The following is a 115343-nucleotide window of genomic DNA, read 5'->3' on the forward strand; positions in this document are numbered from 1 at the left end:
CCAGGATTATTTATTCCGAAAGATGTGAAAGTTCCTGATGTGGCTGGTATGAAATACACGACAGCTGTAAATACATTAGTAGAAAAGGGCTTTGAGGTGACGGAGCCTAATATTGTATATACAGATGATGTTGAAGTTGGGGATGTAATAAAAACGGACCCTGTAGCAGGAAGAGTCGTAAAAGAAAACGCTAAAATTACTATCTATCAATCAGGTGGAAAAAAGAAAAGTAAGATGGCAAATTTCACAGGTCAAAACTTTGAGAGTGTAAAAGCTGAGTTAGAAGAAAAATATAAACAAGTTACGGTAAATTATATTGAAAATGATAAGCCGAAAGGTGAAATTGTAGAACAAATTCCGACGCCTGATCAGATGGTTATAGAAGCGGAGCAAGAACTGAAAATCTGGGTAAGTAAAGGGCCTTATCAAATTAGACCAGGTGACTTTTCGGGGTGGACTGAAAATAGTGTAACTGGTTATTTGAATGAGAGAAAACTAACGTCAGATATAAAACGAGAGTATTCAGATACAGTCGAAAAAGGACTTGTAATTTCGCAATTTCCAAAACCAGGTACACCATTAAAAGAGGGAGATAAAGTAACTATTATTATCTCTGATGGTCAAAAGCCTAAAGTGACTAAAACGGTAAAAGTGGACAATATCTCTATCCCATATGAGCCTGCTGTAACAGGTGAAAAAAAGCCGCAAACAATAGAAATTTATAAAGAAGACATGCAGCAAAAAATGGATAGACCGGTTGAAACGAGAACAATTACTGAATCAGCGACTATTTCTTTAGAATTTGTAATTCAAGAAGGTTCAAAGGGACACTATAAAATTGTACGGGATGGAGTAACGATTATTGATAAAGAAGTACCATATCCAACTCAATAATAGTGAAAGTCTACTTATTATTATTGCCTGTTATGCTGTCTACAAAGTGGACGGTATAGCAGGCAAAAATATATGATTCAAAAAGCTAGTAAAGTGATGCAGCTGTAAATATTTTTTTGCATTTAATGGGAAATTCAATGTATATTAGCGAAAGTATATATGGTAGGTTTTGAAATCGTTATTTGGAAAATTTAAATCCATTCATTTTTAAATTCAGCATCACCTTATACAAAAAAAGGAGAATTCTATGCCAGAAGGAAAAATTATAAAAGCTTTAAGTGGGTTTTATTACGTGCAGCATGAAGAAGGGGTTACGCAATGTCGTGGGCGAGGTGTATTTAGAAAAAATAAAATTACACCACTTGTAGGAGACCAAGTTGTTTTTCAGGCAGATAATCCAACTGAAGGTTATGTGCTTGAAGTGTTTGATCGAAAAAATGAACTTGTTAGACCTCCTATTGCTAATGTCGATCAAGCGATCCTTGTGTTCTCTGCAGTAGAACCAGATTTTAATCCTGGACTGTTAGATCGATTTTTAGTGCTGATTGAATATCATAACATTAAGCCAATTATTTGTATTAGCAAGATGGATTTAGTAGATGAAAAGATGAAAGCAACTGTTGAAGCTTATGCGAATGATTATCGTGAGATGGGTTATGATGTTTTATTTACTTCTATTAATACTTCAGAAAGTATTGATATATTAAAACCATACTTAGAAAATTGTGTTTCTGTCGTTGCGGGCCAATCTGGTGTTGGGAAATCTTCAATGCTTAATGTGCTACGTCCAGAATTAGAGCTGAAAACAAATGATATTTCTTCCCATTTAGGACGCGGGAAGCATACGACAAGACACGTAGAATTAATTGCAATTGGGAGTGGACTAGTAGCAGATACACCGGGTTTTAGTTCACTAGATTTCATTGATATAGAAGTAGAAGATCTTACATATTGTTTTCCAGAGTTGAAAGAAGCGAGCCAATACTGTAAATTTAGAGGGTGTACACATCTTTCTGAACCGAAATGTGCGGTGAAAGCTGCGGTTGAAGAAGGGAAGATTACAGAATATCGCTATAAGAACTATAAACAATTCGTAGAAGAAATTAGAGAGAGAAAGCCGAGGTATTAGTTATGATTAAAATTGCACCATCGATTTTATCAGCAGATTTTTCAAAATTAGGGGAAGAGATTAAAGATGTAGAAAAGGGCGGAGCGGATTACATTCACGTTGACGTAATGGATGGACATTTCGTACCAAATATTACGATTGGACCGTTAATTGTAGAAGCAATCCGTCCGATTACATCATTACCATTAGATGTACATTTAATGATTGAAAATCCTGATAACTATATCCCGACTTTCGCACAAGCGGGAGCGGATATTATTACTGTTCACGTAGAGGCGTGTCCGCATCTACATCGTACAATTCAGTTAATTAAATCTCATGGTATTAAAGCGGGCGTTGTATTAAATCCACATACGCCAGTTTCAGTGATTGAGCATGTATTAGAAGATATAGATATGGTATTACTTATGACAGTAAACCCTGGATTTGGTGGACAGAAGTTTATCCATTCTGTATTACCGAAAATTAAACAAGTTGCAGACATGGTGAAAGAGCGCAATCTAGAAGTGGAAATTGAAGTTGATGGTGGTGTAAATGCTGAAACAGCAAGACTTTGTGTGGAAGCAGGAGCAAATGTACTTGTAGCTGGGTCAGCAGTATACAATCAAAAAGACCGCGGTGAAGCAATTCGCGTAATTCGTGGGTAGTGATGAACTTTTATCCTAGTAAGGCATTTATAGGATAGGATAAAAATATGTAAAAAGGCAATCTACCGAATGGCAGATTGCCTTTTTACAATGGAAGGAGAAGAAAAAATGATTATTCATATTTTGGCAGGAGGACCTTCGGAATATTGCGCAGATTTTGCTCGATACGAGAATGAGGAAGTAGTGTGGGCAGCGGTTGATAGGGGAGTATACCGTCTATTAAAGAAAGGGATTACCCCGGCTGTTGCGTTTGGAGATTACGATTCAGTTACTGAAGAAGAATTAGTATGGATGGGACAGCAAACGAACGAATTACATATTGTTCCGCGGGAAAAAGATCAAACGGATTTAGAAATTGCAATCAACTGGGCATTAGAACAGAAGCCGGCACTAATTCGTATTTTTGGTGCTACTGGTGGAAGGCTTGATCACGGTTTGGCAAATATACAGATGCTTTTAAAAGGGTTAGAAGTAGAGATAGAAATGTTTATTGTGGACAATAAAAATGAAATAACAGTTAAAAAAATGGGTACACATATAATTGAAGAAAATAAAAATTTTCCTTATGTATCTTTTGTACCAGTTACTGAAATAGTGGAAGGGATTACATTGTTTGGTTTTAAGTACCCTCTTACTAATAAAACAATAGAGTGGGGATCAACACTTTGTATTAGTAACGAACTCGTTGAGGAAAAAGGTACTTTTTCATTTACTTCTGGCATATTAATGTTGATAAGAAGCACTGATTGAAGAAACAATTTTGCTCCTTACATCATATAGTGACCAAGTGGAGTAATGGGGATTAGGAGGGAAACCATGAGATTTTATACAATTAAGTTACCTAAATTTCTTGGTGGAATAGTTCGTGCAATGTTAAATACCTTCAAAAAAGATTAAAAAAAGCACCTATCACCGGTGCTTTTTCCATTGTTATAGTAAAAAAAGAGCCTATCGGCTCTTTTTTTTATTATTAAACACGTTCGATTTTGCCAGATTTTAATGCTCTAGCAGAAACGTAAACACGTTGAACTTTTCCGTCGATGCGTACGCGAACTTTTTGAAGGTTAGCGCCCCATTTACGTTTTGTAGCGTTCATTGCGTGAGAACGAGAGTTACCAGAACGAGCTTTTCTTCCAGTAATAGCACAAACACGAGCCATTTATATTTCCCTCCCTTGATACCTTACCATACGTAATTTTTCAATGTTAGTCTTTTATGCGATGCTAAAAACACTACTATAATTTAACACAACTAAAAAGAGAATGCAACACCGTAGAAAAAAGAAATCAAGAAAATTTACTTGACACTATATGTTAATGAAGAAAAGTTGAAATCCATAAAAATTGCTTGACATATTATAGTGGTACATGTTGTATAATAACAATGGACTATTTTGCTCATCATAAAAAAGTGTAATTTAAAACATAAAATATGAGAGTGAAAAGAAAGAACGATGGAATTTTCTTTAAAAAGATTATATGATAGTAACTAAAGTAGTCTAGCTCACTTTCACCATTTATGAAGGGGGAAACGAGATGTCAATTGAAATTAAAACGAAGTACGGTCAAATTGATATTAGTACAGATGTAATTGCAACAATTGCTGGAGGTGCCGCGGTAGATTGCTACGGTATCGTAGGTATGGCATCAAAAAATCAGTTAAAAGATGGATTAACAGACATTTTACGAAAAGAAAACTTCACTAGAGGTGTTATTGTTCGTAAAGATGAAGATGAAGTACATATTGATATGTATATTATTGTGAGCTATGGTACGAAAATTTCAGAAGTGGCACATAATGTGCAGACGAAAGTGAAATATACATTAGATCAAACTGTAGGACTAGCAGTAGATTCTGTAAACATCTACGTACAAGGAGTTAAAGTAATAAACTTGTAATGTGCATTAAGGAGGAAAATCTGTGTCAATTCAAAAAATTGATGGAAAACGTTTATCACAAATGATCATGCAAGGAGCGAATAATTTAACAAACAATGTTCAGCTTGTTGATGCATTAAACGTATTTCCAGTTCCAGATGGCGATACCGGTACAAACATGAACTTATCTATGACTTCAGGTGCGCGTGAAGTGAAAGCAAACCCTTCACAGCATGCTGGTAAAGTCGGCGTAAGTTTAGCCAAAGGATTATTAATGGGAGCTCGTGGTAACTCTGGAGTTATTTTATCTCAGTTGTTCCGTGGTTTCTCTAAATCCATTGAACAAAAAGAAGAATTAACAACAGTTGATTTTGCTGCAGCACTAGAAGCTGGAGTAGAGGCGGCTTATAAAGCGGTTATGAAACCGATTGAAGGAACGATTTTAACGGTTGCAAGAGAAACGGGTAAATATGCAGTAACAGTTGCGAAAAAACAGCGCGACTTTGTTTTGTTTATGGAAGACGTTGTGAAAGAAGCAAACGCATCGTTAAATCGTACGCCAGATTTATTACCTGTATTAAAACAAGTTGGCGTTGTAGATAGCGGTGGTAAAGGTCTTGTAGTGGTATACGAAGGATTTTTAGCTGACTTAAAAGGAGAAACGATTTCTTCTGATGCACCGACGCAACCATCTATGAATGAAATGGTACGCGCAGAACATCACCGTAGTGTACAAAGCCAATTGAGTACAGAAGATATTAAGTATGGATATTGTACGGAATTCATGGTGAAATTAGAGGCTGAAAAGGTGAAAGAGCATAATTTCTCTGAACAAAAATTCCGTGAAGATATTAGTGTATATGGTGATTCTCTACTAGTTGTGTCTGATGATGAAATTGTAAAAGTTCATATCCATGCAGAACATCCTGGAGACGCTATGAACTACGGGCAAAAATACGGTAGTTTAATTAAGATTAAAGTAGAAAATATGCGTGAACAGCATACTGCTTTATTAGATGAACCTACTATGGTTCCTGAACAACCAGCTCAATCGAAAGAAAAACAACCATATGGTATCGTAACTGTAGCTATGGGGTCTGGTATTAAAACTTTATTTGAGAGCATCGGCGCAACGAAAGTTATCGAAGGTGGTCAAACGATGAATCCAAGTACGGAGGATATCGTGAAGGCAATTGAAGAAGCAAATGCTGAAAAAATCATTATTTTACCGAATAACGGAAATATTGTAATGGCAGCAGAACAAGCGGCATCAGTTGTAGATCAAGAAGTTATTGTTGTTCGTTCGAAAACAGTTCCTCAAGGTATGGCAGCAATGTTAGCATTTAACCCAGTTGGAACGTTAGAAGAGAATGAAGAAAACATGCAAGAAGCTTTATCTCATGTGAAAACAGGTCAAATTACGTATGCTGTACGTGATACGGAAATTGATGGTGTAGCAATTCAAAAAGATGATTTCATGTGTATTGCAGATGGGAAAATTGTATCTACAAATGCTGAAAAAGTAGGAGCTGCGAAGCAATTACTAGAAGCGCTTATTGATGAAGATTCTGAAATCGTAACGATTCTACAAGGTGAAGATGCAACTGACGAAGAAGTAGCGGAGTTAGTTGAATTTGTAGAAGAGAAATTTGAAGATGCAGAAGTAGAAGTGCATGCTGGAAACCAACCAGTGTATTCTTTCATCTTCTCTGTAGAATAAGATAAGATTCGTTTTGAAAATAAATGGATTACTTACTTGCTAATGGATAAGAAGTAGTAATATGAAGTTTATTACTAGTTTTTATTCAAAAGGCTAGCATATTGAAGAGAGAAAAGAGCCTTGCTGCTAATAGTGAGGCTCTTTTTTACTTGTTTTATATAAGGGATTTGAGTAGTTTCTCTTAGAATGCCTATGATAGAATATATAAGGTGAAAGAGAGCGATTACAGATGCTAATTGGTACTCAAATAAAATGCAATAAAGAAAATAATGTGACGGGGTGTGAGAATCTTGAATGATGTTGTACAAGTTCCTGTTACGGATGTAAAGGGGATCGGAGGAGAAACATCTGAGTTACTACATGAGATGGGTATTTATACAGTTTCTCATCTATTAGAACATTTTCCATACCGTTATGAAGATTATGCGATGAAAGATCTTGCTGAAGTAAAGCATGATGAACGTGTAACGGTTGAAGGGAAGATTCATAGTGCTCCTTTGCTGCAATATTATGGTAAGAAGAAATCGCGTTTAACAGTTCGTGTTCTCGTCGGTCGTTATTTAATTACGGCGGTATGTTTTAATAGGCCTTACTATAAGCAAAAATTAAAGTTAGATGAAACGGTAACGATTACTGGTAAATGGGATCAACATCGTCAAACAATTGCTGTATCAGAACTTCATTTTGGGCCGGTTGTACGTCAACAAGAAGTGGAACCTGTTTATTCAGTAAAGGGGAAACTTACAGTAAAACAGATGCGTCGTTTTATTGCTCAAGCGTTAAAGGAATATGGAGATTCTATAGTCGAAGTGTTACCGGATGGTTTGTTAGGGCGATATAAATTATTACCAAGATATGAAGCGCTTAGGGCATTGCATTTTCCGGTAGGACAGGAAGATTTGAAGCAAGCGCGTCGCCGTTTTGTATATGAAGAATTTTTCTTATTTCAGCTGAAAATGCAAACGCTCCGGAAAATGGAGAGGGAAAATTCAAAAGGGACGAAGAAAGAGATTCCGTCAGTAGAATTACAAGAATTTATCGATGCACTGCCGTTTCCATTAACGGGTGCGCAGCGCCGAGTTGTAGATGAAATTTTGAAAGATATGACATCTCCTTATCGGATGAACCGACTATTGCAAGGTGACGTTGGTTCTGGGAAAACAGTTGTTGCTGCGATTGGCCTTTATGCATCGAAATTAGCTCATTATCAAGGTGCTTTAATGGTTCCTACAGAAATTTTAGCTGAGCAACATTATCAGTCGCTTGCTGAAACGTTTTCGCATTTTGGTATGAAGGTGGAACTGTTAACAAGTTCTGTTAAAGGTGCGAGACGTCGAGAAATTTTAGCGAAGTTAGAACAAGGAGAAATAGATATTCTTGTTGGAACGCATGCCTTAATTCAAGATGAAGTTATATTTCATAGGTTGGGTCTCGTTATTACAGATGAACAGCATCGATTTGGTGTAGCGCAGCGCCGAGTTTTACGGGAGAAAGGTGAAAGTCCAGATGTATTATTTATGACAGCGACACCAATTCCGCGTACGCTTGCAATTACTGCATTTGGAGAGATGGATGTTTCGATAATCGATGAGATGCCAGCAGGTAGAAAGGTGATTGAAACATATTGGGCAAAACATGATATGTTAGATCGCGTTCTCGGTTTTGTTGAAAAGGAGATAAAAAAAGGAAGACAGGCATACGTTATTTGTCCTCTAATTGAAGAATCTGAGAAACTTGATGTGCAAAATGCTATCGACTTACATAGTATGCTGACGCATCATTACCAAGGGAAATGCCAAGTTGGATTGATGCATGGGAGATTATCGTCTCAGGAAAAAGAAGAGATAATGGGACAGTTTAGTGAAAATAAAGTGCAAATTCTTGTATCGACAACAGTTGTTGAAGTAGGTGTGAACGTACCGAATGCGACTGTAATGGTTATTTATGATGCAGAACGTTTCGGTTTATCGCAGCTTCATCAGCTTAGAGGGCGTGTCGGCCGTGGTAGTGAGCAATCATATTGTTTATTAATAGCAGACCCTAAATCAGAAACAGGGAAAGAAAGAATGCGCATAATGACTGAAACAAATGATGGATTTGTATTGTCAGAAAAAGATTTAGAATTACGAGGTCCTGGAGATTTCTTTGGGAGTAAGCAAAGTGGCTTACCAGAATTTAAGGTTGCTGACATGGTACATGATTATCGAGCGTTAGAAACAGCAAGGCAAGATGCGGCGATACTAGTAGATTCAGAAGCGTTTTGGCACAATGATCAGTACGCTGCCTTGCGTACGTATCTTGATGGGACAGGGGTGTTCCAAGGAGAGAAGCTCGATTAAAGGGAGTCAACAAAAGTTTTTGTTGCATTCTACTTTTAATGATTATATACTACTGTTAGTACCTAGTCATAAAAATGGATGGTGCGGTATGAAAAAAAGAAGAAGTAAAAAAGAAAGACAAGAGTTATTACAACAAACAATCGAATCAAATCCTTTTATTACGGATGAAGATTTAGCGGAAAAATTTCAAGTGAGTATACAAACAGTACGACTTGATCGTATGGAATTGTCTATTCCTGAATTAAGAGAGAGAATTAAACATGTAGCTACAAAGCAACATGAAGAAGATGTGAAATCTTTACCGTTAGAAGAGGTTGTTGGAGAAATTATTGATATTGAATTAGATAGACATGCAATCTCTATCTTTGAAGTAAAGGTAGAACATGTATTTAAAAGAAATCAAATTGCCCGTGGGCATCATCTGTTTGCGCAAGCAAACTCACTAGCTGTTGCAGTTATTGATGAAGAATTAGCTTTAACTGCAAAGTCTACCATTCGATACATTCGCCCTGTAAAATTAGGAGAGCGTGTTGTTGCAAAAGCGCGCGTTGAAGATGTAGAGAATGATAAGGGACGGACGGTTGTCAAAGTGCGTAGCTTCGTTGGAGAAGAACTTGTTTTTACAGGCACTTTTGAAATGTATCGATCTAGTAATTATAGTGAGGAAGGTAACAACTTATGAAAATCGCAATAGATGCAATGGGCGGAGATCACGCTCCAAAGGCTGTAGTATTAGGGGCAATGAAAGCTATTAAGGAATATTCTGATTTACATATTACGTTAGTAGGGAAAGAAGAGGAAATTCGTCAATACTTAACGAGTGATGAACGAATTACTATTCTTCATACAGACGAAAAAATAGAATCAACGGAGGAACCAGTAAGAGCGGTTCGTCGAAAAAAACAAGCTTCAATGGTGCTTGCGGCACAACAAGTAAAGGATGGAGAAGCAGACGCTTGTATATCCGCAGGTAGTACAGGAGCTTTAATGGCAGCTGGATTATTTGTTGTCGGTCGTATGGAAGGAATTGAGCGACCAGCTTTATCGCCTACAATGCCAACTGTAGATGGAAAAGGTTTTGTTATGTTAGATGTTGGAGCAAATGTTGATGCAAAACCAATTCATTTATATCAATATGCAGTAATGGGATCTGTTTATGCTGAGAAGGTAAGAGGAATTGAAAATCCTCGCGTTGGACTATTAAACGTTGGAACAGAGGATGGAAAAGGAAACGAGCTTTCAAAGCAAGTATTTGCAATGCTTAAAGATGCGCCAATTAATTTCGTTGGGAACATTGAATCAAGAGATTTATTGCAAGGTGTAGCAGATGTTGTTGTATGTGATGGTTTTACAGGGAATGTAGCGTTGAAATCATTAGAGGGAACAGCACTTGCGCTATTCTCTATGTTGAAAGAACAATTAATGAGTTCATTTACGAGTAAATTAGCAGCGGCGGTATTAAAGCCAAAACTTATGGTATTAAAAGATAAAATGGATTATTCGGAGTATGGAGGAGCTGCATTATTTGGATTGAAAGCACCTGTCATTAAGGCTCACGGTTCTTCTAATGACCAGTCGATATTTAGTGCGATTCGTCAAACGAGAGAAATGGTAGCGAAAGAAGTAATTCCTACGATTTCAAGCGTAATGGAGAAAGAGTCACTCCAATAAGAGGAGGATTTGAAATGGGAAAAATAGCATTTCTTTTTCCGGGCCAAGGTTCACAGGCAGTTGGAATGGGTAAACAATTAGCAGAGAATAATAAAGAGGTTGCAAAAGTGTTTGCAAAAGCAGATGAGGTGTTGCAAGATTCACTTTCAGAAGTGATTTTTGAAGGACCGCAGGAAAAGCTTACATTAACAACAAATGCGCAGCCTGCATTATTAACAACGAGTTTTGCTATTTTGACAGCTTTGAAAGAGTATGACATTACACCTGACTTTGTCGCTGGTCATAGTTTAGGTGAATATAGCGCTCTTGTAGCAGCTGGTGCATTAACTTTTGAAGATGCGGTATATGCTGTAAGGAAACGCGGGGAATATATGGAAGAAGCTGTTCCGGGCGGGGAAGGTGCAATGGCAGCTATATTAGGTGCTGACCCACATATGCTGAAACAAGTTACAGAAGAAGTAACAAGTGAAGGATATGCAGTGCAAATCGCTAATATGAATAGTACGAAGCAAATTGTAATTTCTGGAACGAAGCAAGGCGTAGAGGTTGCTTCTCAAAGAGCGAAAGAAAATGGTGCAAAGAGAGCAATTCCACTAAAAGTAAGTGGGCCATTCCATTCTTCACTTATGAAGCCGGCAGCTGAGAAGTTTCAAAGTGTTTTGAATGAAATTACAATTCATGATACGAACATTCCTGTTATTGCAAATGTTACGGCGGATGTTATTACACGTGGTGCCGACATTCAAGAAAAGTTAATCGAACAGCTTTATTCGCCTGTATTATGGTACCCGTCTATTGAATGTATGGTGAAGCAGGGAGTAGATACATTTATTGAAATTGGGCCTGGAAAAGTACTTGCTGGACTTATGAAGTCAATTGATTCATCAGTGAAAGCATATGCGATATATGATGAAGAGACATTAAAAGATACCATTTCAAATTTGAGAGGAGAAAACTGATGTTAAAAGGGAAGGTAGCATTAGTAACTGGCGCTTCACGTGGAATTGGTCGCGCGATTGCGATCGATTTAGCGAAACAAGGGGCAAATGTAGTAGTAAATTATGCAGGTAATGAACAAAAAGCAAATGAAGTAGTAGATGAAATTAAGAAATTAGGTTCTGATGCAATTGCGGTAAAAGCAGATGTTGCAAATGCTGATGATGTTACAAATATGGTGAAACAAACAGTAGATACATTTGGACAAGTTGATATTCTTGTAAATAATGCTGGTGTAACAAAAGATAATTTATTAATGCGTATGAAAGAAGAAGAATGGGATACAGTTATTAATACAAACTTAAAAGGTGTATTCTTATGTACAAAAGCAGTATCTCGTTATATGATGCGTCAACGTCACGGTAGAATTATAAATATCGCTTCTGTTGTGGGTGTTATAGGAAACCCAGGGCAAGCTAATTATGTTGCTGCTAAAGCGGGTGTTATTGGATTAACAAAAACATCTGCAAAAGAGTTAGCAAGTCGAAATATTACTGTGAATGCAATTGCGCCGGGCTTTATTGCGACTGATATGACGGATGTACTAGATGAGAATATTAAAGCTGAAATGTTAAAAGTTATTCCAGCTGCTCAATTTGGTGAAGCGAAAGATATCGCGAATGCTGTAACGTTTTTTGCTTCTGATCAAAGCAAATATGTTACAGGTCAAACGTTAAATGTTGATGGCGGTATGGTAATGTAATAAAAGAATCGATTTCACCTAGTTTTTTTGGTCAATATTTAATATAATATTTGAGGGGAGGTGAATGGAATGGCAGATGTTTTAGAGCGCGTAACAAAAATCATCGTTGATCGTTTAGGAGTAGAAGAGACTGAGGTAGTACCAGCTGCAAGCTTCAAGGAAGATTTAGGAGCAGACTCCCTAGATGTAGTAGAACTTGTAATGCAATTAGAAGATGAATTCGAAATGGAAATTTCTGATGAAGATGCTGAAAAGATTGCTACTGTTGGCGATGCTGTGACTTACATAGAGAGTCATCTATAATGCTTAAGTGAAGTCCCGTTTTTTAGCGGGGCTTTCTGGCTTATATCTGGAGGGACCTATGCCGTACCGAAAATATAGAGAAAAAAAATACGAAACAAAATATCGTGAAGCATTTAAAGTGTTTCAAGAAAAGATAGGTATTACGTTTACAGATGAAAAATTATTGATTCAAGCATTTACGCATTCATCGTATGTGAATGAGCATCGAAAAAAACCGCATGAAGATAATGAGCGTCTTGAATTTCTTGGAGATGCAGTATTGGAACTGACTGTATCACAGTATCTGTTTCAAAAATATCCGACAATGAGCGAAGGAGAGTTAACAAAACTACGTGCAGCTATTGTATGTGAGCCATCTCTTGTTCGTTTTGCGAACGAATTGTCATTTGGCAGCCTTGTTTTATTAGGAAAAGGTGAAGAAATGACAGGTGGACGTGAACGACCAGCTTTATTAGCGGATGTCTTTGAAGCGTTTATTGGTGCCCTTTATCTTGATCAAGGGCTAGAAACAGTTTGGGAATTCTTAAAAGAAATTGTATATCCGAAAATTAATGAGGGTGCTTTTTCTCATGTGATGGATTATAAGAGTCAGTTGCAAGAATTGATTCAGCGTGATGGCAGTGGCAATGTTGAGTATCAAATTTTGCAAGAAAAAGGACCAGCTCACAATCGAGAATTTGTGTCACGTGTTACGTTAAATAACGTAGCTTTAGGTCTTGGTAGTGGTAAGTCGAAAAAAGAAGCAGAGCAACAAGCTGCTGCAGAAGCATTGAAAAAATTAAAAGAACAACTATAAGGAATCCCCCTTTGAATGAGGGGGATTCCTTATGCATAGAATGAAACTTTCTTTTTGTTTATAAAGAAAAAGAAGGTAAATCCGTATAATACTTGTTTTTATATAGAGAACATTTATAACGACGGAGAATAGGAGGAAGGCCTTTCGTGTTTTTAAAAAGATTAGAAATAGCAGGGTTTAAGTCTTTTGCTGAGCGTGTATCTGTTGATTTTGTCCCAGGTGTAACTTCTGTAGTAGGACCTAATGGAAGCGGGAAAAGTAATATTACTGATGCAATTCGCTGGGTACTTGGTGAACAATCTGCAAAATCATTACGTGGTGCAAAGATGGAGGATATTATTTTTGCAGGCAGTGATACGAGGAGAGCGGTTAATGTTGCTGAAGTAACAATAACTTTAAATAATGAAGATCAACGTTTACCAATTGAATACAATGAGGTGTGTGTAACACGTCGTGTATCTCGTTCAGGTGATAGTGATTTTTATATTAATAAACAATCATGTAGATTGAAAGATATTATCGATTTATTTATGGACTCTGGTATGGGAAGAGAAGCTTTTTCAATTATTAGCCAGGGGAAAGTGGAAGAGATTTTAAGTAGTAAGTCAGAAGAGCGTCGAGGTGTATTTGAAGAAGCGGCAGGCGTACTAAAATACAAACTTCGCAAAAAGAAAGCTGAAGGGAAACTAGCAGAAACACAAGAAAACTTAAATCGTGTACAAGATATAATTCATGAATTAAGTAGTCAAGTAGAACCTTTAGAAAGACAAGCTTCTATTGCGAAAGATTATCTTGAGAATAAAGAAGAATTAGAGAAAGTAGAAGCTGCGCTTATTGTTCATGAAATTGAAGAATTGCATGAGAAATGGGAAGCGCTTCGAAATCAGTTTGGGCATAATAAAAACGAAGAAGCTAAAATGTCAACGAATTTACAAAAAAGTGAAGAAGAGCTTGAGGAATTACGAGGACAATTACAAGCGGTAGACGAGTCTGTAGACTCGTTGCAAGAAGTACTTCTTCTTTCTAGTAAAGAGCTAGAAAAACTAGAAGGGCAGCGTGAGTTGTTAAAAGAAAGAAAGCAAAATGCTACGACGCATTGTGCGCAACTTGAGCAGTTAATTGTTGAATTAACTGAGAAAGCTAAAAGTTACGATGGTGAGATTGAGTCAAGTACAGAATCTTTAATGCAATTTGTGAATGAAGTAAAAGAGTTGGAGCAAAAATTGCATGATAATGAGCAACTGCTTGCTACTTTTGCTGACAATTTAGAGGAACAGATTGAGAATTTAAAAGGTGACTATATTGAGCTTTTAAATCAACAAGCTAGTCATCGTAATGAATTATCTATGATTGAAGAACAATCGAAACAGCAAACGTCTAAAAACGAGCGTCTAGATGAAGAGAATGCGAAATATGTAGAAATGCGTATGGAAATTACAGCGAAAAAGACGAAACTTGTAGAAAGTTACGAACAAGCGAAAGAAAAAGTAGCTGGCATTCTCTCAAATATACAGAAGACAGAGGCGGCGCTTGGGAAATGTAAGACGCAGTATAGTGAAAATGAAACAAAACTGTATCAAGCATATCAATTTGTGCAACAGGCACGTTCTCGAAAAGAAATGCTTGAAGAGATGCAAGAAGATTATTCTGGATTCTATCAAGGTGTACGTGAAGTATTGAAAGCTAGAGAAAATAGGTTGCAAGGTATCGAGGGTGCTGTTGCGGAACTGTTAACGGTACCGAAAGAATACGAAGTTGCAATGGAAATCGCTCTAGGTGCAGCGATGCAGCATATTGTTGTACAAACAGAGGAACATGCTCGTAATGCGATTGCATTTCTAAAGCAAAATAAACATGGACGTGCAACGTTTTTACCGCAAGCTGTTATTAAAAGCAGATCGTTATCATTTGAGCAATTACGCATTGCAAATCAACACCCATCGTTTGTAGGTGTGGCGGCAGAACTTGTGCAGTACAACAATAAATATGAAAATGTAGTTTCAAATTTATTAGGTACTGTTATTGTTGCGAAAGATTTACGTGGAGCAAATGAGTTGGCGAAACAACTGCAATACCGTTATCGCATTGTAACAATCGAAGGTGACGTAGTGAATCCTGGCGGTTCTATGACTGGTGGGGCGGTAAAGCAAGCGAAATCTTCTTTATTAGGACGCCAACGTGAACTGGAAGAGTGGACTCGCAAGTTAACTGATATGGAAGAAAAAACAACGAAGTTAGAAAACTTTGTTAAAGCAGTAAAACAAGAGATTCAAGAAAAAGAAGTGAAAATACGCGAACTAAGGCAAACTGTAGAAGCAGATCGTGTAGATGAGCAGAAATTAAGAGAAGAGATTAATCGTTTAGAATTAGAAGAACATCGTATTAATGATCGGTTGTCTATTTATGATTTAGAGATTGAAGGGTTTTTACAAGATCGAGTAAAAATGCAAGGGCGTAAAGAGGAGTTAGAAGGGGTTTTAACGAATCTTCAAGCTGAAATCACTAAGTTAGATAGTAAAATTGTAGCTTTAACAAAACAAAAAAGTGAGCAACATTCTTCGAAAGAAAAAGTTCAAAAAGAAATGACTGAGTTAAAAGTGCTGGCAGCTGAAAAGCAACAACGCTTATCTAATCAAAAAGAAAAAGTTGAACGATTGACGAAGGAAAAAGAAGAAACGGATGCGACACTTGTAAAAACGAAAGAGGATTTAGCGTTCTTAAAACAAGAAATGACATCTAATTCAAGTGGTGAAGAGCAAATTACGAATATGATTGAGAAGAAAGCATATGATCGTAATCAAACTTCAGAATTAATTCGCTCTCGTCGTGAACAACGTGTATCGTTGCAAGAGAGAGTAGAACATTTAGAGCGCGATTTGAAAGAAACGACAGGTAAACATAAATATGTTCTTGAAATGTTGAAAGATCAAGAAGTGAGAATAAATCGACTGGATGTAGAGTTGGAAAATAGATTACAACATTTACGTGAAACATATACGATTTCATTTGAAGCGGCAAAACTAAAATATACAATGACAATGCCTGCAGAAGATGCGCGTAAGAAAGTAAAATTAATCAAATTATCCATAGAAGAGTTAGGTACAGTGAACCTAGGGGCAATTGATGAATATGAACGTGTAGCGGAGCGTCATACATTCTTACTAGAGCAGAGAGACGACTTAGAAGAAGCGAAAGCGACATTGCACCAGCTTATTACCGAAATGGATGAAGAAATGAAAAAACGCTTTTCTACTACGTTTGAAGGCATTAGAATGGAGTTTCAATCGGTATTCTCTGAATTATTTGGAGGCGGTAGAGCGGATTTAGTAATGACTAATCCAGAGGATTTACTAAATACGGGTATTGATATTGTAGCACAACCGCCAGGGAAGAAACTGCAGAACTTAGGTTTACTTTCAGGTGGAGAGCGTGCTTTAACAGCAATTGCGCTTTTATTTGGTATTTTAAAAGTACGCCCAGTACCGTTCTGTGTACTAGATGAGGTAGAGGCAGCCCTTGATGAGGCGAATGTAGCTCGTTTTGCACAGTATTTAAAGAAATTCAGTGATGAGACGCAGTTTATTGTAATTACACATAGAAAAGGTACAATGGAAGAGTCTGATGTGTTGTACGGTGTAACAATGCAAGAATCGGGGGTATCTAAACTTGTTTCGGTTCGTTTAGACGCCGGAGAAGAACTTATTGCAAGTGAATAGGAAGGATGGGAAAGTATGAGTTTTTTTAAAAAACTAAAAGAAAAAATTTCAAAACAAACGGATACAGTTACAGAGAAATTTAAACAAGGATTAGAAAAAACGAGAAATTCATTTGCGGATAAAGTGAATGATTTAGTGTATCGTTACCGTAAAGTGGACGAAGATTTCTTCGAAGAGTTAGAAGAAATTTTAATCGGTGCAGACGTTGGCGTTGCGACGGTAATGGAATTAATTGACCAATTGAAAGAAGAAGTACAACGTCGTAACATTCAAGATCCAAAAGAAGTACAAGCTGTTATTTCAGAAAAACTAGTAGGAATTTACAAAGGTGACAGCGATTTTAGTAACGAAATTAATATGCAAGAGGACCAATTAACGGTCGTTTTATTTGTTGGTGTTAATGGTGTAGGAAAAACGACGACAATTGGTAAACTGGCGCATAAGTTTAAATCAGAAGGTAAGTCAGTCCTATTGGCGGCAGGAGACACATTCCGTGCTGGAGCGATTGAACAATTAGAAGTATGGGGCGATCGCGTTGGTGTAGAAGTGATTAAACAAGGATCTGGATCTGATCCAGCGGCGGTTATGTATGACGCTGTACAAGCAGCGAAAGCACGTAAGGTAGATGTATTACTATGTGACACAGCAGGACGCTTGCAAAATAAAGTGAACTTAATGAAAGAGTTAGAGAAGGTGAAGCGTGTAATTGAGCGTGAAGTACCAGGTGCTCCTCATGAAGTATTGCTTGTTATTGATGCAACAACAGGACAAAACGGTTTAAGCCAAGCGAAAACATTCCGTGAAGCAACGAATGTAACTGGTATTGTTTTAACGAAGTTAGATGGAACTGCTAAAGGTGGTATTGTATTAGCGATTCGTAACGAAATGGATGTACCGGTGAAGTTTGTTGGATTAGGAGAGCAAATGGATGACTTGCAGCAGTTTGATCCAGAACAATATGTGTATGGTTTATTTGCGAACTTAGTAGAAACAGAAGAAGTATAAGCGAAAGAAGCGGTATTTCCGCTTCTTTTTCTATAAAAAATATATGATGTTAAGAAAAAAACTTGACACTCTTTTGGACTACATGTAAACTAATTCATGTAAAGGGAAATCACTTAACAAAGGATGATCCAACATGCTCGAAAAAACAACGAGAATGAACTATTTATTTGATTTTTATCAATCGTTGTTAACGCAAAAACAAAGAAGTTATATGTCGCTTTATTATCTAGATGATTTATCTCTTGGTGAAATTGCGGAAGAATTTGATGTAAGTCGCCAAGCCGTGTATGATAACATTAAACGGACTGAAGCGATGCTTGAAGAATATGAAGAAAAATTAGTATTACTTCAAAAGTTTCAAGAGCGACAGCGACTTGTTGCAAAGCTAAAACAGCTAATCAGCGAAGAAGAGCATGTGAATGAAGAAATGAAACAAGTTGTTGAAGCTATCGAAAAATTAGATTAGGAGGGCGGCAATATGGCATTTGAAGGATTAGCCGACCGACTTCAACAGACAATGCAAAAAATCCGCGGCAAAGGAAAAGTTTCTGAAGCCGATGTGAAAGAAATGATGAGAGAAGTTCGTCTAGCTCTTTTAGAAGCGGATGTTAACTTTAAAGTAGTAAAAGATTTTGTGAAGCGTGTGTCTGAACGTGCTGTCGGACAAGATGTAATGAAAAGTTTGACACCTGGACAACAAGTAATTAAAGTTGTACAGGAAGAACTTACAGAACTTATGGGCGGAGAGCAAAGCAAAATTGCTGTTGCTAATAAGCCACCGACTGTTATTATGATGGTTGGTCTGCAAGGTGCGGGTAAAACAACGACGACAGGTAAGCTTGCGAATTTGCTTCGTAAAAAGCATAATCGTAAACCGATGCTTGTTGCAGCGGATATTTACCGTCCAGCAGCGATTAAACAGCTTGAAACATTAGGGAAGCAATTGGACATGCCTGTATTTTCTTTAGGAGATCAAGTAAGTCCTGTTGAAATTGCGAAACAAGCGATTGCAAAAGCAAAAGAAGATCATCACGATTATGTTTTAATCGATACAGCGGGTCGCCTGCATATTGATGAAGAATTAATGGATGAATTAGCGAAAGTGAAAGAAGTTGCGAAACCGGATGAAATTTTCCTTGTTGTCGATGCGATGACGGGGCAAGACGCGGTAAATGTTGCACAAAGTTTCCATGAACAGTTAGGTTTAACAGGTGTTGTATTAACGAAATTAGATGGTGATACGCGCGGTGGTGCTGCATTATCTATTAAGGCTGTAACAAACACGCCGATTAAATTTGCTGGTATGGGTGAAAAACTAGATGCAATTGAAGCGTTCCATCCAGAGCGTATGGCATCCCGTATTTTAGGGATGGGCGATGTCTTAACGTTAATTGAAAAAGCGCAAGCTACAGTTGATGAAGAGAAAGCAAAAGAACTTGAGCAAAAAATGCGTACGCTTTCGTTTACGCTTGACGATTTCCTAGAACAACTTGGACAAGTGCGCCAACTTGGGCCGCTTGATGAATTGTTAGGAATGCTTCCTGGTGCAAATAAAATTAAAGGGCTGAAAAATGCGCAAGTTGATGAAAAACAAATTGGGCATATTGAGGCAATTATTCGTTCTATGACTAAATTAGAACGAGAACAACCGGAAATAATCAATGCTAGTCGCAAAAAGCGCATTGCCAAAGGTAGCGGTACAACTGTACAAGAAATCAATCGTCTAATTAAGCAATTCGATGACATGAAAAAAATGATGAAGACGATGACGGGAATGCAAAAAGGTAAGAAAAAAGGACTAGGTGGATTGAAGTTTCCATTCATGTAAGGAAAAAAAGATGGCTCTGTTAAGAAAAAATACTTTACAAAGCAATAGTCTTTTTGCTAATATAATTATCTGTGTGAAATAAATTCGGAGGTGCTTTATAAATGGCAGTTAAAATTCGTTTAAAACGTATGGGAGCTAAAAAAACTCCTTTCTATCGTGTAGTTGTTGCAGATTCTCGTTCTCCTCGTGACGGACGTTTCATTGAGGAAATCGGAACTTACAATCCAGTTGCTCAACCAGCTGAAGTTAAGATCAACGAAGAAGCAGCATTAAAATGGTTAGGAAATGGTGCTAAACCATCTGATACAGTTCGTAACTTATTCTCTAACCAAGGTATCATGGAGAAATTCCACTTATCTAAACAAGGTAAGTAATTGAGGCAATGACTATGAAGAAGTTAGTCGAGACGATTGTCAAGCCTCTTGTCGATTATCCTGAAGATGTAAAAGTTACACAGGAACTTTGCAACGGAGAGATAAAGTATCGATTAACTGTACATCCTGAGGATGTTGGAAAAGTCATTGGAAAGCAAGGGAGAGTTGCGAAAGCGATTCGAATGCTCTTGTATTCAGTGGGACATCATAATGATGAAAAAGTAACACTGGAAATTCAATAAACGTAAAAAGGGCGAGGAGTTATTCCTCTCCCTTTTTTAACATTTAAATAGAGATTGCATGTTCCATCTGCGAAATGGAGATGCTTAATTTATATAGAAACCAGGGGTGACATACTATTTATGACAAAATGGTTTAACGTAGGGAAAATTGTAAATACTCATGGCGTAAGAGGAGAAATCCGTGTTATTTCTCGTACTGATTTTCCAGAAGAGCGATATAAAGTAGGAAACACGCTATACATATCGAATGAGAAAGGCACAGACTATCTTCCGGTGAAGGTAACTTCTCATCGCCAACATAAGACATTCGATTTATTAACATTTGAAGGATATAACAATGTAGATGAAGTAGAGAAGTTTAAAGGTTCTTTAATAAAAGTACCAGAAGAGCAGTTAGGCGAACTTGCTGAAGGTGAATACTACTATCATGAAATTATTGGTTGCAGTGTTGTAACGGAAGAAGGAGAAGCGCTAGGGACAATCAAAGAGATTCTATCTCCTGGTGCAAATGATGTTTGGGTAATTAAACGCCCGAAGGGTCAAGATCTCTTAATTCCTTATATCGATGATGTTGTACTTCAAGTTAATATTGAAAATAAATTAGTAACCATTCATGTAATGGAAGGGCTGCTATAATGAAAATTGATATTTTAACGTTGTTCCCAGACATGTTTACCGGTGTATTTGGATCTTCTATATTAAAGAAGGCGCAAGAAAAAGAAGCGGTAAACCTTCGTGTTGTTAACTTTCGTGATTATACAACAAGTAAGCATAATAGCGTAGACGATTATCCTTACGGCGGAGGAGCTGGTATGGTGCTTACTCCTCAGCCTATTTTTGATGCTGTAGAGGATTTGACGAAAGAGACAGAGCGTAAGCCGAGAGTTGTCTTAATGTGTCCGCAGGGCGAAAGATTTACGCAGAAGAAAGCGGAAGAGCTTGCAGGGGAAGAACATTTAATCTTCGTATGTGGGCATTATGAAGGATATGACGAACGAATTCGTGAGCATCTCGTAACGGATGAGATTTCTATTGGTGACTATGTATTAACGGGTGGAGAATTAGCCTCTATGGTTATTACTGATAGTGTGGTACGTCTCTTGCCAGGTGTGCTAGGAAATCATGCTTCACAAGTAGAGGATTCGTTTAGTACAGGTTTATTAGAGCATCCTCATTATACACGTCCAGCTGATTTTCGTGGTATGAAGGTACCGGATGTATTAATGTCAGGGAATCATAAAAACATTGATGAATGGCGACATAAGGAATCTTTGCGCCGAACGTATACGCGTAGACCTGATTTATTAGATGAGAGAGAGCTATCTAAACAAGAGAAAAAATGGCTTGAGGAAATAAAGCGAGAGCAGTAATAACTTCATATATTTGCTATTGCAACAGGCCTAGTAATATGCTATTATAACATTTGTGCTACTGAAATCAGTAGCCGTATTAACGATGTTCCGCTGTAATTTATTAAGACTTTATAAGAGCATCTGTTTAAAGGAGAGAATTTAATATGCAACAATTAATCGCAGAAATTACAAAAGGCCAATTAAAAACTGACCTTCCTTCATTCCGTCCTGGTGACACTTTACGTGTACACGTAAAAGTTGTTGAGGGAACTCGTGAAAGAATTCAGCTTTTCGAAGGTGTTGTAATTAAACGTCGTGGTGGCGGAATCAGTGAAACATTCACAGTTCGTAAGATTTCTTACGGTGTAGGTGTTGAGCGTACATTCCCAGTTCACACGCCAAGAATCGCGAAAATCGAAGTACTTCGCCGTGGTAAAGTACGTCGTGCTAAGTTATACTACTTACGTAACCTTCGCGGTAAAAAAGCACGTATTAAAGAAATTCGATAAGACATGTATGGGAGCTTGTAAATGCACAAGCTCCCTTTTTCCAATCTATATGAAATTTTGGTATAATACGAGCAGTTTACATAACCGTGGAGGGGAAATGCATGAAAAAAGAGAAGAGTTCACTTTGGGAATGGATTAAAGCAATTTTGATTGCTGTTGTATTAGCTGGTGTTATTAGACAGTTTTTCTTTGCGCCAATTCTCGTAGACGGGGTATCGATGGCACCTACTTTACATGATCGTGATCGAATGATTGTGAATAAAATTGGTTATCACATTGGAGATCCAAAACGCTTTGATATTATCGTATTTCGAGCAACAGAAGATAAAGATTACATTAAGCGCATTATAGGCCTGCCAGGCGATGAAATAGAGTATCGTAATGATAAACTGTATATTAACGGAAAGGCTTATGAGGAGCCGTATTTAGACAAGCAGAAAAAGCAAATTGCTGACGGACCGCTTACATATGATTTTAATCTTGAAGAAATGACAGGCAAGAAAACCGTTCCAAAAGATCAATTATTTGTTTTAGGTGATAATCGTCGTTTTAGTAAAGATAGCCGTTCAATCGGTACGATTTCAATGGATCAAGTAATTGGTAAAGCTAATATGTTATATTGGCCGTTAGAAGACGCACGTATTGTGAAATAAATGAAAAAGAAGGTGGCAACATGGTAATTCAATGGTTTCCAGGGCATATGGCGAAGGCTAGACGCCAAGTAACGGAGAAATTAAAATTAATTGATGTTGTAATTGAACTTGTAGATGCTCGATTACCATTATCATCTCGAAACCCAATGATTGATGAAATCATTACACATAAGCCAAGGCTTGTTGTTTTAAATAAAGCGGATATGGCAGATGATCGTTTAACAAAACAATGGATCGCATATTTTAAAGAAAAAGGCCATATGGCAATTTCAATTAACGCGCAAGCTGGACAAGGTATGAAGGAAATTGCAGCAGCTTGTAAAGTGCTTGTTAAAGAAAAATTTGATAAAATGGTTGCAAAAGGTATTAGACCGAGAGCGATTCGTGCATTAATTGTAGGTATACCAAATGTTGGTAAATCTACATTGATTAATAAATTGGCAAAGAAAAATATTGCTAAAACAGGAGATCGTCCAGGTGTGACAACAGCTCAACAATGGATTAAAGTTGGGAAGGAAATGGAATTGTTAGATACACCAGGTATTCTGTGGCCTAAATTTGAAGATCAATTAGTGGGTCTTCGCTTAGCGACAACGGGTGCAATTAAAGATTCAATTTTAAATTTACAAGATGTAGCTGTTTACGCATTACGTTTTATGGAGAAACATTATCCAGAACGCTTGAAAGAACGCTATAATTTAAATGAGATTCCAGAAGATATTGTGGAATTATTCGATGCAATTGGAAAAAATAGAGGCTGCTTAATGGGCGGCGGAATGATTGATTATGATAAGACATCTGAGCTTGTGCTTCGTGAGCTTCGTGGTGGCAAACTTGGAAAAATGACGTTTGAAACACCGGAAGAGTTTGCAGAGCAAGTAGAAGATGTGGAAAAAATAGAAGAAGTATAAGACGTGCGTTTGTGCGTCTTTTCTTTTTGGATATGTTTAAAAAGGAGCTTGTATAAATGCAAACTATAACGATAAAAGAAGCAGAAAATGTATTGAAAGAAATTATGAATGAAGAAGATGATCGCTTTCAACTGTTAATGAAAGATGATCGAAAAGGTGTTCAAAAGCTCGTTTTGAAGTGGTATAAACAAAAAGAGTTAGAACAGAAAGAAAAAGAGAAGTTTTTTGAAATGTCCAAGTATGAAAATGCTTTGCGTGAAAAAGGGGTCACATATATCGCGGGTATTGATGAAGTAGGGCGCGGGCCATTGGCTGGGCCTGTTGTGACGGCAGCTGTCGTTCTTCCTGAGGATTTTTATATTCCAGGGTTAAATGATTCGAAAAAGTTGAGTGAAGCGAAACGTGAGCGTTTTTATGATGAAATAAAAGTACAAGCAATTGCAATTGGAGTAGGAATTGTATCGCCGCAAGTTATTGATGACATTAATATTTACCAAGCAACGAAACAAGCGATGTTAGATGCAGTTGCGAATTTATCTTGTACACCCCAACATTTATTAATTGATGCGATGAAACTTCCTACACCAATTCCGCAAACATCAATTATTAAAGGTGATGCGAAAAGTGTTTCGATTTCAGCCGCATCCATTATCGCAAAAGTAACGAGAGATCGTATGATGAAAGAACTGGGAGAGAAGTATCCTCAATATGGATTTGAGCAACATATGGGATATGGCACAAAGCAACATTTAGAGGCAATTCAAGTGCATGGAGTATTAGATGAACACCGAAAGTCATTCGCGCCAATTAAAGATATGATTCAAAAATAAGCTGTAAATATACAGCTTATTTTTTTATTTTGGCATATAAACATTACTATTTCCGAAAAAGAATAAAGCGATTTCAGTTTTCTGACACTTTATTGTAGACAGCGTGCCAATCATCTTATACAATGGCAATGTAATGTTTTTTAAACATTAAAAAACTTTTCGAGTAAAACAGGAAAACAGGGGAGGATGGGACCATGAATATCCATGAGTACCAAGGTAAGGCAGTCCTTAGAAGCTATGGGGTTAGCGTTCCGAACGGGAAGGTTGCATTTACAGTAGAAGAAGCTGTAGAAGCGGCGAAAGAATTAGGAACAGATGTATGTGTAGTGAAAGCACAAATTCACGCTGGTGGACGCGGCAAAGCTGGCGGAGTAAAAGTTGCAAAAAATTTAGAAGAAGTTCGTACATATGCAGAAAGCATTTTAGGAACTACACTTGTGACACATCAAACAGGTCCTGAAGGTAAGGAAGTAAAACGCTTACTTATCGAAGAAGGTTGCGATATTAAAAAAGAATATTATGTAGGTCTAGTTTTAGATCGTGCAACTTCTCAAGTTGTTTTAATGGCGTCTGAAGAAGGCGGAACAGAAATTGAAGAAGTAGCAGAAAAAACACCTGAAAAAATCTTTAAAGAATATATTGATCCAGCAGTAGGCTTACAAGGTTTCCAAGCGCGCCGAATCGCATTTAACATCAATATTCCAAAAGAGCTTGTAGGACAAGCTGTGAAGTTTATGATGGGCTTATACCGTGCGTTTATCGAAAAAGATTGCTCTATCGCTGAGATTAACCCACTTGTTACAACAGGTGAAGGTAAAGTTATGGCATTAGATGCAAAATTAAACTTTGATTCTAATGCATTATATCGCCATAAAGACATTTTAGAGCTTCGTGATCTTGATGAAGAGGATTCAAAAGAAATTGAAGCTTCAAAATACGACTTAAACTACATTCCTTTAGATGGAAATATCGGTTGTATGGTTAATGGTGCAGGTTTAGCGATGGCTACAATGGATATCATTAAACATTACCACGGTGACCCAGCTAACTTCTTAGATGTTGGTGGCGGTGCAACTGCAGAAAAAGTTACAGAAGCATTCAAAATTATCCTTTCTGACAAAAATGTAAAAGGTATCTTTGTTAACATTTTTGGTGGCATTATGAAGTGTGATGTTATTGCAGAAGGTGTTATTGAAGCAACGAAACAAGTAGGTCTTGAGTTACCTTTAGTTGTACGTCTTGAAGGTACAAACGTAGAACTAGGTAAGAAAATTTTAAATGAGTCTGGCTTAAATATTGTTGCAGCAGAATCTATGGCAGACGGTGCACAAAAAATTGTTTCACTAGTGGGCTAATAGAAAGCGGGGGAGAAAAATGAGCGTATTAGTTAATAAAGATACAAAAGTTATTGTTCAAGGTATTACAGGTTCTCAAGGTTTATTCCATACAAAACAAATGATTGAATACGGTACGAAAATTGTCGGTGGTGTAACACCAGGTAAGGGCGGCACTGATATTGAAGGTGTACCAGTATTTGATACAGTAGAAGATGCAGTGAAAGCAACAGGCGCAAACGCTTCAGTTGTATACGTTCCACCCGCTTTTGCGGCAGATGCAATTATGGAAGCTGTTGATGCAGAAATTGATTTAGTAGTATGTATTACTGAAGGGATTCCTGTATTAGATATGGTAAACGTAAAGAGATATATGGCGGGTAAACATACACGTTTACTTGGACCAAACTGCCCAGGTGTAATCACACCGGATGAATGTAAGATTGGTATTATGCCAGGATATATTCATAAAAAAGGTCATGTTGGTATCGTATCTCGCTCTGGTACATTAACGTATGAAGCTGTACATCAGTTAACACAAGAAGGTATTGGCCAATCTACTGCTGTAGGTATCGGCGGAGACCCTGTTAACGGTACAGACTTTATTGATGCTTTAAAAGCATTTAATGAAGATGAAGAAACACATGCTGTAATTATGATTGGTGAAATCGGCGGTACAGCAGAAGAAGAGGCAGCTGAATGGGTAAAAGCTAATATGACAAAACCTGTTGTAGGCTTCATTGGTGGTCAAACAGCGCCTGCTGGCAAACGTATGGGCCATGCTGGTGCAATCATTTCTGGCGGTAAAGGAACTGCTGCTGAAAAGATTAAAACAATGGAAGCTTGTGGCATTAAAGTAGCTGAAACTCCAGCAGTTATGGGAGAAACGCTAATCTCTGTTTTAAAAGAAAAAGGTTTATTTGAGACTTGTAAAAACTATTAATCTGTTGAAAGACACCTTCTTACTTGAGGGTGTCTTTTTAGACTTTTTCTGTTTACATAATAAAAATTATGGGTAAGGAGAATCGAGATGAAAAGAGAGAGATTATTACATCTTCATTACTTGCTAGCAGATTATTGGAAAGCGATGGAGAGGCTACTATATGTCGATCCAGAATTAGAGAACATATATAATTTTAACGAAAAACAAATGGAACACTACACTGGAATATCCTCGAAAAAATCTTCAGAACTAGTAAAATTTCTTCAAAGTTCAAATCTTCCGCAATATATATCTTATTTAGAGAAAAATCGTATTTTTTATATAACGATATGGGATGAAAATTATCCGCAATTATTACGTGAAATACAAGACCCTCCCTTCGTTTTATATGGAAAAGGAGAGAAAGATTTCCTGAATAAAGTAAATAAATTAGCAGTTGTTGGAACGAGAGAACCATCATTATATGGTCATGAGAGTTTGAAGTTTATTTTACACCCTTTATTAGAAAGAGAGTGGCTTATTGTCAGTGGGTTTGCAAAAGGGATAGATATAATGTCTCATGAGATTACAGTAAGGCATCATTGCCCGACTATTGCGATATTAGGGCATGGATTGTCTTTTATGTATCCGAAAGAAAATAGACCTTTATATGAAATGTGGAAGGAATATATATTGTTATTGACAGAGTATCCGCCGCACTATGCACCGAAAAAATGGTATTTTCCAAAAAGAAACCGGATTATTAGTGGTATAAGTAAAGGTGTTTTAGTTGTAGAAGCGAAATCGAGAAGTGGAACACTTATTACTGCGGACCTTGCGTTAGAGCAAAGTAGAGAGGTATTTGCGCTTCCTGGACCTATATTTATAGAGGGGGCATCGGGAACGAATCATCTTATTCAGCAAGGAGCAAAACTAGTAAGAAATGCAGAAGATATCTTGGAAGAGATTTTAAATTAACCTTATATTTTTATGTTTTTATTAAACAATTATTGACAAATGGTAGATTGGCACTGTATGGTATATTCATTCTTGATTGACAAAAACAAGAGAAATCAATAAGATTAATGAAGACTTGAATCCACCTCTTAAGGAGGCACTAGCATGTCAGATTACCTCGTAATCGTGGAGTCGCCTTCTAAGGCGAAGACCATTGAGAAATATTTAGGGAAAAAATACAAAGTTGTCGCGTCTATGGGACATGTTCGCGATTTGCCAAAAAGTCAAATGGGGATAGAAGTAAAGAACAACTTCACCCCGAAGTATATTACCATTCGTGGTAAAGGTCCCGTCTTAAAAGATTTAAAATCAGCGGCCAAAAAAGCAAAGAAAGTCTATCTCGCGGCCGATCCAGACCGTGAAGGGGAAGCGATTGCTTGGCATTTAGCGAATACGTTAAATGTGGACGTTGAATCAGATTGTCGGGTTGTGTTTAATGAGATTACGAAAGATGCGATCAAAGAATCATTTAAACATCCTCGTGCAATTAATATGGATTTAGTGGATGCACAACAAGCAAGACGTATACTTGATCGTCTTGTTGGTTACAATATTAGTCCTTTATTATGGAAGAAAGTAAAAAAAGGATTAAGTGCAGGACGTGTACAATCTGTAGCAGTTCGTTTAATCATCGAGCGTGAAAGGGAAATTCAAAACTTTGAACCTGAAGAATTCTGGACAATTAAAACAGAATTTGTAAAAGGAAAAGACACATTTGAAGCAAGCTTTTACGGTGTAGATGGTGAAAAAGTTCAATTAACAAATGAAACGCAAGTGAATGAAATAATTGAACAGATGAAAGACAATGCGTTTTCAGTTGAAAATGTAACGCGCAAAGAGCGAAAACGTAACCCTGCATTACCGTTTACAACATCTTCCTTGCAACAAGAAGCAGCCCGTAAGTTAAACATGCGAGCAAAGAAAACAATGATGCTTGCACAGCAATTGTATGAAGGGATAGATCTTGGAAAACAAGGAACTGTAGGTCTTATTACGTATATGAGAACTGATTCAACACGTATCTCAGAAACAGCTCAAACAGAGGCTCGTACTTACATCACTGAAGCGTATGGTACGGAATACATAGGAACAGAAAAGAAGAAAGAAACGAAAAAGTCAAATGCACAAGATGCGCATGAGGCAATTCGTCCTACTTCGGTAATGAGAAAGCCAGAGGAACTAAAAAGTTTCTTAGGTCGTGATCAACTTCGATTATATAAATTGATTTGGGAGCGATTTGTTGCAAGTCAAATGGCGTCTGCTATAATGGATACTGTGACAGCGAGACTCATTAATAACAATGTTCAGTTCCGTGCAAGTGGATCGGTTGTAAAGTTCCCGGGATTTATGAAAGTGTATGTAGAGTCAAAAGATGATGGTGCTGAAGAAAAGGATAAGATGTTGCCGCCTTTAGAAGTAGGGGAAACTGTATTTTCAAAGGATTTAGAACCAAAGCAACATTTTACACAACCTCCTCCGCGCTATACAGAGGCTCGCCTAGTAAGAACACTTGAAGAACTTGGAATTGGAAGACCGTCGACATATGTACCTACACTTGAAACGATTCAAAAGCGTGGGTATGTAGGCTTGGATAATAAACGCTTCGTTCCGACTGAACTTGGTGAAATAGTAATTGAACTTATTTTAGAGTTTTTCCCAGAAATTATTAACATTGAATTTACTGCCAATATGGAGCAAAGCCTTGATGAAGTAGAAGAAGGAAATGCGAATTGGGTAAAAATTGTTGATGATTTCTACGTAGGTTTTGAACCGCGTTTAGAAAAAGCGGAAAAAGAAATGCGTGAAGTGGAAATTAAAGATGAACCAGCTGGGGAAGATTGTGAATTATGTAATCACCCAATGGTCTTTAAAATGGGTAAATACGGGAAATTTATGGCTTGCTCGAATTTCCCAGATTGTCGTAATACAAAGCCGATTGTGAAAGAAATCGGTGTTACTTGTCCAAGGTGTGATAAGGGTCAAATTATTGAACGCCGTAGTAATAAAAAGAAACGTCTTTTCTATGGGTGCGGTACGTATCCGGAATGCGACTTTGTATCTTGGGATAAGCCAATTGGTCGTAAGTGTCCGAAGTGCGAAGGCATGCTTGTAGAGAAAAAGTTGAAAAAAGGCGTGCAAGTACAATGTATTTCGTGCGATTATGAAGAAGAACAACAAATGTGAGCGTAACTGCTCACATTTTTTTCGGGAAGAAAAGGAAAGGTGATATAAATGACAACACAAGTAGTAAACGTCATTGGCGCAGGTCTTGCAGGAAGTGAAGCAGCTTATCAAATTGCAAAACGTGGTGTCCAAGTTAGATTATATGAAATGAGACCGGTAAGGCAAACGCCAGCTCATCACACAGATAAATTCGCTGAATTAGTATGTAGTAACTCACTTCGTGCAAACACTTTAACAAATGCAGTTGGAGTTATTAAAGAGGAAATGCGCTTAATGGATTCTGTAATTATTCGTGCGGCGGATGAGTGCTCTGTACCAGCTGGAGGCGCTTTAGCTGTAGACCGTCATGAGTTCGCAGCTAAAGTAACAGAATACGTAAAGAACCATCCAAATGTAACTGTAATGAATGAAGAAATTACAGATATTCCAGAGGGACCGACAATTATTGCTACAGGTCCATTAACATCTCCTGATCTTTCTGCAAAATTGAAAGAATTAACAGGAGAAGATTATTTCTACTTCTATGATGCTGCAGCCCCAATCGTAGAAAAAGACAGCATTGACATGAATAAAGTATATTTAAAATCGCGTTATGACAAAGGTGAAGCTGCATATTTAAATTGCCCAATGACAGAAGAAGAGTTTGATCGTTTTTATGAGGCTCTAATTGCTGCTGAGACAGTGCCTTTAAAAGAGTTTGAAAAAGAAATTTTCTTTGAAGGTTGTATGCCAGTAGAGGTTATGGCAAGTAGAGGGAGACAGACGTTAGTATTTGGACCTATGAAACCTGTTGGATTGGAAGATCCAAAAACAGGGAAAACGCCATATGCTGTTGTTCAGTTACGTCAAGATGATGCAGCGGGAACTTTATACAATATCGTAGGTTTCCAAACACATTTAAAGTGGGGACCGCAAAAAGAAGTGTTACAGTTAATTCCAGGATTAGAAAATGCAGAGATTGTACGTTATGGTGTAATGCATCGTAATACGTTTATTAATTCACCTAATTTGCTTCGTCCAACATATCAATATAAACAACGGGATGATTTATTCTTCGCTGGTCAAATGACTGGAGTAGAGGGATATGTTGAATCGGCAGCATCAGGATTATTAGCAGGAATTAATGCTGCGCGTCTTGTGCAAGGTGAAGAGCCAGTTGTATTACCGCCAGTAACTGCGATGGGTAGCATGGCAAATTACATTACGGCAACGAACGCTAAAAACTTCCAACCGATGAATGCGAACTTCGGTCTATTTGCACCGTTAGAGAAGAAGATTAAAAAGAAAGCAGAACGAAATGAAGCGTACGCAGCACGCGCTTTAGAAACGATTCGAAATTTTGTAAATATTTAGTTAAATTTCTTGCAAAGGCTACTAAGTTGTGATACGATTTAGTAGCCTTTATTGAGGTGAGTTGTGTGAATGTGAAGAAATTGTTACAATTATTCGTTGGATATTTACAAATTGAAAGAAATTATTCAAAATATACAATTGCAAGTTATCAAAATGATTTAGAACATTTTGTGCAATTTATGGAACGAGAAGGCATATCCTCTTTTTTAGACGTTACATACGCGGATGTTCGTTTGTACTTAACGACGTTGCACGATGAGAAGTTAGCCCGTAAATCTGTCGCAAGAAAAGTATCAAGCTTACGAAGTTTATATCGTTTTTTGATGCGTGAAGGTTATCGAAAGGATAATCCGTTTGCACTTGCGTCACTCCCCAAAAAAGAATTGTCAATCCCAAAGTTTTTATATGCTGAAGAGTTAGAGGAATTATTTGAAGTTTCTGACACAGAAACACCATTAGGTCAAAGGAATCAAGCTTTGTTAGAGTTGATGTATGCGACTGGGATCCGTGTGAGTGAATGTGTCAATTTACAACTTACCGATATTGACTTTGCGGTGGGAACAATTTTAGTAATGGGAAAAGGAAAAAAACAAAGGTATATTCCGTTCGGAAGCTATGCGCAAGATTCTTTAATTACTTATATAGAGAATGGGAGAAAACAGTTAGTTAATAAGACTGACGAAGACTCTCATATGGTATTTTTAAATGCGAAAGGTAAACCGCTAACAAGTCGTGGAGTTCGTTATGTTTTAAATGAACTCATTAAAAAGGCTTCGCTGACAATGCGGATAAGTCCCCATATGTTAAGGCATACATTTGCTACACATATGCTAGATGAAGGGGCGGATTTACGTACTGTACAGGAGTTATTAGGCCATGAAAATTTGTCGACGACACAAATTTATACGCATGTCTCTAAAGAAAGATTGCGTTCTGTTTACATGAAGCATCACCCGCGGGCATAAATTGCTTTAAAAGCTATAAAAACAAATAAAGGAGTTTTTTCTATGGGAAATTTCCACGCTACAACGATATTTGCAGTTCATCATAATGGAGAATGTGCAATGGCTGGAGATGGCCAAGTGACAATGGGAAATGCTGTTGTAATGAAACATACAGCTCGTAAAGTTCGTAAACTTTTCCAAGGTAAAGTTTTGGCTGGTTTCGCAGGATCAGTTGCTGACGCATTTACTCTTTTTGAAATGTTTGAAGGGAAATTAGAAGAGTATAATGGCAACTTGCAGCGTGCTGCTGTTGAAATGGCCAAACAATGGCGTGGCGATAAAATGTTACGTCAGCTAGAAGCAATGCTCATTGTCATGGATAAAACAACTATGCTCCTTGTTTCAGGTACAGGAGAAGTAATTGAACCGGATGATGGTATTTTAGCAATTGGATCTGGTGGGAATTATGCACTTTCTGCAGGTCGTGCTTTAAAGCAATATGCAAGTGAACACTTAACAGCGAAGCAAATTGCGAAAGCGAGTTTAGAGATTGCTGGCGATATTTGTGTTTATACGAATCACAACATAATTGTTGAAGAATTGTAGAATCGTAAGGGAGGCATTTTATATGCATTTACATTTTACTCCGCGCCAAATTGTGGAAAAATTAGATCAATACATCATCGGTCAAAAAGACGCAAAGAAAGCGGTTGCTGTAGCGTTGAGAAATCGATATCGTCGCAGTAAATTAGCTGAAAATTTACGTGACGAAATTGCACCTAAAAATATCTTAATGATTGGACCGACAGGTGTTGGGAAAACAGAGGTAGCACGACGAATGGCGAAACTCGTTGGAGCACCTTTTATTAAGGTTGAGGCTACAAAATTCACAGAAGTTGGATATGTGGGTAGAGATGTAGAGTCGATGGTACGTGACCTAGTGGAAACATCGGTTCGTATCGTAAAAGAAGAAATGGTAGTGAAAGTTCAAGATAAAGCCGAAGAGCAAGCGAATCAACGTCTTGTTGAAATTTTAGTGCCGAGTCCAGAGAAACAATCTGGATTCAAAAATCCATTAGAGATGCTTTTTGGAGGCACTCAAAATTCGAATCAAACGTCTGATACACAAGAAGATGTTGAAATCGAAAAGAAGCGTCAAGATGTGGAGAGAAAGCTTGCTGCAGGGCTTCTTGAAGACGAAATTGTATCGATTGAAGTGACTGAACAACAGTCTTCCATGTTTGATATGTTACAAGGAACTGGCATGGAGCAAATGGGAATGAATTTCCAAGATGCGCTAGGAAGTTTTATGCCGAAAAAAACGAAAAAACGTAAACTTTCTGTAAAAGAAGCAAGAAAACTCTTGACAAATGAAGAGGCACAGCGCTTAATTGATATGGATGAAGTTACACAAGAGGCTGTTTATCGTGCTGAACAGCTCGGGATTATTTTTATCGATGAAATTGACAAAATTGCTGGTAAGCAGTCGAATAGCGTAGATGTATCACGTGAAGGTGTGCAACGTGACATTTTGCCGATTGTAGAAGGGTCGAATGTTGCGACAAAATACGGATCAGTAAAAACGGATTATATTTTATTCGTTGCAGCTGGAGCGTTCCATATGTCTAAACCGTCGGATTTAATTCCGGAATTGCAAGGGAGATTTCCGATTCGAGTAGAATTAACAAAATTATCGACAGACGATTTTGTTAAAATACTAATCGAGCCTGACAATGCGTTAATTAAACAATATATGGCATTATTGGCGACTGAAGGTATAGAAATTGAATTTTCAGACGAAGCTATTCGTAAGATTGCTGAGATTGCTTATCAAGTTAATCAGGATACAGATAATATTGGAGCAAGAAGACTTCATACGATTATGGAGAAGCTCCTTGAAGATTTATCGTTTGAAGCATCTGAAATTACGTTAGAGAAAATAACGATAACACCTCAATACGTTGAGGAGAAATTAGCAACAATTGCTAAAAATAAAGATGTGAGCCAGTTTATTTTGTAATAGTGTCATCAGGTGACTCGCCCTAGTTTCCAAGTGATGAAAAAATATGTGAGTAACATGTAGGAGGAACTTTTGAAATGGAATTATTAGCAAAAACGAGAAAATTAAATGCGTTATTACAGAGCGCAGCAGGGAAGCCTGTAAACTTTAGAGAAATGTCTGACACAATGTGTGAAGTAATCGAAGCGAACGTATTCGTAGTTAGCCGTCGTGGTAAATTACTAGGTTATGCAATTCACCAACAAATCGAAAACGAACGCATGAAGCAAATGCTTGCAGAACGTCAATTCCCAGAAGAATATACACAAAGCTTATTCAACATTACAGAAACATCTTCAAACTTAGATGTGAACAGTGCTTACACAGCATTCCCAGTAGAAAACAGAGAATTATTTGGTCAAGGTTTAACTACAATCGTACCAATCGTTGGTGGCGGTGAGCGTCTAGGTACATTAGTATTAGCTCGTCTTGGTCAAGAGTTCTTAGATGATGATTTAATCCTTGCTGAGTACAGCTCAACTGTTGTAGGTATGGAAATCTTACGTGAAAAAGCAGAAGAAATCGAAGAGGAAGCACGTAGTAAAGCTGTTGTTCAAATGGCGATCAGCTCATTATCTTACAGTGAGTTAGAAGCAATTGAGCACATCTTCGAAGAATTAAATGGAACAGAAGGTTTACTTGTTGCAAGTAAAATTGCTGATCGCGTAGGAATTACTCGTTCTGTAATCGTAAATGCACTACGTAAATTAGAAAGTGCTGGTGTTATTGAGTCTCGTTCTTTAGGTATGAAAGGAACATACATTAAAGTGCTAAACGACAAGTTTCTACAGGAACTTGCTAAATTAAAAACAAACTAATTTGTAAAAACTCTCCTCGATTGAGGAGAGTTTTTTATGTGCAATGGATAGATGGTGCTTGTGAAAAGTGTCATAAGCGTGTTTTCTGAGAAAACTATTAATTGTATTTATTTTTTTGCTTAAAAGAAATGAAGGTTGGTAATACTAGAATTCGAGTATGAACAAAGAAAGTTTTACATTGTTCGCATTTTCGACTTGATTGTAATATTTCAGTATGATATAGTAAGCAGTGGTGTCAGTACAAAGTACACACGTTTACTGATTTAAGTGTTGGTGCTACGTTTGTAGTTTCGCTTAGAGATGAAGTAAACGGAGGATATCAAAAACCATTTAGGAGGAACTATATTATGTCAGTAATTTCTATGAAGCAATTGCTTGAAGCTGGTGTTCATTTCGGACATCAAACTCGTCGTTGGAACCCAAAAATGAAGCGTTACATTTTCACAGAGCGTAACGGTATCTACATCATCGACTTACAAAAAACTGTGAAAAAAGTTGAGGAAGCTTACAGAACGATGCGCGACATCGCTGCTGAAGGCGGAGACATCTTATTCGTAGGTACTAAAAAACAAGCACAAGAAGCTATTAAAGAAGAAGCAACTCGTGCTGGTATGTACTTCGTTAACCAACGTTGGTTAGGCGGAACTTTAACAAACTTCCAAACAATCCAAAAGCGTATCAAGCGTCTTAAAGACATCGAAAGAATGCAAGAAGATGGTACTTTCGAAGTACTTCCTAAGAAAGAAGTTGTTCAACTTAAAAAAGAGTTAGAGCGTCTTGAGAAATTCTTAGGCGGTATTAAAGATATGAAAGGTCTTCCAAGTGCATTATTCGTAGTAGACCCTCGTAAAGAGCGTATTGCAGTTGCTGAAGCACGCAAATTACACATTCCAATCATCGGTATCGTTGATACAAACTGTGATCCAGACGAAATCGATCACGTTATCCCAGCAAACGATGATGCAATTCGTGCTGTAAAACTTCTTACATCTAAAATGGCAGACGCGATCCTTGAAGCAAAACAAGGTGAAGAAACTGTTACTGCGTAACAAAGTTGGAAAGGTGATAAGGGGTTCGGCCTTTTATCACCTTTTTTAAGGTATAAACACCTTTATAAAAGGTATAAATACATATTTTAGGAGGATGAAAAGTATGGCAATCACTGCTCAAATGGTAAAAGAATTACGTGAAAAAACTGGCGCAGGTATGATGGACTGCAAAAAAGCTTTAACAGAAACTAACGGCGACATGGAGAAGGCAATTGACTTCTTACGTGAAAAAGGTATTGCGAAAGCTGCTAAAAAAGCTGACCGCATTGCTGCTGAAGGTTTAACTTTCATCGAAACAAACGGTAACGACGCTTTAATCTTAGAATTAAACTCTGAAACTGATTTCGTTGCGAAAAACGAAGGTTTCCAAACACTAATTAAAGAATTAGCTGCTCACTTATTAACTAACAAACCAGCTAACGTTGAAGAAGCTATGGCTCAAACAATGGAAAACGGTAAAAAAGTTGAAGAGCACATCAACGAAGCAATCGCTAAAATTGGTGAAAAACTTACACTTCGTCGTTTCGAAATCGTATCAAAAACTGATGCAGATGCATTCGGCGCTTACCTACACATGGGTGGACGCATTGGTGTATTAACAGTTCTTGAAGGTTCTACTGATGAAGCTGCTGCTAAAGATGTTGCAATGCACATCGCTGCAGTTAACCCTAAATACATCGACCGCGATGCTGTAACAGCTGAAGAAGTTGAGCATGAGCGTCAAGTATTAACACAACAAGCATTAAACGAAGGCAAGCCTGAGAAAATCGTTGCAAAAATGGTTGAAGGCCGTTTAGGCAAATTCTTCGAAGAGATTTGCTTACTTGACCAAGCATTCGTTAAAAACCCTGATATGAAAGTTCGTCAGTTCGTTGAGTCTAAAGGCGGAACATTAAAAGGATTCGTTCGCTACGCTGTTGGTGAAGGTATCGAAAAACGCGAAGACAACTTTGCTGAAGAAGTAATGAACCAAGTAAAAGGTAGCAACTAATACAGATTAGGGAACACATTGTGTTCCCTTTTTTAAAATAAAGATGTAAGCAATTGGAGGTTCATTATGAGTAAACCGAAATATAATCGTGTCGTTTTAAAGCTAAGTGGAGAAGCTTTAGCTGGAGAGCAAGGATTTGGAATTAACCCAACTGTTATTAAGTCAGTTGCGGAACAAGTAAAAGAAATTGCAGAACTTGATGTAGAGGTTGCTGTTGTTGTTGGTGGCGGTAACATTTGGCGTGGGAAAATTGGAAGTGAAATGGGCATGGATCGTGCAGGGGCAGATTACATGGGCATGTTAGCGACAGTTATGAATTCATTAGCTCTTCAAGATAGCTTGGAGAATATCGGAATTCAAACTCGTGTACAAACTTCAATTGAGATGCGTCAAGTTGCAGAACCTTACATTCGTCGTAAAGCAGTTCGTCACTTAGAGAAAAAACGTGTTGTTATCTTTGCAGCAGGTACAGGTAACCCATACTTCTCTACAGATACAACAGCAGCATTACGTGCGGCAGAAATTGAAGCAGATGTAATTTTAATGGCGAAAAACAATGTAGATGGTGTATATAATGCGGATCCATCTATTGATCCAACAGCTACGAAATATGAAACGCTTACTTACTTAGACGTATTAAAAGAAGGTTTAGGTGTAATGGATTCTACAGCTTCTTCTCTATGTATGGATAATGATATTCCATTAATTGTATTCTCAGTTATGGAAAAAGGTAATATTAAACGTGCCGTTTTAGGCGAAAATATCGGAACAGTGGTAAGGGGGAAATAAATATGGGACAACAAGTATTGAAGTCTTCAAATGAAAAAATGGAAAAAGCAGTTGCTGCTTATTCTCGTGAATTAGCAACAGTTCGTGCTGGCCGTGCAAACGCGTCTGTATTAGATAAGGTACAAGTTGATTACTATGGTGCACCAACACCAGTTGTGCAATTAGCGAACATTACAGTTCCAGAAGCGCGGTTACTAGTAATTCAACCTTATGATAAAACTTCTATCGGTGATATTGAAAAAGCAATTTTAAAAGCAGATTTAGGCTTAAATCCTTCTAATGATGGAACTGTAATTCGTATTGCATTCCCTGCATTAACAGAAGAACGTCGTCGTGATCTTGTAAAAGTTGTGAAAAAATATGCTGAAGAAGCTAAAGTTGCTGTTCGTAACGTACGTCGTGACGGAAATGATGATCTTAAGAAGCTTGAAAAAGCTGGCGAGATTACAGAAGATGATTTAAGAGGATATACTGAAGATATCCAAAAAGAAACAGATAAATATATTGCAAAAGTTGACGAAATCGCAAAAAACAAAGAAAAAGAAATCATGGAAGTGTAATAGCGATAACTTCGCAATTATGACCCTCTTCTTAAGGGGGTCTTTTTACACTTTTAGGCATACGTCTGCTTGCTGGAGGGTATGAATGATGTTTAAAAACTTTCCTTTTTTTAAAGGTAAAAAGGACACATCGTTTGATCATCTCGTTGAAGAAGTGAAAAAAGGATATATCCCAGAACATATTGCCATCATTATGGATGGGAATGGAAGATGGGCAAAGAGGAGAGCAATGCCTCGTATTGCGGGACATCATGAAGGTATGCAAGTTGTAAAGAAAATTACAAAATTTGCAAGTAAACTTAATGTGAAAGTGTTAACTCTTTATGCTTTTTCAACTGAGAACTGGAAAAGACCGAAAAAGGAAGTTGATTATTTAATGAAGCTTCCAGAAGAATTTCTAGGTACATTTTTACCAGAATTGATTGAAGAAAACGTACAAGTCCGAGTAATAGGGCAAAAAGATCGTCTTCCTACGCATACACGCAGAGCGATGGAGAAAGCCATGGAAGATACGAAAGAGAATACGGGATTAATTCTTAATTTCGCGTTAAACTATGGAAGTCGAGATGAAATCGTTTCTGCTGTGCAACATATGATGAAAGATAATGAGGAAGGAAAAATTCGTTCTGAAGAGGTAAGTGAAGAAATGCTCTCCTCCTACTTAATGACGAGTTCTTTACCTGATCCAGAGTTGTTAATCCGAACAAGCGGAGAGCTACGTATTAGTAATTTCATGTTATGGCAAATTGCATATTCGGAGTTTTGGTTTACAGACGTGTATTGGCCAGACTTCAAAGAAGAACATTTGCTAAATGCGATTACTGACTTTCAACATAGAGGGCGCAGATTCGGAGGCGTGTAGAAAGAGAGGGTTTGGTAGTGAAACAGAGAATTATTACTGGAGTGGTTGCTGCCGCGCTATTCATTCCCATCGTAATATACGGTGGCGTGCCTTTTACGGTTTTAGTGTATGCACTTGCTTCTATAGGTTTATATGAATTAATTCGTATGAATAAGCTTACGCTTATTTCAGTACCGACAGTTTTAGCTGCAGTATTATTGTGGATTCTTTTAATTCCAAGTAGTGCATCAGAACTGTTTACATGGATTGGATTAGGTAAATTGGAAATCACATTTGTGATTGTTTTATTACTTTTATCATATACAGTCCTTTCTAAGAATACATTTACTTTTGATAATGCTTCATTTTTACTGATGGCAACGACATATGTGGCAATGGGATTCTTATATTTAAATGAAACGAGAATATTAGGAATTAAATATGTATTTTGCGCATTATTTGTTATATGGGCTACTGATTCAGGCGCATATTTCGTAGGAAAAGCATTGGGCAAGAGAAAATTGTGGCCAGAAATCAGTCCAAATAAAACGATTGAAGGTTCATTAGGGGGCATCGTTTGTGGAATTATTGTGGCACTTGTTTACAACGTGTTCTTCCCAGTCGAATCGAATGTAGTAATTTTAATTGTGCTGACAATTATTATTTCTATTTTTGGACAAATTGGTGATTTAGTACAATCTGCTTTTAAACGTCATTATGGCGTAAAGGATTCAGGTACAATTTTACCTGGGCATGGTGGTATATTAGACCGAACAGATAGTTGGTTATTCGTTTTACCAATTCTCTACTTCTTATTACAATATAATTAATAAATGAACGAGGGGTTGGAGTCATGAAAAACATTAGTTTATTAGGTGCAAGCGGATCAATTGGTACACAAACTTTAGATGTATTACGCTCGCACCCAGACCAATTCCGTCTCGTTGCTTTTTCTGTAGGGAAAAATATTGACTACGCAGTAAAGGTAATTCAAGAATTTTCTCCGCAAATCGTCTCTGTGCAAAGAGAAGAAGATGTTTTAAAATTACAATCTGTTTCTGGTAATACAAAAATTGTATATGGTAGTGAAGGACTTTTAGAAGTAGCACTACATCCAGATGCGGAGATTGTAGTAAATGCTGTTGTAGGTAGCGTAGGGTTGTTACCAACACTTCGTGCAATTGAGGCGAAAAAAACAATTGGAATTGCAAATAAAGAAACGTTAGTAACTGCAGGACATCTTGTAATGGAAGCAGCACGAAAACATAATGTTTCGTTACTTCCAGTTGATAGTGAACATTCGGCTATTTTTCAATGCTTGAATGGTGAAAATGAAAAAAGAGTTTCTCGTCTTATTATAACGGCTTCTGGTGGAAGTTTCCGCGATAAAACGAGGGATGAATTGCATCATGTGACCGTAGAAGATGCGCTTCGACATCCAAACTGGTCAATGGGTTCGAAAATTACAATTGATTCTGCTACAATGATGAATAAGGGACTAGAAGTAATTGAAGCACATTGGCTTTTTGGTATCCCTTATGAGCAAATCGATGTTGTTTTACATAAAGAAAGTATTATCCATTCTATGGTTGAATTTGAAGATCGTAGTGTAATGGCGCAGCTTGGTTCACCTGATATGCGAGTACCAATTCAATACGCACTTACATATCCGGATAGACTGCCTCTTTCAGACACAAAACAGTTAAACTTATGGGAAATAGGGACGTTGCATTTTGAGAAAATGGACCAAGAACGATTCCGTTGTTTACGTTTTGCGTATGAAGCTGGAAAAGCAGGTGGAAGTATGCCAGCTGTAATGAACGCAGCGAATGAAGTAGCTGTTGAAGCCTTTTTACAAAAGAGAATTGATTTCTTAACAGTGGAAGACCTCATTGAAAAAGCAATGAACCATCACAATGTCATTGCACGACCGAGCTTAGAGGAAATTTTGGAAATTGATGCGGCCACAAGACGGTTTGTGATGGAACAAATTTAGCAAAGGTGGTTATGGAATTGAATACAGCGATTGCCTTTATATTAATTTTCGGTGCACTCGTATTTTTCCATGAGCTAGGGCATCTATATTTCGCAAAAAGAGCAGGTATTTTATGCCGCGAGTTTGCGATTGGTTTTGGTCCGAAAATATTCTCATTTGAAAAGAATGAAACGGTGTATACGATTCGATTACTGCCCCTTGGTGGCTATGTAAGAATGGCTGGCGAGGATGCGGACACAGTTGAGTTAAAGCCTGGGAAAAAGGTTGGCCTTGTATTAAATGAAAAAGACGAAGTTGTGAAATTAGTTTTTGATGGATATGAAAAGTATCCAAATGTTCGTGTTATTGAAGTCGAACAAGCTGATTTGGAGCATAATTTAACAATTTCGGGCTATGAAGAGTACGAGGAAGAGCTTCAAACATTCCGAGTGAATGAAAAGGCTCGTATTATTACTGCGGGGGAAGAAATTCAAATTGCCCCGTATAATAGACAATTTGGCTCGAAAAAACTAGGGCAACGCGCTTTAACAATCTTTGCGGGTCCTGCAATGAACTTCATTTTAGCATTTGTTATTTTTGTGATTCTTGGATTTGTACAAGGGGTCCCTATTGACAAACCAATGGTCGGAAAAGTGATGGATAACAGTGCAGCACAGCAAGCTGGATTGAAAGAGAATGATACAATTCAAGCTATTGATGGGAAAAACACAAGTACATGGAAAGATGTTGTTACTATTGTACGTGAAAACCCAAATAAAGAAATTACGTTACAAGTAAAGCGTGATAATGAACAGTTTAATGTGAAAGTAACGCCAACACTCGATAAAGAAGGAAAAGACGAAGTTGGTAGAATCGGTGTTTATTCTCCTGTAGAGAAAACAGTGATGGGTTCTATTAAATCAGGATTTGAACAAACGTACCAATGGACGAAACTAATTTTTGAATCTCTTGTTAAATTAGTAACTGGTCAATTTTCTATTAATGAGTTATCAGGTCCAGTAGGAATTTATAATCTAACAGATCAAGTTGTAGATTATGGGTTTACGCGTGTACTAAGTTTAGCTGCAGTTCTAAGCATTAATCTTGGTTTATTTAATTTATTACCAGTTCCTGCTTTAGATGGTGGCCGTTTATTCTTCTTCTTAATTGAAGCGTTACGAGGGAAACCAATTGATCGCCAAAAAGAAGGAATGGTTCACTTTATTGGTTTTGCATTATTAATGTTACTTATGTTAGTTGTAACTTGGAATGACATTCGTAAGTTTTTCTTGTAAAATAAAGTGAAACTTATAATGAAATAGAGCTCGTAGAGTAAAATCCCTCACCTAACTCGAGGTGAGGGGTTTTACTGCGTGTAAGAGTAAAATGAAGAGGTGCAAATAAATGAAACAAAGTATGGTATTCAGTCCTACATTACGTGAAGTTCCAGCTGATGCTGAAATTAAGAGTCATCAGCTATTACTTCGTGCAGGTTTTATGCGTCAAAATGCTTCTGGTATTTATAGCTTTCTACCATTTGGATTAAAAGTATTACACAAAGTAGAACGTATCGTTCGAGAAGAAATGGAGCGCGCAGGAGCTGTAGAATTATTAATGCCAGCTATGCAAGCTGCAGAATTATGGCAAGAATCAGGTCGTTGGTATTCTTACGGATCTGAATTAATGCGTATGAAAGATCGTAACGCTCGTGAATTCGCATTAGGAGCGACACATGAGGAAGTAATTACGGATCTTGTGCGTGATGAAGTGAAATCATATAAAAAATTACCGTTAACATTATACCAAATTCAAACAAAATTCCGTGATGAGCAAAGACCTCGTTTCGGCTTATTACGTGGAAGAGAGTTTCTAATGAAAGATGCCTACTCTTTCCATGCTACACAAGAGAGCTTAGATGAAGTATACGATCGCTTATATAAAGCATACTCTAACATTTTTGCTCGCTGTGGCTTGAATTTCCGTGCAGTTATTGCTGATTCTGGAGCAATGGGCGGAAAAGATACACATGAATTTATGGTATTATCTGATGTTGGTGAAGATACAATTGCATACTCTGACACATCTGATTATGCAGCAAACATCGAAATGGCTCCTGTTGTAGCTACGTATACGAAGAGTGACGAAGCAGAAAAAGCACTTGAAAAAGTAGCAACACCAGACCAAAAAGCAATTGAAGAAGTATCTGCATTCTTAAACATTGCAGCTGACAAGTGCATTAAGTCTATGGTGTTTAAAGTAGATGAGAAATTAGTAGTTGTACTTGTTCGTGGTGATCACGAAGTAAACGATGTGAAAGTGAAAAATGTATACGGCGCTTCAGTTGTTGAGCTTGCTTCTCATGAAGAAGTAAAAGCATTATTAAATTGTGAAGTTGGTTCATTAGGACCGATTAATGTAACAGGTGATATCGAAATTATTGCTGATCACGCTGTAGCATCAATTGTTAACGGATGTTCAGGAGCGAATGAAGAAGGGTTCCATTATGTAAATGTAAATCCAGAACGTGACTTTAAAGTAAGTCAATATACAGATTTACGCTTTATTCAAGAAGGAGACCAATCTCCAGATGGAAACGGAACAATTCTTTTCGCACGCGGAATTGAAGTTGGTCATGTATTCAAATTAGGAACTCGTTATAGTGAAGCAATGAACGCAACATTCCTAGATGAAAATGGAAAAACACAACCACTTATTATGGGTTGTTACGGTATCGGTGTATCTCGTACAGTAGCAGCAATTGCAGAGCAATTTAACGATGAGAACGGCTTAGTTTGGCCAAAAGCGGTAGCACCGTTCCATGTGCATGTAATTCCAGTAAATATGAAATCTGATGCACAACGTGAAATGGGTGAAAATATCTACAACTCATTACAAGAACAAGGCTATGAAGTGTTATTAGACGATCGTGCAGAACGTGCAGGTGTTAAATTTGCAGATGCAGATTTATTCGGTCTTCCAGTTCGTGTTACAGTTGGTAAAAAAGCAGACGAAGGTATTGTAGAAGTGAAAGTACGTGCTACAGGTGAGTCTGAAGAAGTAAAAGTAGAAGAACTTCAAACATATATTGCAAATATTTTAAAATAAGAAGAGGTACCTCGTAATGGGGTACCTTCTCTTTCTTTGTAAACGTATTTTGTAAAAGAAGAGGTGAGAAATCTTTCTTTGTGGTACGTTTCAATTTATAATAGCAAATGGAAGGAGAGTGCTTATGTCTTTAACAAATGAACAACAAGAGCGATTTCAAATTTTGCTCCAGCAGTTGCAAATACCAGACGACCTTATAAATCAATATTTACAAGGCGGTGGTATTGAAAGGCTCGTTATTGATAAAGCGAATAAAAGTTGGCATTTTGATTTACAAGTGCCACGTATTTTGCCTACAGAATTATATGAATTGCTAGAAACAAAGCTTAAGCAATCATTTTCTCATATTGCAAGAACAACATTTGCATTAGAAACAGAGAATAAACAATTTACAGAAGAAGAAGTGAGGGCGTATTGGCCGCTTTGTACGGAACGAATTACATTTTCACCTATGTTCGCATACTTAAAGAAGCAGCTTCCACAGGTGAATGGAGTGAAGTTGTTAATAAATGTAAATAACGAGCTGGAGTCTACGGCTTTAAAGAAAAACGTTGCGAAACCAGTAGGGGATCAATACGAAGTTTTTGGATTCCCGCGTTTTCAGTTAGACACACATATACAGCAAAATACAGAAGAAATGCAAAAGTTTCGTGAACAAACGCAGCAAGAAGACCGTGAGCGTGTTATACAAGCTATGGAAGAAATGGCGAAGAAGCAAGCTGAAGAAAGCAGCGTTGTGTATGAAGGACCGATTACACTCGGGTATCTTATTAAGCCAGATGAAGAGATTACACCGATGCGAGAAATTCAAGATGAAGAAAGAAGAAAAACGGTTCAAGGATATGTCTTCCATGTAGAAACAAAAGAGCTTCGTAGTGGGCGTACGTTATTAACTTTAAAAATAACGGATTATACGGATTCTATTATGATCAAAATGTTCTCGCGTGACAAAGAAGATATTCCAATGCTGCAATCCTTGAAAAAAGGAATGTGGGTGAAAGCGCGTGGTTCTGTTCAAAACGATACATTCGTTCGAGATTTAGTAATGATTGCAAATGATATTAATGAAATAACAGGACCGTCTCGTAAAGATAAAGCACCAGAAGGCGAAAAACGAGTAGAGCTGCATCTCCATACTCCGATGAGTCAAATGGACGCTGTCACTCCAGTTTCTAAGCTTGTTGCTCAAGCTGGTAAATGGGGACATGAGGCTATTGCGGTTACAGATCATGCCGTGGCTCAGTCCTTCCCAGAGGCGTATTCTGCAGGGAAGAAGGCTGGTGTTAAAGTTATATATGGTGTAGAAGCAAATCTAGTTAATGATGGTGTACCGATAGCGTATAACGAAGCGCATCGTTTACTTGCAGAGGAAACGTATGTTGTTTTCGACGTTGAGACGACAGGTTTATCAGCTGTATACGATACAGTCATTGAGTTGGCTGCCGTAAAAGTAAAGGGTGGCGAAATTATTGATCGCTTTGAATCTTTCGCAAATCCACATCAACCATTATCAGCGACGATTATTGAATTGACAGGTATTACGGATGATATGTTAACTGATGCACCTGAAGTGGACGAAGTGTTTAAAAAGTTTGAGGAATGGATGGGCGACCATACACTTGTTGCCCATAACGCGAGCTTTGATATGGGCTTTATTAACGTAGGTTTTAAAAAGGCTGGACTAGAAAAAACGAATAATCCAGTTATTGATACGTTAGAACTTGCACGATTTTTATTCCCAGAAATGAAAAATCATCGATTAAATACGATGTGTAAAAAACTTGATATTGAATTAACACAACATCACCGTGCGATTTATGATACAGAAGCGACGGGATATTTACTTGTGAAAATGTTGAAAGACGTAATTGAAAAGGGATTTGAATATCACGATCAATTAAATGATAGCATGGGACAAGGGGATGCGTATAAGCGTGGCCGTCCAAGTCATATGACGTTACTTGCCACATCAGATGTTGGATTGAAAAATTTATATAAACTTGTTTCATATTCTCACCTTAATTACTTTTACCGTGTACCACGTGTGCCGAGATCACTATTAAAAAAATATCGTGAAGGGATTTTAGTAGGAACGGCTTGTGATAAAGGTGAAGTGTTCGAGGCAATGATGCAAAAGGCACCTGAAGAGGTAGAAGAAATTGCCCAGTTCTATGATTACATTGAAGTAATGCCTCCAGAGGTGTTGCGTCATTTAGTAGAACGTGAGCTTGTTCGAGACGAAGGTCAATTAAAAACAATTATTTCTAACTTAGTAAAACTAGGTGAGACGTTAGATAAACCAGTTGTTGCTACAGGAAACGTGCATTATTTAGACCCTGAGGATGCGATGTATCGTAAAATTTTAGTCAGTTCGCAGGGCGGAGCCAATCCGTTAAATCGACATTCATTACCGCCAGTACATTTCCGTACAACTGATGAGATGTTAGAATGTTTTTCATTCTTAGGTGAAGACAAAGCGAAAGAAGTTGTTGTAACAAATACACAAAAGATTGCGTCATTAATTGGTGATGTGCATCCAGTAAAAGACGATCTATACACACCGAAAATTGAAGGTGCTGATGATGAAACGCGTGATATGAGTTATAAAATGGCGCGTAGCATTTATGGTGAAGAGCTACCGGAAATTGTAGAAGCACGTTTAGAAAAAGAATTAAAAAGTATTATTGGGCATGGATTCGCCGTAATTTATTTAATTTCACATAAGCTTGTGAAAAAATCGTTAGTAGACGGATATCTAGTAGGTTCGCGTGGATCGGTAGGGTCATCATTTGTTGCAACGATGATGGAAATTACAGAAGTAAACCCATTACCACCACACTATGTATGTCCGAAGTGTAAGCAATCAGAATTCTTTAATGATGGTTCTGTAGGTTCTGGTTTTGACTTACCAGATAAAGAATGTCCTGCTTGTAATATTCCATATGTAAAAGATGGACATGACATTCCTTTCGAAACGTTCCTTGGATTTAAAGGAGATAAGGTGCCCGATATCGATTTGAACTTCTCCGGGGAATACCAACCACGTGCCCATAACTATACGAAAGTACTGTTCGGTGAAGACTATGTATATCGTGCAGGAACGATTGGTACAGTTGCGGAAAAAACTGCTTACGGATATGTAAAAGGTTATGCAAATGATCATAACTTAACGATTCGAAATGCAGAGATTGATCGCTTAGTAGCAGGGTGTACCGGTGTAAAACGTACAACAGGACAGCATCCAGGCGGTATTATCGTTGTGCCAGATTACATGGATATCTTTGATTTCTCACCAATACAGTACCCAGCTGATTCAATTGGTGCTGAATGGAGAACAACGCATTTTGATTTCCACTCGATTCATGATAATTTATTAAAACTTGATATACTAGGACACGATGATCCGACCGTTATTCGTATGTTACAAGATTTAAGTGGTATTGATCCGAAAACAATCCCAACGGATGATCCAGAAGTAATGAAAATTTTCTCTGGTCCAGAATCGTTAGGGGTAACGGAAGAGCAAATTAACTGTAAAACAGGTACACTTGGTATACCAGAGTTTGGTACAAAATTCGTAAGACAGATGTTAGAAGAGACAAAACCGACGACATTCTCAGAGTTAGTCCAAATTTCTGGACTATCACATGGTACTGACGTATGGCTTGGTAATGCAAACGAGTTAATTTATAACGGTACATGTACGCTGAGCGAAGTTATCGGTTGTCGTGATGACATCATGGTATATTTAATCTATCAAGGTCTAGATCCATCATTAGCCTTCAAAATCATGGAGTCGGTTCGTAAAGGTAAAGGTGTACCGGAAGAATGGGAAGAAGACATGAAAAATAATAATGTACCAGGTTGGTATATTGATTCATGTAAGAAGATTAAATACATGTTCCCTAAAGCCCATGCGGCTGCTTACGTACTTATGGCTGTACGTATCGCATACTTTAAAGTACATTTTGCACTGTTATTCTATGCCGCATATTTTACAGTTCGTGCAGATGATTTTGATGTAGAGGCAATGGCGAAAGGTTCAGCATCTATACGTGCAAGAATTGATGAAATTGCTCAAAAGGGACTCGATGCTGCGCCGAAAGAGAAAAGTTTATTAACAGTACTAGAAATGACACTTGAAATGTGTGAGCGTGGATACTCATTCCAAAAGGTGGATTTATACCGCTCACATGCAACAGAATTTATTATTGATGGAGACACATTAATTCCTCCATTTAATGCGGTACCTGGTCTTGGTACAAACGCAGCTTTAAGTATTGTGGAAGCACGTAAAAATGGAGACTTCTTATCAAAAGAGGACTTGCAGCAGCGTAGTAAGGTTTCGAAAACAATTATTGAGTATTTAGATAGTCAAGGTTGTTTAGGAGATTTACCGGATCAAAACCAGTTATCACTGTTCTAGTAGGTAGGAAAAGTCTTTGCAAATCAACATTTCCTATGATATACTATTAACCGAGATAACCATGTCATGTATATTGTGTAAAGAAAAGAGTGGGGAAACCCACTCTTTCGTGTTACTATCTATGTTTTCTCTACGTAGATAGGTAAAAGATTTCTGTCGTATATACATATTTTGTTACAAGTTTTACTTCTTAAATTTGGTAATACTAAGACAGATAATCCCTGCTGAACAGCAGGGGCTTTTGTTAGCTAACGAGAAAGAATAAGATAGACCGTTTTTAAAGTGGCGGGGTCTTCTTCTTTTAAATGGTACATGACGGCAGGAAGGAGGCTGTTTATGGATAAGAAAGTCACAGAAGTTGTAGAAGCATTTGCGCAGCCGATCGTTGAAGAGTTAAATCTTGAACTTGTAGATGTAGAGTATGTGAAAGAAGGACAAGACTGGTTCTTACGCGTATTCATCGATTCTGAAAAGGGAGTCGACATTGAAGAATGCGGTGCGGTAAGTGAACGTTTAAGCGAAGCTTTAGATAAAGAGGATCCAATTCCTCATCTTTACTTTTTGGATGTATCATCTCCTGGAGCGGAACGCCCATTAAAGAAAGAAAAAGACTTCCAGCAAGCGGTAGGAAAACAAGTGGCAATTAAAACATATGAGCCGATTGATGGTGAAAAGATGTTTGAAGGAAAACTGCTTTCTTACGATGGTACAACAATAACATTATTATTAACAATTAAAACACGTAAAAAAGAAATCCAAATTTCGATGGATAAAGTCGCAAATGCGCGACTTGCTGTTACGTTTTAGTTAGAAGGGGGATCTTCATGAGCACTGAGTTATTAGATGCTTTGCTCGTATTAGAATCTGAAAAAGGCATTAGCAAAGACATTATTATTGATGCGATTGAAGCAGCTTTAATCTCTGCTTATAAGCGCAATTTTAATCAAGCACAAAACGTTCGTGTGAGCTTTAACCCAGAAGTGGGAACAATTCAAGTTTTAGCACGTAAAGACGTAGTAGACAATGTGTTTGATCCACGTCTTGAAATTTCTGTAGAGGAAGCAAGACAAATTAATCCAAACTACCAAGATGGTGACGTACTAGAAATTGAAGTAACACCAAAAGACTTTGGTCGTATTGCAGCACAAACTGCAAAACAAGTTGTCACACAACGAGTGCGTGAAGCAGAGCGCGGTGTTATTTACTCTGAGTTTAGTGACCGTGAAGAAGATATTATGGTAGGTATTGTACAACGTCAAGATGCTCGTTTCATCTATGTAAGCTTAGGAAAAGTAGAAGCTTTATTACCTGTAAGTGAGCAAATGCCTAATGAGCAATACAAACCACATGATCGTATTCGCGTATTCATTACGAAAGTAGAAAAAACGACAAAAGGACCACAAATTTACGTATCACGTACACATCCTGGTCTTTTAAAACGTTTATTCGAAATGGAAGTTCCTGAAATCTATGATGGAACTGTAGAAATTCGTTCTGTAGCACGTGAAGCTGGCGATCGCTCTAAGATCTCTGTATATGCAGAGAACACTGATGTTGATCCAGTTGGTTCTTGTGTAGGACCAAAAGGGCAACGTGTACAACGCATTGTAGACGAATTAAAAGGTGAAAAAATTGACATCGTCCGCTGGTCAAATGATCCAGTTGAATATGTTGCAAATGCATTAAGCCCATCACAAGTTGTTAAAGTACTTGTAGATGAAGAAGAAAAAGCGACAACAGTAGTTGTTCCAGACCACCAGTTATCATTAGCTATCGGTAAGCGTGGACAAAATGCACGTCTTGCAGCTAAATTAACAGGCTGGAAAATTGATATTAAGAGTGAGTCTGATGCGAAACAACTTGGTATTGTAACAGAAGAAGATAGCGTAATCGCATTTGGATTCGATTCAGTGGAAGACGAAATCGAATAGAGGTGATGAGTATGAGCAATCGAAAAGTTCCGTTACGAAAATGTGTTGCAACGCAAGAAATGAAATCAAAACGAGAGCTCGTTCGCATTGTTCGTTCCAAAGAGGGAGAAGTGTCCATTGATTTAACTGGGAAAAAATCAGGACGAGGTGCTTACTTGTCGAAGGACAAGGAGAGCATTCTTCAAGCTCAAAAGAAAAATGTTTTGGAACATCATCTAAAAGCGAAAATCGACGGTTCTTTATATGAAGAGCTTCTTGAGCTTGTTGAGAAGGAGTCGAAATAAGTGTCCGATTGGAAATCGTTTTTAGGACTAGCAAACCGGGCTCGGAAAATTATTTCGGGTGAAGAACTCGTTTTAAAAGAAGTACGAAGTGGCAAAGCAAAACTTGTATTGCTATCTGAAGATGCGTCAGTAAATACTACAAAACGCATCACAGATAAAACTACGTACTACAACGTACCAATGAGAAAGGTCGAAAATCGACAACAATTAGGGCATGCGATTGGGAGAGATGAGCGAGTCGTTGTAGCTGTGTTAGATGTAGGCTTTGCGAAAAAGCTGCGTAGCATGCTCGATACAAATTACCGGGGGTGAAGGTATGAGTAAAATTCGAGTGCATGAATATGCAAAAAAACATAATATCTCAAGTAAAGATCTTATGACAAAACTAAAAGAAATGAATATCGAGGTTTCGAATCATATGACAATGTTAGACGATGAAGTAGTAAATAAATTAGATAATGAATATCAAACTGAAAAACCTTCTGTTGCAGATGAGTTTGAAGTAGAAGAAAAAGTTGTTCGCAGTAAAAAGAACAGCAATAAGAAAAAGAAAAAAGGCAAAGGAAACGAAGACAAACGTCAAGAGAACTTTGCTGGTAGACAACAAACTCAAATTGTAGAAACACCAGATAAAATTACTTTCTCTGGAAGCCTTACAGTAGGAGATCTTGCTAAAAAATTAAGCAAAGAGCCATCTGAAATTATTAAGAAGCTCTTCATGCTTGGAATTATGGCAACAATTAACCAAGACTTGGATAAAGATACAATTGAGTTAATTGCTAACGACTACGGTATTGAAGTAGAAGAAGAAGTAATTGTAAGCGAGACTGAGTTTGAAACATTCATTGATGAGCAAGATGATGAAGAGAACTTAAAAGAACGTCCAGCTGTAGTTACAATCATGGGACACGTTGACCATGGTAAAACAACATTACTGGATTCTATTCGTAACTCAAAAGTAACTGCAGGCGAAGCGGGTGGAATTACTCAGCATATCGGTGCATATCAAGTTGAAGTAAACGATAAGAAGATTACATTCTTAGATACACCTGGTCACGCAGCATTTACAACGATGCGTGCTCGTGGGGCACAAGTAACGGATATTACAATCCTTGTTGTTGCAGCGGATGACGGTGTTATGCCACAAACGGTTGAAGCAATTAACCATGCGAAGGCAGCAGGAGTACCAATTATTGTTGCTGTGAATAAAATGGATAAACCAGCTGCAAACCCTGATCGCGTAATGCAAGAACTAACTGAATATGAATTAGTTCCAGAAGCTTGGGGCGGAGATACTATTTTCGTACCAATTTCTGCAATTCAAGGCGAAGGCATTGACAACTTACTAGAAATGATTCTTCTTGTAAGTGAAGTAGAAGAATATAAAGCAAATCCAAACCGCTATGCAACTGGTACAGTAATCGAAGCACAGCTTGATAAAGGTAAAGGAACTATCGCGACATTACTTGTTCAAAATGGTACGCTTCGAGTTGGAGATCCAATCGTTGTTGGAACTTCATTCGGACGTGTTCGTGCAATGGTAAGTGATATTGGTCGTCGTGTAAAAGTTGCTGGTCCATCAACTCCTGTTGAAATTACTGGTTTAAACGAAGTACCACAGGCTGGAGATCGTTTCATGGCATTTGCTGATGAGAAGAAAGCTCGTCAAATTGGTGAATCACGTGCACAAGAAGCGTTAGTTGCACAACGTGGTGAGAAATCTAAATTAAGCCTTGAAGATTTATTCCAACAAATCCAAGAGGGCGATGTAAAAGAAATTAACTTAATCGTAAAAGCAGACGTACAAGGTTCTGTTGAAGCGATGGCAGCATCACTTCGTAAAATTGATGTTGAAGGCGTAAAAGTTAAAATCATTCACACTGGTGTAGGTGCGATTACAGAATCTGATATCATTTTAGCTTCTGCATCTAATGCAATTGTAATTGGATTTAACGTACGTCCAGATGTGAACGCGAAGCGTACAGCTGAATTAGAGAACGTTGATATTCGTTTACACCGTATTATTTATAAAGTAATCGAAGAGATTGAAGCAGCTATGCAAGGTATGCTTGATCCAGAATTCGAAGAAAAAGTAATCGGTCAAGCAGAAGTTCGTCAAACGTTTAAAGTAACAAAAGTTGGAACAATCGCAGGTTGTTACGTAACAGACGGTAAAATTACGCGTGATAGTGGCGTACGTATTATCCGTGACGGCGTAGTAATTTTCGAAGGACAACTTGATACGTTAAAACGTTTCAAAGACGACGTAAAAGAAGTTGCACAAAACTATGAGTGTGGTATTACAATTGAGAGATATAATGATCTTAAAGAAGGGGACATCATTGAAGCGTACATTATGGAAGAAGTGAAGCGATGATTATCGCTTCACTCTCATTCGAGTGTATGATTTACGATGTGCATTCTTTAAAAGAGAAACGTGCAATTTTACAACGTGTGTTAACTCGTGTAAAACAGCGCTATAATGTAGCTGTTTCTGAAGTTGGGCACCAAGATGTATGGCAACGTACAGAAATTGCAGTTGTTTCCGTATCCTCAAATCGTGTTATCTGTGAGAAAGAAATGAATCGTGTACTTGAGTACATCGATTCATTTCCTGAAATTGAACGTACAATAACACATTTGGAATGGTATTGAATGAGGTGAAGAGTTATGAAATTACGTGCGAACCGTGTGGGCGAGCAAATGAAAAAAGAATTAGGCGACATTATCAGTCGTAAAATTAAAGACCCACGTATTGGATTTGTTACAGTAACTGATGTACAAGTGAGTGGTGATTTACAAATTGCTAAAGTATATATTTCTGTTTTAGGTGATGAAGAACAGAAAGAAAATACTTTAAAAGGTTTAGCGAAGGCAAAAGGCTTTATTCGTTCAGAAATTGGCCAACGTATTCGTCTTCGTAAAACACCAGAAATTACCTTTGAGTTTGATGAGTCTATCGGATATGGTCATCGAATTGATACACTTTTACATGAAATTAATAAAGACGGTAAACGTGAAGAATAATGGATAGACATTTGTCTATCCATTTTTTCAATGCAAAATAAGTTTTGGATATTTACTACGAGAGAATTATGATGAGGTGAACATATATGGAAGGTGTAGTATTATTACATAAGCCAAAAGGCATGACATCACATGATTGTGTATTTAAATTAAGAAAGATATTGCGAGAAAAGAGAATTGGTCATACGGGAACATTAGACCCTGATGTAACAGGAGTATTACCAATTTGCGTTGGAAGAGCAACGAAAATTGCACAATTTTTAACAAGTGAAACGAAAACATATGAAGGTGAAGTAACATTAGGGTTTTCAACGACAACTGAAGATGCTTCTGGTGAGGTTGTTGAAACGAAAAATGTAGATCGTACTATTACTCGTAAGGAAGTAGAGAAAGTCCTTGCGGAATTAACAGGCACGATTGAACAAATGCCACCAATGTTCTCGGCTGTAAAAGTAAACGGGAAAAAATTATACGAATATGCAAGAGCAGGGCAAGAGGTGGAACGTCCAGTTCGTACAATTACAATTCATGAATTCATATTACTTGATGATCGTGAAGTTTTTGAAGGAGAAAATATTTCATTCCGTTTCCGTGTAACGTGTAGTAAAGGAACATATGTAAGAACGTTAGCTGTAATGATCGGGGAAAAACTTGGTTTCCCATCACATATGTCGCACCTTATAAGAACGGCATCTGGTGAATTTTTATTAGAAGATTGCATATCATTTGAAGAAATTGAAGAAAACGTGCAAAATGGAACAGTAGAGTCTATCTTCATTTCAATTGATGAAGCATTAAGTAAGTTTCCAAAAATGGTTGTAGATGAAAAGCAAGCAGAGAAAATAAAGAATGGTATGTTCTTAAAAAATGAATTAGAAATAACAGCACCATTTATTACAGTGTTTGATAAAAATGATCGTTGCTTAGCAATTTATGAACATCATCCGAAACATCCTGGTATGTTAAAGCCGATGAAAGTACTTGTGAATAATCAAGAACTAAAGCTATAATGAATTATTGGAAGGATTATTACAGAAAAAGGTGAATTCAAGCGTGAAACTTATTCATTTAACTCATCCACATGAACAAAATAAATTAGAATTACCACCTACTGTAATGGCATTAGGATTTTTTGATGGCATTCATTTAGGACATCAATGTGTAATTCGAACTGCGAAAAAAATAGCGGACGACCGAGGATATAAAAGTGCAGTTATGACATTTCATCCTCATCCATCTGTTGTTTTAGGAAAAAAGGATGCGCATGTGGAGTATATTACACCGATGCGCGATAAAGAAAAAATAGTCGAAAGCTTAGGAATCGATATATTATATGTAATTAAATTTGATGAATCATTTGCAGGGTTATTACCGCAACAATTTGTAGATGATTATATTATTGGTTTAAATGTAAAGCATGTAGTAGCGGGGTTTGATTATTCATATGGACGTTTAGGAAAAGGAAAGATGGAGACTTTACCATTTCATGCAAGAGGGGAGTTTACACAGACTGTGATTGAAAAAGTTGAATTTCAAGAAGAGAAAGTAAGTTCTACAGCATTACGAAAGTTAATTCGAAATGGCGAAATGGAGCAAATTCCATCTATTTTAGGTAGAGCCTATACTGTAGCGGGAACAGTTATACACGGCGACAAACGTGGACGTCAAATTGGTTTTCCAACAGCTAATGTAGGTTTAAGTGATGAGTATTTATTGCCACCTGTAGGTGTTTATGCAGTGAGATTAAAAGTTCACGGTGAATGGTACGATGGTGTATGTAATATTGGATATAAACCGACTTTTAAAGAAGATGAGCGTCAATTATCAATTGAAGTGCATTTATTTGAATTTAACAAAGATATATACGATCAAAATGTTACAGTAGAGTGGCATATGCGTATAAGAGCAGAAAAGAAATTCAACGGTATTGATGAGTTAGTTGAACAAATCGCAAAAGATAAGAAAACAGCCCAAGAATATTTTGTGAGCGAAAAGAATATACTTGCTTTTTCAAATGAAAAGTAGTATTCTATGTTATGTACTTTATGACAACCATTGCTTGGCATTGCGACTCACCGACGCTTGCTAGGTAATTGGGGGTTTAATTAATAGGAGGTGAAATAGGATGGCTTTAACACAAGAGCGTAAAAATGAAATCATTGCACAATTTAGAACTCATGAGACTGATACTGGTTCTCCAGAGGTTCAAATTGCTGTCCTAACGGAGCAAATTAACACTCTAAACGAGCACTTACGTACTCACAAGAAAGATCATCATTCACGTCGTGGTCTATTAAAGATGGTTGGTAAACGTCGTAACTTACTAACTTACCTTCGTAATAGCGATATCACACGTTACCGTGAATTAATCACAAAGCTTGGCTTACGTCGATAGTCAAAGAAGCGGGAATATTCCCGCTTTTTTGTTAGGTAAAAATATATCTTCTACGCTTTATAGCTTACTTAATTTTAGGCAATACTAGAGGTAGAATATTGTGATATACTATCCATTTACATAGAAGAATTGAATACTTTAAATTGAGAGGGGTACTTAAATGAGTCAAGAAAAGCAAGTCTTCTCGATAGATTTAGCTGGTCGCCAGCTAACAGTTGAAACTGGTCAGCTTGCAAAACAAGCGAACGGAGCAGTATTAGTAAGATATGGCGATACAGCGGTTCTATCTACAGCAACTGCATCAAAAGAAGCAAAAAATGTAGATTTCTTCCCACTTACAGTAAACTATGAAGAGCGTTTATATGCAGTCGGAAAAATTCCTGGCGGTTTCATTAAACGTGAAGGTCGTCCAAGTGAAAAAGCAATTTTGGCAAGTCGTTTAATCGACCGTCCAATCCGTCCACTTTTCGCAGATGGTTTCCGTAACGAAGTACAAGTTGTCAGCATCGTAATGAGTGTTGATCAAGATTGTTCTTCTGAAATGGCAGCTATGCTTGGTTCTTCATTAGCGTTATCGATTTCAGATATTCCATTTGAAGGTCCAATCGCGGGTGCAACAGTTGGTCGTATTAACGGCGAATTCGTTATCAACCCAACAGTAGAACAGCAAGAACAAAGTGATATTCACCTTGTTGTAGCTGGTACGAAAGATGCAATTAACATGGTTGAAGCAGGAGCAGATCAAGTGCCTGAGGAAACAATGTTAGAAGCAATTATGTTTGGTCATGACGAAATTAAACGTCTAATTGCATTCCAAGAAGAGATTGTACAAGCTGTAGGTAAAGAGAAATCAGAAGTGAAACTTTATGAAGTTGACGCTGATCTTAACCAAGCTGTACGTGAAATGGCTGAAGAAGATATGCATTCAGCAATTCAAGTACATGAGAAACATGCACGTGAAGATGCAATTAACGAAGTGAAAAAGCGTGTTATTGAGCATTACGAAGCGCAGGAAGCTGACGCTGATACATTAGGACAAGTAAATGAGATTTTATATAAAATTGTAAAAGAAGAAGTACGTCGTCTTATTACAGTTGAAAAAATCCGCCCAGATGGCCGTAAAGGTGACGAAATCCGTCCATTAGCATCAGAGGTTGGCATTTTATCTCGTACACACGGTTCTGGTTTGTTCACTCGTGGACAAACACAAGCATTAAGTATTTGTACATTAGGTGCATTAGGCGATGTGCAAATTTTAGATGGTCTTGGTGTAGAAGAATCAAAACGCTTTATGCACCATTACAATTTCCCATCATTTAGTGTTGGTGAAACTAGACCAATGCGTGGACCAGGTCGTCGTGAAATCGGTCACGGTGCACTAGGAGAACGCGCACTTGAGCCTGTAATTCCATCTGAAAAAGATTTCCCATACACAGTACGTCTTGTATCTGAAGTTTTAGAATCAAATGGTTCTACTTCACAAGCAAGTATTTGTGGTAGTACTTTAGCAATGATGGATGCTGGTGTTCCACTTAAAGCTCCAGTTGCAGGTATTGCAATGGGTCTAGTTAAAACTGGTGAGCATTACACAATTTTATCTGATATTCAAGGTATGGAAGATCATTTAGGTGATATGGACTTTAAAGTAGCAGGTACAGCACAAGGTGTAACTGCACTACAAATGGACATTAAAATCGATGGTCTATCTCGTGAGATTTTAGAAGAGGCATTACAACAAGCGAAAGTTGGTCGTGTGCACATTCTAAATCATATGTTATCTGTTATTCCAGAGCCACGCACTGAATTATCAGCGTACGCTCCAAAGATTATTACAATGACAATTAATCCAGATAAAATCCGTGACGTTATCGGACCGAGCGGTAAACAAATCAATAAAATTATTGAAGAAACTGGCGTTAAAATTGACATCGAGCAAGATGGCACAGTATTCATTTCTTCAATAAACCAAGAAATGAACGACAAAGCTAAGAAAATTATCGAAGATATCGTTCGCGAAGTACAAGTAGGTGAAATCTACGAAGGAAAAGTGAAACGTGTTGAGAAATTCGGTGCTTTCGTTGAATTATTCAGCGGTAAAGATGGATTAGTTCACATTTCTGAACTTGCACTTGAGCGTGTAGGTAAAGTAGAAGACGTTGTAAAAATCGGTGACGTAATTACGGTTAAAGTTATCGAGATTGACAAGCAAGGTCGTGTTAATCTATCTAGAAAAGTATTGCTAAAAGAAGAGCAAGAAAAAGAAGCTGCTAAAGAAGAAAACAAACAAGAGCAGCAATAAGCGAAAGCCAGTTTAACTGGCTTTTTTTGTTATGTAAAAATATGATTTATATATATTTTTATGTCAGTATAGGTATAGTTTTCATTATAACGCTCAAATTAACAAAGATAAGAAGAAAAATGTTTTTTTATATAGTTAATTTGGGAGGGTTTATATGAAAGTTCGTATATTGGCATACATATGTATATTTTCTTTATATGTCAGTTTAGGCTCTTATTCTGTTTTTGCACAGGATAACTTATATGAAGAAATTCAAAAGCATGCAAAACAATATGAGATTGCACCTCAAAATGCGATGATTGATAAGATATGGAAAGCAACACCAGGATATAATGGAAGACAAGTTGATATGGAAGCATCCTATAACAATATGAAGAAGCTAAAGGAATTTGATCAAAAACACCTTGAATTTAAGGAAGTATCACCGAGTGTCCACTTAGAAGATTTATCACCTGCTCCAATTTATAGGGGGCATCCGAATAAAAAGATGGTGGGATTAACAATAAATGTGGCATGGGGAAACGAGTATTTGCCTCGTATATTAGAAATATTGAAAAAGCATGATGTGAAGGCGACTTTCTTTTTAGAAGGACGTTGGGTGAAAGAAAATTTACGATTTGCAAAAATGATTGTCGATGCAAATCAAGAAGTCGGAAATCATTCTTATACGCACCCTAATATGAAAACGCTATCGTCTGATGAAATACGAGAGCAGTTACAAAAAACAAATCGAATGATTGAAGCTGCTACGAATCAAAAGGTGAGATGGTTTGCCCCGCCGAGTGGAAGTTTTCGGGATGAAGTCGTGAAAATCGCTGATGATTTCCAAATGGGAACGATTATGTGGACTGTCGATACAATCGATTGGAAGCGACCTGAGCCAGATGTACTATTGCAGAGAGTAATGAGAAAAATACACCCAGGTGCTATCGTATTAATGCATCCTACTTCGTCAACGGCAGAAGCATTAGATACAATGATAAAAAAATTGAAGGAACAAGGATATAAAGTAGGGAATATAACAGAATTACTGGATGAAAAACGTGTGGATTAAATACATTTGCATGACATTCATCCTTAAACTTGTTATCATTAAATAATAGCACTTATTTAGAGAAACTGGCAGTAGGAGGAAAGTTTTTGATTAAAAAATATACTTGTAAAAATGGTGTAAGAATAGTTATGGAAAATATACCAACTGTAAGATCGGTTGCGATTGGTATTTGGATCCATGCGGGATCAAGAAATGAAAATGAAAAAAATAACGGGATTTCTCACTTTTTAGAGCATATGTTCTTTAAAGGGACAGAAACACGTAGTGCACGCGAAATTGCAGAATCATTTGATAGTATTGGTGGGCAAGTGAATGCTTTTACTTCAAAAGAGTACACTTGTTACTATGCAAAAGTGCTAGATGAACATGCTAAATATGCTTTAGATGTATTAGCTGACATGTTCTTTAATTCAACATTTGATGAAGAAGAATTGAAAAAAGAGAAGAATGTCGTATGTGAAGAAATTAAAATGTACGAAGATGCTCCAGACGATATTGTGCATGATATGTTAACGAAAGCAACATATGAAACGCATCCGCTTGGATATCCTATTTTAGGAACAGAAGAAACACTTGATACGTTTACAGGTGATACGCTACGCCAATATATTAAGGATCATTATACACCTGAAAATGTAGTTGTTTCAGTTGCAGGAAATATTGATGAAGCCTTCTTACAAACGGTAGAGCAATATTTCGGTAGTTATGAAGGAACAACAAACCGTGAACAAGTACATAGTCCAATTTTCCATTTTAACAAAGTAGCACGTAAAAAGGAAACAGAACAAGCTCATTTATGTTTAGGATATAAAGGCTTACAAATGGGACACGAAGATATTTATAACTTAATTGTATTAAATAACGTTTTAGGCGGTAGTATGAGTAGCCGTTTATTCCAAGAAGTACGTGAGCAACGTGGGTTAGCTTACTCAGTATTTTCTTACCATTCTTCTTATGAAGATACAGGTATGTTAACACTGTATGGTGGAACAGGTAGTCAACAATTAGATACACTGTATGAAACAATGCAAGAAACATTAGAAACATTGAAAAATACAGGTATTACAGAAAAAGAGCTTATTAATAGTAAAGAGCAATTAAAAGGAAACTTAATGTTAAGTTTAGAAAGTACGAATAGTCGTATGAGCCGTAATGGTAAAAATGAATTGCTACTTCGTAAGCATCGTTCACTTGATGAGATTATCGAAAGTGTAAACACTGTAACAAAAGAAAATGTAGATGGGTTAATTCGTAACATGTTTACAGATGAATTCTCTGCAGCATTAATTAGTCCAGATGGAAAACTTCCAAAAGGAATAAAACTATAATCAACTTTTACGATGTATCTGAAAATAACCTTCTCTCTTTTTAAATGAGAGAAGGTTATTTTTTTTATACATATAGAATAGGTACTAATTATAGACAATGCAAATGAAAAATTTAGTAGGGGAGTGGAGTGAGTATGCGATTAAGTGAATTAAGCGGTAAAGAGGTTGTAGATATAGAAAAAGCGGAAAAAATGGGAGCCTTAGGTTATATGGATTTAGAGATTAATGAGAAAGACGGACAAATACAAACACTTATAATACCTGTAGGGAAGTGGGGAGGTTTTAAAAAGGAACCACAAGAAGTAAGAGTGGCATGGAGTCAAATAAAGAAAGTCGGACACGATATGCTTCTTTGTGATAGTATAGATCGTTCAAATTCGGAGTGAAGGATGGCCATTTTGGTCATCTTTTTTTGTATCTACATAGAAACCTGATAAATCATATGTGCATTTGGATTTTCAATCACCATAAACTCGTACATTACATATGATGTGGAGGAAAAAGAAAAAGTAGGCACTTTTCTTATAAATGACAGAAAAAGAAGGTGAATTAGGGAATGTTGACTGAGATGCATATTGCTGTCATAGGAGGAGATGCAAGGCAGCTAGAAGTAATTCGTAAGCTAGTTGAATTGGATGCGAAACTTTCTTTGATAGGTTTTGATCAGTTAGATCATGGTTTCACAGGGGCAGCAAAAGAAAGTATACAAAATTTAGATTTCACTTCTGTAGACGCAATTATTTTGCCGGTTGCCGGTACAAATGCCAAAGGAGAAGTAGATACTATTTTTTCAAATGAAAAAGTTTCAATAGCGAAAGAACAAATTGAAAATACACCAGAACACTTTACTATATATTCCGGTATTGGTACACCTTACTTGGAAAATCTCGTATCTACTACGAATCGAAAACTTGTTAAATTATTTGATCGTGATGATGTAGCAATATACAATTCTATTCCAACGGTAGAAGGTACATTAATGATGGTAATTCAACATACCGACTATACAATTCATGGGTCCAATGTAATGGTTCTAGGATTTGGGAGAACAGGAATGAGTGTTGCGAGAGCATTTCAATCATTAGGAGCCCATGTCAAAGTTGGAGCAAGACGATCTGAACATATTGCACGTATTACAGAAATGATGTTTTCTCCTTTTCATATGCAAGACATAGAGAAAGAAGTAGGAAATATCGATATTGTAATTAATACGATTCCGCATCTCGTTGTAACAGCGAATGTTATTGCAAAAATGCCAGCTCATACGTTAGTGATTGATTTAGCTTCTAAACCAGGCGGTACTGACTTTAGATATGCGGAAAAAAGAGGAGTCAAAGCATTGCTAGCACCTGGATTACCAGGTATTGTTGCCCCAAAAACGGCTGGGCAAATTTTAGCAAATGTTCTTTCTCAGTTATTAGCAGCAGATGCAATTGCAAAGGAGGAGGAAAAGAAATGAGTTTGAAGGGGAAACGAATTGGTTTCGGATTTACAGGTTCACATTGTACGTACGAAGAAGTAATGCCTCATTTAGAAAAATTAATTGCTGAGGGAGCAGAAGTACGTCCTGTTGTTTCTTACACTGTTCAATCAACAAATACTAGATTTGGAGAAGGAGCAGAGTGGATTAAGAAGATTGAAGAAATAACAGGTTTTAAAGCAATTAATTCAATCGTTGGTGCAGAACCACTAGGACCTAAAATTCCACTAGATTGTATGGTAATTGCACCACTAACAGGGAATTCTATGAGTAAATTTGCAAATGCAATGACAGACTCTCCAGTATTAATGGCAGCGAAAGCGACGTTAAGAAATGGCAAGCCTGTCGTATTGGCTGTTTCGACGAATGATGCTCTAGGGCTTAATGGAGTAAATCTCATGCGCCTAATGGCAACAAAAAACATCTACTTCGTCCCATTCGGCCAAGATGCACCAGAGAAAAAACCGAACTCAATGGTAGCTCGCATGGAGCTGCTGGAAGATACAGTGTTAGAAGCGCTGCAAGGGAAGCAATTGCAACCGGTGGTCGTAGAAAAATTCAGATATATGAATTAAAAAACGAAAAAAAACGGACAATTTTTGATGAAACCATCATTCTTACTGTAGAATATGATAAAATTAACGTTATTAAGATCAGAAGGGGTATTGTATACTCCTTCTGATTCTAAGTTATAGAAGGATTGGTATCTAGAAAGGGGCATAGTGATGGAAAAGCAAAAAACTTTTCATGTCGCTGTAGTTGGAGCAACCGGCGCAGTTGGTGAACAAATGTTAAATACTTTAGAGAAACGAGAATTTCCAATCGGGAAATTAACGTTACTTTCATCTAAACGATCTGCAGGTAAGAAACTTGTATTTAAAGGCGAAGAATTTACAGTTCAAGAGGCAACTCCTGAAAGCTTTGAAGGAGTAGATATCGCACTATTTAGTGCTGGTGGATCTGTATCGAAACAATTAGCGCCAGAAGCAGCAAAACGCGGTGCGATTGTTGTTGATAATACAAGTGCATTCCGTATGACAGAAAACGTGCCACTTGTTGTACCTGAAGTAAATGAAAACGACTTAAAAGAGCATAATGGTATTATTGCAAATCCAAACTGTTCTACAATTCAAATGGTAGTAGCTCTTGAGCCAGTTCGTCAGCAATATGGTTTAAAACGAGTAATCGTTTCCACATATCAAGCTGTATCAGGTGCTGGTGCGGCAGCTATTGAAGAACTGCATGAACAATCACAAGCAATCTTAAATGGCGAAGAAGTTAAGGCAAATGTTCTTCCTGTATCAGGTGATAAGAAGCATTTCCCAATTGCTTTTAATGCGATTCCACAGATTGATAAATTCCAAGATAATGGATTTACGTTTGAAGAAATGAAAATGATTAACGAAACGAAAAAAATTATGCATATGCCTGAATTAGAAGTAGCGGCAACATGTGTACGTTTACCAGTTGTATCAGGACACTCTGAGTCTGTTTACATCGAAGTAGAAAAAGAAGGCGTAACAGTAGCAGAATTAAAGAGCTTACTTGCAAATGCGGAAGGTATTGTTCTGCAAGATAATCCAGAAGAGCAGTTATATCCAATGCCAGCTACTGCAGTAGGTAAAAACGAAGTATTCGTTGGAAGAATCCGTAAAGATTTAAATAACGATAAAGGATTCCATCTTTGGGTCGTATCTGATAACTTATTAAAAGGCGCTGCATGGAATTCTGTTCAAATTGCAGAGCGCTTAGTAAAATTACAATTAGTGTAAACGGCTAAGAGAAGGTGCAAAATATGAAAATAATTGTTCAAAAATTTGGTGGCACATCAGTACGTGATGACAATGGACGTAAGCATGCGCTTCATCATATAAAAAAATCATTAGCTGCTGGTTATAAAGTAGTTACTGTCGTATCTGCTATGGGCCGTAAAGGTGAACCATATGCAACGGATACGTTATTAAGTCTTGTAAATCAAGAGGAATCTACTATTTCTAAACGTGAGCAAGATTTATTATTATCATGCGGAGAGTTAATCTCTGCAATTGTTTTCTCTAATATGTTGAATGAGAACGGTATAAAAGCAGCAGCATTAAATGGTGCACAAGCTGGTTTTGTAACGAATGATGACTTTACGAATGCAAAGATTATTGAAATGAATTGCGATCGTATACATGAAGAGTTAGAAAATGTAGATGTAATCGTCGTTACAGGATTCCAAGGGCAAACGAAAAAAGGTGATACGACAACACTTGGACGCGGAGGTAGTGATACTTCAGCTTCAGCATTAGGTGTTGCACTTCATGCTGAATACATCGATATATTCACTGATGTAGAAGGTGTTATGACTGCAGATCCTCGTATTGTAAAAGATGCACGTCATCTTCAAACTGTAACGTATAACGAAATTTGTAACATGGCTTATCAAGGTGCGAAAGTCGTTCATCCACGTGCAGTTGAAATTGCGATGCATGCAAAAGTGCCACTTCGTGTACGTTCTACGTATTCTGATAGTGAAGGTACGCTTATTTCAGCATATGACGGTGCTACAAGAGGTCGTGATGTAGAAGAACGTCCTGTTACGGGCATTGCTCACGTATCAAACGTAACGCAAATTAAAGTGCTTGCAAAAGAAACGGCATATGATTTGCAACAACATGTGTTTAAAGAGATGGCGAACGAAGGAATAAGTGTTGATTTAATTAATATTTCACCTACTGGCGTAGCATATACGGTGAGTGATAATGTATCAAGTCATGCAGTTAAATTATTACAGAACCTTGGATATGAGCCAATTGTGACAGAACATTGTGCGAAAGTATCTATCGTTGGAGCTGGAATGGCAGGATACCCAGGGGTTACTGCGAAAATCGTTACAGCTTTAGCGGAAAAAGGTATTCAAATCCTGCAATCGGCAGATAGTCATACAACAATTTGGGTTCTTGTAAAAGAGACTGATTTAGTGGAGGCTGTAAATGCATTACATAGTGCGTTTGAGCTTTCAAAAGAAAAGCAACTGGAACAATAAGGAGTGAGACCATGATAGATTTTGGGACAATTGCAACCGCGATGGTAACACCGTTTGATATAAACGGGAATATCGATTTTGCAAAGACAACGAAATTGGTAAATTATTTAATTGATAACGGTACAACAGCAATCGTGGTAGGAGGAACGACAGGAGAATCTCCTACATTAACTTCAGAAGAGAAAGTAGCGTTATATCGCCATGTCGTATCTGTTGTCGATAAAAGAGTGCCCGTAATCGCTGGAACAGGTAGCAATAATACGCATGCTTCTATTGACTTAACAAAAAAGGCAACAGAAGTTGGTGTGGATGCAGTAATGCTAGTAGCACCGTATTATAACAAACCGAGTCAAGAAGGAATGTATCAGCATTTTAAAGCAATTGCTGAAAGCACGCCGCTTCCGGTTATGCTATATAACGTTCCAGGACGATCTATTGTACAAATCTCCGTTGATACAGTTGTTCGTTTATCAGAAATAGAAAACATTGTTGCTATTAAAGATGCCGGCGGCGATGTGTTAACAATGACAGAAATCATTGAAAAAACAGCGGACGACTTTGCGGTATACAGCGGTGATGACGGTTTAACGTTACCAGCTATGGCAGTTGGAGCGAAAGGTATCGTTTCGGTAGCCTCTCATGTTATCGGAAACGAAATGCAAGAAATGATTACAGCATTTCAAGCAGGAGAATTTAAGAAGGCACAAAAATTACATCAATTACTTGTAAGAGTAACTGATTCATTATTTATGGCGCCAAGTCCAACTCCAGTAAAAACAGCGTTACAAATGGTTGGATTAGATGTAGGTTCTGTACGTTTACCACTTCTTCCATTAACAGAAGAAGAAAGAGTAACGTTACAATCTGTAATGCAATCTATCCCTCGTTAATAAAAAATGACCTAGTGTAGAACTAGGTCATTTTTTATTATATGCAAATCTTTTCCTCTTTTTCTCACCTATATGTGTTCTTATAAGAATATTAATCGCTTCTTCATTATGTGTATAAGAAAATAATTGTACCCCTTTAACTGAGTCAAAAAATGATAGATATTATGGCATAAACGTAATAAACTACGGTGTCTGTTTTTAGAGAAATCCCCTCAAATGTGACGTAATTCATAAAAAAACTCCATTTTGTAAGTGTTTTTGTTGGATTCTAGAAAAATAAATCTTGAAACTCCCTATTATGAAATGAATTTAGCGTATGTATGGCTAGTTTTTCAAAATAATATGGAGTATAAAATCGGAGTAAATATAAAGGAAATACGTTCGATACTTTTGTTGTCATTCCGTTCTTTTACTCTTTCTTTCGCACGATTTAACTTGTGTTCTATTTCTTGTATCAGGTATAATATGGCTAAGTAGCTTAGTACGGGTATGCTTAGCAAAATTGGGAAAAATTATAATTTAATTAAATTTTCATATCATATCGAATAAGATATTTGATTTATATAATGAAAGAGAGGTGAAACCTGGTTTAAAAAATAAACAAGGACATGATATCGCATAACGGTAAGGACATTCGTCTTGGACGGTGAAAATATGGTGGTTGTAGAGTTTCCCCTGGTGTCTCTGCAATTTTAGTGAAATCAGTGTTTGCAAGATTTTTAAACCAGGCAACAACATGAAGAGAAAAGAGAATGAGTCTGTTAAAGTATTTGCTCTTGGTGGAGTAGGTGAAATCGGGAAAAACATGTACTGTGTTGAAATTGATTCTGAAATCTTTATTGTAGATGCAGGGTTAATGTTCCCGGGAGATGAAATGTTTGGAATTGATATCGTTATTCCTGATATTACATATTTAGTGGAAAATCAAGAGCGAGTAAAAGGTTTATTTATTACTCACGGTCATGAAGATCATATTGGTGGAATTGTGTATGTACTTCGTAAATTATCTATTCCAGTCTATGCAACGAAATTAACAGTAGGACTTATACAAGAAAAACTTGGTGAAGCGGGCATGTTAGGCCGTGTAGACCTAAAAACAATCGATTCAAATTCAACAGTAGAATTTAACACTACAACGGTGTCATTCTTCGGAACGACACATAGTATTCCGGATTCTGTTGGCGTTTGTTTCCATACATCAAAAGGTGCAGTCGTATATACGGGAGACTTTAAATTCGATCAAACTCCAATTGGAAATAGTGGAGCAGACCTTGGGAAAATGGCGCAAATCGGAAATGAAGGCGTACTTTGCTTATTATCTGATAGTACAAACGCAGAGCGCCCAGGCTATACAGGTTCAGAAAAAGAAGTTGGTGTAGAAATCTCTAAAGTGTTCTACGGCGCAGAAGGTCGTATTATCGTTGCTTCATTTGCATCGAATGTACATCGTATTCAACAAGTATTTGATGCAGCTGCTGAAACAGGGCGAAAAGTAGCGGTAGTAGGACGTAGTATGGTGAAAGTAGTAGACATTGCAAGACGTCTTGGTTATTTAGATGTTCCAGAAGGTATGGTTATTTCATTACAAGAAGTAGACAACTTTCCAGAGAAGAAGGTAGCTATTTTAACGACAGGTAGTCAAGGTGAACCGATGGCTGCTCTATCTAGAATGGCAAAACAAGCACATAAACAAATTTCAATTCGTAAAGGTGATACTGTTATCATTGCTGCTTCGCCAATTCCGGGTAATGAAATATCTGTATCAAAAATTATTGATTTGTTATTTAGAGCTGGAGCTGAAGTTGTTTATTACGGCGAACGAAAAGTTCACGTGTCAGGTCACGGTAGCCAAGAAGAATTAAAATTAATGTTAAATTTAATGAAACCAAAGTACTTTGTACCCGTACATGGTGAGTTCCGTATGCAAAAAGCACATGCATATTTAGCTGAAGATGTAGGGATTACAAGAGAAAATATCTTTATCGTAGAAAAAGGCGATGTAATTGCTTTTGGTGACGATGAAGCGAACTTAGTCGGTAAAGTACAAGCTGGTAATGTTTTAATTGATGGATTAGGTGTAGGTGACGTTGGTAATATCGTTCTTCGAGATAGAAAGATGTTATCTCAAGATGGAATACTAGTAGTTGTTGTAACGCTTGGTAAAGATGAAAAGAAAATTATCTCTGGTCCAGAAATCATTTCACGTGGTTTCGTATATGTTCGTGAATCAGAAGCGTTAATTGAACGATCTACAGAGATTGTACGTATGATTGTTGAGCAGTCAATTAAAGAATATTCAATTGAATGGTCAATGTTAAAACAAAATATTCGTGAATTATTAGGACAGTTCTTGTACGAAGAGACAAAGAGAAAACCTATGATTTTACCGATTATTATGGAAGTATAAAAAGATCACCCTTATGGGTGATCTTTTTTCTTTTTAACCCTATCGAATGAAATTTATAACTTAAGAAATAATAGTTATATACGAGTGAAAGGGGATGCGAAATGACAGAACGTGATCGATATACAAATGAAGAAAAAGAAGCTGAGCCAAAAGAAGTTGGAAAAGAGGCTTCAATAGTTGAAAAAATTCAACAGCTTGGACAGACAAATGTACCACAGATGAATGAATCACGTATTCATTGTTTAACGATTATCGGACAAGTGGAAGGTCATGTTCAATTACCACCGCAAAATAAAACAACAAAATATGAGCATATCATTCCGCAAATTGTTGCGATTGAACAAAATCCGAAAATTGAAGGTTTGCTTTTAATATTAAATACGGTTGGAGGTGACGTTGAAGCTGGGCTAGCAATTTCTGAAATGGTAGCTTCACTTTCAAAACCAACAGTATCTCTAGTTTTAGGTGGGGGACATTCCATCGGTGTACCGATTGCTGTTTCTACTGACTATTCGTTTATTGCGGAAACTGCGACGATGACAATTCATCCAATTCGTTTAACAGGTCTTGTCATAGGTGTGCCACAAACATTTGAGTATTTGGATAAGATGCAAGAAAGAGTCATTCGTTTTGTGACGAAGCACTCGAAAGTAACAGAAGATCGTTTTAAAGAGCTTATGTTTGCGAAAGGAAATTTAACGCGAGATATTGGGACGAATGTAATTGGTGGGGATGCAGTAAAGTACGGTCTTATAGATGATGTCGGCGGTATTGGAAATGCAATTCGAAAATTAAACGAATTAATAGATGTTCGTGCGGAAGATAGTACAGAAGGGACAATGCTACAATGATTTTATATACAATTATGCCAGAGCAACTTGTGTATCCGGCCGATTATTCACAATGTGAAAGTCAAAAAGTTGTAAATATAAATGGTGTGGAATTAATGGTTTCTGAAGAGGAACATGGATGTTATTCTATTGTACGTGTGCTAAGTACGGACCCGCTTCACTATTTAGAGTTTGAGCCCGGTCAGAAAATAACCTTTTAGCAAAAAGAAGGATTTTGTTTAGAAGCTATGGTATAATATAAAAAACAAGACGGTTGAGCAGCCATGAGTAGGCTGCTTTCTTCTGTTTATTTAGCATTTTACAAGAAGTGTAAAAATAGAAGATATAAAGACCTGAAAAATAGAGAAAACAGACATATAAATAGAGCATTTTGAGGGGAGCTTTATTTATATGTAGAACGCGAGGTGAAGAAATGGCAAAACAAAAGCAAAGAGGGACGAAGGCAAAGGCAAGGCGTACGATAAAGCCAACTTTGTATTATGAAATTGTCGGTTTAACTCTTTTTGCACTTTCAATCATTACGATTTTACAGCTAGGCGTTGTAGGAAAATCGTTTGTGTTATTTTTTCGCTTCTTCTTTGGTGAGTGGTACATAATTGGTGTGTTAGGTGTAATAGCTTTATCGGTTTCCTTTGTTATAAAACGCGGATGGCCGAACCTTTTAAATAAACGATTAATTGGATTTTATTTAATTGTATTGGCGATATTAATGTTTAGTCATATTACATTATTTAACCTTCTTACAAAAGATGGAGCAGTGCAAAATACTTCTGTTATTGTGAGTACGAAAGATAACTTCTTTCTTGAAATGAAAAAGGGGCCAGATAGCGTTCATTTAGGTGGTGGTATGTTTGGTGCGCTTATGTTCGCAACATGTTACTTCTTATTTGACGAAGTAGGAGCTTATATCATTGGTATTATTCTAGTTATTCTCGGTATACTTTGTATAACAAATAAGCATATTGGAGAAGTGTTAGCGCCAGTTGGTAGAATTCTTAGAAGTCAATTTCAAGTGATGCAAGGGGATTATAAAGATTGGAGAGCTAAAAGAACGGCTGAACAAACAGAAAAGAAAAAAACAACAAGAAGCACAAGAAGCAAACGTGCTGCAGAACAAGAAGAAATTATTGAGCCGATGGAAGAAATTTCAATTGATCCTCCGATTATTTCGAATTTCACTGAGAATTATCCTGTAAATGAAGAAGAGGATAAACGAATCGAAGTAGAGGAAGAAGATTTGATCACTTCACCGTTTATTGAAGAGACTCCGCCAATTGAAGAACCAAAGAAAAAGCGTGGAGAAAAAATTGTTGAATCGTTAGAGAGTGAAGCGCAAGCACCTCCTATGCAATTTTCAAATGTAGAAAATAAAGATTACAAGCTTCCTTCACTTGATATATTAAAATTTCCAAAGAATAAGCAAGTTACAAATGAAAATGCGGAAATTTATGAGAATGCTCGTAAATTAGAACGTACATTCCAAAGTTTCGGAGTGAAAGCGAAAGTAACAAAAGTACATAGAGGCCCTGCAGTTACAAAATATGAAGTGTATCCTGATATGGGGGTAAAAGTAAGCAAAATTGTCAGTTTAAGTGATGATTTAGCCCTTGCTTTAGCTGCAAAGGACATTCGTATTGAAGCGCCAATTCCCGGGAAATCAGCTGTAGGGATCGAAGTTCCGAACTCAGAAGTTTCGATGGTAACACTGAGGGAAGTGCTTGATTCTAAGGCTAATAACCATCCGGAAGAGAAGTTGTTAATTGGTCTTGGCCGAGATATTACAGGTGAAGCTGTATTAGCCCGTCTAAATAAAATGCCCCATTTACTCGTAGCTGGTGCGACAGGTAGCGGGAAAAGTGTATGTATTAACGGTATTATTGTTAGTATTTTAATGCGTGCAAAACCACATGAAGTAAAATTAATGATGATTGACCCGAAAATGGTAGAGTTAAATGTATATAACGGTGTGCCTCATTTGTTAACGCCAGTTGTAACTGATCCGAAAAAAGCATCGCAAGCATTGAAAAAAGTTGTGAGTGAAATGGAACGTCGTTATGAATTGTTTGCTCATAGTGGTACACGTAACATTGAAGGATACAACGATTATATAAAAGAGCATAATAGTCAATCAGAAGCGAAACAACCCGAATTACCTTATATTGTAGTAATTGTGGACGAGTTAGCAGATTTAATGATGGTTGCTTCGTCTGATGTAGAGGATGCGATTATGCGTCTAGCGCAAATGGCTCGTGCTGCTGGTATTCATTTAATTATTGCAACGCAACGTCCGTCAGTTGATGTTATTACGGGTGTTATTAAAGCAAATATTCCATCACGTATTGCATTCGCTGTATCTTCTCAAACAGATTCTCGTACAATTCTTGACGGTGGTGGTGCAGAGAAGCTACTAGGTCGTGGAGACATGCTGTTTATACCAATTGGTGCATCGAAACCTGTACGTGTACAAGGCGCATTTTTATCAGATGATGAAGTTGAGAGAGTTGTAGAATATGTCATTGGACAGCAAAAAGCACAATATCAAGAAGATATGATCCCGCAAGATGTTCCTGATACGAAGCAGGAAGTAGAAGATGAATTATATGATGAAGCGGTTCAACTTGTAGTGGAAATGCAAACAGCATCTGTTTCTATGTTACAACGTAGGTTTAGAGTAGGTTATACGCGAGCTGCTCGCCTAATTGATGCAATGGAAATGAATGGTGTAGTAGGTCCATATGAAGGTAGTAAACCGAGAGAAGTGCTCATTAATGATGTACAAGAAAAAAGTTCTTAAAAAAAGCCTAATTGTTTTTACAATTAGGCTTTTTTATATAGTGTTTTTGTTATATACTATACTCAGTAATAAAGAAAGGGCTTACATTCAGGGGTGCTCTTTAGAATACGAATACTTTGAGTATGTTTTATGTAAATGTTCGATATTTAATGCGGAAAAATGTTAGATTTTGTTGACACGTATGAGAGCAAGTGGTAAGATTACTTCGAAAAGAATCACTGCCTCATATAATCTTGGAGATAAGGTCCATAAGTTTCTACCTGGCAACCATGAATTGCTAGACTATGAGGGGAAAAGTGTGTAACAAAGGATGTAAAGGATCTTTGTGCCGAACTTTTTCTCGAAATGAGGAATGTTTATGGTGCAAAGTTTTTTTTATGCAATAAAGAGTGAAAATTTCATTTAAAAAAATTATTATTATTTATTCGACAATTACGCTTATTTTGGTGTTTAGTCATTTGTACTATGTTGTAAGTTGAAAAAAGAGAAAAGAAGTCTTACATCAGAGGTCGAATAATTGAAATGCGGGGGAGTCTTATGTCAGTAAAATCCGATAGTCGTCACCTATATCTACGGGTGATTGATCACATCAAAGAAAAAATTAAAGATGGGGCTTATAAAGAACGACAAAAGTTACCATCAGAGTTTGATTTAGCGAAAGAACTTGGCGTAAGTAGAGCGACTTTAAGGGAAGCGTTGCGTATTTTAGAAGAAGAAAATGTTGTCATTCGTAGACATGGTGTAGGGACGTTTGTAAATGCAAAGCCATTATTTTCTTCTGGAATAGAACAACTTTCTAGTATTACAGATATGATTTCTAGTGTGGGGAAAACACCAGGAACAATCTTTTTATCATCATCTACTACAACTTTAACAGAAGAGGAAAAAGAGAAGTTTAATAGTGAAGATGGTTTTAATGCAGTGATGATTGAACGCGTGCGTACAGCAGATGGGGAACCTGTTGTGTATTGTATCGATAAACTTGCAAAAGAAATATTGCCAGATTTATCGGGTTACAATGAGGAATCATTATTAACGGTGATACATAATAACACACATAAGCGCATAACATATGCGGTTGCCCACATTGAGCCAATTGGCTATCACCCTAAAATCTCACCGATTTTAGAATGTGAGCCTGAAACAGCACTGCTTGTATTAAAACAAATGCACTATGATCAAAATGATGAGCCAATCTTATATTCTATCAATTACTTTAGAGCTGATAAATTTAGCTTCCACGTATTAAGAAAGCGTATGTAGGTAAATTCCTTTTTAGGGAGGTGACAGCAAGAAGTAAGGAACAGCAGCGTAAGAATAAATAAATAAATAAATATATATCATTTTTGGAGGGGTTTCTAGTATGAAGAAAAAAGCAGGCCTTTTATTATCATTAACATTAGCAGCAAGTACAGTTTTAGGTGCATGTGGTAACTCGGATAAGGCGAGCAGTGACAAGAAAGACACGAAAGACAATAAAGACTTCAAGGTTGGTCTCGTAACGGATGTTGGGGGCGTTGATGATAAGTCATTTAACCAATCTTCTTGGGAAGGGTTACAAAAGTTTGGTAAAGATAATGGTTTAAAAGAAAAGACAAATTATCGTTACCTTCAGTCTGAAAAAGAAGCTGATTATATTCCGAATTTAAAAAAATTCTCAAAAGATAAATATGATTTAACATTCGGAATTGGTTATAAATTAGAAGGTGCAATTAAAGAAGTAGCAAAAGAATCTTCAAAACAACAATTTGCAATCGTAGATACTGTTGTAGATGCACCGAACGTAACGAGCATTACGTTTAAAGATCATGAAGGATCATTCCTTGTAGGTGCGGTAGCAGCTATGTCAACAAAATCAAATAAAGTAGGATTTGTTGGTGGAATGAAAAGTGATTTAATTAGTAAATTTGAAAATGGATTTAAAGCTGGTGCAAAGGCAGTAAATCCAAACATTGAAATCGTATCTGAATATGCAGAAGCATTCGATAAGCCTGAAAAAGGTACAGTTCTTGCTTCAGCAATGTATGGTCAAGGCGTAGACGTAATTTATCATGCTGCTGGTGGTACAGGTAACGGTGTGTTCACAGAAGCGAAAAACCGTAAGAAAAAAGGTGAAAATGTATGGGTAATCGGTGTTGACCGTGACCAACATCAAGAAGGTATGCCTGAAAATGTAACATTAACTTCAATGATTAAACGTGTTGATGTAGCTGTAGAAAAAGTAGCTAAAGAAGCAAAAGATGGAAATTTAAAAGGTGGGAAAATTGAAGAGTTTGGCTTAAAAGATGACGGTATTGGTATTTCAAAAACAACTGATAACGTGAAAAAAGTTAACCCTGAAATTTTAACAAAAGTAGAAGAGCTTGAAAAGAAAATTACAGCCGGTGAAATTAAAGTGCCAGCTACAGATAAAGAGTATAAAGAATACGAAGCTTCTCTAAAAAAATAAATAGAGAAATAGCAAAGGTTAGTTCATAGAACTAACCTTTGTATGTATAAAACTTCCGAATTGCTTAATAAGTTAATAGTGTAATAGGGAATGTTCCCTGTTAAAAGGAGGAACACAATGGAATACGTAATTGAGATGAATAACATTACGAAAGTATTCCCAGGCATTGTAGCGAATGATGATATTACGCTGCAAGTAAAGCAGGGTGAGATACATGCTTTACTTGGAGAAAATGGTGCAGGGAAATCCACATTGATGAATGTACTATTTGGTTTGTACCAACCAGAGCAGGGTGAAATTAAAATTAAAGGTAAACCTGTAAAAATTACAAATCCGAATATAGCAAATGACCTTGGTATTGGAATGGTCCATCAACACTTTATGCTTGTTCATAATTTTACAGTTACAGAGAATATTATTCTCGGAAATGAACCGAAGAAAAAAGGGAAAATTGCTGTTGAGGATGCTGCTAAAGAAATTCAAAAACTGTCTGAACAATACGGTTTGGCTGTAGATCCATATGCGAAAATACAGGATATTTCAGTTGGTATGCAACAGCGTGTTGAGATTTTGAAAACTCTTTACCGCGGTGCAGAAATTTTAATATTTGATGAACCGACAGCTGTGTTAACACCACAAGAAATTCATGAGCTAATTCAAATTATGAAAAAGCTTGTACAAGAAGGAAAATCTATTGTTCTTATTACACATAAGTTGAAAGAAATTATGGAAGTTTGCGATCGTTGTACGATTATTCGTAAAGGAAAAGGGATTGGAACGGTTGACGTTGCAAATACGGATGAAAATAAACTTGCAGAATTAATGGTCGGACGTCAAGTGAATTTTAAAACAGAAAAAATAGACGCGAAGCCAAAAGAAGAGGTACTTTCAATTGAAAACCTTGTTGTTCACGATGCACGTCAACTACCTGCTGTAAAAGGCCTTGACTTAACTGTTCGTGCGGGGGAAATTGTTGGGATTGCAGGGATTGATGGAAACGGACAAAGTGAATTAATAGAAGCGATTACTGGTTTACGAAAAGTTGAGTCAGGTTCTATTGCAATTAAAGGAAAAGAAATAACAAATTGGCCTGTTAGAAGAATAACAGAAGAAGGAATTGGTCATATTCCAGAAGATCGTCATAAACACGGACTCGTTCTTGATTTTTCTGTTAGAGATAATATAGTTCTTCAAACGTACTATAAAAATCCGTTTTCAAAGAAAGGGATTTTAAATTTCAGCAAAATTACAGAAAAAGCAAAGGCTCTTATTGAACAGTTTGATGTACGTACACCTAGTGAGCAAACGTTAGCACGCGCTCTATCTGGGGGCAATCAACAAAAAGCAATTATTGCACGTGAAGTAGACCGAAATCCAGATTTATTAATTGCGGCACAGCCAACACGTGGTTTAGATGTAGGAGCAATTGAATTTATTCATAAGAGATTAATAGAGCAAAGGGATAAAGGAAAAGGTGTATTACTTTTATCATTAGAGTTAGATGAAATCTTAAATGTTAGCGATCGAATTGCTGTTATTTATGAAGGGGAAATTGTAGCAATAGTTGATGCGAAAGAAACGAATGAACAACAGCTTGGATTGTTAATGGCTGGAGGAACAAAGAAGGAGCAGGTGGGTACAAATGGCTAAAAAACTTTTAACAGAACGAACGATAAATATTTTAGTCCCAGTACTATCCGTTATTTTCGGCTTACTTGTAGGAGCGATTGTAATGCTAGTTAGTGGCTATGATCCAATTGTTGGTTATAGTGCACTTTGGACAGGAATGTTCGGCAGCGCAAGTGCGATTGGTGAAACGCTCCGTACAATGATACCGCTTATTCTTGCTGGCTTATCGGTGGCGTTTGCATTTCGTACAGGTTTATTTAATATCGGGGTAGAGGGTCAATTGTTAGTTGGTTGGCTTGCGGCGGTTTGGTTCGGTTATGCAGTCTCACTACCAGCGTTCCTTCATATTCCATTATCGATTTTATTTGCCGCATTGGTGGGCGGAATTTGGGGCTTCATTCCGGGATATTTAAAAGGGAAGTTTCAAGTGAATGAAGTTATTGTAACTATTATGATGAACTATATTGCGTTGTATGTAACGTATGACATCATTAAGCGTTTCTTACATGCGGGTAATGACAAAACGTATGATATTAAAGAGAGTGCGTCACTATCTTCAGACTGGCTTGCTTCTATTACTGACGGTTCACGTCTACACTGGGGAATTATTGTAGCAATTTTAATCGCTATTTTAATGTGGTTCTTATTAGATCGAACAACTTTAGGTTACGAATTAAAGTCTGTAGGATTTAATCAGCATGCTTCTCAATATGCAGGTATGAAAGTTTCTCGTAATGTAGTATTCTCTATGACAATTGCTGGTGCATTTGCGGGGATTGGTGGAGCGATGGAAGGATTAGGGACATTCCAGAGTATGACAGCGATGTCTTCGTTTACAGGAGTAGGATTTGATGGGATTGCCGTAGCATTACTTGGAGGGAATAATCCGTTTGGTATAATCCTTTCAGCTTTATTATTTGGTGGTTTGAAAAGTGCTTCCCCTCAAATGAACTTTGAGGCAGATGTACCGTCAGAGCTTATTAATGTAATTATTGCATGTATCATCTTCTTTGTTGCATGTAGTTATGTGTTAAGATGGGCGCTTACACGCATGAGCAAGGAGGGGAAATAAATGAGCTTTTTAGATATATTAGCCATTCTTGTGACGGGTACGTTATATACATCGGCACCTATCATTTTCACAGCACTAGGTGGTGTATTTAGTGAACGATCAGGTGTTGTAAATATCGGATTAGAAGGACTAATGCTATTTGGTGCATTTATTGGAGTTGTTACAAACTTATTAATGGGTGATACTTGGGGAACGATGACTCCATGGATTGCGTTATTATTTGCGGCAATTGGTAGTGGATTATTTGCATTACTTCATGCGGTAGCTTCTATTACATTCCGAGCAGATCAAGTTGTAAGTGGTGTAGCCATTAACTTCTTATCTCTTGGTTTAACAGTATTTGCAATTAAGAAGATTTTTGATAAAGGGCAGACTGACTTTATTCAGTATCGTATTGAAAAGATTGATATTCCAGGCCTTTCGGATATTCCGGTTTTAGGGAAAATATTTTTCTCGAACGTACCAATAACGTCGTATATTGCCATTATTTTAGCATTCGTTGTTTGGTATGTTATTTATAAAACACCGTTCGGTCTTCGTCTACGTGCTGTTGGTGAACACCCAATGGCAGCGGATACGATGGGGATTAATGTATATAAAATGCGTTATATTGGAGTCTGTATTTCAGGAGTGTTTGCTGGAATCGGTGGAGCGATTTTTGCAATGTCAATTTCTAATAACTTCTCAGGGGCAACTATTACAGGACAAGGTTTCTTAGCTTTAGCTGCTATGATTTTTGGGAAGTGGAATCCACTAGGCGCATTAGGTGCAGCTCTATTCTTTGGTTTTGCGCAATCTCTAAGTGTAACGGGCGGAACAATTCCTGTATTAGATCAAATTCCAAGTGTTTTATTAACGATATTACCATATGTATTCACAATATTAGCGCTTGTTGGTTTTGTAGGTCGTTCTGAAGCTCCGAAAGCATTAGGAACTCCTTATGAAAAAGGAAAACGATAAGTATTTTATAAGTATAAAAAAGCTCGCACATTAGTGTGGGCTTTTTTACATAGAATATATTTAATACGGAATTTTACTATGTTCCTTACATATTAAAGTTTTTAGAAAGAATCATATGTAAGCATAATAAGGGAGAAAAGTTGATTTTTTATTTCTAAAAACTGTATATTGAAGAGGAATATTCCTATATACGTAAAGGAGGGCTATAAATGAAACTAATGGAACAACAACTACATGAGTTAGATGGTTTGCGCGTACATATTATTCCGACTGATAAATATAAAACGAATACCTTTGTATTTCGTTTTAAAGCGCCTTTAAATGAGGAGACGGTGACAGAGCGTGCCTTATTGCCATACGTATTGCAAAGTGCGACAGAAAAATTACCTTCTGTAATTCGTCTTCGTCAATATTTAGAAGAATTATACGGATCTTCTTTAGCGGTAGATGTAAGTAAAAAAGGGGAAGACCATATTATCTCCATTTATGTAGACATTGCAAATGAAGTTTACTTACATGATGCACCACCGTTATTTGAAAAAGCGCTTTCTATGTTGTCAGATATTGTGTTACATCCAGCAACGGAGGGCAACGGTTTCCTATCTTCTATCGTAGAAAGTGAAAAAAGAGCACTGTTACAGAGAATTGAAGCTACTTATGACGATAAAATGCGTTATGCAAACGAGCGTTTAATTGAAGAAATGTGCAAAGTAGAACCGTATCGTTTAAGTGCAAATGGAAAAAAAGAGAGTGTTATGTCTATTACAAATGAAAGTCTGTATCAATATTATCAAAAGGTGTTAGCGGAAGATGAAATGGATCTATATATTATTGGTGATATTTCAGAAAACGCCGTTGATCTTGTAAGTAAGTATTTTTCTATTTCAGCTCGTCCAGTGAGAGAAAGAAATGTACTCCTTCATAGACGAAATAATGAAGAAAAAGAAGTTGTTGAAAAACAAGAATTAAAACAAAGTAAATTACACATCGGTTATCGTACATTTGTCACATATAAAGATGAAGATTATTTTGCATTGCAATTGTTCAATGGATTGTTTGGTGGCTTTTCTCATTCGAAGTTATTCGTAAATGTGCGTGAAAAAAATAGTTTAGCGTACTATGCAGCATCGCGCTTTGAAAGTCATAAAGGTTTATTATTTGTTATGTCAGGAATTGAAGCGAAAAATTATGAAAAAGCAGTTGAGATTATTAAAGAACAAATGCTTGCGATGCAAAACGGAGAGTTTTCTGAAGAAGAAATACATCAAACAAAAAGTGTCATCCAAAATCAAATATTAGAGGCAATTGATACACCACGTGGCTTTGTAGAAATGCTATATCATGGTATTATTTCAGATCGTACACGTCCAGTTGAAGAATGGCTTACAGGTATAGAAAGTGTGACAAAAGAAGAAATTGTAAAAGTTGCTAAAAATATTGAACTAGATACAATTTACTTTTTACAAGGAACGGAGGGAGAGTAAATGGAGAAAATTGTTTATGAGCAATTAAAAGAAACACTCTATTATGAAAAACTTCCTAATGGATTAGATGTATATGTTTTACCGAAACAAGGATTTAATAAAACATTTGCGACGTTTACGACGAAATATGGTTCTGTAGATAATACATTTGTACCATTAGGGAAAGAAGAAATGATTCGTGTGCCAGATGGGATTGCACATTTTCTTGAGCATAAATTATTTGAAAAAGAAGATCACGATGCTTTCCAATTGTTTAGTAAACAAGGAGCATCGGCAAATGCTTTTACATCCTTTACACGAACAGCTTACCTTTTTTCAGGTACTTCAAACGTAGAACAAAATTTAAATACATTGCTAAACTTCGTACAAGAGCCCTATTTCTCTGAAAAAACGGTTGAAAAAGAGAAGGGGATTATTGGGCAAGAAATTCAAATGTATCAAGATAACCCAGATTGGCGTTTGTACTTTGGGTTAATTGATAGCTTATTTGTAAAACACCCAATTAAAATTGATATTGCGGGGACAATCGAATCTATTAGTAAAATTACGAAAGATTTATTATATGAATGTTATGAAACATTTTATCATCCGAGCAATATGTTATTATTTGTTGTGGGTGCAATTGATCCAGAGAAAACAATGGATTTAGTACGTGAAAATCAAGCGAAAAAAGATTATAAAAACCAGCCAGAAATTGTGCGTTCATTTGAAGAAGAACCACATGAGGTAAATGAAAAGAAAAAAATTATTTCAATGCCTGTGCAAACACCGAAATGTTTAGTTGGTATTAAAGCGACTAATTTAAAAGAAAAGGGGCAAGCGCTTTTAAAACAAGAAATTGCGCTTACGTTACTTTTAGATTATTTATTTGGAAAAAGTTCTGTTCATTACGAAGCTTTATATAATGAAGGACTTATTGATGATTCATTCTCGTATGACTATACAGAAGAAAATAACTTCGGTTTTGCAATGGTTGGCGGTGATACGAAACAACCTGATGAATTGGCAAATCGTTTAAAAGATATTTTATTAAAAACAGATTATGATCAATTAGATGCGGCGGCATTAGAACGAGTGAAGAAAAAGAAAATTGGTGGTTTTTTACGCTCGTTGAATTCACCAGAATATATTGCAAATCAATTTACACGATACGCGTTTAATGAATCTAGCCTATTTGACGCATTGACTGTATTAGAAGGACTAACCGTTCAAGACTTACAAGAAGTAGCGAAATTATTGTTATCAGAAGAAAAAATGAGTATTTGTCAGGTGTTACCGAAAAAATAAAATTAAAAAGATACCCTCATCTTATCATTGAAAAATTGTAAGATGAGGGTATTATTTAGTTGTGTGAAAATTGAACTTGTAGAGATAAGAGAGGGACTTTATGAAAAAGTATGCGTTAGTAACTGGAGGGAGCGGAGGAATTGGCTCTGCTATTTCGAAACAATTAATTCAAGATGGATATACAGTTTATGTTCATTACAATAACAGTGAAGAAAAGGTATTGGAATTGCAGAAGGCATGGGGAGAAGTTATCCCTGTTCAAGCTAATTTAGCTTCTAGTGATGGAGCAGAACGGTTGTGGGGACAAATTGAACATCCTATTGATGTTATTGTATACGCAGCTGGGAAGAGTATTTTTGGACTAGTAACAGATGTAACAAACGATGAATTGGATTATATGGTAGAACTTCAAGTGAAGAACGTATATAAATTACTTTCTATGGCACTTCCGCCTATGATCGGGAGAAGAAGTGGTAATATTGTAATTGTTTCATCTATATGGGGACAAATAGGGGCTTCTTGTGAAGTACTTTATTCAATGGTAAAAGGGGCGCAAAATTCATATGTGAAAGCTTTAGCGAAAGAAGTTTCTTTAAGTGGATTACGTGTGAATGCAGTAGCACCAGGAGCAATTGAAACGGAAATGTTAAGTGTTTTTTCTGAAGAAGATAAAATGGGAATTGCTGAAGATATACCATTAGGTAGAATAGGATTACCAGAAGAAGTAGCGAAAACAGTTTCATTTCTCGTATCACCAGGAGCGTCTTACATAACTGGACAAATTATCGGAGTGAATGGCGGTTGGCACTGCTAAAAAATTCTTACATAAAAAATGAATAGTTGCACAAATTAAGGATGATTTTATTACTCAATAGTGAGGTGCTTAATTATGTCAGTATTAGATAATTTTGATCAGTGGAAGAGCTTTTTAGGAGAACGTTTAGAGCAAGCGCAAGACAAAGGTTTAGATGGCGGTGCGGTATCAGATATGGCATTTCGTGTTGGCGACTATCTTGCTAATGAAGTAGAAGGACGCAATGACCAAGAGAAATTATTAGCTGAGCTTTGGAAAGTTGCTGATGAACAGGAGCAACATACAATTGCAAATTTAATGGTTAAGTTTGTACAACATAAGTAAAAGTAGAGAGGAGATTCTCCTCTCTACTTTTTTTGTATAATAATTACACAGGATAGATTATACATTTAGCTTCCCTATTAGGGTGAAATCATATAATATAGTACGTAGGTGTAAAGTAAGCAAGGGGAGTGATCTTGGATGATTGAATGGTATTTTGAATATGAAATACATAAAAACCGACCTGGCTTGCTTGGTGACGTTTCTTCGTTAATCGGTATGCTCGGCATTAATATTGTCACAATTAATGGTGTAGATAATGCACGACGTGGGTTACTTCTTATGTGTGATAATCAAGAGCAAATCTCTAGACTTGAATCAATTTTAAATACGATGGATAACATAACGGTAACGAAATATCGTCCGCCCAAGCTAAGAGATAAGCTAGCGGTTAGGCATGGTAGGTACATACAACGAGATGCAGATGATAAGAAAACATTTCGATTTGTGCGTGATGAATTAGGCTTACTTGTAGACTTTATGGCAGAAATCATGAAAAAAGAAGGCCATAAACTAATTGGGATACGCGGAATGCCTCGTGTCGGAAAAACAGAATCCATTGTTGCTGCAAGTGTTTGTGCAAATAAAAGGTGGTTATTTGTATCATCTACTCTTATTAAGCAAACTGTTCGCAGTCAATTAATTGAAGATGAGTATAGCGATGACAATATTTTCATCCTAGATGGAATTGTGTCAACGAAGCGTGCTAACGAAAGACATTGGCAGCTCGTTCGTGAAATTATGAGATTGCCTGCAACGAAAGTTGTGGAACATCCTGATGTATTTGTGAGTCAGTCAGAATACACATTGGATGATTTTGATTATATTATCGAGTTGCGTAACGATTATGATGAAGAAATACAATATAATTTAGTAGATGAAATTGAGCAAGGTACGCAAAATAATTTCTCTATGTTTGACTTTTAAAGAAATATTGAGGTGTTAGTAGTGACGGAATTGGGACAAAAGCTGAAAGAAACAAGAGAAGCGAAAGGCTTGTCTATTGATCAGCTGCATGAGATTACAAAAATTCAAAAACGCCATTTAGTGGCAATTGAAGAAGGCAATTATGATGTATTGCCAGGAGCTTTTTATGCGCGTGCATTCATTAAACAATACGCAGATGCGGTTGGATTAAATGGAGAGGAACTGCTTGTAGAACATCAGAGTACGATACCACAATCTGAAAAGCGTGAAGTTCCACAAGTATCAACGGGACAAAAAACACAAGAAACAATGCAAAAATCATCATCATGGCCAATTGCAGATCACATGCCGAAAATCTTAGTTGCGCTGTTAGTCATCGCAGTTGGAGTGGTAATCTGGTTTGTGTTTCAAGCGTTAACTGGAAAAGATGATGAAAAAGTTCCAAGCGCTCAAAGTGAGAAAATTGAAGTTCAAAAAGCGAAAGATTCTCCGTTAGATACGAAGAAAGATGAAGTGAAAGCGGAAGAGCCAAAAAAAGAGGAACCAAAGAAAGAAGAACCAAAGAAAGAAGAACCAAAGAAAGAGGAGCAACCAGCACAACCAACTGGACAGCAAGAAGTGAAAGTAGTTGGAACAACTGGAAAGGTATCTACTTTGGAAATTCATAATAATAAAACATTAGAACTGGAAATTTCAGCTAAGGGTACAAGTTATGTAGATGTTAAGGATGATGCGGGTAACGAAATTCTAAATACTACAGTACAAAGCGGTCAAACAGAGAAACGCGATGTATCAACATTAAAAGAAGTACGACTTAATATTGGAAGTGCACCGAATGTTGAAATTAAACTGAATGGCCAAGTGCTTGCTTTCCCGTTAGATCCACAAAAAGAATATCACCAAAGATTGGTGATTAAAAACCAAGGGATAGAGCAACCAGCACAATAACAGTCATCGCTTCGATGACTTTTTTTCGATGAACAAATGTTTTTGATATGATGGAGGAATAGCTGTGAATTTACCAAATAAAATTACAATATCTAGAATCTTCTTAATTCCAATTTTTATGGTAATTATGTTAGCGCCCTTTGATTGGGGTTCATACAAAATTGGTGATGTTGATTTGCCAATTCAACATTTAGTGGGGGCACTTATCTTTATCATTGCTTCAGCTACAGATTGGATTGATGGACATTACGCAAGAAAGTATAATCTTGTAACGAATTTAGGGAAGTTTCTTGACCCGTTAGCTGATAAATTGCTTGTTTCGGCAGCACTTATTACATTGGTAGAGATGCAATATGTACCGGCTTGGATTGTTATTGTAATTATCAGTCGTGAGTTTGCGGTAACAGGTTTACGTCTTGTACTTGCTGGAACAGGGGAAGTAGTTGCAGCAAACCAGCTAGGGAAAATTAAGACGTGGACACAAATTATTGCAATTGCAGCATATTTATTACACGATGTACCTTTAAATTTAATCCATATTCCAGTTGCAGATATCTTCATATGGATTGCATTAATCTTTACTGTTATTTCAGGATGGGATTATTTCTGGAAAAATAGAGCTGCTTTTGTAAACTCAAAATAGAAGTTTATGGGGGAATTGGGATGAATGCTGAGATTATTGCGGTTGGAACTGAATTATTACTTGGACAAATTGCAAATACAAATGCCCAGTTTTTATCTGAAAAGTTAGCTTCAATCGGAATTAACGTGTACTATCATACTGTTGTTGGTGATAATAATAAGCGATTGCAAAAGGCGATTGAAGCTGCGGAAGAACGTGCTGATATACTTATTTTTACAGGTGGATTAGGACCAACAAAAGATGATTTAACGAAAGAAACGATAGCTGCTAGTTTAGATGAAGAGCTTGTGTATGATGAAAAGGCATTAGCCTTAATAAGTAATTACTTTAAGCGTACAGGCCGTGAATTTACGGAGAATAATAAAAAGCAAGCGCTCGTTTTAAATGGAGCAACAGTATTTGCAAATGACCACGGTATGGCGCCTGGTATGGGGGTAAATAAGAACGGAAAAGTTTATGTTTTATTACCAGGGCCGCCAAAAGAAATGAAACCAATGTATGTAAGTTACGTAGAGCCTTTTTTACGTAATTTTACAACAGGAGAAAACATTTATTCTCGTGTGCTTCGTTTCTTCGGTATTGGGGAGTCCCAACTAGAGGTGAAAGTGCAAGATTTAATTGATGGACAAACAAACCCAACAATTGCCCCGTTAGCAAATGATGGAGAAGTGACATTACGTTTAACCGCTAAGCATCAAAATGTTAGCGAAGCGGAGAAACTAATTCAACATGTGGAAGATTTGATTTTAGAAAGAGTAGGAGAATTTTTCTACGGATATGACCAAGAATTTTTGCATTATAAGGCAATCGAGTTATTGAAGAGAAAAGGGTTAACTTTAGCGTGTGCAGAAAGTTTAACAGGTGGTCTTTTTGGAAATCAAGTAACTGAAAACGCTGGTGTTTCTTCTGTATTTAAAGGCGGTGTCATTTGTTATCATAATGATGTGAAGCAACATGTTTTACGTGTGCCTGAAGAAGTATTGCATACTGATGGTGCAGTTAGTAAAGAATGTGCTCGTTATCTTGCTGAAAATGTTAAGGATGTATTAAAAGCGGATATCGGAATTAGTTTCACTGGGGTAGCAGGGCCAGATGCTTCAGAACAGAAAGAACCAGGAACAGTATTTGTTGGGCTTTCGATTAAGGATGAGCCAACTGTAGTCTTTCCTCTTAATTTAAGCGGAAGTCGTCAACAAATTAGAGAACGAACAGTAAAATATGGATTTTATCATTTATATAAAAAGCTAGAAGAGATATAAGTTTCTTCTAGTTTTTTTACGGTTAAATTTAGATATTATTTGATAGAAAATAAAAAAATCGAATAAATGTTCGATTTTTGTTGGCAAATTGAATTGAAAATAGGTATAATAAGATTAGCAATTCAGTTAAGGAGGAATTTTGAATGAGTGATCGTCAAGCAGCGTTAGATATGGCGTTAAAACAAATAGAGAAGCAATTCGGTAAAGGTTCAATCATGAAATTAGGAGAACAAGCGGAGCGTAGAGTTTCTACGGTTTCTAGTGGTTCTTTAGCACTTGATGTGGCACTAGGAGTAGGCGGATATCCACGTGGCCGTATTATCGAAATTTACGGACCTGAAAGTTCAGGTAAAACGACAGTTTCATTACATGCAATTGCAGAAGTACAACGTCAAGGTGGACAAGCAGCATTCATTGATGCGGAGCACGCAATGGATCCTGTATATGCACAAAAATTAGGCGTTAACATAGATGAATTACTATTATCACAGCCTGATACAGGGGAGCAAGGATTGGAAATCGCGGAAGCACTTGTACGAAGTGGTGCGGTTGACATTATCGTAATTGACTCTGTAGCAGCTCTTGTACCGAAAGCAGAGATTGAAGGCGATATGGGTGACTCACACGTAGGTTTACAAGCACGTTTAATGTCACAAGCACTTCGTAAGCTTTCAGGAGCAATCAACAAATCAAAAACAATTGCAATCTTTATTAACCAAATTCGTGAAAAAGTTGGGGTTATGTTCGGAAATCAACTACAAGTTGCTTAATCAAAGTGATGTACTTGAGTCTTTATTTGTCTTCTTCGACTAAGTCTTTATAAGGGATTTCTTATAGGGAGAGATTAAAGTGGCAGTGACAATTGGAAATAGAACTTATCGAAACATAGAACAATGGCAAGTGGATTTTATTGTGAAACATGCGGATAGAAAATTGAAAGATATAGGTAAAGAAATTAATCTTGATGAAAGGCGAGTAGGTGAAATATTAAAGTTACTCGGAATTAAAAGAACCAGACATAGAAAGATTTACTTGCCTAAAACCGCAGAAGTTGAACAAGAATTGAAAAATCCATATTTATCACATGTTGAAATTGCTATTAAGTATGGCGTATCCGATACATGTGTTGCTAAGAGGAGAAAAGAGCTTAATGTAAAGGTCAGAAAGAAAAATTATGATACTTTACTGGAACAACAGGTTGAACAGATGTTGTTAAGTTTAGATCTGGCGTTCATTAAGCAAAAAAGAATCGATAAGTGGTCTATTGATTTCTACTTAGGTAGAAAATATTGTTTAGATGTCCATGGGAAATGGGCACACTCACTCAAAAAGATAAAAGAACGAGATAAAAGAAAACTTTTATTTATGGAAGAGGGCTGCTATAAATATCTTGTTATACATGAAGAAGAGTTAGCAAATAAAGAAAAAGTCTTACAAAAGATTAAGGAGTTTACCATGGGTTTCCCTTGCTAGTGATAGCATGTTAAAAAACCTTGTGAACCTTATTGCCTAAGGGTGTAACTATCCATATAGTTGCTAACGGTGAAGCCCACCATTATTTAGGGTAATACCGTGCCAAGCTCCATAGTGATATGGGGAAGGTGTAGAGACTACCGAAAAGGACTTTTAGTTAACTGAGTAGGGTACGGCAGATGATAGGCTACTGCTGGAAGTGCAAGGCTCTCTGTAAAGAGATGAAGAGATAGTCCAGACTATAGAGATGGAAAATCTATAGATAGTGCCAGAAACAACTCCAGGTGGTCGTGCGTTGAAATTCTATTCAACTGTTCGTCTTGAAGTGCGTCGTGCGGAGCAATTAAAGCAAGGTAACGACATCGTTGGTAATAAAACAAAAGTAAAAGTAGTGAAAAATAAAGTAGCACCACCATTCCGTGTTGCGGAAGTTGATATTATGTACGGAGAAGGTATTTCAAGAGAAGGTGAAATCTTGGATATGGCTTCTGAGCTTGATATTGTTCAAAAGAGCGGTGCTTGGTATTCTTATAATGACGAACGCCTAGGACAAGGTCGTGAAAATTCGAAGCAGTTCTTAAAAGAAAATACAGATTTAAGAGAAGAAATTGCCTTCTTTATTCGTGAGCATCACGGAATTAGTGAAGATTCTGGTGCTGAGGGCGCAGAAGATTCAACTCTTCTTGATTAAAAAAATAAAAGACACGGCCTCGTGTCTTTTATTTTTTTATCTACTATTAAGGAGCATAATACTATAGATAAAAATATTTTTTTACTTCAAATGGGTTGTGTAAAGAAGGATATTTAAATATTTTAAGGAAAAGAAATGGGAATTACTAAGGTTTTCCAGTATAGTAGGCTCCTTACTTTTTAAATTTAGGTCACATTCAAGGCTGAAGGTAAAGAAAGTAAAAGTAGACAACGCTTGACAATGAAAATTACGATAGATACAATGAGAATGTATATTTTTTCTTATATACAATATACTCTTCTCAAGAAGAGAAGTAATATTCGGAGTAAGGTTTAAATCTTACCGAAATAATAATATGACATTTTAATTGTGAAATGAAGAAAGTCCCTTAAAAAAGCGGGACGACGGTCTTTGCTGTATGTTGTAATTCAATGTACATGCCGACAGTCTTTTTTCATTCATAGCAAGGGGAGGTGAAATCATGACGAGTACAGTTTGGATACTCATCTCCATTTTGCTTGCAACAGTCGGTGCAGTTGTTGGCTTTTTTGTTCGAAAGTCTATTGCTGAAGCGAAGATTAATGGTGCAGCTAATGAAGCGAGACGTATTTTAGACGAAGCGAATCGTGATGCTGAAGCACTTAAGAAAGAAGCGCTTTTAGAAGCAAAGGATGAAATTCATACACTTCGTACAGAAGCTGAATTAGAAATTCGTGACCGTAGAAGCGAATTACAAAAACAAGAAAATCGTTTAATGCAAAAAGAAGAGAACCTTGATCGTAAAGACGAAACGCTCGATAAACGCGAGCAACAGTTAGAGAAGAAAGAGGAATCTCTTGTAGCGAGACAACAACAGATTGAAGAGTTGGAAAGCAAAGTGGGAGAGTTAGTTCAAAAGCAACAAACAGAATTAGAGCGCATTTCCAATCTGACACGCGAACAAGCGAAAGCAATTATTCTTGGTAAAGTAGAAAGTGAAGTTTCTCATGAAATCGCTGTTATGGTAAAAGAAAGTGAAGTTCGCGCGAAAGAAGAAGCGGATAAGAAAGCAAAAGAGATTTTATCTCTTGCAATGCAAAGATGTGCAGCTGATCATGTTGCTGAAACAACCGTTTCGGTTGTAAATCTTCCAAATGACGAAATGAAGGGACGTATTATCGGGCGTGAAGGTCGTAATATTCGTACGTTAGAAACGTTAACGGGTATTGACTTAATTATCGATGATACACCAGAGGCGGTAATCCTTTCTGGATTCGACCCAATTCGTCGTGAAACAGCTCGTATCGCTCTTGATAAACTAGTACAGGACGGACGTATTCACCCAGCGCGTATTGAAGAGATGGTCGAAAAATCAAGACGTGAAGTGGACGAGTATATTCGCGAAGTCGGAGAGCAAACAACGTTTGAAGTAGGTGTTCACGGATTACATCCAGATTTAATTAAAATTTTAGGTCGTTTAAAATACCGTACAAGTTATGGTCAAAACGTCTTAAAACACTCTATGGAAGTTGCATATTTAACTGGACTTATGGCGGCAGAGCTTGGCGAGGATGAAAAACTAGCAAGACGTGCAGGTCTATTACATGATATCGGAAAAGCGATTGACCATGAAGTAGAAGGAAGCCACGTTGAAATTGGTGTTGAACTTGCAACGAAATATAAAGAGCATCCTGTAGTTATAAACAGTATTGCATCTCACCATGGTGACACAGAACCAACTTCTATCATTGCAGTTTTAGTTGCAGCAGCAGATGCTTTATCAGCTGCAAGACCGGGAGCTCGTAGTGAAACACTTGAAAACTATATTCGTCGTCTTGAAAAGTTAGAAGAGATTTCAGAGTCTTATGAAGGCGTTGAAAAATCATTTGCAATTCAAGCAGGACGTGAAGTTCGTATTTTGGTAAAACCAGATACAATCGATGACTTAGAAGCTCATCGTTTAGCTCGTGATATCCGAAAACGTATTGAAAATGAACTGGATTACCCAGGACATATTAAAGTAACTGTTATTCGTGAAACACGTGCAGTGGAATACGCAAAATAAAGTGGTGAAACACCACTTTATTTTTTTGTGTTGGAATTGGATAAAATAAAGACAGTTAGCTATATAGCATAAAAGTGAAACAAACTTATAATAAAGATATTATAAGGAATTTACTTGATGCTAAAGCAATAAAAAATGCAGTACATAGAAAGGGTAAGACATATGAGAATATTATTTGTTGGGGATGTAGTAGGATCTCCTGGTAGAGGTATGATTCAACAATACGTACCGGCATTAAAGAAAAAATATACACCTACAGTAACAATCATTAATGGAGAAAATGCAGCAGGTGGGCGTGGGATTACAGAAAAAATATATCGAAACTTTTTAGAGTGTGGGGCGCAGGCAGTTACACTTGGAAACCACGCTTGGGATAATCGTGAAGTATTTGAATTCATCGATGATGCAAAATATCTTGCAAGACCAGCTAACTTCCCAGAAGGAACTCCAGGAAAAGGACTTATCTTTGTGAACTGTAATGGAACAGAAGTTGCAGTTATTAATTTACAAGGACGTACTTTCCTTCCTCCAATTGATTGTCCATTCCGTAAAGTGGATGAATTAATTAATATTGCGAAAAAACGTACGAATATTATATTTGTTGATTTCCATGCGGAGACTACAAGTGAAAAACAAGCGCTAGGTTGGTATGTAGATGGACGTGCTACAGCAGTAGTAGGTACGCATACGCATGTCCCTACAGCGGATAACCGTATTTTACCAAGCGGAACGGCATACATTACAGATGTTGGGATGACAGGGCCGTATGACGGAATATTAGGTATGGACAGAGAAGCAGTATTGAAGAAGTTTTTAACAAACTTACCAGTACGATTTGAAGTAACAAATGGTAGAACGCAATTAAGTGCAGTGTTAATTGATGTGGATCCAAATACAGGAAAAGCAAAGAAAATTGAACGTATTTTAATTAATGATGATCAACCATTTTTTGAGTAAATTTTCGTTAAATTTTAGATAAGTTATTATATTTTAATTTTTTAGAAAAATTACGAAAATTTAGCAGGAATACGCGCCATTCCTCGTGAATATAAGTTAAAGTGAAATAATTGCTAATACTTTTTAAAGAAACGAGGAGGAAACGCGGAATGGAAATATTAAAAGTTAAAGCAACGTCGGTCCCTAATTCTGTAGCTGGTGCACTTGCAGGTGTTATTCGCGAACGCGGAACAGCAGAAATTCAAGCTATTGGTGCAGGTGCATTGAACCAAGCTGTAAAGGCAGTAGCAATCGCAAGAGGATTTGTAGCGCCTAGTGGTTTGGACCTGATTTGTATCCCAGCGTTTACAGATATTATGATTGATGGCGAAGAGCGTACAGCAATAAAATTAATTGTAGAACCTCGTTAAGTTTAAACAACCTGTTTGCAGTATGCAAACAGGTTGTTTTTATAATGGAGGAATGAAAATGAAAATTTTTGATGCTCATTGTGACGTGCTTCTTCAGTTATGGAGTGCACAAGGGAAAAGGAATTTTAAAGATGATTCACAATTACATATTACATTTGAACAGTTAAAGAGAAGAAAAGGAAGTATACAATGTTTTGCTATATATGTACCAGAAACAGTGGCATATGAAAACCGATTTGAAGTAGCATTACAAATGGTAGATATTTTTTATAATGAAATTTTATCCCTACAAGGTGTGAAGTTTATTCAGACAAAAGATGATATTAACATATTAAAACAGGACGAGATTGGAGCGATATTAACAATAGAAGGATGCGAAGCAATTGGAAAAGATGCAATGAAATTACGGTTGTTGTATCGCCTAGGAGTACGTTCTTTTGGACTAACATGGAATTATGCCAATCTCTTAGCTGATGGTGCGCTAGAGACACGTGGGGCGGGTTTAACGACTTTTGGTAAACATGTTGTACAAGAACTGAATGCGTTACATGTATGGACTGATGTGTCTCATTTGAATGAAAGAAGTTTTTGGGATGTTATAGAGATTGCAAAAAATCCTATTGCTTCCCACTCAAATTGTATGAAACTTTGCGAGCACCCACGAAATTTAAACGATGAACAACTTAAAGCTCTTATAAAGCGAAATGGCATGATTGGTGTCACTTTTGTACCGCAGTTTCTAACAAATGAAAAACAAGCGAATGTAGCAGATATAGTAAGACATATCGAATATATTTGTTCATTAGGTGGAGAGCGCAATATAGGATTTGGTTCCGATTTTGATGGGATTTTAGAAACAGTTGTAAATGTATCAGCGTATCGAGATTATGAAAATGTAATGAATGAGCTTTGTAAACACTATGCTGCATCTACTGTAGAACGATTTTTATATGATAATTTTGTAGAACATATGAGTTTTTAAATTCTGATTTAAAATTCAGAAAAATTAAAATTAATTCATTTGATTTTATTGCTTTTTTTAAGACCTAATACTAGAATGAAAAACAAAATAGCTTTATACTAAAGATTCAGGGAAATCAGAAGAGGCATAATTTGCGTCCGTTGTAGTTTATTTGCATAAAAAATGCTAAACTATTACTGTAAAAAAATACACTACAATGAATGCAGCCAAAAGGGGTGTAGGAGATGATTAGTCAACTTTCATGGAAAGTTGGAGGCCAACAAGGTGAAGGAATTGAAAGTACAGGAGAAATCTTCTGTATTGCATTAAACCGATTAGGATATTACCTATACGGTTACCGCCACTTCTCATCACGTATAAAAGGCGGCCATACAAATAATAAAATTCGTGTAAGTACAACAGAAGTACGAGCGATCTCAGATGATTTAGATATTTTAATTGCTTTTGACCAAGAAACAATTGATTTTAATTTCCACGAACTACGTCCAGGTGGAATTGTAGTTGCGGATGCGAAATTTAATCCAACAATACCTGACAATACAGATGTAAATCTATATGTGATACCGTTTACAGATATTGCTTCAGAATTAGGCACATCATTAATGAAAAACATGGTTGCTGTTGGAGCATCAAGTGCAGTATTAGGATTAGATGAAACAGCTTATTTAGATGTTGTTGAAGAAATCTTTGGTCGTAAAGGAGAGCAAGTCGTTCAAAAGAATATGGACGCAATTAAACGCGGCTCTCAATATATGAAAGAATTACTAGGTGAGAAAGTAAACATGATGCAGCTTGAAAAAGCTGATGGTAAAAAACGCATGTTTATGATTGGAAACGATGCAATCGCATTTGGTGCGGTAGCTGGTGGTGCTCGTTTTATGTCAGCATACCCAATCACACCTGCATCAGAAATTATGGAATACTTAATTAAAAAATTACCGAAAGTCGGCGGAACAGTAATCCAAACTGAGGATGAAATCGCAGCTTGTACAATGGCAATCGGTGCAAACTATGCCGGTGTTCGTACATTAACGGCATCTGCTGGTCCTGGTCTTTCATTAATGATGGAAGCAATCGGTTTAGCAGGTATTACAGAAACCCCATTAGTAATTGTTGATACACAACGTGGCGGCCCAAGTACAGGATTACCAACGAAACAAGAACAGTCTGACTTAATGGCGATGATTTACGGTACGCATGGTGAAATTCCAAAAATCGTAATGGCGCCAAGTACAGTTGAAGAAGCTTTCTATGACATTGTAGAAGCATTTAACTTATCTGAAGAATATCAAGTTCCTGTTATTTTCTTAACAGATTTACAGCTTTCGTTAGGAAAACAAACAGTAGAACCACTTAAATTAGATAAAGTGGAAATTCGTCGTGGTAAGCTTGATTTAGAAGCAGAATTACCAGAACGTGAAAATAAAGCATACTTCAAGCGTTATGAAGTAACAGAAGACGGCGTTTCACCACGTGTTTTACCTGGTATGAAAAATGGTGTTCACCATGTTACAGGTGTAGAACATGATGAAACTGGAAAACCATCGGAATCAGCAATAAACCGTAAAGATCAAATGGACAAACGTTTTCGTAAAATGGAGAACTTGAAGTTTAATACCCCTGTTTATAAAAATGTTAAGCATGAAGAAGCAGACGTATTGCTTGTTGGATTTAACTCAACTCGTGGTGCGATCGAAGAGGCAATGACGCGTTTAGAACAAGAGGGTATGAAAGTAAACCATGCCCATGTGCGTTTAATTCACCCGTTCCCAACAGCTGAAATCGATCCACTTGTGAAAAAGGCGAAGCGTGTTGTAGTAGTAGAAAACAATGCAACAGGTCAGCTTGCTAACATTATGAAAATGAATCTTGGTAATGGTGAGAAAATTTCTAGTCTTTTAAAATATGATGGAAACCCATTCTTGCCGAAAGAGATTTACAACGAATGCAAAAAAGGGGTTGTATTAAATGGCAACATTTAAGGACTTTCGTAACAGTGTAAAGCCAAACTGGTGCCCAGGTTGCGGAGACTTCTCAGTGCAAGCTGCAATTCAACGTGCGGCAGCTAACGTTGGCCTAAATCCAGATGAACTTGCTGTTATTTCTGGTATCGGCTGTTCAGGCCGTATTTCAGGTTATATTAATTCATATGGTGTGCATAGTATTCATGGTCGTGCCCTTCCGATTGCACAAGGTGTGAAAATGGCAAATCGTGATTTAACAGTTATCGCTTCAGGTGGTGACGGTGATGGATTTGCGATTGGTATGGGACATACAATCCATTCTATTCGTCGTAATATCGACATTACGTACATCGTAATGGATAACCAAATTTATGGATTAACAAAAGGGCAAACTTCACCACGTAGTGAAGCTGGATTTAAAACGAAAAGCACACCACAAGGTTCAATTGAACCATCACTAAATGTAATGGAAATGGCCTTAACAGCTGGTGCGACATTTGTGGCGCAAAGCTTTTCGAGTGATTTAAAAGAATTAACACAAATTATTGAAGCTGGTATTAACCATAAAGGATTTTCATTAATTAACGTATTTAGCCCATGTGTTACTTACAATAAAGTAAATACTTACGATTGGTTTAAAGAGAACTTAACGAAACTAAGCACAGTAGAGGGATATGATCCATCTAATCGCATGATGGCTATGCAAACTTTAATGGAAAATAACGGTTTAGTAACAGGGTTAATTTATCAAAATACTAAGCAACCATCATATCAAGAACTTGTTAAAGGCTATAGTGAAGAGCCTTTAGTGAAATCTGATTTAAATATGGATCAGAAAATGTTTGATGAGCTTGTTGCTGAATTTATGTAATGTAAGAAAAAAAGGTTGCCGATTTGGCAACCTTTTTTTATGTACAAAAATATAGGGTAGCCTTATTTACTTAGAAAATTCAGAATGATAAAATAATATATAAATCGTTGTATGAAAATGGCAAGTTCATTGCTTATGAAATGTAAGGTAATAAAAGGCCTTTGTATTGTTAAGATTGGCGAAACACGTCATACTATGGTAATGTTTATAGGGATAAAGCAATATGCTTTTGGGTAGGACAACAAGAAATGATAAAAAGGGAATGTCTATTTGCGTGGGGAAGACTTCATTCTTATGAATGATTAGATTGATTACTCAAGTTTCAAAGGACAAGTTATCTCTCCAGCTATCTAACCATTTTTGAGGTGAGTCTAAGCGCATTAAAATGGACTATAGAGTGTGTATAGTTAAGGGTGAAAGGAGATTACCGATGAACGAGCAACAACGATTAGCAAGTCAACAAGCAAATTCCTCTACGAAAAAAGAAGAGAAAGATTATAGTAAATACTTTGAAAGTGTATATCAACCACCTTCCTTAAAGGATGCGAAAAAGCGTGGGAAAGAAGAAGTTAAAATTGAACGGGATTTTGGCTTACCTGAAGAGTTTCGCAATTTTGGTACAGGAAGAAAGTTCTATATTCGTACATATGGTTGTCAAATGAATGAGCATGATACGGAAGTAATGGCAGGTATTTTCACAGCACTTGGATATGAACCAACTTTTTCAACTGAGGATGCAGATGTAGTTTTATTAAACACTTGTGCAATTCGTGAAAATGCTGAAAATAAGGTGTTTGGTGAGCTAGGCCATTTAAAGTCACTCAAACGAAGAAATCCAGACCTTTTAATTGGTGTATGTGGTTGTATGTCTCAAGAGGAATCTGTTGTAAATAAAATTATGCAAAAAAATCAGCATGTAGATATGGTATTTGGAACACATAATATTCATAGACTACCGTATATTCTAAAAGATGCGATGTTCTCGAAAGAGACGGTAGTTGAAGTTTGGTCAAAAGAAGGTGACGTAATTGAAAACCTTCCGAAAGTACGTCGTGGTGATATTAAAGCGTGGGTAAATATTATGTATGGCTGTGATAAATTCTGTACGTATTGTATTGTACCGTATACACGCGGAAAAGAGCGAAGTAGACGTCCAGAAGATATTATCCAAGAGATTCGTCATTTAGCTGCAAATGGTTATAAAGAAATTACTTTACTTGGACAAAACGTAAATGCATATGGTAAAGACTTTGAAGATATAGAATACGGTCTTGGCGATTTAATGGACGAACTTCGTAAAGTTGATATTGCCCGTATTCGTTTTACAACGAGCCATCCACGTGATTTCGATGATCACTTAATTGAAGTGCTTGGAAAAGGTGGCAACCTAGTAGAACATATCCATTTACCAGTTCAATCTGGAAGTACAGATATGCTGAAAATTATGGCACGTAAATATTCGCGTGAGCATTATTTAGAACTTGTAAGAAAAATTAAAGAAGCAATTCCAGATGTAGTATTAACAACAGATATTATCGTTGGTTTTCCAAATGAAACAGATGAGCAATTTGAAGAAACGATGTCGTTATATCGTGAAGTAGGGTTTGATACTGCCTTTACATTCATTTATTCTCCTCGCGAAGGTACACCAGCTGCAAAAATGAAAGATAATGTACCGATGCAAGTAAAGAAAGAACGTCTTCAGCGCTTAAATACACTAGTAAATACGTTGGCAATTGAAAAGAATAGTCGTTACAAAGGTCAAATTGTAGAAGTGTTAGTTGATGGGGAAAGTAAAAATAATCCGGAAGTACTTGCAGGTTATACTCGTACGAATAAACTTGTAAACTTCGTCGCTTCAAAATCTTTAATTGGTCAGCTTGTGAAAGTGAAAATAACGGAAGCAAAAACTTGGTCTCTTAACGGGGAATTAGTTGAAGAGCCGATTGAGGTGAAATAATAGATGAAAGTATATTCGAAAGATGACATTGTTGAACAAGCGAAAGAATTAGCAAAAATGATTTCTGAAACAGAAGAAGTTGATTTTTTTAAGAAAGCAGAGGCGCAAATTCATAAAAATGAAAATGTAAAGCGCGCAATCGATGAAATTAAAGCACTGCAAAAACAAGCAGTAAACTTGCAACATTACGGGAAATGGGAAGCTTTAAAAAAGGTAGAAGCTGAAATTGATGCATTGCAAGATAAGTTAGACAGTATTCCAGTCGTACAACAATTTAAATCTTCACAAAAATACGTAAATGACTTATTACAGTTAGTTGCTAGTACAATTTCTAACAACGTAACAGATGAAATATTAATTTCAACTGGTGGCGATGTACTAAAGGGTGAAACTGGCGCAGCGGTAGAAAGTAAAAAAGGAAATTGTGGTTGTTAAAGAGATGTCATATTGACATCTCTTTTTTTTTTGTGGATTAAACGTAAGTTCTTCTCAAAAAAAGAATGACACATTCCGCTATTGTCACGCATATGATTAAGTGAATAGTGATTGAGGAGGGTTACGAATGTCCGAATTTAGAGAGATTATTACAAAAGCAGTGGTTGGAAAAGGACGTAAGTATACAAAGTCAACGCATACATGTGAATCGAATAATGAGCCAACAAGTATTTTAGGGTGCTGGGTAATTAACCACTCGTACGAAGCAAGAAAGAATGGAAAACATGTGGAAATTGAAGGTTTCTATGATGTGAACACTTGGTATTCATTTGATGGAAATACAAAGACTGAAGTTGTAACAGAACGTGTGAACTACACGGACGAAGTAAGTATTGGTTATCGTGATAAAAACTTTTCTGGTGACGATTTAGAAATTATTGCTCGTGTTATTCAGCCGCCAAATTGTTTAGAAGCACTTGTATCACCAAATGGTAATAAAATTGTTGTAACTGTAGAACGTGAATTTGTAACAGAAGTAGTTGGAGAAACGAAAATTTGTGTAAGTGTAAATCCTGAAGGCTGCGTAGAATCAGATGATGATTTCCAAATTGCTGATGATGAATTTGAAGAATTAGATCCGAACTTTATAGTTGATGCAGAAGAAGAGTAATAGAAAGCTAGGGAGAAGTTCTTCCTAGCTTTTTACTTTACATAAGTGGGGCTGAATGAACATGATTCTTTATGAAATATGTTATAATGAAGAAAGACTCCTGAAATAGGAGATAAGAGTGTCCGTGAAATGCGACATATATGAAAATAGATTATCATGTAAGAATTATGGAGGAAAAGTATGACTCAATATACGCCTATGATACAGCAATATTTAAAGGTTAAGGCAGATTATCAAGATGCCTTTTTATTTTTTCGCTTAGGCGATTTTTATGAAATGTTCTTTGAGGATGCTGTAAAAGCAGCTCATGAACTTGAAATTACATTAACGAGCCGAGATGGCGGTAGTAGTGAACGTATACCAATGTGCGGTGTACCGTATCATGCGGCTAAAAACTATATTGAACAACTTGTTGAAAAAGGATATAAAGTAGCTGTTTGTGAGCAAGTAGAAGATCCGAAAACAGCTAAAGGTGTAGTACGTCGTGAAGTAGTACAATTAATTACGCCAGGAACGATGATGGAAGGGCGTACAATTGATGAGAAAGAAAATAACTTCTTAGCCGCATTAACACATTTTGAAGATGGATCATATGCATTAGCTTGTAACGACTTAACGACTGGACAAAATACAGTAACGTTATTGACTGGTTCAGTAGAAGATATTTTATTAGAAGTGTATGCAACTGGTTCGAAAGAAATTGTTGTTGATTCTTCATTTTCTAAAGATGAACTAAACAAGTTAACTGAAACATTGAAAATGACGATTTCGTATGAAGATGCAACGGCAATTCCGGAAGGATTAGAACATCTTGTGAAAAATGTTTCACAAGCAAAATTAATTAAAGCAGTTGGACGTTTATTTAACTATGTAATAAGAACGCAAAAACGTTCTTTAGATCATTTGCAACCAGTAGAAATTTATTATACGAATCAATTTATGAAAATTGATGTACATTCAAAGCGAAATTTAGAACTGACAGAAACACTTCGAACGAAAGAAAAAACAGGATCACTATTATGGTTATTGGACAAGACGAAAACAGCTATGGGTGGTCGTATGTTAAAACAGTGGATGGAACGTCCACTTATACAAAAAGAAAGAATTGAAGAGCGTTTAGAAATGGTTGAAACGTTTGTAAATGATTACTTCTTACGTGAAGATTTAAAGGAAAAGTTAAAAGAAGTATATGATTTAGAACGCTTAGCAGGAAAAGTTGCATTTGGTAACGTAAATGCAAGAGACTTATTACAATTAAGACGTTCATTGCTTCAAGTACCAGCTATTTTAGAAGCAATTAGTTTGTTAGATAACGCTTATGCATCGAGATTAATTCAAGGTGCAGATCCATGTGAAAGCTTAACAGAATTACTAGGAAGAAGTATTCAAGAAAACCCACCGCTTTCGATTAAAGATGGAGATATTATTAAAGATGGTTATAATGACAAGCTTGATCAATATCGTTACGTTAGTAAAAACGGGAAAACGTGGATTGCTGAGCTTGAAAAAAGAGAACGTGATATTACCGGAATTAAATCGTTAAAAATCGGATACAACCGTATTTTCGGTTACTACATTGAAGTAACGAAAGCGAATCTTGCAGCACTTCCAGAAGGTCGCTATGAGCGTAAACAGACGCTTGCTAATGCTGAACGTTTCATTACAGATGAACTGAAAGAAAAAGAAACGTTAATCTTAGAAGCTGAAGAAAAAATTGTACAGCTAGAATACGATTTATTTACAGCACTTCGTGAAGAAGTAAAAGTATTTATTCCGAAATTACAACATTTAGCGAAAGTAATTAGTGAATTAGACGTACTGCAAAGTTTTGCGACAGTTAGTGAAGAAGAACAGTTTGTAAAACCTGTACTGACAACGAAGCGCGAAATCTTTATTAAAGATGGTCGTCATCCTGTTGTTGAAAAAGTATTGAACGGGAAATTGTATGTACCGAATGATTGTATTATGCCAGAGAATATGGATGTCTTTTTAATTACAGGGCCGAACATGTCTGGTAAAAGTACGTATATGAGACAATTAGCACTTGTAACGGTTATGTCGCAAATCGGTTGTTTCGTACCAGCAACAGAAGCAGTATTACCTGTATTTGACCAAATCTTTACGAGAATTGGTGCAGCGGATGATTTAATTTCAGGTCAAAGTACATTTATGGTCGAAATGTTAGAAGCGAAAAATGCAATTGCAAACGCATCAGAAAGAAGTTTAATTTTATTCGATGAAATTGGACGCGGTACATCTACGTATGATGGTATGGCACTTGCACAAGCGATTATTGAACATATTCATGACCAAATTGGTGCAAAAACGTTATTCTCTACGCATTATCACGAATTGACGGTGTTAGAAGAGAGTTTAGATCAACTGAAAAATGTACACGTTTCAGCAATTGAAGAGAATGGAAAAGTAGTATTCCTTCATAAAATTCAAGATGGAGCAGCTGATAAAAGTTACGGAATTCACGTTGCGCAACTTGCGGAGCTTCCAGATAGCTTAATCGCTCGTGCGAAAGAAGTGTTAGCACAGCTAGAAGGACAGGAAGAAATTATTATTCCAAAGCGAGTAGAAGTGAAAGTAAAAGAAGCTGCTCCAGAACCTGTAGTTGTAAAAGAAGAAATAGCAGAAATACAGGAAACGAAAGTAGAGACTGAAGAAGAATCGCAACTATCTTTCTTTGGAGGAGAACAGTCTTCGAAGAAACAAGAAAAGCCTCTGCTAGATCAAAAAGAAACGGCAGTACTGGCGCAAATTAAAAAAATCGATTTACTTGATATGACACCTTTAGAAGCGATGAACGAATTGTATCGCTTACAGAAAAAGTTAAAGAAAGGATGAGTAAGTAGATGGGGAAAATTCGCAAACTCGATGACCAACTCTCTAACTTAATTGCGGCAGGGGAAGTAGTAGAGCGCCCTGCTTCAGTCGTAAAAGAACTTGTGGAAAATTCTATCGATGCGAATAGTACATCTATTGAAATCCACTTAGAAGAAGCTGGGTTATCGAAAATTCGTATCATTGATAATGGTGATGGTATTGCAGAAGAAGACTGTATCGTCGCTTTTGAACGCCATGCAACGAGTAAAATTAAAGATGAAAACGATCTGTTCCGCATAAGAACACTCGGTTTCCGCGGTGAGGCATTGCCAAGTATTGCCTCAGTTAGTGAATTAGAGTTAATTACTAGCACAGGTGATGCGCCTGGTACACACCTTATTATTAAAGGTGGAGACATTATAAAGCAAGAGAAGACTGCGAGCCGAAAAGGAACAGATATTACAGTACAAAACTTATTCTTTAATACACCAGCACGTCTTAAATATATGAAAACCATTCATACAGAGCTCGGAAATATTACAGATATCGTGTATCGTATTGCAATGTCACATCCAGAGGTATCGTTAAAACTATTTCATAATGAAAAGAAATTGCTTCATACGTCAGGTAACGGTGATGTAAGACAAGTACTTGCATCGATTTACAGTATTCAAGTTGCGAAGAAGCTTGTTCCAATTGAAGCAGAATCTTTAGACTTTACAATTAAAGGCTATGTAACATTACCAGAAGTAACGAGAGCATCTCGTAATTATATGTCAACGATTGTAAATGGTCGTTACGTTCGAAACTTTGTATTAATGAAAGCAATTCAGCAAGGATACCATACATTACTGCCAGTTGGCCGGTATCCAATTGGTTTCTTATCGATTGAAATGGATCCAATGCTAGTTGACGTTAACGTACATCCAGCGAAATTAGAAGTTCGTTTTAGTAAAGAACAAGAATTGCTAAAGCTGATCGAAGAAACATTGCAAGCTGCATTTAAAAAAATACAGCTTATTCCAGATGCAGGTGTAACAACGAAGAAAAAAGAAAAAGACGAAAGTGTGCAAGAACAGTTCCAGTTTGAGCATGCGAAGCCGAAAGAACCATCTATGCCGGACATCGTTTTACCGACTGGCATGGATGCAAAACAAGAAGAACCGCAGGCTGTGAAACAGCCTGCGCAGCTTTGGCAACCACCGAAGCAAGAATGGCAACCACCACAGTCGCTCGTGAGAGAAGAACAAAGTTGGCAACCATCCACTAAACCGATAATCGAAGAGCCAATTCAAGAAGAGAAATCGTGGGACAGTAATGAAGAGGACTTTGAACTAGAGGAATTAGAAGAAGAAGTTCGGGAAATAAAAGAGATTGAGATGAACGGGAATGACTTACCACCGCTTTATCCAATTGGACAAATGCATGGAACATATATTTTCGCTCAAAATGATAAAGGATTATATATGATTGACCAGCATGCCGCGCAGGAACGTATTAATTATGAATACTTCCGTGATAAAGTAGGAAGAGTAGCGCAAGAAGTACAAGAGTTACTTGTACCGTACCGTATTGATCTATCTCTTACTGAATTTTTACGTGTCGAAGAGCAGTTAGAAGAACTAAAAAAAGTCGGGCTATTTTTAGAACAATTCGGCCATCAATCCTTTATCGTCCGCTCGCATCCAACATGGTTCCCGAAAGGACAAGAAACAGAAATCATCGATGAAATGATGGAGCAAGTTGTTAAACTAAAAAAAGTTGATATTAAAAAGTTACGTGAAGAAGCAGCCATCATGATGAGCTGTAAAGCATCCATTAAAGCGAATCAATATTTAACGAACGATCAAATATTTGCTTTACTGGAAGAACTACGTACAACAACAAACCCGTACACATGCCCGCACGGAAGACCAATTCTTGTGCATCATTCTACTTATGAGTTGGAGAAGATGTTTAAGAGGGTTATGTAGAGTGAATAGATTACATATGAAAAGGGAGCAACATTTACTGTTGCTCCCTTTTCATATGTAGATTTAATTGTAAACGAGAATATGGTGGAGTAATTTTGTAGTGTATTTCTTGGTTGCGTTAACTTAAATTTATCTATGTATAAAAAAGCGCTGTATACAGCACTTTTTAAAAGGTGCATGAATTGTATCATTACTAACTAAATAACTATGCATGGCCAAATGTTGCTTCTTATTTAGCCAATTGTCATAAGGATCTATACAATTACTTATTTTTATTATTATTAATTTTTTCAGTGTATAGAACTTGCTCTTTATAGTGCTTCTTAATTGGGAAGTTATGTGTACCTGTGCCGTTCTTGAATTTTTTGTCAATGGGGTTCTTTAGAGGAACTGTTGTAGTTTCAGTAAATTCATATGGGTAATTTATTTTAGATTTATCTTCAAACATGAAAATGCCTCCTTTTAGGATCTCCTAAATTCTTTACTATAACATGATATGCATATAGATATTTTTTGGACTAGTTATTTATATAGGTTAATGGAATTTAATTACATAACTACTGAAACATTTTAAAGGAAAACAATTTGAGAAAGAAATGGTATGAATAGATGTTGGCTCCTATTGTTGTTTTTTGTTTGACAGCACAGTGAATTGCGCATATAAATTCATTATAGATTGTTTTTATAATATGGTTTATATGGGGTTTTCCTGATAATATAATGTGGAATATTATAGTGTTATTAGGTTATTAGGAACATTTAATGCTGTTTCATAACTGAAAGGGAATTGAAAAAAAACTGAAACTTTTCTCATAAAAATTCAATCTAACTTGAAAAATGAAAGGAAAATGAAATTTTCCAAAAGATATTCTTTGTTAAGATAAAAAGCATACATACAAAAAGCATTGACATATCTTAAAAATGTATTTTCAAGATATAGTGGGGGAAAAGATGAGATTAGAAAAACAATTAATAAAAAAGGTGTATTATGAAACATTCCTAATGGAGAATGAAACAAAGTCAATTCTTGACGTACTTGGACAAGCTTATGTAAACGAAGAACGAAATGAGATTTCTGATGGGTCTTATATTCGTTTTGCACAAGGTGAATTTTATTATCGTCATCAAGATTTTGAAGCAGCTATTTTTAAATGGGAGAAGGTTAGTAATGAATTAGCACCATGGGCACAAAAAAATATTGCGGATGCTTATTTCGAACTTAATCAATTACCATATGCTGAAAATATTTATACTTCCATTACTACTGATAATAAAATATTGATGACCGAAATTAGATTACAACTACTTTCTCTTTACATTGAGCAAAATAATTTTGATTCAGCTTTCGGTGTTATTAAAGAAGCAGTTTCTTTAAATCCTGATTATCCGAACGTCACAAAAATTGCCCGTTCCTTTTATGAGGAACAGCAAGATTTTGATAGTGCAGTAGAGCTTGCTGTGAATGAGTTAATTCGAATAGAGTCGTATCCGTGGTTTGAGGTGTTAAAAGGATATATCGATAAAGGGTTTACTAAACATATTTCACCAGACTATTTTTATGATGCATTAGCTACATTAAATAATGTAGATCAAGTACAATTTACACAAATGGTTTCATCACTTTGGAACAGTTATAAAGATGAACCAAATTATTTATTATGGCTTAATACAATAAATGAATTTTTCTTACATATTGAAATACATTCGTCCGATATATGGAACAAAGTTTCTGCTCTTTACGAAGAAACGTACTTTACATTAATTCAAGGTCAATATACGCTTAGACAATTAGACGATATCATACCAAATCTGTTAGCAAACTGGTTAAAGGTAGTCAATCCATCTTATGCTGTATTTCCATCTGCAGCTGTATTGGCATGGGATGAGATTTTCCCTTCCAAAATAGATTCAGCAAATATAGAACATGCGGAAAACTTACTGTCACATTCTATTAATCATGTAAATGGCTTAGAGTACAGCTTACACCTTTTTGAATCTATTACACAGTGGGCACAAAAGCAGAATATAGAAATAGGTCACCGATTTAAATGGTTAGTTGACGAGCTCGCAGATTTAAGAACAAATCGTATTTTAGTAACGGGAACTTCAGGGAACGGAAAAACTACATTTATTAACTCTATATTAGGAGAAAATATATTAGAAAAATCAATTTCAAATGTAGTAGTTTTAAAAAATGATGCTCATATAGAAATAAACGCTATAACAGACTCAGCAATTACAACAACGGAAGATATTACTGATTACCATAATATGATGTCTCAGCACCATCAAACATATAGAGATAGAGCGTGTGTTGAATTTAAATTACCATGCAGATTTTTAAATGAAAATAAACTTACATTTGTAGTGACACCTGGCTTTAATAGAAATAACGACACTAGAGATGAGATATTCGAATATTTAAATTCTGTAGACGAATTACTGTTCGTATTGAATGCGGATTCACCTTTTACTGATAAAGAACGTGACATTCTATTAAGTATTCAAGAACATACGCCAAATTTACAAATTCATTTCTTATTAAATAAAATCGATAACATTTACAGTGAAGCAGAAGTGAAAAGGGTATTACATGATACGGCAACGAGAATAAATACATATTTTCCGTATGCGAGAATTTTCCCTTATTCCTCGTTATATACAAGTAGTCAACAATTAAATGGTTTAATCGAGTTTATTCATTTTAACTTTAATCATAAAAATATCGATGCAGAACGTACTGAAAAGTTATTATTTTTCATTCGAAAAACAATTACATATCTTTTGGAGAAACGTGTTGAGAAAGAAAATAACCTGGTGGATGCTATTAATTGGAATGAAGATATGCTAGTGAAACTAAACGGTAGCATTAATAACCTTACTGCATTTGAAAGGGAAAAAATTCATTTCATTACACAATCATATCGTTCAATGAAGACTGAAATTACAAATGATCTTACCGAAAATATTCCGAAGATATTAAAGAGCTGTTCTAATTTAATTAGTGAAGAAAGTGATTTCGGGCACATGGATACGGAACTAAATAAAGCAATGAATGAAAGAGTGCATAAATATTTAGAACAAACTGTATTACCTAATCTTGCTCTTTCTATGCAAAATTGGATTGCAACTTCTAATAATGAGCTTCTTCAAAGTCAAACGTATTTAGAAGAACTTAGTGAAGGGCTTAATTCACTATTTGGAGAAAATAAAATACAGTTAGAATGTGACTTTAAAGTGCTTGATGACTGGCGCAGAGATACTGACAGGATGACGACTAGAATACAAATGGATGAAGTAAATATTTTACGTCGATTTACGCCAGCACAATTTTTACTAAAAAGTGCCGGTAAATTATTTGGAGTTCTTCCTAAAAATAAATCTATGCTATATAACAAATATAAACAGTATGTAGAAAATGAAGATTATACTGAAGTAACGGCTTCTATTATGAAGAAATTTTTCTTGCAATTTGAGCTGTTTGAAAACACACAAGAGAGGGATATTCATATATTCTTTAGGAATCCATTTAACTCCTTAAAGCAAGCTGTAGAAAATACGCAATTAGAAATACAAGAAAAACAAGAGATGTTACATAAAATGAAATCAAATCCTGAAGTTTATCATGATTCTATCATGCTCTTTGAATTGAGATTGCGTCAATGTGAAGTAATTTTAAATATAGGTGATGATAATACCTATACAGATGTAGCTTTAGAAACAAGTGTAGAATAAAAGTAAAAGGGAGCAACTGTAATAAGTTGCTCCTTTTTCATATAGATTATTTTTCTGTTTCTTTAATTTTAGTTTGTACTTCGCCAGTTTTAATTTTATTGCTTTCTGAGAAACGTAATAAATCGCCTTCAATAATTTTGTCAGACATTCGTAATTCATTTTGTGCACGTTTAATGAGGGCTTGAGCTTCTTTTTTTGGTAAATCTACAATTTCACCTGTTATACGGTCGTAGAAAGTGTTGTTTTTGTATGCATACTTATCTGTAACGAAGCTACCATCACGTAAAACAACAAAGCCAGTATATTCATCTGAAAACATATCATGGCCAAAACGGATATCATTCGTAGAATCAACACCTAATAAATTTAGAATCGTAGGTTTCATATCGATTTGTCCCGTAGGCTTTGAAATAGTTTGACCTTCTGTTTGTCCAGGAATATGAATATATAAAGGTGTACGTTGTAAATTTAAAGTATCAAATTCTGTTATTTGATCTTTTTCTAAAAACTGTGCCATTGCACGATTATGTTTTTCGGAAATTCCATAATGATCACCGTATAACACAATAATAGAATTATCGTAAAGCCCCTCGGCCTTTAGACGTTCAATAAATTTTTTAATGGATTCGTCTAAGTAACGTGCTGTTACGATGTAACGATCAAATACGCCATTACCAGAGTTGTATGGTTCAATGAATTTTGTATCTTCATCATACGTAAATGGATAATGGTTTGTTAAAGTAAGGAAACGAGCATAGAATGGTTGATTAACAGTTTTTAATATATCTACTGATTGATCAAAGTATTCGATATCTTTTAATCCCCAATTTAAATTTGTTTCTGGTGTAATTTTGTAATCAAGCTCATTATAGTAACGATCATAACCAAGAGCAGAGTACATGATATTACGATTCCAAAATGTTGCGTTATTCGCATGGAATACAGAAGTGAAATAACCTTGCTGACGTAAAATTTCTGGAGTTGCAGTATAATCATTGTTACCGTGTGTGAAGAATACAGCTCCTCGATTTAATGGATACAACGACGTATCGATTAGAAATTCTGAATCGGATGTTTTCCCTTGACCAGTTTGATGGAAAAAGTTATCAAAGTAATAACTTTCATTTATGAATTCATTTAGGAATGGTGTAACTTCTTGCCCGTTCACTGATGCGCCTATTAAGAAGGTCTGCAAGGATTCAAGAGTGACGACAATTACGTTTTTTCCTTTCGCTGCACCAAACATATTAGGGTTTGGCTCGCTGTGATTTGCTTTTACGTAGTTTTCAGTTTCTTGTAATTTACTACTATCAGCAAGTGCTTTTTGTGACCCAGCTTTTACTTGCAGTGTTAAGTCATATACTTGGTGAGTATATAAGCCTAAATTTTTGACAAGCATGACTCGGTCGAATGATCTTGTTAATAATTCAGGGCGCTCTTTTTCTGCAAGATGTAGATTCGCAAAGAATACACCAATCGTTAAAAGAAAATATAACAAGCGCGTAGAATGAGTTACACGTTCTGTTTTAAAGACCAATGATTTCTTTTTTAATAAAATAAAGAAGAAAACAATGTCTACGAATGCGAGTATAATTTTGTAGTTTAATATTTCTATAATACTGCCGCCTAATTGGCCAAAGTTTGAGGTTTGTCCAAGTACTGGTAATGTAACGAAATCACTATAAAAATCATAGAACATTACATTTCCAACAAGCACGATTGTTAATAAGAAATTAATACAGAGCGCTATATAATTTCGCTTTTCACCAGTTGCAAATAATGCTAATCCAACAAATGCTAATGATGCGGCTAGAGGGCTAATAAACAAAATGAGCTCTTGCGTTGAAGACTCGATTTTTAAATCAAAACTGAATCGCGTAATAAGATATGTTTTTAACCATACTGCTAAAGCCATTATTATAACAAAACTTATATTTTGCATTTGTAAATTTATTTTGTTCTTCATTTTTACACCTTCTTTATATAATTTATTTAACTAAAGTTACATATTATGTTTTTATAACTATTAGACTGTAATGAACCATTTAGACTTTGTTTTCTAAAGGGAATAATTTGAAGTATTCATATATATACAATGGGGATTTTTAAAGCGTAGTAGCATAAATATAACTCTTTTTTGAGAAACAGGCAGAAAAAGTCATAGTTGTAGTGAAATTGACTTATAGACATCCTACCATATTAAACACTATGATGATGTTACAAAATATCGAACAAATAAAAGTGAAAATGGATAGAGACTTTTAAAACTGTTGACATTCAATTTATTAGAATTGAATGCCAATCGTTTTAAATATACAGTTATATTACATATGTATTTTGTAAAATCCCGATTTTTTGTCGGTTAATCATTAGCAGGGAAGGATAGGGGTCTTATTAATATACTTTTACTATATATAAGTAAAGTGTTTTGAAATTGAAAATATTTGACTGATATTTTAATGATAGAAATTAAATGTCAGATAAGTACTTTCCAACATACAGACCACTTGCAGCTGCTTGAGATAATGAATGCGTAACGCCTGAACAATCTCCAATTAAAAATAGCCCATGTATACTAGTTTCAAAATGATTATTAATTTTTATCGTAGGAGCATAGAACTTTCCATCAATTCCATATAGTAAAGTATGTTGATCGATAGGCTCCTGTATAAATTGTTCTAAGCGTAATAAAAATTCTTTTAGCCCTTCAATATATGATTGAGGAATTTCTTGATTCAAATCTCCATAATCCCCCTGTAGTGTAGGCTGTATACGATTATGCTCCATGCTGTTTTCCACCGTAGGTTGTTTCTTTAGTAAGTCCTCTAAGCGCTGTATAACAATCCGATCTCGTCCTTGGTTAATACCTTCAATAATTGAACTTGCGTATGCATTTGCTTCTTTGAGAGTTGGAAAATAGCGAGGAATAAATAAAGTGAAATTTAAGTTAGAAGTGCCAGTTCCTTGTTCCCGAAAATTTTGACCGTCAGGCATAACTAAACCTTCTTCGTACTTTCGAATGATGCGGCCTTGTGGATTCATACAGTAAGTAGTTGCTGTGAAATGCTCACCTTGATAAGAAAGTTTTGTTTCAAAAGTATCTTTTAATATAGAACGTAATTGATGTTCTTTCATTTCTACTCTAATTCCTAAATCTACACGTGTTTGCTCCTGAGAAATATTTAGGGAACTGCATATTTCTTTTAACCAATCGGCCCCAGAGCGCCCAGTTGCAAATACAAGTTGCTTAGTTTGAACTGTTCCTTGATTTGTCTCTATTGTAAAATGATCTTCCTGTTTCAGAATATGTTGTACATCTATATGAAATTGGATCTTTATTTTCGTCAGTAAAAATTCATAGAGCTGCTGAAAAATGTTACTGGAAAGTGTAGTACCAAGATGTCTTACTTCTGTTGTTAGCATTTGTAAACCACACGCTTCAGCTCTCTTAGTGAGACTTGAATTTTCAGTAGAATATTTTGAAACCGAACTTCCACCAAACTGACATAGAATTTCATCTACTTCAGCCATGAGTTGTATAAAACCCTCTTTACCGACTTTTTTCTCAAGTTCTCCGCCAAATCCGTTTGTATAATTAAATTTCCCTTCAGATTTTCCTAAACCACCAAACCCGAAATATTTATCACATGTAGTACAATTACACACTTTTCCTTCGTCTAAAGGACAATGGCGATCTTCTAGCGCTTTACCTTTATCAAGAATTAAAACTTTTTTGTTACTTTTAGCTAGTGAATAAGCCATAAAAATGCTACTTACTCCAGCGCCGATAATTGTAACATCATACATATTCTTCCACCTGCTAACGAATAGTTTGTTTTTTATTTTTCTAGTGTATAACAATTTTATAAAGTTAAGAAATAGCTTTTATTAATAAAGTGGGAGTTTTTGAACTTGATGCTTTATTAATTTCTACGAGTGGCGGAGTAAATACAAAAATTTTTATTTGAAAGAAGAAATAGTTTAAAAAATAACTATGTCATATGATTAATAACATCTTACATAGAAAAAAAACAGACCTTTTAAGTGAAGAGGTCTGTTAATGATTTTAAATCTTATTTAGCAAACACATGATTACCAATTACTGCTACTGTCTGACGTGTCGTAATCCACTTGTCTGTTGATGTTTTTGGATTGTAGAAATAAAGCCAGTCAGAATGTACTCCATTTGTGGAGATAGCCTCTTCTACAGCCATTTTTGCTTCTGCGCTTGCAGGCTGATTAATTCTTCCATCTGTAACAGGAGTAAATGCATATCCGTATTTAATAGGTTCATAAATAACGCCTGTTATTGTATTTGGAAAACCTTTTGCATTTACACGATTTAGTATAACTTTCGCTACTGCTACTTTTCCTTTATAGGATTCGCCACCTGCTTCAGCGGTAACTAAGCGTGCCATTAAGTCTTTTTCTTTTTGTGAAATACTTGAGTTGATTTTTAAATGTTGTCCTGTATAAAGCTTGTTTCCGACTGTATTGTTAATTTGTTTTATAGATTGGACAGTGACATTGTAACGCCTTGCTATCGTTTCTAATGAATCTCCCGGTTGTACTTGATAAATAATTTGTCCAGAAATGTTCGCAGGCTTGGCGTTTTGAGGAACAGTGATTTCATTTGATTTCACGGACCCTGGAATATGTAACTGTTCGCCAATAAAGGTTTGATCGTTTCCTTTATTATTAGCCTGTTTAATGGATTGTATTGAAACTCCGTATTGTTTACTAATGCCCCAAAGTGTATCGTTCTTTTTTACTGTATGAATGGTAGAAGCTTCAGCTGTACTTTGACTACATACGAATGTAATTGCAGCTGCAGATAAAGGGATTATATGTTTTAGTTTTAGTAATTTCATTGTAAATCCTCCTAAGAAAAAATTAAGGTGAAACTATTAAGTAATGTAGTTTGAAATGTATATATGCGTAATATATTAATGTAAGTATATTAGCACATATAAAATAAATAATCACTATAAGTTTCATATTCGTGTAGTGTAGAGTCCGAATATGAAATATTGCATATGAAAATACATTGAAGTTCATATTTCTGATTACTATAATCTATTTAGTAGAAAGGGAATACGTTATAGAAACGAAATCATTATAGGTTAATATAATGATTAATTATTAATAGGAGGATTAATGCAATGGAAATATTTCAAAAAATGTGTGCGTCAACTGTAATCATTACAACACTTTTAGGAACAGGGGGTACTATCAATAGTGTACATGCTGATTCTATAGAACAGCAGATTAAATCAGGGATAGAACAAGAAACAGATAAGCAAATCATTGTAAAATTTAAAGCGGATTTGGATTTGCCATATGAAGATGGTATTGAAAAACAAATACAATCTCAAACGAATGATAAAGTAATAAAAGATCTTTTGACAGAATATCCAGATGTAACATTTACTCGTTTATTCACATCTGTAAGCCCGGAACAAATACAAAACCTTGAAGTGAAAGCACCTAATCATGTATCTACAAGTTTATTAAACTACTATATTCTTCAAAATCAAAATAGTGGGTATGAAGAAGAAATAGTAGATAAGTTAAAGGCATCTTCTTTAATAGAAGATGCATATATGAAGAAACAAGAGAAAATAATGCCACCTGAAGTGCAATCATCAAGTGTAGCTCTTAATCCTAGTAACAATCCTAGATTTAAAAAACAAGGTTATCTTGAAGCGGCCCCATACGGTATTAATGCGCCTTTCGCCTGGGGAATTCAAGGCGGTAATGGAAATGGTATCACTTTTGTTGATATGGAATACGGATGGTTATTAAATCATGAGGATTTATTACATCAAAAAATTGAGTTAATGTCTGGAAGAAATATAGATCAGCATGTCGGTCATGGGACGTCTGTACTAGGAATTGTATCCTCTGAGGACAATGAAGTTGGGAATATTGGGATTGCGCCAAAAGCGAAAGCAAAGGTTATCTCTCAAATAAGAGATAATGGACAGTATAATACGGCTGATGCAATATTAAGCGCTGTAAATCAGTTAGAAGCTGGGGATGTTTTATTGTTAGAGGCACAAGCATCTTTCGATGGATATGGTGATAAATATTTACCTGTTGAAGTACAACCAGATATCTTTGATGCAATTCGTGCTGGTACAGATAAAGGGATTGTAATTATAGAGGCCGGAGCAAATGGGTGGAATGATTTAGACCAGTTCAAAGATAGAAAAGGTAAGCAAGTCTTAAATCGTAATAGTAAAGATTTTAAAGATTCGGGTGCAATTATGGTAGGAGCTGGCTCTTCATCTTTCCCTCATGAACGTATGTGGTTTTCGAATTATGGAAGCCGTATTGATGTGTACGGATGGGGAGAAAATGTAGATACAACTACAGCCGAGCAAAGTAGAAGTGCTGTAAATCTTTATACTTCAAGCTTTAGCGGAACATCTAGTGCTTCACCAATTATTGCTGGGGCAGCGACTTTAGTACAAAGCATTGCTAAAGAAAATTTAGGACAACCATATAGACCAAGTGAACTAAGAGCAATATTAAGTAACCAGAGCACAGGAACAAAATCTAAAGATCCATATGCAGATAAAATTGGTGTTTTACCAGATTTGAAGTCTATACTAGCAAACTTAGGCTATGAACAAAGAAAACCAAACGGTGGGAATGAATTACAAGTAACAGAAAATGAACCAAATAATGAGCCTAGACAGGCAAATAAAGTTAACTTTCATACACCGGTGAAAGGAACGCTACATAATAGTGATAGAGTAGATGTATTTACTTTCCAAATTGATTCGCCGGAAAATATTAATATTTCTCTACTAAATGAACAAAATATTGGAATGACATGGGTACTTCATCATGAATCAGATTTAAATAACTATGTAGCATATGGTGAAAATGAAGGCAATGTAGTTAAAGGAACTTATAATGCAAAGCCAGGTAAATATTATTTATACGTCTATAAATATGAGAATAAAAATGGTTCATACGTATTGAACATAAAATAAGTAAAAGGAACTTCAGATGAAGTTCCTTTAAATTTTTCTAATTTAGTATATGTGAATGATTTTTTAACTTTACTTCTATGCAATATTTCATATTGATGAAATGTTATTTATTTTTTCTGAGCTAGCTTATATTATATTCAATAAGTTTGATATAAAAACAGAAAGAGAGAGGGATAATAATGAGCAATAAGAAGTTAATTTTGAAATTATTCATATGTAGTACAATATTTATCACATTTGTATTTGCTTTACATGATAAGAGAGTAGTTGCAGCTAGCTCTGTTAATGAGCTTGAAAATTTGTCAAAATGGATGCAACCTATACCTGATAATATCCCGTTAGCACGAATTTCAATTCCAGGAACACACGATAGTGGGACGTTCAAGTTGCAAAATCCGATTAAGCAAGTATGGGGAATGACGCAAGAATATGATTTTCGCTATCAAATGGACCATGGAGCTCGCATTTTTGATATAAGAGGACGTTTAACAGATGATAATACGATAGTTCTTCATCATGGGCCATTATATCTTTACGTAACACTGCATGAATTCATAAATGAAGCGAAACAATTTTTAAAAGATAACCCGAGTGAAACAATTATTATGTCTTTAAAAAAAGAGTATGAGGATATGAAAGGGGCAGAAGATTCATTTAGTAGCACGTTTGAAAAAAAATATTTTGTTGATCCTATTTTTTTAAAAACAGAAGGAAATATAAAGCTTGGAGATGCTCGTGGGAAAATTGTACTACTAAAAAGATATAGTGGTAGTAATGAACCTGGAGGATATAATAATTTTTATTGGCCAGATAATGAGACGTTTACCACAACTGTAAACCAAAATGCAAATGTAACAGTACAAGATAAATATAAAGTGAGCTATGATGAGAAAGTAAAATCTATTAAAGATACGATGGA

The 115343-nt window shown here is 36.4% G+C and carries 101 protein-coding genes, 2 pseudogenes and 1 riboswitch (2 of these 104 running past the window's edge); of the genes and pseudogenes, 98 read left to right on the forward strand and 5 right to left on the reverse strand.

Going from position 1 to position 115343, the window contains the following annotated elements; genetic code table 11:
* The 5 genes from pknB to spoVM all read left to right on the forward strand — a co-directional run.
* On the forward strand, window positions 1-894 hold the 3' portion of the coding sequence (gene pknB / locus ES895_RS04675; RefSeq protein WP_000904748.1) for a Stk1 family PASTA domain-containing Ser/Thr kinase. 1080 nt of this gene lie to the left of the window's left edge; only the last 894 of its 1974 coding nucleotides appear in the window; its start codon lies off the left edge, out of view; its stop codon occupies window positions 892-894.
* A 247-nt stretch (window positions 895-1141) separates the two neighbouring features.
* Entirely contained in the window at window positions 1142-2023 is an 882-nt protein-coding gene (rsgA, locus tag ES895_RS04680) for a ribosome small subunit-dependent GTPase A (RefSeq protein ID WP_001113932.1), read from the forward strand.
* Window positions 2024-2025: 2 nt separating this feature from the next.
* On the forward strand, window positions 2026-2670 hold the full coding sequence (gene rpe / locus ES895_RS04685) for a ribulose-phosphate 3-epimerase (protein WP_000589974.1): 645 nt from the start codon (window positions 2026-2028) through the stop codon (window positions 2668-2670).
* A gap of 69 nt (window positions 2671-2739) precedes the next feature.
* On the forward strand, window positions 2740-3420 hold the full coding sequence (locus tag ES895_RS04690; protein WP_135238175.1) for a thiamine diphosphokinase: 681 nt from the start codon (window positions 2740-2742) through the stop codon (window positions 3418-3420).
* Between the two features lie 66 nt (window positions 3421-3486).
* On the forward strand, window positions 3487-3567 hold the full coding sequence (gene spoVM / locus ES895_RS04695; RefSeq protein ID WP_001213599.1) for a stage V sporulation protein SpoVM: 81 nt from the start codon (window positions 3487-3489) through the stop codon (window positions 3565-3567).
* A gap of 73 nt (window positions 3568-3640) precedes the next feature.
* On the opposite strand, the gene rpmB is transcribed toward spoVM, so the two are convergent.
* Complete coding sequence (gene rpmB / locus ES895_RS04700) at window positions 3641-3829, reverse strand: 50S ribosomal protein L28 (RefSeq protein ID WP_000124776.1); 189 nt, start codon at window positions 3827-3829, stop codon at window positions 3641-3643.
* 376 nt (window positions 3830-4205) lie between these two features.
* On the opposite strand from rpmB, the gene ES895_RS04705 reads away from it, so the two are divergent.
* From ES895_RS04705 to mutL, 90 genes and pseudogenes are all read left to right on the forward strand, one after another.
* Window positions 4206-4568 carry an Asp23/Gls24 family envelope stress response protein gene (locus ES895_RS04705; protein WP_000021109.1) on the forward strand — a complete coding sequence of 121 codons (363 nt, stop codon included), beginning with the start codon at window positions 4206-4208 and terminating at the stop codon, window positions 4566-4568.
* Window positions 4569-4590: 22 nt separating this feature from the next.
* Window positions 4591-6267 carry a DAK2 domain-containing protein gene (locus ES895_RS04710; protein WP_000027129.1) on the forward strand — a complete coding sequence of 559 codons (1677 nt, stop codon included), beginning with the start codon at window positions 4591-4593 and terminating at the stop codon, window positions 6265-6267.
* A 290-nt stretch (window positions 6268-6557) separates the two neighbouring features.
* Window positions 6558-8606: an ATP-dependent DNA helicase RecG gene (gene recG / locus ES895_RS04715; RefSeq protein WP_001000813.1), complete on the forward strand. Its 2049-nt coding sequence runs from the start codon at window positions 6558-6560 to the stop codon at window positions 8604-8606.
* Window positions 8607-8694: 88 nt separating this feature from the next.
* Window positions 8695-9288 (forward strand): transcription factor FapR, encoded by a 594-nt coding sequence (gene fapR, locus ES895_RS04720; protein WP_000747349.1) that lies wholly within the window; start codon window positions 8695-8697, stop codon window positions 9286-9288.
* Window positions 9285-10277, forward strand: a complete 993-nt coding sequence (gene plsX / locus ES895_RS04725) for a phosphate acyltransferase PlsX (protein ID WP_000684098.1) — start codon at window positions 9285-9287, stop codon at window positions 10275-10277. Before fapR ends, plsX begins: the two co-directional genes overlap by 4 nt.
* 14 nt (window positions 10278-10291) lie before the next feature.
* Window positions 10292-11236 (forward strand): ACP S-malonyltransferase, encoded by a 945-nt coding sequence (gene fabD, locus ES895_RS04730; protein WP_000515903.1) that lies wholly within the window; start codon window positions 10292-10294, stop codon window positions 11234-11236.
* Window positions 11236-11976, forward strand: a complete 741-nt coding sequence (gene fabG / locus ES895_RS04735) for a 3-oxoacyl-[acyl-carrier-protein] reductase (RefSeq protein ID WP_000911768.1) — start codon at window positions 11236-11238, stop codon at window positions 11974-11976. The genes fabD and fabG overlap by 1 nt, the downstream gene beginning before the upstream one ends.
* A gap of 69 nt (window positions 11977-12045) precedes the next feature.
* The gene (gene acpP / locus ES895_RS04740; RefSeq protein ID WP_000786062.1) at window positions 12046-12279 is read left to right on the forward strand and encodes an acyl carrier protein; all 234 of its coding nucleotides are present in this window, start codon (window positions 12046-12048) and stop codon (window positions 12277-12279) included.
* 58 nt (window positions 12280-12337) lie between these two features.
* Window positions 12338-13075 carry a ribonuclease III gene (rncS, locus tag ES895_RS04745; RefSeq protein WP_001146875.1) on the forward strand — a complete coding sequence of 246 codons (738 nt, stop codon included), beginning with the start codon at window positions 12338-12340 and terminating at the stop codon, window positions 13073-13075.
* 146 nt (window positions 13076-13221) lie between these two features.
* A complete protein-coding gene (gene smc, locus ES895_RS04750) occupies window positions 13222-16791 on the forward strand; it encodes a chromosome segregation protein SMC (protein ID WP_135238176.1) in 3570 nt (1189 codons plus the stop codon).
* Window positions 16792-16806: 15 nt separating this feature from the next.
* Window positions 16807-17796, forward strand: a complete 990-nt coding sequence (ftsY, locus tag ES895_RS04755; RefSeq protein WP_000007655.1) for a signal recognition particle-docking protein FtsY — start codon at window positions 16807-16809, stop codon at window positions 17794-17796.
* Window positions 17797-17929: 133 nt separating this feature from the next.
* A complete protein-coding gene (locus ES895_RS04760; protein ID WP_000891062.1) occupies window positions 17930-18262 on the forward strand; it encodes a putative DNA-binding protein in 333 nt (110 codons plus the stop codon).
* Between the two features lie 12 nt (window positions 18263-18274).
* Window positions 18275-19624, forward strand: a complete 1350-nt coding sequence (gene ffh, locus ES895_RS04765) for a signal recognition particle protein (RefSeq protein ID WP_000863460.1) — start codon at window positions 18275-18277, stop codon at window positions 19622-19624.
* A gap of 101 nt (window positions 19625-19725) precedes the next feature.
* Window positions 19726-19998 (forward strand): 30S ribosomal protein S16, encoded by a 273-nt coding sequence (gene rpsP, locus ES895_RS04770; RefSeq protein WP_000268750.1) that lies wholly within the window; start codon window positions 19726-19728, stop codon window positions 19996-19998.
* Window positions 19999-20012: 14 nt separating this feature from the next.
* On the forward strand, window positions 20013-20240 hold the full coding sequence (locus ES895_RS04775; protein WP_000737401.1) for a KH domain-containing protein: 228 nt from the start codon (window positions 20013-20015) through the stop codon (window positions 20238-20240).
* A gap of 120 nt (window positions 20241-20360) precedes the next feature.
* Window positions 20361-20876, forward strand: a complete 516-nt coding sequence (gene rimM / locus ES895_RS04780) for a ribosome maturation factor RimM (protein WP_000170278.1) — start codon at window positions 20361-20363, stop codon at window positions 20874-20876.
* Entirely contained in the window at window positions 20876-21610 is a 735-nt protein-coding gene (gene trmD / locus ES895_RS04785; protein ID WP_000686903.1) for a tRNA (guanosine(37)-N1)-methyltransferase TrmD, read from the forward strand. Before rimM ends, trmD begins: the two co-directional genes overlap by 1 nt.
* 146 nt (window positions 21611-21756) lie before the next feature.
* The gene (rplS, locus tag ES895_RS04790) at window positions 21757-22101 is read left to right on the forward strand and encodes a 50S ribosomal protein L19 (RefSeq protein ID WP_001186516.1); all 345 of its coding nucleotides are present in this window, start codon (window positions 21757-21759) and stop codon (window positions 22099-22101) included.
* 101 nt (window positions 22102-22202) lie between these two features.
* Window positions 22203-22754, forward strand: coding sequence for a signal peptidase I (gene lepB, locus ES895_RS04795; RefSeq protein WP_000711851.1), 552 nt, complete (start codon window positions 22203-22205; stop codon window positions 22752-22754).
* 20 nt (window positions 22755-22774) lie between these two features.
* Entirely contained in the window at window positions 22775-23665 is an 891-nt protein-coding gene (gene ylqF, locus ES895_RS04800; RefSeq protein WP_000236702.1) for a ribosome biogenesis GTPase YlqF, read from the forward strand.
* Window positions 23666-23721: 56 nt separating this feature from the next.
* Window positions 23722-24495, forward strand: a complete 774-nt coding sequence (locus tag ES895_RS04805; protein ID WP_001193513.1) for a ribonuclease HII — start codon at window positions 23722-23724, stop codon at window positions 24493-24495.
* Between the two features lie 194 nt (window positions 24496-24689).
* Window positions 24690-25850, forward strand: a complete 1161-nt coding sequence (gene sucC, locus ES895_RS04810; RefSeq protein ID WP_097796326.1) for an ADP-forming succinate--CoA ligase subunit beta — start codon at window positions 24690-24692, stop codon at window positions 25848-25850.
* A 19-nt stretch (window positions 25851-25869) separates the two neighbouring features.
* Window positions 25870-26772 carry a succinate--CoA ligase subunit alpha gene (sucD, locus tag ES895_RS04815; protein ID WP_000115178.1) on the forward strand — a complete coding sequence of 301 codons (903 nt, stop codon included), beginning with the start codon at window positions 25870-25872 and terminating at the stop codon, window positions 26770-26772.
* An 87-nt stretch (window positions 26773-26859) separates the two neighbouring features.
* Entirely contained in the window at window positions 26860-27729 is an 870-nt protein-coding gene (gene dprA, locus ES895_RS04820) for a DNA-processing protein DprA (protein ID WP_098682839.1), read from the forward strand.
* Window positions 27730-27873: 144 nt separating this feature from the next.
* Window positions 27874-29952, forward strand: a complete 2079-nt coding sequence (gene topA, locus ES895_RS04825; protein ID WP_098283098.1) for a type I DNA topoisomerase — start codon at window positions 27874-27876, stop codon at window positions 29950-29952.
* A 48-nt stretch (window positions 29953-30000) separates the two neighbouring features.
* Complete coding sequence (trmFO, locus tag ES895_RS04830; protein ID WP_000213002.1) at window positions 30001-31305, forward strand: FADH(2)-oxidizing methylenetetrahydrofolate--tRNA-(uracil(54)-C(5))-methyltransferase TrmFO; 1305 nt, start codon at window positions 30001-30003, stop codon at window positions 31303-31305.
* A 65-nt stretch (window positions 31306-31370) separates the two neighbouring features.
* On the forward strand, window positions 31371-32270 hold the full coding sequence (xerC, locus tag ES895_RS04835; protein WP_001101241.1) for a tyrosine recombinase XerC: 900 nt from the start codon (window positions 31371-31373) through the stop codon (window positions 32268-32270).
* A gap of 42 nt (window positions 32271-32312) precedes the next feature.
* Entirely contained in the window at window positions 32313-32855 is a 543-nt protein-coding gene (gene hslV, locus ES895_RS04840) for an ATP-dependent protease proteolytic subunit HslV (protein ID WP_000526272.1), read from the forward strand.
* A 22-nt stretch (window positions 32856-32877) separates the two neighbouring features.
* Window positions 32878-34269 carry an ATP-dependent protease ATPase subunit HslU gene (gene hslU / locus ES895_RS04845; protein ID WP_000550087.1) on the forward strand — a complete coding sequence of 464 codons (1392 nt, stop codon included), beginning with the start codon at window positions 32878-32880 and terminating at the stop codon, window positions 34267-34269.
* Window positions 34270-34346: 77 nt separating this feature from the next.
* Complete coding sequence (codY, locus tag ES895_RS04850) at window positions 34347-35126, forward strand: GTP-sensing pleiotropic transcriptional regulator CodY (RefSeq protein WP_000421290.1); 780 nt, start codon at window positions 34347-34349, stop codon at window positions 35124-35126.
* A 347-nt stretch (window positions 35127-35473) separates the two neighbouring features.
* Window positions 35474-36175 (forward strand): 30S ribosomal protein S2, encoded by a 702-nt coding sequence (gene rpsB, locus ES895_RS04855; protein ID WP_000111485.1) that lies wholly within the window; start codon window positions 35474-35476, stop codon window positions 36173-36175.
* Between the two features lie 103 nt (window positions 36176-36278).
* A complete protein-coding gene (gene tsf, locus ES895_RS04860) occupies window positions 36279-37166 on the forward strand; it encodes a translation elongation factor Ts (protein WP_001018578.1) in 888 nt (295 codons plus the stop codon).
* A gap of 66 nt (window positions 37167-37232) precedes the next feature.
* On the forward strand, window positions 37233-37955 hold the full coding sequence (pyrH, locus tag ES895_RS04865) for a UMP kinase (protein WP_000042668.1): 723 nt from the start codon (window positions 37233-37235) through the stop codon (window positions 37953-37955).
* Between the two features lie 2 nt (window positions 37956-37957).
* Window positions 37958-38515, forward strand: coding sequence for a ribosome recycling factor (gene frr, locus ES895_RS04870; RefSeq protein ID WP_000531501.1), 558 nt, complete (start codon window positions 37958-37960; stop codon window positions 38513-38515).
* A gap of 85 nt (window positions 38516-38600) precedes the next feature.
* Window positions 38601-39377: an isoprenyl transferase gene (gene uppS, locus ES895_RS04875; protein WP_000971296.1), complete on the forward strand. Its 777-nt coding sequence runs from the start codon at window positions 38601-38603 to the stop codon at window positions 39375-39377.
* A 17-nt stretch (window positions 39378-39394) separates the two neighbouring features.
* Window positions 39395-40186, forward strand: a complete 792-nt coding sequence (cdsA, locus tag ES895_RS04880; RefSeq protein ID WP_000813592.1) for a phosphatidate cytidylyltransferase — start codon at window positions 39395-39397, stop codon at window positions 40184-40186.
* Window positions 40187-40209: 23 nt separating this feature from the next.
* Window positions 40210-41352, forward strand: coding sequence for a 1-deoxy-D-xylulose-5-phosphate reductoisomerase (dxr, locus tag ES895_RS04885; protein WP_000790377.1), 1143 nt, complete (start codon window positions 40210-40212; stop codon window positions 41350-41352).
* 17 nt (window positions 41353-41369) lie between these two features.
* Window positions 41370-42626, forward strand: coding sequence for an RIP metalloprotease RseP (rseP, locus tag ES895_RS04890; protein ID WP_001090243.1), 1257 nt, complete (start codon window positions 41370-41372; stop codon window positions 42624-42626).
* A 109-nt stretch (window positions 42627-42735) separates the two neighbouring features.
* Window positions 42736-44436, forward strand: a complete 1701-nt coding sequence (locus tag ES895_RS04895; RefSeq protein ID WP_000814299.1) for a proline--tRNA ligase — start codon at window positions 42736-42738, stop codon at window positions 44434-44436.
* A 124-nt stretch (window positions 44437-44560) separates the two neighbouring features.
* Window positions 44561-48862 (forward strand): PolC-type DNA polymerase III, encoded by a 4302-nt coding sequence (locus tag ES895_RS04900; protein WP_000060005.1) that lies wholly within the window; start codon window positions 44561-44563, stop codon window positions 48860-48862.
* 336 nt (window positions 48863-49198) lie between these two features.
* A complete protein-coding gene (gene rimP / locus ES895_RS04905; protein WP_000359096.1) occupies window positions 49199-49669 on the forward strand; it encodes a ribosome maturation factor RimP in 471 nt (156 codons plus the stop codon).
* A gap of 17 nt (window positions 49670-49686) precedes the next feature.
* Window positions 49687-50793 carry a transcription termination factor NusA gene (gene nusA / locus ES895_RS04910; RefSeq protein ID WP_000102604.1) on the forward strand — a complete coding sequence of 369 codons (1107 nt, stop codon included), beginning with the start codon at window positions 49687-49689 and terminating at the stop codon, window positions 50791-50793.
* A gap of 11 nt (window positions 50794-50804) precedes the next feature.
* Window positions 50805-51077, forward strand: a complete 273-nt coding sequence (rnpM, locus tag ES895_RS04915; protein ID WP_000071127.1) for an RNase P modulator RnpM — start codon at window positions 50805-50807, stop codon at window positions 51075-51077.
* The gene (locus ES895_RS04920) at window positions 51078-51389 is read left to right on the forward strand and encodes a YlxQ family RNA-binding protein (RefSeq protein WP_001286524.1); all 312 of its coding nucleotides are present in this window, start codon (window positions 51078-51080) and stop codon (window positions 51387-51389) included. It abuts the gene before it with no gap.
* Between the two features lie 4 nt (window positions 51390-51393).
* Window positions 51394-53454 (forward strand): translation initiation factor IF-2, encoded by a 2061-nt coding sequence (gene infB / locus ES895_RS04925; RefSeq protein WP_000036343.1) that lies wholly within the window; start codon window positions 51394-51396, stop codon window positions 53452-53454.
* A complete protein-coding gene (locus ES895_RS04930) occupies window positions 53451-53732 on the forward strand; it encodes a DUF503 domain-containing protein (protein ID WP_000582367.1) in 282 nt (93 codons plus the stop codon). Before infB ends, ES895_RS04930 begins: the two co-directional genes overlap by 4 nt.
* 15 nt (window positions 53733-53747) lie before the next feature.
* Window positions 53748-54104, forward strand: coding sequence for a 30S ribosome-binding factor RbfA (gene rbfA, locus ES895_RS04935; RefSeq protein ID WP_000776437.1), 357 nt, complete (start codon window positions 53748-53750; stop codon window positions 54102-54104).
* A gap of 86 nt (window positions 54105-54190) precedes the next feature.
* Entirely contained in the window at window positions 54191-55114 is a 924-nt protein-coding gene (truB, locus tag ES895_RS04940; protein ID WP_000399348.1) for a tRNA pseudouridine(55) synthase TruB, read from the forward strand.
* Window positions 55115-55157: 43 nt separating this feature from the next.
* On the forward strand, window positions 55158-56129 hold the full coding sequence (gene ribF, locus ES895_RS04945; RefSeq protein WP_000766704.1) for a bifunctional riboflavin kinase/FAD synthetase: 972 nt from the start codon (window positions 55158-55160) through the stop codon (window positions 56127-56129).
* Window positions 56130-56229: 100 nt separating this feature from the next.
* A complete protein-coding gene (rpsO, locus tag ES895_RS04950; RefSeq protein ID WP_001229392.1) occupies window positions 56230-56499 on the forward strand; it encodes a 30S ribosomal protein S15 in 270 nt (89 codons plus the stop codon).
* Window positions 56500-56659: 160 nt separating this feature from the next.
* Window positions 56660-58798: a polyribonucleotide nucleotidyltransferase gene (gene pnp / locus ES895_RS04955; RefSeq protein ID WP_000076737.1), complete on the forward strand. Its 2139-nt coding sequence runs from the start codon at window positions 56660-56662 to the stop codon at window positions 58796-58798.
* 154 nt (window positions 58799-58952) lie between these two features.
* Window positions 58953-59852: a polysaccharide deacetylase family protein gene (locus ES895_RS04960; protein ID WP_000868232.1), complete on the forward strand. Its 900-nt coding sequence runs from the start codon at window positions 58953-58955 to the stop codon at window positions 59850-59852.
* A gap of 86 nt (window positions 59853-59938) precedes the next feature.
* Entirely contained in the window at window positions 59939-61180 is a 1242-nt protein-coding gene (locus ES895_RS04965; protein ID WP_000592989.1) for a M16 family metallopeptidase, read from the forward strand.
* 134 nt (window positions 61181-61314) lie between these two features.
* Window positions 61315-61566, forward strand: a complete 252-nt coding sequence (locus tag ES895_RS04970) for a YlmC/YmxH family sporulation protein (RefSeq protein ID WP_001239756.1) — start codon at window positions 61315-61317, stop codon at window positions 61564-61566.
* 170 nt (window positions 61567-61736) lie between these two features.
* Complete coding sequence (gene dpaA, locus ES895_RS04975) at window positions 61737-62639, forward strand: dipicolinic acid synthetase subunit A (RefSeq protein WP_053512443.1); 903 nt, start codon at window positions 61737-61739, stop codon at window positions 62637-62639.
* Window positions 62636-63235, forward strand: a complete 600-nt coding sequence (gene dpaB, locus ES895_RS04980) for a dipicolinate synthase subunit B (RefSeq protein ID WP_000053596.1) — start codon at window positions 62636-62638, stop codon at window positions 63233-63235. Before dpaA ends, dpaB begins: the two co-directional genes overlap by 4 nt.
* A gap of 150 nt (window positions 63236-63385) precedes the next feature.
* Complete coding sequence (gene asd / locus ES895_RS04985; protein ID WP_000414846.1) at window positions 63386-64432, forward strand: aspartate-semialdehyde dehydrogenase; 1047 nt, start codon at window positions 63386-63388, stop codon at window positions 64430-64432.
* A gap of 23 nt (window positions 64433-64455) precedes the next feature.
* Window positions 64456-65688: an aspartate kinase gene (gene dapG / locus ES895_RS04990; RefSeq protein WP_000692451.1), complete on the forward strand. Its 1233-nt coding sequence runs from the start codon at window positions 64456-64458 to the stop codon at window positions 65686-65688.
* 11 nt (window positions 65689-65699) lie between these two features.
* Window positions 65700-66578 (forward strand): 4-hydroxy-tetrahydrodipicolinate synthase, encoded by an 879-nt coding sequence (gene dapA, locus ES895_RS04995; protein WP_000564763.1) that lies wholly within the window; start codon window positions 65700-65702, stop codon window positions 66576-66578.
* Window positions 66579-67314: 736 nt separating this feature from the next.
* Window positions 67315-68985 carry a ribonuclease J gene (locus ES895_RS05000; RefSeq protein WP_000823096.1) on the forward strand — a complete coding sequence of 557 codons (1671 nt, stop codon included), beginning with the start codon at window positions 67315-67317 and terminating at the stop codon, window positions 68983-68985.
* A 101-nt stretch (window positions 68986-69086) separates the two neighbouring features.
* Window positions 69087-69836, forward strand: a complete 750-nt coding sequence (tepA, locus tag ES895_RS05005) for a translocation-enhancing protein TepA (protein ID WP_000139818.1) — start codon at window positions 69087-69089, stop codon at window positions 69834-69836.
* Window positions 69833-70036 (forward strand): YlzJ-like family protein, encoded by a 204-nt coding sequence (locus ES895_RS05010; RefSeq protein ID WP_000605020.1) that lies wholly within the window; start codon window positions 69833-69835, stop codon window positions 70034-70036. The genes tepA and ES895_RS05010 overlap by 4 nt, the downstream gene beginning before the upstream one ends.
* 212 nt (window positions 70037-70248) lie before the next feature.
* Window positions 70249-72630, forward strand: coding sequence for a DNA translocase FtsK (locus ES895_RS05015; RefSeq protein ID WP_001118776.1), 2382 nt, complete (start codon window positions 70249-70251; stop codon window positions 72628-72630).
* A 203-nt stretch (window positions 72631-72833) separates the two neighbouring features.
* A riboswitch (purine riboswitch) is annotated at window positions 72834-72935 on the forward strand.
* Between the two features lie 232 nt (window positions 72936-73167).
* Complete coding sequence (locus ES895_RS05025; protein WP_000114182.1) at window positions 73168-73893, forward strand: GntR family transcriptional regulator; 726 nt, start codon at window positions 73168-73170, stop codon at window positions 73891-73893.
* Window positions 73894-73993: 100 nt separating this feature from the next.
* The gene (locus tag ES895_RS05030; protein ID WP_000725771.1) at window positions 73994-75079 is read left to right on the forward strand and encodes a BMP family lipoprotein; all 1086 of its coding nucleotides are present in this window, start codon (window positions 73994-73996) and stop codon (window positions 75077-75079) included.
* A gap of 117 nt (window positions 75080-75196) precedes the next feature.
* Window positions 75197-76729 (forward strand): ABC transporter ATP-binding protein, encoded by a 1533-nt coding sequence (locus ES895_RS05035; protein WP_000456908.1) that lies wholly within the window; start codon window positions 75197-75199, stop codon window positions 76727-76729.
* Entirely contained in the window at window positions 76722-77780 is a 1059-nt protein-coding gene (locus ES895_RS05040; protein ID WP_001085254.1) for an ABC transporter permease, read from the forward strand. Before ES895_RS05035 ends, ES895_RS05040 begins: the two co-directional genes overlap by 8 nt.
* Window positions 77781-78740, forward strand: a complete 960-nt coding sequence (locus ES895_RS05045) for an ABC transporter permease (protein ID WP_000008857.1) — start codon at window positions 77781-77783, stop codon at window positions 78738-78740.
* Between the two features lie 209 nt (window positions 78741-78949).
* The gene (yfmF, locus tag ES895_RS05050) at window positions 78950-80224 is read left to right on the forward strand and encodes an EF-P 5-aminopentanol modification-associated protein YfmF (protein WP_000772405.1); all 1275 of its coding nucleotides are present in this window, start codon (window positions 78950-78952) and stop codon (window positions 80222-80224) included.
* On the forward strand, window positions 80225-81511 hold the full coding sequence (gene yfmH, locus ES895_RS05055; RefSeq protein WP_000411981.1) for an EF-P 5-aminopentanol modification-associated protein YfmH: 1287 nt from the start codon (window positions 80225-80227) through the stop codon (window positions 81509-81511).
* 100 nt (window positions 81512-81611) lie between these two features.
* Window positions 81612-82325 (forward strand): elongation factor P 5-aminopentanone reductase, encoded by a 714-nt coding sequence (ymfI, locus tag ES895_RS05060; RefSeq protein WP_000759607.1) that lies wholly within the window; start codon window positions 81612-81614, stop codon window positions 82323-82325.
* 75 nt (window positions 82326-82400) lie between these two features.
* On the forward strand, window positions 82401-82649 hold the full coding sequence (locus ES895_RS05065; RefSeq protein WP_000114450.1) for a DUF3243 domain-containing protein: 249 nt from the start codon (window positions 82401-82403) through the stop codon (window positions 82647-82649).
* 138 nt (window positions 82650-82787) lie between these two features.
* Window positions 82788-83573: a DUF3388 domain-containing protein gene (locus ES895_RS05070; RefSeq protein WP_000574107.1), complete on the forward strand. Its 786-nt coding sequence runs from the start codon at window positions 82788-82790 to the stop codon at window positions 83571-83573.
* A 21-nt stretch (window positions 83574-83594) separates the two neighbouring features.
* A complete protein-coding gene (locus tag ES895_RS05075; protein WP_058840231.1) occupies window positions 83595-84521 on the forward strand; it encodes a helix-turn-helix domain-containing protein in 927 nt (308 codons plus the stop codon).
* 64 nt (window positions 84522-84585) lie between these two features.
* Window positions 84586-85164 (forward strand): CDP-diacylglycerol--glycerol-3-phosphate 3-phosphatidyltransferase, encoded by a 579-nt coding sequence (pgsA, locus tag ES895_RS05080; RefSeq protein ID WP_001052967.1) that lies wholly within the window; start codon window positions 84586-84588, stop codon window positions 85162-85164.
* A 20-nt stretch (window positions 85165-85184) separates the two neighbouring features.
* On the forward strand, window positions 85185-86423 hold the full coding sequence (locus ES895_RS05085; protein WP_000990693.1) for a competence/damage-inducible protein A: 1239 nt from the start codon (window positions 85185-85187) through the stop codon (window positions 86421-86423).
* A gap of 143 nt (window positions 86424-86566) precedes the next feature.
* Window positions 86567-87175: pseudogene (recA, locus tag ES895_RS05090) on the forward strand (recombinase RecA); the annotation flags it as partial.
* 97 nt (window positions 87176-87272) lie between these two features.
* The gene (locus ES895_RS05095) at window positions 87273-87896 is read left to right on the forward strand and encodes a PDDEXK family nuclease (RefSeq protein ID WP_000301532.1); all 624 of its coding nucleotides are present in this window, start codon (window positions 87273-87275) and stop codon (window positions 87894-87896) included.
* A 268-nt stretch (window positions 87897-88164) separates the two neighbouring features.
* Window positions 88165-88587, forward strand: a pseudogene (locus ES895_RS05100) (recombinase RecA family protein); the annotation flags it as partial.
* A 481-nt stretch (window positions 88588-89068) separates the two neighbouring features.
* A complete protein-coding gene (gene rny / locus ES895_RS05105) occupies window positions 89069-90631 on the forward strand; it encodes a ribonuclease Y (protein ID WP_000204911.1) in 1563 nt (520 codons plus the stop codon).
* 162 nt (window positions 90632-90793) lie between these two features.
* Complete coding sequence (locus ES895_RS05110) at window positions 90794-91588, forward strand: TIGR00282 family metallophosphoesterase (RefSeq protein ID WP_001221095.1); 795 nt, start codon at window positions 90794-90796, stop codon at window positions 91586-91588.
* 149 nt (window positions 91589-91737) lie between these two features.
* Window positions 91738-91998 (forward strand): stage V sporulation protein SpoVS, encoded by a 261-nt coding sequence (spoVS, locus tag ES895_RS05115; protein ID WP_000404341.1) that lies wholly within the window; start codon window positions 91738-91740, stop codon window positions 91996-91998.
* A gap of 58 nt (window positions 91999-92056) precedes the next feature.
* The gene (locus ES895_RS05120; RefSeq protein WP_000688043.1) at window positions 92057-92980 is read left to right on the forward strand and encodes a dipeptidase; all 924 of its coding nucleotides are present in this window, start codon (window positions 92057-92059) and stop codon (window positions 92978-92980) included.
* A 224-nt stretch (window positions 92981-93204) separates the two neighbouring features.
* Window positions 93205-94962 (forward strand): 2-oxoacid:acceptor oxidoreductase subunit alpha, encoded by a 1758-nt coding sequence (locus ES895_RS05125; RefSeq protein WP_000625417.1) that lies wholly within the window; start codon window positions 93205-93207, stop codon window positions 94960-94962.
* Window positions 94949-95815: a 2-oxoacid:ferredoxin oxidoreductase subunit beta gene (locus tag ES895_RS05130; RefSeq protein WP_000190155.1), complete on the forward strand. Its 867-nt coding sequence runs from the start codon at window positions 94949-94951 to the stop codon at window positions 95813-95815. The genes ES895_RS05125 and ES895_RS05130 overlap by 14 nt, the downstream gene beginning before the upstream one ends.
* A 430-nt stretch (window positions 95816-96245) precedes the next feature.
* On the forward strand, window positions 96246-97775 hold the full coding sequence (miaB, locus tag ES895_RS05135; RefSeq protein ID WP_001005389.1) for a tRNA (N6-isopentenyl adenosine(37)-C2)-methylthiotransferase MiaB: 1530 nt from the start codon (window positions 96246-96248) through the stop codon (window positions 97773-97775).
* A gap of 3 nt (window positions 97776-97778) precedes the next feature.
* A complete protein-coding gene (locus tag ES895_RS05140) occupies window positions 97779-98210 on the forward strand; it encodes a YlbF/YmcA family competence regulator (protein WP_135238177.1) in 432 nt (143 codons plus the stop codon).
* 127 nt (window positions 98211-98337) lie between these two features.
* Entirely contained in the window at window positions 98338-98880 is a 543-nt protein-coding gene (gene cotE, locus ES895_RS05145; protein ID WP_001288799.1) for an outer spore coat protein CotE, read from the forward strand.
* 180 nt (window positions 98881-99060) lie between these two features.
* Complete coding sequence (mutS, locus tag ES895_RS05150) at window positions 99061-101733, forward strand: DNA mismatch repair protein MutS (RefSeq protein ID WP_000196025.1); 2673 nt, start codon at window positions 99061-99063, stop codon at window positions 101731-101733.
* Window positions 101734-101741: 8 nt separating this feature from the next.
* The gene (mutL, locus tag ES895_RS05155) at window positions 101742-103685 is read left to right on the forward strand and encodes a DNA mismatch repair endonuclease MutL (protein ID WP_000516463.1); all 1944 of its coding nucleotides are present in this window, start codon (window positions 101742-101744) and stop codon (window positions 103683-103685) included.
* A gap of 262 nt (window positions 103686-103947) precedes the next feature.
* On the opposite strand, the gene ES895_RS05160 is transcribed toward mutL, so the two are convergent.
* Window positions 103948-104133, reverse strand: coding sequence for a hypothetical protein (locus ES895_RS05160; RefSeq protein ID WP_000461138.1), 186 nt, complete (start codon window positions 104131-104133; stop codon window positions 103948-103950).
* A 503-nt stretch (window positions 104134-104636) separates the two neighbouring features.
* On the opposite strand from ES895_RS05160, the gene ES895_RS05165 reads away from it, so the two are divergent.
* Entirely contained in the window at window positions 104637-107420 is a 2784-nt protein-coding gene (locus ES895_RS05165; protein ID WP_061654843.1) for a dynamin family protein, read from the forward strand.
* Between the two features lie 46 nt (window positions 107421-107466).
* Here the strand turns inward: ES895_RS05165 and ES895_RS05170 are convergent, their stop codons facing one another.
* The 3 genes from ES895_RS05170 to ES895_RS05185 form a co-directional block, all read right to left on the reverse strand.
* Complete coding sequence (locus tag ES895_RS05170) at window positions 107467-109386, reverse strand: LTA synthase family protein (RefSeq protein ID WP_135238178.1); 1920 nt, start codon at window positions 109384-109386, stop codon at window positions 107467-107469.
* A 503-nt stretch (window positions 109387-109889) separates the two neighbouring features.
* Entirely contained in the window at window positions 109890-111227 is a 1338-nt protein-coding gene (locus ES895_RS05180; protein WP_000272401.1) for an NAD(P)/FAD-dependent oxidoreductase, read from the reverse strand.
* Window positions 111228-111493: 266 nt separating this feature from the next.
* Entirely contained in the window at window positions 111494-112291 is a 798-nt protein-coding gene (locus ES895_RS05185; protein WP_000771174.1) for a cell wall hydrolase, read from the reverse strand.
* Window positions 112292-112582: 291 nt separating this feature from the next.
* On the opposite strand from ES895_RS05185, the gene ES895_RS05190 reads away from it, so the two are divergent.
* Together ES895_RS05190 and plcA are read left to right on the forward strand one after the other, a co-directional pair.
* Window positions 112583-114424, forward strand: a complete 1842-nt coding sequence (locus tag ES895_RS05190) for a S8 family peptidase (RefSeq protein ID WP_000402321.1) — start codon at window positions 112583-112585, stop codon at window positions 114422-114424.
* Window positions 114425-114603: 179 nt separating this feature from the next.
* Window positions 114604-115343: the 5' portion of a phosphatidylinositol diacylglycerol-lyase gene (gene plcA / locus ES895_RS05195; RefSeq protein ID WP_000066292.1), read on the forward strand. The gene runs 250 nt beyond the window's last position; 740 of the gene's 990 nt are visible here — the first part of the coding sequence; the start codon lies at window positions 114604-114606; its stop codon lies off the right edge, out of view.

Source organism: Bacillus sp. 007/AIA-02/001 (assembly GCF_004634455.1).
Taxonomy (GTDB): domain Bacteria; phylum Bacillota; class Bacilli; order Bacillales; family Bacillaceae_G; genus Bacillus_A; species Bacillus_A cereus.

Bases quoted from the DNA above. Each gene is read 5' to 3' on its own strand.
- plsX (WP_000684098.1), top strand. From the start codon at position 9,285: ATGAAAATCGCAATAGATGCAATGGGCGGAGATCACGCTCCAAAGGCT.
- ES895_RS04970 (WP_001239756.1), top strand. From the start codon at position 61,315: ATGCGATTAAGTGAATTAAGCGGTAAAGAGGTTGTAGATATAGAAAAA.
- ylqF (WP_000236702.1), top strand. From the start codon at position 22,775: ATGGTAATTCAATGGTTTCCAGGGCATATGGCGAAGGCTAGACGCCAA.
- hslV (WP_000526272.1), top strand. From the start codon at position 32,313: ATGGGAAATTTCCACGCTACAACGATATTTGCAGTTCATCATAATGGA.
- ES895_RS05120 (WP_000688043.1), top strand. From the start codon at position 92,057: ATGAAAATTTTTGATGCTCATTGTGACGTGCTTCTTCAGTTATGGAGT.
- ftsY (WP_000007655.1), top strand. From the start codon at position 16,807: ATGAGTTTTTTTAAAAAACTAAAAGAAAAAATTTCAAAACAAACGGAT.
- ES895_RS05065 (WP_000114450.1), top strand. From the start codon at position 82,401: ATGTCAGTATTAGATAATTTTGATCAGTGGAAGAGCTTTTTAGGAGAA.
- pyrH (WP_000042668.1), top strand. From the start codon at position 37,233: ATGAGTAAACCGAAATATAATCGTGTCGTTTTAAAGCTAAGTGGAGAA.
- cotE (WP_001288799.1), top strand. From the start codon at position 98,338: ATGTCCGAATTTAGAGAGATTATTACAAAAGCAGTGGTTGGAAAAGGA.
- ES895_RS05015 (WP_001118776.1), top strand. From the start codon at position 70,249: ATGGCAAAACAAAAGCAAAGAGGGACGAAGGCAAAGGCAAGGCGTACG.
- ES895_RS05125 (WP_000625417.1), top strand. From the start codon at position 93,205: ATGATTAGTCAACTTTCATGGAAAGTTGGAGGCCAACAAGGTGAAGGA.
- yfmF (WP_000772405.1), top strand. From the start codon at position 78,950: ATGAAACTAATGGAACAACAACTACATGAGTTAGATGGTTTGCGCGTA.
- ES895_RS05010 (WP_000605020.1), top strand. From the start codon at position 69,833: ATGATTTTATATACAATTATGCCAGAGCAACTTGTGTATCCGGCCGAT.
- ES895_RS05030 (WP_000725771.1), top strand. From the start codon at position 73,994: ATGAAGAAAAAAGCAGGCCTTTTATTATCATTAACATTAGCAGCAAGT.
- ES895_RS04775 (WP_000737401.1), top strand. From the start codon at position 20,013: ATGAAGAAGTTAGTCGAGACGATTGTCAAGCCTCTTGTCGATTATCCT.
- asd (WP_000414846.1), top strand. From the start codon at position 63,386: ATGGAAAAGCAAAAAACTTTTCATGTCGCTGTAGTTGGAGCAACCGGC.
- spoVS (WP_000404341.1), top strand. From the start codon at position 91,738: ATGGAAATATTAAAAGTTAAAGCAACGTCGGTCCCTAATTCTGTAGCT.
- rplS (WP_001186516.1), top strand. From the start codon at position 21,757: ATGCAACAATTAATCGCAGAAATTACAAAAGGCCAATTAAAAACTGAC.
- lepB (WP_000711851.1), top strand. From the start codon at position 22,203: ATGAAAAAAGAGAAGAGTTCACTTTGGGAATGGATTAAAGCAATTTTG.
- dprA (WP_098682839.1), top strand. From the start codon at position 26,860: ATGAAAAGAGAGAGATTATTACATCTTCATTACTTGCTAGCAGATTAT.
- dxr (WP_000790377.1), top strand. From the start codon at position 40,210: ATGAAAAACATTAGTTTATTAGGTGCAAGCGGATCAATTGGTACACAA.
- dpaA (WP_053512443.1), top strand. From the start codon at position 61,737: ATGTTGACTGAGATGCATATTGCTGTCATAGGAGGAGATGCAAGGCAG.
- rpsB (WP_000111485.1), top strand. From the start codon at position 35,474: ATGTCAGTAATTTCTATGAAGCAATTGCTTGAAGCTGGTGTTCATTTC.
- tepA (WP_000139818.1), top strand. From the start codon at position 69,087: ATGACAGAACGTGATCGATATACAAATGAAGAAAAAGAAGCTGAGCCA.
- ES895_RS05035 (WP_000456908.1), top strand. From the start codon at position 75,197: ATGGAATACGTAATTGAGATGAATAACATTACGAAAGTATTCCCAGGC.
- trmFO (WP_000213002.1), top strand. From the start codon at position 30,001: ATGACAACACAAGTAGTAAACGTCATTGGCGCAGGTCTTGCAGGAAGT.
- ES895_RS04705 (WP_000021109.1), top strand. From the start codon at position 4,206: ATGTCAATTGAAATTAAAACGAAGTACGGTCAAATTGATATTAGTACA.
- uppS (WP_000971296.1), top strand. From the start codon at position 38,601: ATGATGTTTAAAAACTTTCCTTTTTTTAAAGGTAAAAAGGACACATCG.
- tsf (WP_001018578.1), top strand. From the start codon at position 36,279: ATGGCAATCACTGCTCAAATGGTAAAAGAATTACGTGAAAAAACTGGC.
- ES895_RS05190 (WP_000402321.1), top strand. From the start codon at position 112,583: ATGGAAATATTTCAAAAAATGTGTGCGTCAACTGTAATCATTACAACA.
- ES895_RS05165 (WP_061654843.1), top strand. From the start codon at position 104,637: ATGAGATTAGAAAAACAATTAATAAAAAAGGTGTATTATGAAACATTC.
- ES895_RS05000 (WP_000823096.1), top strand. From the start codon at position 67,315: ATGAAGAGAAAAGAGAATGAGTCTGTTAAAGTATTTGCTCTTGGTGGA.
- ES895_RS05180 (WP_000272401.1), bottom strand. From the start codon at position 111,227: ATGTATGATGTTACAATTATCGGCGCTGGAGTAAGTAGCATTTTTATG.
- ES895_RS04805 (WP_001193513.1), top strand. From the start codon at position 23,722: ATGCAAACTATAACGATAAAAGAAGCAGAAAATGTATTGAAAGAAATT.
- sucD (WP_000115178.1), top strand. From the start codon at position 25,870: ATGAGCGTATTAGTTAATAAAGATACAAAAGTTATTGTTCAAGGTATT.
- rsgA (WP_001113932.1), top strand. From the start codon at position 1,142: ATGCCAGAAGGAAAAATTATAAAAGCTTTAAGTGGGTTTTATTACGTG.
- ES895_RS05110 (WP_001221095.1), top strand. From the start codon at position 90,794: ATGAGAATATTATTTGTTGGGGATGTAGTAGGATCTCCTGGTAGAGGT.
- rny (WP_000204911.1), top strand. From the start codon at position 89,069: ATGACGAGTACAGTTTGGATACTCATCTCCATTTTGCTTGCAACAGTC.
- sucC (WP_097796326.1), top strand. From the start codon at position 24,690: ATGAATATCCATGAGTACCAAGGTAAGGCAGTCCTTAGAAGCTATGGG.
- rpsP (WP_000268750.1), top strand. From the start codon at position 19,726: ATGGCAGTTAAAATTCGTTTAAAACGTATGGGAGCTAAAAAAACTCCT.
- trmD (WP_000686903.1), top strand. From the start codon at position 20,876: ATGAAAATTGATATTTTAACGTTGTTCCCAGACATGTTTACCGGTGTA.
- ES895_RS04760 (WP_000891062.1), top strand. From the start codon at position 17,930: ATGCTCGAAAAAACAACGAGAATGAACTATTTATTTGATTTTTATCAA.
- fabD (WP_000515903.1), top strand. From the start codon at position 10,292: ATGGGAAAAATAGCATTTCTTTTTCCGGGCCAAGGTTCACAGGCAGTT.
- rpsO (WP_001229392.1), top strand. From the start codon at position 56,230: ATGGCTTTAACACAAGAGCGTAAAAATGAAATCATTGCACAATTTAGA.
- rbfA (WP_000776437.1), top strand. From the start codon at position 53,748: ATGAAATTACGTGCGAACCGTGTGGGCGAGCAAATGAAAAAAGAATTA.
- ffh (WP_000863460.1), top strand. From the start codon at position 18,275: ATGGCATTTGAAGGATTAGCCGACCGACTTCAACAGACAATGCAAAAA.
- frr (WP_000531501.1), top strand. From the start codon at position 37,958: ATGGGACAACAAGTATTGAAGTCTTCAAATGAAAAAATGGAAAAAGCA.
- ES895_RS04960 (WP_000868232.1), top strand. From the start codon at position 58,953: ATGAAAGTTCGTATATTGGCATACATATGTATATTTTCTTTATATGTC.
- ES895_RS05025 (WP_000114182.1), top strand. From the start codon at position 73,168: ATGTCAGTAAAATCCGATAGTCGTCACCTATATCTACGGGTGATTGAT.
- ES895_RS05070 (WP_000574107.1), top strand. From the start codon at position 82,788: ATGATTGAATGGTATTTTGAATATGAAATACATAAAAACCGACCTGGC.
- ES895_RS05185 (WP_000771174.1), bottom strand. From the start codon at position 112,291: ATGAAATTACTAAAACTAAAACATATAATCCCTTTATCTGCAGCTGCA.
- ES895_RS05040 (WP_001085254.1), top strand. From the start codon at position 76,722: ATGGCTAAAAAACTTTTAACAGAACGAACGATAAATATTTTAGTCCCA.
- ES895_RS05170 (WP_135238178.1), bottom strand. From the start codon at position 109,386: ATGAAGAACAAAATAAATTTACAAATGCAAAATATAAGTTTTGTTATA.
- ES895_RS04895 (WP_000814299.1), top strand. From the start codon at position 42,736: ATGAAACAAAGTATGGTATTCAGTCCTACATTACGTGAAGTTCCAGCT.
- pnp (WP_000076737.1), top strand. From the start codon at position 56,660: ATGAGTCAAGAAAAGCAAGTCTTCTCGATAGATTTAGCTGGTCGCCAG.
- codY (WP_000421290.1), top strand. From the start codon at position 34,347: ATGGAATTATTAGCAAAAACGAGAAAATTAAATGCGTTATTACAGAGC.
- rpe (WP_000589974.1), top strand. From the start codon at position 2,026: ATGATTAAAATTGCACCATCGATTTTATCAGCAGATTTTTCAAAATTA.
- miaB (WP_001005389.1), top strand. From the start codon at position 96,246: ATGAACGAGCAACAACGATTAGCAAGTCAACAAGCAAATTCCTCTACG.
- ES895_RS05160 (WP_000461138.1), bottom strand. From the start codon at position 104,133: ATGTTTGAAGATAAATCTAAAATAAATTACCCATATGAATTTACTGAA.
- ES895_RS04690 (WP_135238175.1), top strand. From the start codon at position 2,740: ATGGCAGATTGCCTTTTTACAATGGAAGGAGAAGAAAAAATGATTATT.
- hslU (WP_000550087.1), top strand. From the start codon at position 32,878: ATGCATTTACATTTTACTCCGCGCCAAATTGTGGAAAAATTAGATCAA.
- ES895_RS04930 (WP_000582367.1), top strand. From the start codon at position 53,451: ATGATTATCGCTTCACTCTCATTCGAGTGTATGATTTACGATGTGCAT.
- infB (WP_000036343.1), top strand. From the start codon at position 51,394: ATGAGTAAAATTCGAGTGCATGAATATGCAAAAAAACATAATATCTCA.
- rimM (WP_000170278.1), top strand. From the start codon at position 20,361: ATGACAAAATGGTTTAACGTAGGGAAAATTGTAAATACTCATGGCGTA.
- dapA (WP_000564763.1), top strand. From the start codon at position 65,700: ATGATAGATTTTGGGACAATTGCAACCGCGATGGTAACACCGTTTGAT.
- yfmH (WP_000411981.1), top strand. From the start codon at position 80,225: ATGGAGAAAATTGTTTATGAGCAATTAAAAGAAACACTCTATTATGAA.
- truB (WP_000399348.1), top strand. From the start codon at position 54,191: ATGGAAGGTGTAGTATTATTACATAAGCCAAAAGGCATGACATCACAT.
- rncS (WP_001146875.1), top strand. From the start codon at position 12,338: ATGCCGTACCGAAAATATAGAGAAAAAAAATACGAAACAAAATATCGT.
- rnpM (WP_000071127.1), top strand. From the start codon at position 50,805: ATGAGCAATCGAAAAGTTCCGTTACGAAAATGTGTTGCAACGCAAGAA.
- fabG (WP_000911768.1), top strand. From the start codon at position 11,236: ATGTTAAAAGGGAAGGTAGCATTAGTAACTGGCGCTTCACGTGGAATT.
- ES895_RS04900 (WP_000060005.1), top strand. From the start codon at position 44,561: ATGTCTTTAACAAATGAACAACAAGAGCGATTTCAAATTTTGCTCCAG.
- nusA (WP_000102604.1), top strand. From the start codon at position 49,687: ATGAGCACTGAGTTATTAGATGCTTTGCTCGTATTAGAATCTGAAAAA.
- mutS (WP_000196025.1), top strand. From the start codon at position 99,061: ATGACTCAATATACGCCTATGATACAGCAATATTTAAAGGTTAAGGCA.
- ymfI (WP_000759607.1), top strand. From the start codon at position 81,612: ATGAAAAAGTATGCGTTAGTAACTGGAGGGAGCGGAGGAATTGGCTCT.
- mutL (WP_000516463.1), top strand. From the start codon at position 101,742: ATGGGGAAAATTCGCAAACTCGATGACCAACTCTCTAACTTAATTGCG.
- spoVM (WP_001213599.1), top strand. From the start codon at position 3,487: ATGAGATTTTATACAATTAAGTTACCTAAATTTCTTGGTGGAATAGTT.
- fapR (WP_000747349.1), top strand. From the start codon at position 8,695: ATGAAAAAAAGAAGAAGTAAAAAAGAAAGACAAGAGTTATTACAACAA.
- topA (WP_098283098.1), top strand. From the start codon at position 27,874: ATGTCAGATTACCTCGTAATCGTGGAGTCGCCTTCTAAGGCGAAGACC.
- ES895_RS05085 (WP_000990693.1), top strand. From the start codon at position 85,185: ATGAATGCTGAGATTATTGCGGTTGGAACTGAATTATTACTTGGACAA.
- ES895_RS05130 (WP_000190155.1), top strand. From the start codon at position 94,949: ATGGCAACATTTAAGGACTTTCGTAACAGTGTAAAGCCAAACTGGTGC.
- acpP (WP_000786062.1), top strand. From the start codon at position 12,046: ATGGCAGATGTTTTAGAGCGCGTAACAAAAATCATCGTTGATCGTTTA.
- rimP (WP_000359096.1), top strand. From the start codon at position 49,199: ATGGATAAGAAAGTCACAGAAGTTGTAGAAGCATTTGCGCAGCCGATC.
- ES895_RS05045 (WP_000008857.1), top strand. From the start codon at position 77,781: ATGAGCTTTTTAGATATATTAGCCATTCTTGTGACGGGTACGTTATAT.
- dapG (WP_000692451.1), top strand. From the start codon at position 64,456: ATGAAAATAATTGTTCAAAAATTTGGTGGCACATCAGTACGTGATGAC.
- dpaB (WP_000053596.1), top strand. From the start codon at position 62,636: ATGAGTTTGAAGGGGAAACGAATTGGTTTCGGATTTACAGGTTCACAT.
- rpmB (WP_000124776.1), bottom strand. From the start codon at position 3,829: ATGGCTCGTGTTTGTGCTATTACTGGAAGAAAAGCTCGTTCTGGTAAC.
- ES895_RS05140 (WP_135238177.1), top strand. From the start codon at position 97,779: ATGAAAGTATATTCGAAAGATGACATTGTTGAACAAGCGAAAGAATTA.